A 94,602-nucleotide genomic window follows, 5' to 3' on the forward strand; every position below is an offset into this window, starting at 1 on the left:
GCTCGCACTCATTCGCCGAGATCCGCCTTGCTCAGCATCTTGTCGCGGACGTTGATCGGGCCCTGCACGACGCCTTCTGCGATGAAGACGTCGACCAGCGCCTGATACGACTTGATGTCGGTGTCGTTCAGATCCTTGAAGCCGCGCAGATAAGGCTGCGCAACAAGATCGAGCTGATCGGCCTTCATCGGCGTGTAGGCCGGCAGCACGGCCTTGTATTTGGCGAAGTCGGCATTCACCAGGTCGGTCGCCTGATCGATCACCGCGACGACGCGGCGGGCGACATCGGGGCGCTCGGTCAGGAACTTGGTGGTCATCACCGAAGCGCCGGAATAGAACGGGTCGGCGATCACGCTGGCGACCGGGTTGGTCATCGCCCGCTTGGCCTTGCCCGACGCAACCGCAATCGAGCCGACCGGCTCCAGCGACAGCGTCGCGTCGACCGTGCCGCCGACCACCGCCGGCACCTGCATCGCCACCGCGAGATCGACCAGCTTGACGTCCTTGTCCGGATCGAGGCCGGCGGCCTTCACCATGTGGCGCGAGATCGTCCGCCACTGGATGCCCGGCACGTGGCCGAGCGTCTTGCCCTTCAGATCGGCGAAGCTCTTGATCTCGCTATCCGGCTTGACGATCAGCCCGTCATTGATGCGGTCGACCTTGATGCCGCCGCCCTGCAGCCCGAAGATCTTCAGCTTGCCGGGAAATTTCGCCTCCGCGATCATCGCGATGCCAGCCGCCGCGCCGGGCGGGCCGAAATCGGCGCGGCCGGCGATCAGCGCGTCGATGATCTGGTTCGGCGACTCCATCTTGGCGGATTCGATCTCGATGCAGGCCTTCTCGAACAGCTTCTGATCGAGCGCGACGTAGTACGCGGTGGTCTGCATGATCGGCAGCCAGGCCGCCGACACCTTGTCCATCTTGGCGCAGGCGGCCGAGGCCTGGCCGGAAGTCGCCGACACGGCGGCGGCGATTGCAGCGGCGCACAGAACGGATGTCTTCATCGCGAGGTCTCCTTCGGATTGCGGCGAGCGGCGCGGCTTATTTGCCGGACCAGTGAATGAGCGAGCGCTCGAGAAACAGCAGCACCAGATTGAGCCCGTAGCCGAGCGCGCCGGCGATCAGGATCGAGCCGTACATGTCGGTGAGCGAGTACGAGATCTGCGCGTCGATGATGCGATGGCCCATGCCGTCCGTGGCGCCGATGAACATCTCGGCGACGATAATCACCACGAGCGCCAGCGACACCGCGGTGCGTAGCCCGACGAAGGTCTGCGGCAGCGTCTCGAAAAAGATCACGTCGCGGAAGATGCGCAGCGACGACGCGCCCATCGAGCGCGCCGCGAGCACGCGGGTCTGCCGCGCGTTCATCACGCCGTAGGCGACGTTGAACACGATCACCAGCCAGGCGGCGAACGCCGCCACCGCGATCTTGGCGAGATCGCCGAGCCCGAACAGCAGCAGGAACAGCGGAAACATCGCCGTCGCCGGCGTCGAGCGGAAGAAGTCGACGATGAACTCGACCGAGCGATACACCGCCGCCTTGGCGCCGAGCACGATGCCGACCGGAACGCCGGCGACGATCGCGATGACGATCGAGTAGCCGACGCGCACCATCGTGTGCGCGATGTCCTTGCTCATGCTGCCGGACCACAGATTGACCGCGGTGTCGCGCAGCGTATCGATCGGCGACGGCAGCAGATCCTTGTTGACCCAGCCGCCGCGCGCGGCGAGCCACCACACCGCCAGCAGCAGGATAGGCCCGATCGCCAGCTCACTGGCGTGGCGCAACCGCTTGGTGGTGAGACGCGAGACAGGAAGATGCATGGCGCTCGGGTGTCCGTACTAATCGGCGGCGATGTCGTACGTTCATCATCGCGCATTGTTGCCGGGTGAAAACGCCCAATTGTGCAACACAATGTGCAAATCTGCATATTGAAATGCAGCCGGGCTCCGATCAATTGGTAATCATACAAGGGCTAATTCGTGAGCAATGCGCGCAGATATGCTGCAGACAGCGAGCGTTTGCGCGCAGAGGCAGCTGCGCGGAGGATCCGTACGGGAAAAGATGTAAATCAAAGGACGGGGTGATATAGCGCCGAAGCCGGAGAAGCGCCGCCGTCGCAGCTAGATCGCGGCGGAGCTGGTCGCCATCGAGGCGAGCATGGCGCGATTGCTGAGGCCAAGTTTGCCGAGGATGGTTTGAGTGTGATTGCGCACCGTGTTGGGCGACATCGCCAGCCGGCGTGCGATCTCCTTGTGGGTGTGACCCTTGGCGATCTCGTCGGCGACCTGCCGCTCGCGCGGCGTCAACGTGTCGAATGCCCCCGCGGGCCGCAAATGCACGAGGTGAAATGGCCGGCTGAAGTAACCGCCGAGCCGCCGGCTCTGCACGACGACGCCGTCGGTGACGCTACGCGTCGGCTCCGCCGCCGGTGACGTGAATGCGAAGGGCAGATAGTTGGCGCGCGCGCCGGGCCAGCGCTCGCGCAGGAAGCGCAGCGAGTCCGGCGGCGCGAATACGATACGCCCCTCGTCGTTGACCAGCAGCGCCGCGCGGCCGCTCTCCGCTTCGCAGCGCCGTGCCGACAATCGCGCCAGATGATCGATCGCGCAGCGCACGAATTGCGTCTCCGCCTCATCGAGCGGACGCGCCCCGCGATCACCGCGATAAAACGACATGAACAGCGACGGCTCGCCGTCGCTGCGCAGTTCGCAGACCACCGTCATCTTGCGGATGTTGTAGCGATCCGACAGCGCGATCATGCCGTCGGTGTGCCGCTCGCCCTGCCGGTCGTAGCAGGCCTGCGCATTGCCGGTGGCGATCACGTCGCGCGCGAGCAGGTCCTCACGGCGAATGCTGTCCCAGAACGACTGAAAATCATCGGGCAGCCCGTAGGCGACGGCGCCGCAGACTTCGACATCGTTGCCGTTCCACAGATCGGCCCAGCCGGCCCAGCCGCAATCGGCGTGCAGGATGTCAGCCAGCTCCGCGATGCTCCAATGTAGCAAGGCGGCCGGATCTTCGATCCGGCTGCGCTCGTGAAGCCGCAGTACGAAATCGCTGAAGGCGCTTACGTCGGTGCCTGCACCCATCGCCGCTCCCAAGGAAGTGGGCGGTTGCCCTGCCCGCACCACCTGGTTCACGATAATGCAACTTTAGTGCCATGACGATTTGACGACTTGACATTTCGCGCCAGCTTGAGCCTTCAGCGGCCGCCTGTCGAGACCGTTTCGCAGTGAGTTGATCGCTTGGGTGCAGCGCCGAAGGGTGCCATCGACAGATCGATGCCTCGGCTTTCAGCTCACGCTGCCCAGTCCGTGATCGGGCGACTGCTGATATCGGCTCGATGATAAGCCGCGCACCGCGATTCACGCCGCTTAGTTGGGCTCCGCCAGCACGCGCGCGAGCACTTTGAAACAGTGCGGATCGGTCATTTGCGTGACGTTCACCCGCATGAAGTCGGGCGACGATTGCGAAACGCTGAAGACGTTTCCCGGCGCGAGCACCACGTTGTCGCGGAGCGCCGCCATCGCGATCGCGCCGCCGTCGCGATGCCCCGGAAGCTTGCACCACAGATTGAATCCGCCGCGCGGCATCAACCACGGTACGATACCCAGCCCGGCCAATTGGCCGGCGACGTCCGTGCGGCGGCGCGCCAGCCGCCGCCGCACGTCGCCGAGATGTTTGCGATAGCTGCCGTCCTGCAGCACCGTGGCGACCAGCGCCGCAGCGACCGGATTCGGGCCGCCGAAGCTGGTTGCGACCAGAAGATCGAGCAAGCCCTCGATCCAGTCTCTGCGCGCGACGATGTAGCCACATCGCAATCCCGCGGACAGCGTCTTGGAAAAGCTTCCGATCCGGATCACGCGCGACAGCCCGTCGAGCAACGCCAGGCGCGCCGACGGGTCGGGCTCGAAATCGGCGTAGATATCGTCTTCGACGATGGTCACGCCGTGCTCCGCCGCGGCGACCAGAATCTGGTGAGCGACTTGCGGCGACAGCGTCGCGCCGGTCGGATTGTGGATCGCGGAGTTGGTGATGTACATCCGCGGCTTGCGGGTCTTCACCGCCTCGACGAACCGGTCCAGGTCCGGGCCGGTCGCTGACATCGGCACCCCGACCACCTTCACCCGATGCGCGCGCAGCAGCGCCTGGAAGTTGAAGTAACAGGGATCGTCGAGCAGCACGGTGTCGCCGGGCTGCAGCAGGAAACGGCACAGCAGATCGATCGCCTGCGTTCCGGACGACGTCAGCAGAATCTGATCGGCGCCGACAGCGAGCCCTTCGGCCGCGAATTGGCGCGCGAGCAACTGCCGCAGCGGCGGATAGCCGTGCGTCGGGCCGTAGTCGGCAAGCACCGCGCTGTCGCATCGCGACAGGCTGCGCATCGCGCGCCGGATCGCGTCGAGCGGCATCCACTCGGCGGACAGCCAGCCGCAGCCCGGCTTGAAGGCGCCCGCGCCGATGTCCAGCGATTGCCGGGAGACCCAGAGCGGATCGATCGCGCGGTCGAGATTCGGCTCAGCAGCGATCAGCGCGAACGGCGTCGAACTGCCGGTGACATAGAAGCCCGAGCCGGGACGCGGCCGGATCACCCCCTCGGCTGCCAGCCGGTCGTAGGCTTCGACCACCGTCGAGGGCGAGACCTCCAACGTAGCGGACAGCTTTCGAATCGACGGCAGCCGTTCGCCGGGCGCCAGCGCGCGCTGCGCGATCTTGGCCCGGATCGTCGTCATCACATGCTGGGTTTTGGTGGAGCCTGCCACGCTCAAATCCTCGACTGTATGGATCCCGTCACGCACACAGTTCGATTGAATTGTACTGGACTGTGGCTGGCTTTGCCAGCCGGAGCCGCGTCTGGTGGCGCCTCACACGGAGGCGATCATGCATCGGACGACGGCCGGCTGGGGCAGCGGCATCCTCGGCGTCATCATTTTCAGCGGTTCATTGCCGGCGACGCGAGTCGCAGTCGGCGGCTTCTCGCCGCTGTTCCTGACCTCGGCGCGCGCGCTGATCGCGGCGGTGTTGGGCGCTTGCCTTCTGGTCGCGCTGCGCCAGCGCCGACCGGCCGCTGCGGACGTCGGGCCTCTCGTCATCGTCGCCGCCGGAGTGGTCGCCGGCTTCCCGCTGCTCACGGCGCTCGCCCTGCAGCACGTCACGTCGGCGCACTCGACCGTGTTCGTCGGCCTGCTGCCGCTGACCACCGCGGTGTTCGGCGTCATCCGCGGTGCCGAACACCCAAAACCGGCATTCTGGGCGTTTTCGATTCTCGGCGGCCTCACGGTCGCCGGCTTCGCCCTGGGCCAGGGCGGCGGCGGCTCGCTGGCGGGCGACCTGATGATGATCGCGGCGATCATCGCCTGCGGCCTCGGCTACGCCGAAGGCGCGACGCTGTCGCGCCGCCTTGGCGGGTGGCAGGTGATCTCGTGGGCGCTGCTGATCTCGCTTCCGATCATGACGGTGATCGCCCTGCTGACGGCGCCGGAGACCTGGGCCGGCATCACCCTGCCGGAGTGGACAGGCCTGGCTTACGTCTCCGTCTTCAGCATGCTGGTCGGATTTTTGTTCTGGTATCGCGGACTGGCGCTCGGCGGCATCGCCAGCGTCGGCCAGCTGCAGCTGCTGCAGCCGTTCCTCAGCCTCGTGCTGGCGGCCGTCCTGCTCGGCGAAACCGTGGCCTGGACGATGGTCGGGGCCACCGTGGTGGTCATCGGCTGCGTCGCAGGCGCCAGACGATTCGCCTGAGTGCGCGCGGGCTCGAAACGCCCGTCTGCGCCTGCTCACCGGCGAGTCGGCTGATGCCGCGGAATTCCGCAGCATTGTCAGGATGATCGATTTTGGAGAAGGATGGCTGGTGCGCTCGGAGGGACTCGAACCCCCACGATTTTACTCACTGCCACCTCAAGGCAGCGCGTCTACCAATTCCGCCACGAGCGCTTGGGATCAGCCTGGGCTGGGCGCCCGACCGGATCGACGGCGCCCATTTAACAAACCCATGATGGGGTTACAAGGCCGTCATCGGCGATCTGGCGATCGCGTCAACATCTGTTTCACTTCGACCGCAATACGGTTGCGATCCACCAGCACCACGCCGCTGGCAATCGGCATGTTATTGGCGAGGATCTTGACCTCGTCGGCCTCGGTGGCGTCCAGTTCGATGATGGCGCCGCGGCTCAACCGCAGAACCTGGTGAATCGGCATTGATGTGGTGCCGAGCACCACGGTGAGGTCGACCGAGACTTTATCGAGTGTTGGCACTGGAACCCGGACTGGCAGGCTGTGAAACGAACGTGTGCGAACCTGACCATGTTATGGTTATTCAATGATTAACACGCCTGTTAACGCCCGCCAGACGCTGACTTCAGGCGGTTTCTTCCCCCTCGCCGGCGGTCCACCGGTCGAATGGCTGATTTCTGATGCACCGATTCCCTACCCGGAGGCGGTGGCGGCGATGGAATCGCGCGCAGCGGCGATCGCGGCCGGCGAATCGCCGGAGCTGGTGTGGCTGCTCGAGCACCCGCCGCTCTACACCTCCGGCACCAGCGGCCAGGCCACCGACCTGCTCGATCCGCGGTTTCCGCTGCACGCCACTGGCCGCGGCGGCCAGCTCACCTATCACGGGCCCGGCCAGCGGGTGGCCTACGTGATGCTGGACCTGAAGCGCCGCCGGCCCGACGTGCGCGCCTATGTCGCCGCGCTCGAGCAATGGATCATCGCCACGCTGGACGCCTTCAACGTCCGCGGCGAGCGGCGCGAGGACCGCGTCGGCGTCTGGGTCGCGCGACCCGACAAGGGCGTCGGCTTCGAGGACAAGATCGCGGCGATCGGCGTCCGGCTGAAACGCTGGGTGTCGCTGCACGGCATCGCCATCAATGTCGAACCCGACCTCAGCCATTTCGCCGCGATCGTGCCCTGCGGGATCAGCGACCCGCGCTACGGCGTCACCAGCCTGGTCGATCTCGGCCTCCCGGTGACCATGCCCGATGTGGACCTCGCACTCCGCGCGGCGTTCACCGACATCTTCGGCGCAACGACCGACGCGCCGCCCGCCTCCGCCTAACGTCGACGCGGCGTAGTCGTCGGCGGCTCCTTTCCGACCAACACTGGGCACGTCCGCCGCGACACTCGAAAGAGTTTTGATCGGCGCGACCGGCGTATCATTTCGCTCGGAAATTTCCCGACACTTACAATCTCACCGGCGTCCGGCAACTGATTCCTAAGAATGATGAGCAGCGCCGGTGGCGCCCGGCGAACAACAACGCTTTGCTCACTTTCGATGAGTACTCCATACGGGGAGTTCCTATCGAGGAACCTCGTAGATTCCGCAGGGATCAGGACTGACGATGAGCAGCAGCGATGACTTCAACGAGGATCCGGCGATCCGCCTCGCCGCGCTCGAACAATCGAGCGAGGCCGTGGTCATCGTCGATAGTCATCGTCACGTTCGTTACTTCAACGAAGCAGCGGAGTCGGTCTGGGGCGTAAACCGCTCCGAAGTACTTGGCTGCGACGTCGGCTCGCTCGGTCTTGGCACCATGCCTGCGCAGCCCGGCGCACCGGCAGCTGCGTGCGGCGCCACCTGTGATCGCGAACGCGAAATCGAGATCGGGCGCAAGGACGGCAGCCACATTCGCGCGGCGATGTCGGTGTCGCACATCAAATTCGGCTGCGAAGGCTGTACGATCGCCTTTGTCCGCGACATCACCCGCGAAGTCGAGCGGCGTGAGGAAATGTCCCTCCTCACCGCGATATCCGACCGGACCAGCCGTGCCGTCGTCGTCACCGATCACGAACAAACCATCGTGTACTCCAACGCGGCGTTCACCTCGCTGTTCGGGTATTCCGCCGATGAAGCGAAGGGCCGCCACGCCAATGAGCTGCTGACCGGGCGCTACACGGATCCGGTCGCACTGGACAATCTGAAAACCTGGACCCTCGACGACAACGGCGGCGAGCAGGAGCTTCTGCTCTACGACAAGAACGGCGATGAGATCTGGGTGCAGGCCGAGGCCAAGGCGCTGCGCAACCCGCGGGGCCAGATGCGGCACGCTTTCGCGATGCTGACCGACATTTCGGAATCAAAACAGCTCCGCTCGCTGCAGCAATTGACGCTTGCGGCGCTGGCCGACGAGATTCCGATCGCGGAGATCGCCGACCGGCTGTGCCGGCAGGTGGAGATGATCGCGCCGGACGTCGTCTCATCCCTCCTGCACATCGATTCCGCCGGACTGATCCACCCGCTCGGGGGGCCAAGTCTGCCGACGGACTACTCACAAGCCCTCGACGGAGTGCCGATCGGGCCGGACGTCGGCTCGTGCGGCGCAGCAGCCTACTTTGGCGAGCCGGTGCTCTCGATCGATCTGGAAAATGACCCGCGCTGGCAACCTTACAACGCACGTCCGCTCGCCGTCGGTCTGCGCGCCTGCTGGTCGTCACCGATCAAGTCCAAGGACGGGCGAGTGATCGGCACCTTCGCCTTTTATTTCCGTGAATGCCGGGCGCCGAGCCGCTGGCATCAGCGCATCATCGAGGCCGTCGTCGATCTCGGCGCGCTCGCGATCGAACGCAAGGAATCGAGCGCGCAGATCGCCCGTCTCGCCTATCACGACATGCTCACGGGCCTGCCCAACCGGGCGCGCCTGCGCGACCTGATCGCCGAGGCGACCGAGGCCTGTCCGGCCGGCGAGCATGTCGCGCTGGCGTTTCTCGACGTCGACAATTTCAAGGACGTCAACGACACGCTCGGCCATTCGGCAGGCGACGAATTCCTCGTGGAGTTCACGCGGCGCCTCCGCGAACAGGTGCAGCCTGGAGATATGCTCGGCCGGCTCGGCGGCGATGAGTTCGTCGTCGTGATGCCCAATCGCGACGCGGCCGCGGCCGGGCGGATCGCAGAACGTCTTTCAGAAGCGCTGACGTTGCCGCTGCGGATCGGAACCAGGCATGTGCCGATGTCCGCCAGCATCGGCATCAGCCTGTACCCGGACAACGCCACCGATCTCGACACGCTGATCCGGCAGGCCGACACGGCGATGTATCAGGCCAAGCGCGCCGGGCGCTCCACCTATCGCTTCTTCAGTGCCGAGATGAACGGACTGGCCGAAGAACGGATGGCTTATACGGCGGCGCTGCGCCGGGCGGTGGCGCAGGACGGATTGGAACTGCGCTATCAGCCGCAGATCAGCACGACCGACGGCGCCATCCACGGTGTGGAGGCACTTGCGCGCTGGTGCGATCCGCTCCTCGGTGAAATTTCGCCAGCGAAGTTCATCCCGCTCGCCGAAGAGTGTGGACTGATCGACCAGATCGCGCTGTGGTCGATCCGCGCGGCCTGCCGACAGATGCAGATGTGGCGTCAGCAGGGATTGGATATCCCCTCCGTCTCGGTCAACCTGTCGCCGATCAATTTCCAGAACGCCAACCTGCCCTCCGTGGTGGCGGACAGCCTGGCCGAGCACGACCTGCCGCCCGAGGTGCTGATGCTCGAAGTTACCGAGGGCGTCCTGGAGAAAGAGCGCTCGCGCGCGCTGGCGACGATGACGGCGCTGCGTGCTCTCGGCGTTGGCCTGTCGCTCGACGATTTCGGCACCGGCTATTCGAGCCTCAGCCGGCTGGCGCAACTGCCGATCCGGGAATTGAAGATCGACCGTGGTTTCATGAGCGACGTCGAGAGCGACGACAATACGCGGGCGATTGTCACCACCGTGGTTCGTGTCGGCCAGAGCCTTCGGCTGACCGTGATCGCCGAGGGCGTCGAAACCGAAGGCCAGCTCGCGCTCCTGACCGAACTCGGCTGCGACGTCGTGCAGGGCTTTCTCTACGCGCCGGCGCTGCTGCCCGGCGAACTTGAGCGCTGGCTGCTCGACTACACGGCGCGGCGCGCGAGCGCGATGGCACGGCGGCTCAATCGCGCTGTGTTGCCGCAGGCGCAGGAGGCGTCTCACCTCGCCGCAGCGCGGCGACAGGACGACAGCAGCCACGCTTTGCAGCACTGATGACGGGCAGAGTTTATTTCGCGATCAGCTCGCGGATGCGCGCCGCCAGGGTGTCCACGGCGAACGGCTTCGTCAGCACCGCCATGCCAGGCTCGAGCTGACCGTTGTTGAGCAACGCATTCTCGGCGAAACCGGTGATGAACAGCACGTTGAGGTCCGGCCGGGTCTCCCGCGCGGCGTCGGCCAATTGGCGGCCGTTCATGCCGCCCGGCAGTCCGACATCAGTGACCAGCAGGTCGATCCGCGCATCGGATTGCAGCACCTTCAGCCCGGCGACGCTGTCGGCGGCTTCGAGCGCGCTGTAGCCGAGATCGCCCAGCACGTCGGCGACCAGCATCCGTACCGTCGGCTCGTCGTCGACGATCAGGACCGTCTCGCCCGCCTCGGCAAACGAGATCAGACTGGAGTCCGGACTGCGCTCGTCGTCCTCCGCCTCGCCGCGGTGGCGCGGCAGATAGATGCAGACCATCGTGCCTTCGCCGACTTCCGAATAGATCCGCACCTGGCCGCCGGATTGCTGCGCGAAGCCGTAGATCATCGACAGGCCGAGCCCGGTGCCCTGCCCGATCGGCTTGGTGGTGAAGAACGGATCGAACGCCTTGGCGATGACGTCGCGCGTCATTCCGGTCCCGGTGTCTGAGACGCACAGCGACACGTATTGCCCCGTCGGGATGTCGTAGATCTTTGAATGCGCCCGATCGATCCAGCGATTGCCGGTCTCGATCGTGATCTTGCCGCCATCCGGCATCGCGTCGCGGGCGTTGATGCACAGGTTCAGCAGCGCGCTCTCGAGCTGCGGCACGTCGACCAGCACCGCCCAGAGCCCTGTGGCGCCGACGTGCTGAACCTCGATGCCCGGCCCCACCGTACGCTGGACGAGGTCCAGTATGCCGCTGACCAGCTTGTTGACGTTCGCCGCCGTCGGCGTCAGCGTCTGCCGCCGCGCGAAGGCCAGCAGCCGATGAGTCAGTGACGCCGCGCGCTTCACCGCGCCCTGCGCCGCAACCAGATATTTGTCGACGTCCTTGATCCGGCCCTGGCTGATGCGCGTCGCCATCAGTTCGAGGCTGCCGGAGATGCCGGCGAGCAGATTGTTGAAGTCGTGCGCCAGACCGCCGGTGAGCTGGCCAACCGCTTCCATCTTCTGCGACTGCCGTAGCTGCTCCTCGGAACGCATCAGCTCAGCGCGGCTTTCGGCGACGCGCTGCTCCAACGTCTCATTCAGAGCCCGCAGCTCAGCGATCGCGCGGTCCCGCTCCTCGACCAATGCACGGCGGTCGTCGACGTCGATCAGCACGCCCGGGAAGCTGAGCGCTGTGCCGTCGGGACCGAGATCAACGCGTCCATTGGCCTCGAGCCAGTAGTACTTTCCGTCGGCACGGCGCACCCGATACTGATGGGCATACGGGCCGCCACGCCGGACCGCTTCGTCGATCGCCGCTGCGAGCCCGGCCTGATCGTCGGGATGAACGGTTTCGACGACCTGCGCGAGGCTGAGGCCGTCGCGGCCCTTGGCCGGGTCGAGACCGAACGAGCGCGCGAACGCCTCGTCGACGGTGAACCGGTCGCTCGGCAGATCCCACAACCAAGTGCCGATGATCGCGCCGGCAGCGAGCGCAAGTTGCACGCGCTGAACGTTCTCGCGCGCGATCTTCTCGCTCTCGCGCAGCGCCGCCTCGGCCTGCTTGCGCGAAGAGATGTCGCGAAACAGCACCGAGACCTGCCGTAGCTCCGGCGGCTCGATCCGCGTCGCGGAAACTTCGATGGTGCGTTTGACTGCGACGAATTCGCGCTCGAAATGGATGGGCTGCCCGGTGAGGAGAACGTTGCGATACAGCTCGGCCCAGCCATCGGCCTCGTCCGGCACCAGATCGCGCAGCGTGCGGCCGACGATGTTGGGAATGCCGGTCTGCTTCTCGTAGCCGGCATTGGCTTCGAGATGAACGTAGTCGCTCAGCGGCCCGTGCGGACCATCGAAGAATTCGATGATGCAGAAGCCGTCGTCGAGCGCTTCGAACAGTGCGCGATAGCGGGCTTCGCTGCGATCGACCGCGTCATTTGCCGCACTCTGCTCGCGGATCGCCTTCTGCAGTTTGGCGTTCGCCTCTTCGAGCGCCTTGCTGGCGAGCATCGACTCGGTGTTCTCGAGACAGCCGCCTAAAAAGCCCGCGACGGCGCCATCGTCGACGCGGACCGGGGTGTAGAAATAGGTGAACCAGGTGTCTTCGTCGTAGCCCCTACGCTGCATCCGCAGCTGTAGATTCTGCTGCGACAATGCCTCACCCGCATAGGCGCGGGTGACGAGAGGCTCGAGGTCCGGCCAGATCTCCGGCCACACCTCGCGGAAGCTGCACCCCAGCGCCCGGGGATGCCGGTCGGCCAGTAGTTCCACGTAAGCATCGTTGTAAAGCAGCGTCTGCTGCGGACCCCAGACCACAAAGCACGGGATCTTCGACGACAGCATCGTTGCCGTTGTGACCTGCAACGAAGGTGGCCAACGATCCGGAGCCCCAAGCGGAGTCGCGGCCCAGTCGTAGGCGTGCACAGCGGCGTGCATCCCGACCGAATTTGGCAAGCCAAAATGAGTTTCAGCCACGGTCGGCGTCTGACGTCATGAGTTCAGGGAGAGGCGCTGATCATTGATACTCAGGCGCGACCGAAAGCCATGCCGACCTGGGACTTACCCGACCGCGCCAGCCCCATAACGTTCGGCGTGCCGTTTCGTTGCATCTGCCATCAAAAAGAGTTGGTTGTCAAAACGCGAGCGCGTCTGCCGTGCAGCAGCCGTCCGCTGGTGATCCAGCCGGCCCAGCACGCCAGCGGCCACACCCGTCAATGGATCGCCGCGTACATGATCTTTTCTTCGGTCGCGTCCAGGCAGGAGAATTCCTCGACCACCTTGCCCTGCCGGCTCACCAGGATCCGATCGGACAGGGCCAGGATCTCCGGCAGGTAGGACGAGATCACCACCACCGCCCGGCCCTCGTCGGCGAGGCGATTGATCAGCTCGTGAATCTCGACGATCGCGCCGACGTCGACGCCGCGGGTCGGCTCGTCGAAGATCACCACGCTCGGGTCCTGCACGAGCGATTTGGCGATCACCACCTTCTGTTGATTGCCGCCCGACAGCTCCACAACCTTGGCCTTGGGGCTGATGGCGCGGACGTTGAGCTGCTTGATCCAGCTCTCGCCGCTGGTCTGCGCCTCGCGCCGCGACAGCAGGAAGCGGCCGCGCGGAAACTTGGCGAGCAGGCCGAGATAGACGTTGCGGGCGATCGACATCGTCTCGAAGAAACCTTCGACCTTGCGGTCCTCGGTGATGTAGGCGATGCCGTCCTTCACGGCCGGGGCTGGGACGCGATAACGCACCGGCTCGCCGCGCAGCAGAATCTCGCCGCCGTGGAACAGGTCCCGCTTCAGCACGCCGGCAGCGATCTTGAAGGTCTCGGTACGCCCTGCCCCGACCAGCCCGAACACGCCGGTGATCTGGCCGGCGAAGATCGACAGCGAATTGTTCTTCACCATCGGCGCCAACTTCAGATTCTGGATCGTCAGCATCCGCTCACCGGCGGGACGCACCGTGGTCTTGCGCTTGCCATACAGCGTGTTCGAGAGGTCGCGGCCGACCATCGCCTGGACGATGCGGTCGCGGTCGAAATTGCGCGCATCGTCGGTGACCACGTGCTTGCTATCGCGCAGCACGGTGATGCGGTCCGCCAGCAGCAGCGCCTCTTCGAGCGCGTGCGAGATGAACACGATCGAGACGCCGCGTTTCTTCAAGTCGCGCACCAGATCGAAGAAGTACTTCTTCTCCTCCGGCGTCAGCGTCGCGGTCGGCTCGTCGAAGATGATTACCTTGGCCTGATGCAGCACCGCGCGGGCGATCTCGACCATCTGCTTCTGCGCCGCGCCGAGCATCCCGACTGTCGCGGTCGGCGTCACGTCGAAATTTAGCGATTGCAGGAATTGCTGGGCGGCGATGTAGATGCCGCGCAGCCGGTTGTAGAATTTCTCCTGGCCGAGAAACAGATTCTGCGCCACCGTCATGGTCGGCACCAGGCTGTTCTCCTGAAACACCATGCCGATGCCGAGATGCCGCGCTTCGAGCGGCGTCTTGGGCGCCACCTCCTTGCCGTCGACCAGCATGGTGCCCGAGGTCAGCGTCACCACGCCGGCCATCGCCTTGGTCAGCGTCGACTTGCCAGCGCCGTTCTCGCCGACCAGCGCGTGGATCTCGCCGCGACGGAGTTGAAAATCGACGCCATCGATCGCCGGCACGCCGGAATACAGCTTGGTCGCCTTGCGAAATTCCAGAACGTTGTCCGTCATGCGCCGGCCTCGGCTTGAATGTCGGAGAGTTTCAGCCGCAGCAGCCGTCCCGGCCCCTTGGCCAGCACGTAAAGGCTGTCGGCCATCTGCACCGCCGCGACAACGCCGTGGTTGCTGCCGTCGACGCGGCTGTGCAGCGAATACAGCGGCGCGTAGTCGGCGCCGAGCCGGACCACGAGCCCATAGGAACGCGGCGGCGCCCACGGCTTGATGATGCCCATGGTCTTGAGATGCGCGCCCTGCATCGGTTCGCGGAACGAGTGCCCGGCGGTCAGCCGCGGCACGATCCAGAACTCCGGATCGATCTCCGCCATCATGCGTCGGCAATACGCCGCCTCGCGCAACACGAACTCGATCAGTTGGGTCCGCGCCGTAAAGGCAGTCATCCAGAACCCGCCGCCGGCTACAGGCGACAGTCGCGACGGATAAACCGGAAGATGGTCGAACACCGGCTTGATGTCGCCTTTGGCGCTGACGGCGATCAAGCGATGGCGCCAGCTCTCGCTCACCAGCGTCGTGTCGCCCGACGCCGCCGCGCCGAAGGCGTAGCGCAGGCCTGTCGCGCGGACTTCGATCTTGCGCGATGCCGGATCGATCGACAGCAGCCGGCCGCTGCGGCCGCGGCTGAGCAGATCGCGGCCCCACTCGGCATAGGGCAACTCGGTCGAGCCGTCGGTCGCGAGTAGCGCGCCGTTCCGGCCGGGTGCCAAAGCGTTGACGGCGGTCATGCCGGCGCCGCTGATGACGACATCGCCGGCATCGCCCGGTGCGAACACCCGCACCTCGCGCCCCGCCAACGCCACCGCAAGCCGGCCATCCGGCAGCACGCACAGCGCCGTCAGCTGCTGATCGAACTGCCGCACCGGAACCACCGACGCGCCATCCAGCCGCAGCACGGCGTTGCCATCGGCGACGAAAAGCGTGCTGCCATCGGTCGCGAGATCTTCGGCGCCACGGAGCGTCGCGACGACCTCTGCGTGCTCGAGAGTCTGGTTCGGCTTCAGCGCGCCATCGAACGGCGGCACCGTGATGGCGCCCTCGCCGCGGCCGAGGAAGCGATGCGCGAATTCGCGAAGCGCCGGGATCATGGCTGTTTCCCCCATCGCTTGTCGTACTGCACGAAGTTCGGATCGGCGCCGTCGAGCTTGTAGCGGCCAATGCGGTTGTTGGCGATGCCGCCGAGATACAGATGGCCGCGATGCTCGCGCATCGAGGTGATCATCGGATGATTGGCGCCGGACAGATCCCAGAAGGATTCGAGGATCTGGCCCTGCTCGTTGAATTTGACGACGCAGCCGGTGTTGATGTTGGGAAACAGCCACTCGTCGACGGGCAGCCGCTTGCCCATGCGGCGGCGGAAGTCCGGCATCCGCCAGGCCAGATCGAGCGCCGGCGAGCGCATTCCGACAAGCGCCAGCCAGTAGTTGCCGTCCGAGGCGAGATTGATGTTGTCCGGATAGCCCGGCAGATTGTCCATCACCACTTCGACCTTGCCGGACTTCGGCCCGTCGAACCAATAGCGTTTGATCGAGCAGCCGAAGGTTTCGGCGAACAGGATCGACTGCCGATCGCTGGCGATGGCAATGCCGTTGGGGAATTTCAGCCCGCGCAACACGGTGCGGGTGGTGTTGGTGTTGGGATCGTAACAGATGATGCGACCGTTGCCGCGGGCCTCGAGGCCGTCGACCGGCCATTCGTCCATCTCGTAGCGCACCGTGGCTTCCGAAAAGAAGATGCGGCCGTCGTCGGCGATGTCGAGGTCGTCGGCGAGCCGCAGCCGGCTGTCGTCATTGACCGACCAGATGCTGCGGTTGGTCTCGTCTGTCGCCTTCTCGACCTTGCCGTCCGGCGCGATGCGGTACAACCCCATGCCGCCGATGCAGCAGTAGAGATTATCATTGCGGTCGAACGCCATGCCGAGCGGCTGGCCGCCGATATGGGCGAACACCTCCATGCGCGTGTAGTCCGGCGCATGAAACTTCATGATGTCGCCGTGCCGCGAGCCGGCATAGAGGTTGTCGTGACGGTCGAGGATGACGTCTTCGGGCGCCTCGATCTTGCCGAGACCGATCAGCGACACGTCGCGCAGCTTGTCGTTCTGCTCGAACGGACCGCCCTTGCCGATCTCGGTCGGCGGTGGTGGCGGCAGATAGTGATAGGCCGGCGCCACATAGACCTTGCTGATGATACGGTTGCGGTTCTTCAGCCAGCGGATGTCGATCATCGCCGCGACCAGCAGGATCGACGCCAGCACCATGCGGTTGTAGCCGCCGCGCACCGACAGCGTGGTCAGGCCGTTGGTAATCAACAGCACGATCAGCGTGCCGGCCAGCGCCTTGGCGACCGAGCCCTTGCCGCCGCCGAGCGTGATGCCGCCGAGCACGGTGGCGGTCAGCACCGTGACTTCGAGGCCGATGCCGACGTCGCCGCCGACGGTGCCGAGCCTTGCGGCGAAGAACAGCGCGCCGATCGCGGTCAGCGCGCCGCTGGCGACGTAGCACAGCGCGATGGTGCGGCGAACCGGGATGCCGGAATTGTAGGCCGAGCGCCGCGAGCCGCCGATCGCGGTGATGTGCCAGCCCGGCCGCAGCCGCGTCAGGAAGATGTGGCCGAAGATCGCCACCAGAATGTACAACAGCGCGACGCTCGGAATCCCGAAAACGTCGCCGCCGCCGATGAAGTCCCACAGCGGAAAGTCCGGCATCGACGAGGCGATCTTCACCGAATTGCCGACCAGCAGCAAATCATAGGCAGAGCGGAAGATGATCAGCGTGATCAGCGTGGTGATGAAGGCGCGCAGCCGCAGATAGCCAATCAGGATGCCGTTGATGCTGCCGAGCAGTGCGCCGCAGGCGATGGTGGCGACGATCACCGCCGGCACCGGCCAGTTCAGCACGTTGAGGCAGTACAGCGCGCAGAAGTCGCACAGAGCGAACATCGAGCCGACCGACAGGTCGATGCCGCCGACGATCACGACGAGCGCAATGCCGAGCACGACGAAACCGATCTCGCCGGCCTGCCGCGCGGTGTCGCTGAGCGAGCCGGGCGACAGGAAGCCCGGGATCGCGCGGCTGAGCGCGATCGCCACCACGATCAGCACGATCATCGGGATCGCGGTTTCGGTCCAGCGCTTGGACAGGATCTCGCCGAGCAGATGATCCGGCCAATAGCGCGACTTAAACTTGACGAGAGCTTCTTGCATGGTGCCCGCTGGACTGGAGGGTCGCCGATGTGCAGGCGCGCGCGCCCGCAGCGGTCGCCCGCTCAACGCGGGCGGCGCCGGGATCGGAGCGCGCGTGCGTTACTTCTTCAGGTCGCTGAGATTCCAGCAGGCGGTGTCGGAGCCGGCATTGTCCTTGGTGATCGGGATCAGCGTGGTGTAGATCGAGCCCTTGACGTCGCCAGGCTTGGCGCCCGACGAGAGCAGCCACTTGATCATCGCCGCCATGTCGGCGGCCTGGATCGGCACGTCGTAGCTGAGATTGAGATCGAACGCGCCCGACTTCACCAGCTCGCAGGCGCCCTTGCGCTCGCCGCCGCCCGAGGTGGCGACGAACACCTTGCCGGTGAGCCCCGCCTCCTTCACCGCCGCCGCGGTGCCGATGTCCATGCCGTCCCAGAAGCCGACGATGCCGCACAGATCCGGGTTCTGCTTCAGCACCGTCTGGGTGATCGCCTTTGCCTTGGCAGCGTCCCAATCGGCCGCCTGCGAGGACACCACCTTAATGTTCGGGTTCTTGGCGAGCACGTTCTCGACACCCTTCAGCGTGTAGGCCGAAGTCGCCGCCGACAGCGCACCCTGCACGACCGCGATCTTGCCGGACTTGCCCTCGCAGGCCTTCACCACGGCCTCGGTGGCGCGCTCGCCGACCTCGATCCAGTTGGCGCCGACGAAGGCCGAACTGCGATACACCGAGCCCATGTTGATCTGGATGATGAAGATGCCTTCCTTCTCGGCGCGCTGCAGCAGCTTGGCGTAGGTCTGCACGTCGGGATTGTGCACGATGATCGCCGCCGGCTTCTCCGAGATCAGCGTGGTCAGCGCCTGCGCGCCGGCGCTGGTGCTCCAGTTCGGATCGCGCACGATCACCTTCATGCCGAACGGCTCGAGCTCGCGCTTGACCCCGGCGAACCAGCCCTCGGTGAGGTCGAAATTCATCGCCACCGGAATGTAGGCGACGGTCTTGCCGGCCAGCGCCGCCTTGAACGGCCCCTGGAACGGCTCGTCGAGCCCCTGCTGCGCGCGGGCCGGCAGTGCCAGCGCCGCCACCGCGCTCGCGGCGAGGATCAGCCGCAATGCGGTGCGCTTGAGTTGAATCGACATGGTCACCCTCCCTTGATCGTTGGTCTCGTCGCCCGACGTTGTTCGCCGTGGCTGTTCGGAGTCGTCAGATGTCGCCCTGCTGGGCGGTCTCCTCGTTGCGCGGGTTGAGGAAGGAGTCGGCAATCACCGCGATCAGCAGCACGACGCCCTTCACCAGATTCTGCCCCGAATAGGAGACGTCCATGATCGTCATGCCATTGAGCATGGTGCCGATCAGCAGCGTGCCGATCACGACGTTGAGCACACCGCCGCGGCCGCCTGACAGGCCGATGCCGCCGAGCACCACGACCAGGATGACGTCGTAGATCATCGTCGAATTGAAAATGCGGGTCGGCATGCTGTTGACCGACGACGCCATGACGAGGCCGGCGAAGCAGCCGATCAGCGCCGCCAGCACATATTGCAGTACGATGATCGGGCGCGTCGGAATGCCGGTGACGCGCGCGGTGTTGGGGTTGTCGCCGACCGCGTAGATATAGGCCCCGGGCCGCGTGCTGCGCAGCAGGAAGGCGACCGCGAGACAAGCCAGCCCGAACACGATGATCGGCAGCGGCACACCGAGCAGTTGTCCCTGCCCGAGCCATTCGAAGCCCTGCATGCCAGGGCTCCATTGCACCACGTCGAGCTTGAACAGCGCCGCCTGGCCGAAGCCGGCGAGAAACAATCCGCTGGCCAGCGTAGTGAACAGCGCCGGCACTTCGGCGTAAGCGATCAGCCAGCCGTTGAACACGCCGAACGCCACCGCCAGCAGCAGCGCCACCGAAAGCGCGATCGGCAGCGAGCTGCCGTCCTGCACCATCTGCAGCACGAGACCCGGCGGCACCGCGAGCACAGCGATCAGCGAGATATCGATGCCACGGCCGATCACCACGATCGCCATCGCAAGGCCGAGAATGCCGAGAACGGACACGTTCTGCAGCAGCGTCAGCATATTTGCGGTGGTGAAGAAGCCCGGAAGAAACACGACGAAAGCGACAAACATGACGGCAAAGATGCCGAGCACGATGCCCTGCTGATTAACCCGACTGAGCGCCATCCCAAGCCTTGCTTTTTTTGTTACGCGATCCTCCCCCGTCTTTTTACTAATTGCAAGACGAAATCCGATGCATACACGGCAAGCGCACTTGTGCACTGCACCGACGGGTGTTCGCTGACGCGAACTAATCATCACGCGATGATGCAAGCGTCGACAATCGCAGGTTGGCCGCGTGCGCCACGCAAGACCGCAACGACGCGAACGATGGTCGCTTGCCGAGAGCCGAACGCGGAGCGAGCGTTGAAGGGCGACAAACCGTTGTTGAGTGAGGAGAGACCGTTATTGCGAGGAGCGTAGCGACGAAACCAATCCAGCTGCTGTGCTCGGAGCCTGGATTGCTTCGCGGAGCCTGTCATCGGGCGGCGCTCCGCGCCGACCCGTTGGCTCGCAATGACGGGGACGCGGATTTGATAGTCGTGCGCTTCGTCGATTGATTGAAGCGATCCGGCCTTTCCGGAAGCACTGAGTCCTCATCCTGAGGAGCCCGGCGAAGCCGGGCGTCTCGAAGGATGGGGCCACGCAGTCCCGGTAGCGCATGGTTCGAGACGGCGCTGCGCGCCTCCTCACCATGAGGTTGTACTTGTGGCCGCGCATCATCAAGCGCGACTCCACCTAGAGCAGAACGGCTCTCATCAAATAACTGCACACAACGCCGTCATGGCCGGGCTCGTCCCGGCCATCCACGTCTACCCTGCCTCAACGCACAAGAACGTGGATGCCCGGCACAAGGCCGGGCATGACGATGATAGACGAATGTAATTGAGCGGACCTCCGCGTCTGGGAGGCTATGTCGCCCGCCAACTACACGGTCGGCAAAATCGAAAACCGCTCGTCCGCTCCGCGTTGCGCCAACAGATCAGCCTCCGCCTCGTCGACCACCACCGCGTCGACGCGCGAGGCAGACGGGCCGTGGTGGCATTTGGCGATCATCTCCGCCACCGTTGCCTCAGCACCGGCGAACAGTGCTTCGACGCTGCCGTCGCGGCGGTTGCGGACCCAGCCGTCGAGGCCATAGGACTCCGCGGTCTGCGCCACCCAGACGCGATAGCCGACGCCCTGGACGCGGCCGCGGATCATGACGTGGCGGACGACCGTGCTCATTCGCGCGCGAGCCCGAGAAACTGCGCCTCGCGCTCCTCGACCAGGTCCGAACGTGTGACCCGGTCCATCAGCTCGGCGGTCGCGAGTCCGGTGAGTTGCTTCGGCGCGGCGCCGGCTCGAATGGCGGAGAGCGTCTTATGCACCGCCTCGGTCGCAGCGGCGATCGGCGCGTGGCCTTGCACCGCGATGCGCACGCGCTGCGCGGCGAGATAGTCCCAATCCGCCAGTTCGGCCGGCGGACTGCCGAGCACGATCGGCAACTTCGTCGCCGCGCTGATGGCGGCGAGCTGATCGCGGGTCTTCACGCCGGTGAAGAACAGCGCATCGACGCCGGCAGCCTCGTAGGCCGCCGCGCGCGCGATCGCATCGTCGAGCGAGGTAATCGCGCAGGCGCCGGTGCGGCCGACGATCACGAGCGACGGATCGAGCCGCGCATCGAGCGCCGCCTTGATCTTGCCGAGGCCCTCTTCGCGCGAAATGAGTTGCGGCCCCGCGGCGCCATAGGCCTGCGGCAGCAGGGTGTCTTCGATGGTGAGACCGGCGGCGCCGGCAGCTTCCAGTTCCTGCACGGTGCGGCGGACGTTCAGTGCGTTGCCATAGCCGTGATCGGCATCGACCAGCACCGGCAGCGCGGCGGCGCGCGCCATCCGGCGCATCTGTTCGGAAAGTTCGGTGAGCGTGATCAGCGCGATGTCGGGATCGCCCAGGATCGCCAGCGAAGCGACCGAACCGCCGAACATCCCCAGCTCGAAGCCGAGATCGTCGGCGATCCGGATCGAGATCGCGTCATAGACCGACGCGGGGCGCACGCAGGCCGATCCTTGAAGGATCGCCCGCAACGCGCCGCGGCGGTCGCGCCAGGCCATGGCGCTTACGCGAATTCCATGATCACCGCGTCGACCGCCAGCGTGGCGCCGGCGGCGGCGTGGATCTTCTTGATCTGGCCGTCGCGCTCGGCGCGCAGCACGTTCTGCATCTTCATCGCCTCGACCACGGCCAGAGTCTCGCCGGCCTTGACCTCCTGGCCTTCGGTGACGGCGATCGAAACAACAAGGCCCGGCATCGGGCACAGCACCTTCTTGCCGGTGTCGGCCTTGTCGCCTTCCTTCATCCAGCGCGCGGCAGTGGCCTCGCGCTCGGTGAAGACGTTGACGGCGACCTCGTAGCCCTGATGCGCCAGCCGGAATCCGTTCGGGATGGCGCGCACCTGCATCGCCACGGGGTGGCCGTCGAGCGTGCCCTCCCACACCGGTTCGCCCGGAATCCACGACGACAGCAACTGATGCGGCGCGCCGAGCGAGCCGTCCGCCTCGAGGAAGCGCACCACGAAGCCGTCGCCCTCGCGGATGACGTCGAGCGGGATCTCCGTGCGGTCGAGCCAGACGCAGCGGCGGCGCTCGCGGATCACGGCGCGGCCGATCATCTGACCCGAGATCTTGCGCTTGCGTTCGCCGATCACGCGATCGATGGCGGCGCCGACCGCGGCGATGCGGCGGGCGACCTCGCCCTCCGGCGTGCGGGCCGCGAAGCCCTGCGGGAATTCCTCGGCGATGAAGCCGGTCGAGAGGTTACCCTCGCGCCAGCGCGGATGCGTCATCAGCGCCGACAGGAACGGGATGTTGTGGCGGATGCCGTCGACGTAGAACGCGTCGAGCGCGTGCGCCTGCGCCTGGATCGCCGCGGCGCGCGACGGGGCGTGCGTCACCAGCTTGGCGATCATCGGGTCGTAGAACATCGAGATCTCGCCGCCCTCCTGCACGCCGGTGTCGTTGCGCACGGTGACGCCGTCATTGGTGCTCTCGGCCGGCGGACGATACTTCACCAGGCGGCCGATCGACGGCAGGAAGTTCCGGAACGGATCTTCCGCATAAACACGGCTCTCCACCGCCCAGCCCTTCAGCGTGACGTCCTTCTGCGCGATCTGCAGCTTCTCGCCGGCCGCGACGCGGATCATCTGCTCGACGAGGTCGATGCCGGTGATCATCTCGGTGACCGGATGCTCGACCTGCAGGCGGGTGTTCATCTCGAGGAAGTAGAAGCTCTTGTCCTGGCCGGCGACGAACTCCACGGTGCCGGCACTGTCGTAGTTCACGGCCTTGGCCAGAGCGACCGCCTGCTCGCCCATCTTGCGGCGGGTGACCTCGTCGAGCAGCGGCGACGGCGCTTCCTCGATCACCTTCTGGTTGCGGCGCTGGATCGAGCATTCGCGCTCGCCGAGATAGATGACGTTGCCGTGCTTGTCGCCGAGCACCTGGATTTCGATGTGGCGCGGATCGACGATGAACTTCTCGATGAAGACGCGGTCGTCGCCGAACGACGCCTTAGCCTCGGCCTTGGCGAGATTGAAGCCTTCGGCGACCTCACTAGTCGAATGCGCGATGCGCATGCCCTTGCCGCCGCCGCCGGCGGACGCCTTGATCATCACCGGATAGCCGATCTCGTCGGCGATCTTCACGGCGTGCTTGTCGTCCTCGATCACGCCGAGATAGCCCGGGACGGTCGAGACCTTGGCCTTGGCGGCCGCCTTCTTGGATTCGATCTTGTCGCCCATCGCGGCGATCGCGCCGGGGTTCGGACCGATGAACACGATGCCGGCGTCGGCCAGCGCGCGCGGGAACGACTCGCGCTCGGACAGGAAGCCGTAGCCGGGATGCACCGCCTCGGCGCCGGTCTTCTTGCAGGCCTCGACGATCTTCTCGATCACCAGATAGCTCTCGGCCGCAGCGGCCGGTCCGATCAGGACCGCCTCATCAGCCATTTCGACGTGCAGCGCGTCACGGTCGGCCTCGGAATAGACGGCGACCGTCTCGATACCCATGAGGCGCGCGGTCTTGATGACCCGGCAGGCGATCTCGCCACGGTTGGCGATCAGGATGCGTTTGAACATGTTCTTGTTGCTTGCGACCTTGGGGTGGTTCTGCCCTCCCGGCCGGGACGGCAATCGGCATTGCGCGTGTGCTTGTAACAATTCTGTCGCCGAGGAAAACTAGTTAATGCGAAGGGGTGCGTCGCCGGCCCCCCGTTTTTCCAGCCCGAGGGATATCCATGCGTCGCATTTTCACCCCACTCGTTGCGGGCCTCGTCCTCCTGTCGACAGCCTCCGCTTTCGCCCAGAACGGCCAGCCCCGCAACCTGATTCTGTTCATCCCTGACGGGCTGCGCGCGTTGACCGTGACGCGGCAAATCGCTCCAACCATGGCGGCGCTGCGCGACCAGGGGGTGAATTTCCGGAATCCGCATTCGCTGTTTCCGACCTTCACCATGGCCAACAGCTCGGCGATGGCCACCGGCCACTATCTCGGCGACACCGGCACTTTCAGCAACACGATCTATACCGGCTACCCGTCGGTCCCGGCCGGCAATACCGTGGTTCCGTTCATCGAGAACGACGACGTGCTGGGTGACATCGACAATCATTTCGACGGCAATTACCTGAATGAGGAGACGCTGCTGAAGCTGGCTCGCGACAAGGGCCTCAGCACCGCGGCGATCGGCAAGCTCGGCCCGACCCTGCTGTTCGACCACACCGACCGCGTCGACCGCCCCGGCCTGCATTCGATCGTGTTCGACGACGCCACCGGGACGCCCCGCGGCGTGCCGGTGGCCGACGAGATCAAGGCGGCGTTGGAAAAGGCCGGCCTGCCGACCGCGACGCCGTCCCGCGGCGCCAACGCCAAGGCCGGCGACGCCAAGACGCCCGGCACGGTCGACGCCAATATTCCGCAGCAGGCCTATTTCGCCGACGTCGCCACCAAGGTGGTGCTGCCGCTGTTCAAGGAACGCGGCAAGCCGTTCGTGCTGGTGTTCTGGTCGCGCGATCCGGACGGCAGCCAGCACAATCACGGCGACAGCCTCAACCAGATCGTTCCGGGCATCAACGGCCCGACCTCGATGGCCGGAATCCGCAATGCCGACAACAACCTCGCCCAGCTTCGCAAGGCGCTGGATGAACTGGGGCTGAGCGCCTCGACCAACATCATCGTGTCCGCCGACCACGGCTTCTCGACGATCTCCAAGGAGAGCAAGACCAGTCCGTCCGCCAAGGTCACCTACGCGGACACCCCGGCCGGCTTCCTGCCGATGGGCTTCCTCGCGATCGATCTGGCTAAGGCGCTGCAGCTGCCGCTGTCCGATCCGAACGACGGCAACAAGCCGGTCGCGGCCGACGCCCATCCCAAATTCGGCAACGGCGTGCTCGGCAAGGATCCCGCCAAGCCCGATCTGGTGGTCGCCACCAATGGCGGCTCGGACCTGATCTATCTGCCAGGCAAGGACAAGAAGCTCGCTGGGCGCACCGTCAAGGCGCTGCTCGAGCAGGACTATGTCAGCGGCCTTTTCGTCGACGACGCGCTCGGCAGCTTCCCCGGCACGCTGCCGATGTCCGCGCTCAATCTGAAGGGCCAGGCGCGGACGCCGACACCGGCGATCGTCGTCAATTTCCGCTCCTACGCGTCGGGCTGTGCCGAGCCGACCACCTGCTCGGTGCAGATCGCCGACACCGTGCTGCGGCAGGGCCAGGGCATGCACGGCTCGTTCAGCCGCGGCGACACCATGAACTTCATGGCGGCGATCGGCCCGAGCTTCAAAGCCGGGTTCGCCGATCCCCTACCCGTCAGCAACGCCGACGTCGGCTTCACCGCCGCGCATCTGCTCGGCCTGACGCCGACCAACAAGGGCAAGCTGGTCGGCCGGGTGATGACCGAGGCGATGCCGGACGGCGCGACGCCGAAGGCAACGTCCAGCGTGCTCCGCTCCAAGCCGGCGAACGGCCTGCGCACAGTGCTGGCGTTCCAGCGCGTTGGCGACCAGCGCTATTTCGACGCCGCCGGCTTCCCCGGCCGCACGCTCGGCCTCGACGACACCGACAAAAAGAAAACGGCGGGGAAGTAATCCCCCGCCGTCTCCAAAATCCACTGATCAGCTCGTCATGCCCGGGCTCGTCCCGGCCATGACGACGAACTTACATCCCCAGATCGAACACGTTCGGCAGCTGGATCAGCGGCAACGTGGCGACGCCGATCAGAGTTGCCACCATGCGCATCAGCGTGCGGTTGTTCGGACGCGCGCTGCCGCGCATCTGCCGGCCGATCCATTCCAGCACTTCGGTGTTTACCCCGACCGCCTGGGTCGGTGCCCAGGACTCGATCTCGGTGTCGGGCGCCAGCGCGACGCTGCGCGATGGCACCGGCAGGCCGGACGCGGCAGCGGCGTGATGCACCACCGCCTTGGCGAACAGGTCGTCGAACCGGCCGCTATCCTTGCGCTCGGCAGCGGCGGCATTGATCTCGAACAGCGCCTCGCATTCGGCGCGGCTGATCGGCTGGTTCTCGACGGCCGGCGCAGTGAGGATGCGCACACACCAGGCGGCGTCGGCCGCATCGAGGGTGCGTGAGAAATGGACTCTACCACGCGTGGTCGGGCCCTCGCCGGTGATCACACCGTCGCGCACGACACCGAGCGCCTGCGCGGCGCTGTAGCGGTCCGAAATCCGGTGGGGTTCGATGCCGATCTCGTCGGCCAGGGCAGCGGCAGTCATGGTTCCTTACTCATCATGTTGGTTGTCGACCAGCATTTCCACGCCGGCGTAAACGCTTGGTTAAGCTTTCGTCGTCGCTTGCGAGTTCCTTGTCCGGCACCGCGGAGTTATCGACAGCGTTGCGGACAAGTCGCAGTGACCGCGGTCACCGACGATGAGATCGCAAGCCGCTCCGGCGGCGTTGCGGCGCAGCGAAGGCTTTATCGGGGCAGCTTGCTTACCAGAATGTCGCAGTGAGACGGCGTCAGGTTCAGCCGCGCGAATGCCATCCGGTGCCTCAACACCGACATGAAAAAGACGGCAGCATGCTACGGCCGCACGCGAAGCTGCGGCCGTAGCGCCTTGGCTTGGCAGTCTGTTTGGAAGCTCGCGGCTTGGAAGCTCGGCCGTTCAGCGCGGCGACAGCCAGTCGGCCAACAGCAGGCCGAGCGCGCCGGACACCGCGGTGACGAACACGCCCCACGAGATGTCCACGGCCACCACCGGCCAGGTCCAGTGCTTCAGCAGCGCCAGCGAGGTCAGCTCGAAGGTCGAGTAGCAGAACAGGCCGAACAGAGCCCCGAACATCAACGAGGATTGCCAGGTGGCCGTGGCCGAGCCATTGACGAATACCAGAATGCCGACGACGTAGAGCAGATAGAACATCACCGCCGGCAACATCCGGACCGGGCCGAGCATTTCGCCGACCTGTGCGTTGAAAAAACTCTTCGCAATCGTTCCGAGGAAAAGGAAATCCAGCGGGATCAGAACCAGAAACGTCGCCAGATAAAGAACACCATACCGCTTCACATCAGTCTCCCGCAAACAGCCGCATCATCTTCAATACGCTTCACTTCTCTTTCCGTTTCAACCCTGCAACCGAACCCACCGCGCGATTTCCCCTTTCGATGGAGTCCTGATGGCCAAAGCCGCGTCCCGCCCCGTCATCGTCTGGTTTCGCGACGACCTGCGGCTCTCTGATCATCCGGCCCTGCATGAAGCGGCTACCACCAGGGCGCCGCTGATCTGCGTCCATGTGTTCGACGAGGAGAGCGCGCAGCTCCGCCCACCGCTGGCGCGGCCGCTCGGCGCGGCGTCGCGGTGGTGGCTGGCGCAATCGCTGCGCGCGCTCGCGGCCGGGCTGCAGGCGCGCGGCGGCGCGCTGATCCTGCGCCGGGGCCCTGCCGCCGACATCATTGCCGAACTGGCCCGGCAGGTCGATGCAGCGGCGGTGCACTGGAACGAGATCGAGATCGGACCGTATCGCGCCATCGCCGACGATCTGGCGGAAGCGCTCAGCGTCGCCGGCATCGCGCATCACCGCCACCGTGGCGATCTGCTCGCCGCGCCTGATGCGATCCGCACCAAGGAAGGCCGCGGCCTGCGGGTGTTCACGCCGTTCTGGCGACGCGTGCTCAGCCTCGGCGATCCGCCGCCATCGTTGCCGGCGCCGACCCAGCTGCGCGCCCTGCCCGGCGTGCAGAGCGACGATCTGGCGTCGTGGCAGCTCGAGCCGACCACACCGGATTGGGCTGGTGGCTTGCGCGCAACTTGGACGGCTGGCGAAAATGCCGCGCGGGACAAGCTGAAGGCCTTCCTCGAAGGCCTGCCCGGTTATGCCACCGGGCGCGACCGCCCGGATCGCGACGCGACCTCGCGGCTGTCGCCGCATCTGCGGTTCGGCGAAATCAGTCCGCGGCAGGTGTGGTTCGCGGCGCGCTTCGCCGCGGCCGAGCGGCCGGCGATTGCGGCCGATGTCGACAAGTTTCTCAGCGAGCTCGGCTGGCGCGAGTTCTGCCTGCATCTGCTGGCCGATCATCCGGATCTCGCCGCGCGCAATCTGCAGCCGGCCTTCGACGACTTTCCGTGGACCAGCAACGAGGCGGCGTTGCACGCCTGGCAGCACGGCCGCACCGGCTATCCGATCGTCGACGCCGGGATGCGGGAGCTGTGGCACTGCGGCGTGATGCATAACCGCGTCCGCATGGTGGTCGCGTCGTTCCTGGTCAAGCACCTCCTGATCGACTGGCGGCTCGGCGAAGCCTGGTTCTGGGACACGCTGGTCGATGCCGACCCCGGCAGCAATCCGGCCAACTGGCAGTGGGTCGCCGGCTGCGGCGCGGATGCCGCGCCGTATTTCCGCGTGTTCAATCCTGTGCTGCAGGGCGAGAAATTCGACCCCGCCGGCGACTATGTGCGGCGCTGGGTGCCTGAACTCGCCGACCTGCCGAACAAATTCATCCACCAGCCGTGGAGCGCAACGCCGGTCGAGCTTGCCGCGGCGGGGGTCACGCTGGGCGGCAACTACCCGGAGCCGATCGTCGATCACAAGGCCGGCCGCGCGCGGGCCCTTGCGGCCTACGCCGAACTGCGTCAACGTTGAACAACTTCGGTTAGTATCGCTACTAACAGAAGCGAATCGGCTATCGTCGATTCCGTCTGGACTTTCTGTAAACTCTGCTCCGCAAACCCTGCTCTAGAACCCCTGGGGGACGACATGGACGACGACAAGCCGCTGATCGAACAGGTGACGGATGCCATCGGCGAGGCCGCCGACGAAGCCAAGAAGGTGGTCAAGAAGGCACGCAAGGCCGTCAGCAAGGCGGCCAAGAAGGTCGCCAAGAAAGTGACCGCCAAGAAGGCGAAGAAGGCCCCGGCCAAGAAGGCTGGCAAGAAGGCCGCGAAGAAATCCGCCAAGAAGGCGCCCAAGAAGGCTTCCAAGAAGACCGCTGCGAAGTCCGCCAAGAAGGCGGGCAAGAAAGCCAAGGCCGCCAAGAGCTCGGCCAAGAAGGCTTCCAAAAAGACCGCGAAAAAGGCCGGCAAGAAGGCCAAGAAGTAACGGCACCAAGCCGCCTTCCCCATGCGGCCCATCCTCTCGCAAAAGCCTCCGGACGCAAATCCGGAGGCTTTTTGCTGCGCGGATCAGTAGCAGGCGGCGCCCCGGATTCCGCGCCGCCCATCGGGCAATCCGTTTCATCCCGGAGCGGCCGGGCACGCCACGCCATCGCGAAGCTCAAACCTCGGCGCCGGCAGGCGTGACCCCTCGTTGCCATCCGAAGCGCGCTTGCCGCAAGCGGCTCGCCACGTGGGACCTCCGCTTTCGTGGAGCATTCCAAATGATTGGGTTTCCGCCACAAGACCGTTTAGCAAACGAGCGCTCGCGTCGGGCGCGCTCCGCGCTACACCCGCGTCCGGTTCACCAGGAAGACCGCGGCGGCGCAGATCGCCATGCCGGCGATGGCGATGGCGTCGAGGCGTTCGTCGAACAGCACGAACGCCATCAACGCGGTCACGGCCGGCACCAGATAGAACAGGCTCGCCACTGACGTCGCCGCCGAGCGGCGGATCAGCCAGTACAGCAGGCCGATCGAGCCGATCGACAGCACCAGCGCCAGCCACGTCAGCGCCAGCACGAACTCGGCGGTCCAGCGCACCTCGCGGGTTTCGAACAGCAGCGCGCCGACGCCGAACAGCGCCATCGCGGCGAGGAACTGAACGATGTTGCCGGCGCGCCAGTCGATGCCGCTGCAGAACCGCTTCTGATACAGCGTACCGAGCGTGATGCTGATCAGCGAGCAGCCCGAGGCCAACCAGCCCCACCCCGCGTCACCGGTGATGCTGCGGTTGTGCATGATCATCAGCGCGCCGCCCAGCCCGAGCGCCAGCCCCAGCCATTGCTGCGCGGTGACGCGCTCGCCGAGCCAGCGATTGGCCAGCGTCGAGGTCAGGATCGGCTGCAGGCCGGGGATCAGCGCCGACAGCCCGGCCGGCACCGAATGCGCGATCGCAATCGCGGTGCCTGCCAGATACACGCCGTGCACCAGCAGCCCGGCCACCACGCTATGGCCGATGCCGGCGAGGTTCGGCCAGCGCGGCCGGGCGACCAGGGCGATGATCGCCATCAGCCCCACCACCAGGATCATCCGAAGGGTGAGATAGGTCAGCGGCTCGGCGCCGCTCAGCGCATATTTGGTGCCGACGAAGCCGGTGCTCCACAGCACCACGAAAATGGCCGGCGCCGCGCGCGCGGCCCAATGGTCGGTGGAGGTTGTCATTGCGGATCTTGAGTGCCCGATCGGCGGACGCGCCGCAATGGCAAATGCGTCAACGCGACGCAGGCGAGCCGGCCGGCTTTGAGAAAGCGCTGGACGGCGCGTGGATCGGGCTATGCGCGATCAAAAATCCTCGGGACACGGATCGACGATCTTCCACAGCTCGGCGCCGTTCTTGATCTTCTTCATCTCGTTGGTGAGGCCGCCGTTGCGGCGGATCCAGTCCTTCACCGGCTGCGGATAATAGCTCATCAGCTCGTCGGTGCCCTCGGAGCTGTTGACCTTGATGCCGAAGGTGAAGGCCTTGTCGTAATAGGCGAGATGGAAGCCGAGGCTGGCGCGCGGGGTGACGCAGATCTTGTTCAGCGGCACGATGCCGAACACCATGGTGCAGGCCGAATTGCAGATGCCGTCGATGATCACGCGCTCGCGGCGGTCACGGATGCGCTCGTATTTGGCCTTGTACTCGGTGACGTAGCCGCCGTGGTCGCGGGTGATACGCAGATCGGCATGCGCCGGCGACACCATCAGCACCAGGGGGAGCAGCAGCGACGGAAGCAATCTTCGCATGGACAATCGGCAATCGGGATGTCGAAGGACAGGACGACGGCGGCCCGGCACCGTCTGGCCCACACTCTGGCTTCACAATGTTTGGAAATCGTTAAGCATCGCATTCCGGCGAAAACATGGGCGCCGAAACCTGGGCAATTCCGGCCGCCCCCCTGTAAATCCCCGCGGAAATGCTGTAATCGGCCCGTTGTCCCACCGCAGCGCGGCCGCGGACAGCCCAGGCGCTCGTAGCTCAGCTGGATAGAGCATCGGATTTCGATTCCGAGGGTCGGAGGTTCGAATCCTTCCGAGCGCGCCATCTGCCCGCCCCTAAGTCGGCCGGCTCGCAGCTTTCAGCTCAGAAACGCCTCCGAAGTCGTCAGCACGAGTCCGCGCGCGGCCATGTCGGCGAGGAACTGCTCGGCGATCGCCGGGAAATCCGGCGAGCCCGGCGACGGCGGCACCGGCGACATGCAGTCGGTCAGCAGGTGGATCTTGGACACATGCGGCTCGCCGATGTGGTCGACCAGCTGGCGCACGGTGGCGGCGACGCAGTGCGACGACGCCTCGCCCGCAACGGCGATGATGTCGGCCTGCTGCAGCGCCGCGACCAGGCCGCGGTTGAGCTGCGTGGCCGGATCGGCCGGGTCTGGCACTTCGGCGAGCAGCGCCCCGTAGTGTTCGGTGAAGGTGTTGAGGCCCTTGGCGACGAAGTCGGTCGGAACGCCGTGCGCGCGCTCCCAGGCCGCCAGCGCTCCCCGCAGGGTGTCGGCGACGTTGTGGCCCCAGCTCCCGACCAGGCAGTGCTCCGGCCACACCATCAGCACGAACTTGCCGGCGCGCTCCAGCTCGGCGGTGTAGTCGAGCATCCGCGGCCGCCACTCCGGCCGGCGCGGCGACCACGCGCCGGAGTCGACGTCGCCATGGGTGATCAGCGTGAACGGCGGCGGCGCCGCCCCGGCGGCATCGCGCCAGAACGCCGGATGGGCGACGTCGATGACGCGGTGGGAATCCAGCGTGACGTGGATGCGGCCGAGCCGACCGCCGAGCCGCTCGATCATCGCGGCGACCCGCGCCATGTCGGCCAGCGCCCCGGGCACCGGCAGCGTCGAGCGGAAGCGCGTGCCGTCCGGCAGCGCAAGGCCGACCGGATCCCCCTCGCCCGCCCGGATGTCCATGAAGTCGTTCTGCGGATCGATCACGACCAGATGCGTTGCCAGGCTCAACGTGGATGCCCTCCCTGCGCACGCCTTGCACGATCACCGAACTTCGACGATCGCACCCGGCTGGTCAATTGCCGACGCTCCCTCCGCGCTTCGGATTGTCCAGGGGGACGGTAATTCAAACCGCTTGCGCTGTATCGCCGCGACGTGACGATCTTGGTATCGTCCTGTCGTCGACGCGCGTGCGGGTCCGCCCCTCGCAACACAGGCCGCACTCAGCTATTTCAGCAACATCGCGAACTGATAATCGCACGCGAAATTTTTCGCCTTCCGCTGATCAGCGACGCGGCTAATCCAAGCACATCCGCGAAGCGGAACGCGGGCGTTCGTGCTGACTCCAATGCGCCCGAATCGAACCGTTGCGCCCCGTCATCGCGACTGATCACCGCGATCGCGCGGCGTGCTCGCCCCGGCCGCGGCGCAGCAAAGGCTTCGCGCGCTCCTGCCGCGTTGACGGCTGCGAACGAGCTTTGGCATAATTTCACAACTGCTGGATGCTGCCGATCCGGGCGGTGGCGTGGGAGACGCGATGAGGAACGGCCTGTATTCGATCCACGCCGATCTGCTGGACGGCCGTTCCGGCAAAGGCAGTGGCGTGGCGGTGTTCCTGAACGGCAGGATTTTGGGCGGCGACGCCTATCTGTACTACACCGGCAGCTATGTAACGTCCGGAAGCACCTTCAAGGGCGAAGTCACCGTCAGCCAGCACACGCCGAGCCCGGACGAAAGTCCGCTGTTCGGCGGCCAGAAGGAACCAGTCGGCATCGGCGTGTCCGGCACCTGGACCGACACGTCCGCGACGATGCAAGGCACCGCGCTGGTCGGCAAGTCGAGCCAGCTGTTCAAGGCGACCCTGCGCTGGCTCGCGCCGGCCGATTGACGGCGTCCGGCGACGGCAGCCGATGCGGCCGCTGTTCGTGCGATTCCGATCGCACGAACTGGCCCTTCCCTGCGCGCGGTCAGCCGAGCGCGGCCTTGATCATGTCGGAGGCCTTCTCGGCGATCATGATGGTCGGCGCATTGGTGTTGCCGGTCGTGACTTCCGGAATGATCGAGGCATCGACCACGCGCAGCCCGGCGACGCCGTGAACCCGCAGATGCGGATCGACCACCGCCATCTTGTCGGTGCCCATTTTGCAGGTGCCGCACTGGTGGTGATACGACATCACCGCCGAGCGGGCGTAATCGGCGAGCTGCTTGTCGCTCTTGGCGGCGGGTCCCGGATAGATCTCGCGCTTGATCCAGGCCTTCAACGCCGGCTGCTCCGCGACCTTGCGCAGCATCTTCACGCAGGTCACCAGCGTGGCGACGTCGTAGTCGGTGGCCAGCACGTTGATGTCGAGTTCGATATCCGCCGCCGGATCAGCGGAGGTCAGCCGGACTTCGCCGCGCGAGGTCGGCTTGACGCCGCCAGCGTTGAAGGTGAAGGCGTTCTTCACCGAGGCGTCCTGCTCCGGCGCGTAGTACGGCGCGAACAGGCCGAGCGGCTGCATATCCGGCTCGGGCCGATCCGGCGACGTCTTGGCGAACAGCTGGACGTGGAGCGGCGTCACGCCCATGTTGTTGGGCGGCGGAACCGGCTTGGAGGCTTCCCACGTCACCGGCAGCAGCGTGTGGTCGTGCAGGTTCTGGCCGACGCCCGGCAGGTCCTTCTTCACGGTGATCCCGAGCTTCTCGAGCTGCGCGCGCGGACCGATGCCGGACAGCATCAGAATGCGCGGGCTCTCGATCGCGCCGCCTGAGACGATCACTTCGCGGGTCGCGGTGACCGTGTGCATACCGCCCTGCTGCATATAGGTGACGCCCGTCGCGCGGCCGTTTTCGATCTCGACCTTGTGGACCCGCGCATTGGTGATGAGCGTCAGATTGGGTCGTTCCAGCGCCGGCCGCAGGAATGCCACGGCGGTGGACTGGCGCAGGCCGTCGCGGGTGTTGAGATCGCAGAAGCCGACGCCGATCTGGCTCGGCCCATTGCAATCGGGGTTGTACGGATGGCCGGCCTGCACGGCGGCTTCCATCATCGCGACGTTGACCGGATGCGGCCGTACTTCCGACGTCACATGCAGCAGCCCGCCCTTGGCGTGATACTCCGACGGTTCGCCGTCATAATCCTCGGACTTGAGGAAATACGGCAGAACGCTCTTCCAGTCCCAGCCGTCGTTGCCCCACTTCGCCCAGCGATCGTAATCGGTCGGCGCGCCGCGCACATAGATCATGCCGTTGAGCGACGACGACCCGCCGAGCGTCTTGCCGCGCGGCCAGTACAGGCGGCGGTTGTTGGCGTGCTTCTGCGGCGTCGTCCAATACGCCCAGTCGTAGGGCGAATTCCACAATTCGATGACGCGGATCGGCGTCGAGATCTTCTCGCTGTCGTCCGGCCCGCCCGCCTCGATCAGCAGCACGCGCGCGCCGTTTTCGGTCAGGCGATTGGCAAGCACGCAGCCGGCGCTGCCGGCGCCGCAAATGATGTAGTCGTAGCTCGCGTCGAGCGCCTCGGCGGTGTTGATCGACGCGCCGGGAAGTCCACCGGTGACGGTGAGAACGCCGGCCGCGACGGCGGTGCGGCCGATGAATTGGCGACGGTTCATCTTGTCGGTCATGACGCTGCCCTCAGGAGATGACGATCTGGAGATCGGTGTATTCGTGCAGCCCGTCCTGGGCGAACTCGACGCCGAGGCCGGACATCTTGGTGCCGCCGAACGGCGCGTCGGGACGGATCATGCCGTGCTGATTGATCCAGGCCGTGCCGCATTCGAGCCGCGCCGCCACAGCGCGCGCCTTCTGCGGATCGGCCGACCAGACCGATCCGCCGAGACCTGCAGGATTGGCGTTGGCGGCGGCGATCGCCTCCTCGACATCGGTGAATTTGATGATCGGCAGCACCGGGCCGAACTGTTCCTGATCGACCAGCGGATCGCCGTTCTCGAGATCCGCGATCAGCGTCGGCGGGAAGAACAGGCCTTCGCCGGGCGTGCCGCCGATCAGCACGCGCCCCTTGGTCTTGGCGCTCTCGACCAGTGCGACCACCTTGTCGAACTGCATCTTGTTGGAGATCGGCCCGAGCATCGTTGCTTCGTCGAGGCCGTTGCCGACCCGAACATTGGCCACATAGGCGGTCAGCGCCTCGCAGACGGCGTCGTAGACGTCGGCGTGGACATACAGCCGCTTCAGTGCCGCGCAGGTCTGGCCGGCGTTGATGAAGGCGCCCCAGAACAAGCCTTCGGCGATCGCCTGCGGATCGACATCGTTCAGCACGAGGCCGGCGTCGTTGCCGCCGAGTTCGAGCGTCAACCGCTTCAGCGTGTCGGCGGCGGAGCGCATGATGTGCTGGCCGGTCGCCGTCGATCCGGTGAAGACGATCTTGCGGATGCCGGCGTGCGCCGACATCGCCGCGCCGAGATTGCCGGCGCCGTCGCTGCCGGTGACGATATTGACGACACCCGGCGGCAGCACCTCGTTCATCAGCGCGACCAGCCGCAGCGTCGACAGCGGCGTGAACGGCGACGGTTTCGACACCACGGTGCAGCCGGAGCGGATCGCCGGCAGGATGTGCCAGACCGCAATCAGCATCGGCCAATTCCACGGGGTGATCGAGCCGACGACGCCGAGCGGCTTGCGCACCTTCTCGACATGCCCGCCCTCGCCCGACGCCAGCACTTCGGGCGCCAGCGACAGCGTCGAGGTGTAGCGGCTCCAGCCCACGGCGCCCTGCACTTCGAACATCGAGCCGATGCCGGCGAGCGGTTTGCCCTGCTCCAGCGTGATGAGCCGCGCCAACTCCTCGGCATGTGCCTCGATGCGGTCGGCGATCGCCAGACACGCTGCGGCGCGGACGGAGTCGTCGGCGGACGACCAGCTCTTGAACGCGTCCGCGGCCGCGGCGACGGCGGCATCGAGGTCGGACGGCTCGGCCTCCGGCGCGTAGCCGACGATTTCGCCGCTGGCCGGATTCAACACGGCGAAACTGCTGCCGGTCACCACGGCTTGGCCGCCAATCATCATCGGAAACAGCGGCCCGTCGAGCGCGCTTTGCTGGATCTGCTGGTTCATGGCTCCCCTTCTCCGGTTCGGTGCGCCGGAGAAGTTAGGACCACCGCGCCGCCCGAGACATCGACCGAAGCGACCGACCTTTGGGACCGAAGCGACGCGCGCGCGTCAGAGCTGCCGAGTGGCGACAGCGATCAACGCCGTTCGCCCGGCGCCGCGCCGAAATGCCGACGATAGGCGCGGTAGAAGAACGACAGATCGTTGAAGCCGGAGCTGTAGGCGATCTCGCTGACGGTCAGCGCCTGATCATTCAGGATCCGCCGGCGCGCCCGTTCCAGCCGCGTCGTCAGAATCTGCTCGCGCGCGCTGTCGCCGTGACGGGCGAAGCTGCGCTGCAACTGCCGTGGGCTGATCCCGAGCTCGCGGCAGATCTCGCCGGCTCCGAACGCCGGATCGCTCGCGTGCCGATGAATAATGCACAGCGCCTCTTCGTACAGCCGATCATGGGTGTCGCGCGAGGCGTAGCCGCTGGTCCTGGCTTCAAGCAGTGCGCTTGCGAGCACAGCGAACAGCGCCTCGTGCAGATGCGTGGACGCGTCGTCCTCGATCCGGCCGTTGCTGCCGCCCGCGTCCGAAGCGTGCGTAGTCCCGGCATCGGCGATCTGCCGCGCCAGGCGCAGCATCAGGACCTTCAACGCCACCGCAAAGCCGCTGTCGCTCCGGATCAGGGTCGGTCCGTCGAGCAGCTTGCCCAATCGGCCCATCCCCTCGCTGCGCGCGATATGCAGCGAGATCTGCTCGGCGTCGTCTCCGGCAAAGCTGAAGCGGCTCGGCCGCGTCGCGTCGCTGACGAAGATGTCGCGCGGCCGCAGCAGCGCGGTCGCGCCGCCCTGAGTCATCTCGGCCGAGCCGGAGCATTGCATCGTCAGCACGAAGTGATCGACAAAGTCGGCGCGGATCTGAGCCGCCGTACGCTCCACCTCGACACCGGCGAGGCGCACATAGGCGAGCTCCGCGCCCGCTTCGCCGCGCAGCAGGCCCGTCCGGGCCGCGAACGGAAACTCGCCGCCTTGTCCAGCCCGCGCGGTCCGTACCGTATAGGTGCCGCAGACCTGCCTGACGCCGCTCTGAAAGGATTCGACCGTGCGATGGGGCTGGGGTGCGAACGCGGACTGCATCGTCGGCTCCGGCTCTTGGACTGAGGCATGGAGAACCACGAAGCAAGAACCCTGCCATTGCCGGAGATTTGTGCAGGCGGCAGGCCGCCGAGGCGCGTTCAGGCGCGCGCACTCGCGACGGGTGCGTCGTCGACCTCGCGCGGCGCCGCCCGCGGCAGGATCATCTGGATCCGCGTCCCATTGCCGGGCTCGGACACCAGCTCGAGCCGGCCGCCGAGGCGATTGGTGACGATGCTGTAGACGATGTGCAGGCCAAGGCCGGTGCCGCCCTGATCGCGCCGCGTCGTGAAGAACGGATCGAACGCCCGCCGCCGCACGTCGAGGCTCATGCCGCAGCCGTCGTCCGAATACAGAATTTCGACGGCGTTCGGACCCGCGGCGCGCACCACGATCTCGACGGTGCCGGGACGACCATCGGGAAACGCGTGCGCGACCGAATTCAGAAACAGGTTGGTGAGCACCTGCCCGTACGGTCCGGGATAGGAGTTCATCGCCAGGCCCGGCTCGCATTGCACGTTCAGCGTCAGGTTCTGCTTGCGCAGCCCCGGCCGCAAACTCATCACGACCTGCTCGGTCAGATCGCCGAGATCGAAGATCCGCTGATCCGAGTAGTTGCGGTCGGCGGCGACCTGCTTGAACGACTGGATCAGCTCGGCCGCGCGATTGAGATTGGCGACGAGTTGCGCCGATGCATCCCGGGTGCCGGCGAGAAACTCATTGAGCCGCGACCGCTTCAGCTCGCCGCGCTCGACTTCGGTCGTGAACACGGCGGCCTTGCGGTCGAGCGCCGACGCCACCGTCAGGCTGATGCCGACCGGATTGTTCACCTCGTGCGCGACGCCCGCGACCAGGCGCCCGAGGGCGGCCAGCTTTTCGGCCTCGATCAGCGATTGCTGGGTCTCGCGCAGATTGCGCAACGCGGCTTCGGCGGCGTCCTTGGCCTGCCGCATCTCGAGTTCGCCGCGCTTGCGCTCGCCGATGTCGAGCGCCACCGTCACGATCCGTTCGATGCGCCCCTCGGCATCCTTCAGCGGCATCTTATTGACCAGCCACTGCCGCATCGCGCCGCTCACGTCGCGATACTCTTCCTCATAGAACCCCAGCCCCTCGCCCGTCGCGAGCACCTTCTTGTCGTTGGCGTCGGTCTTGTGCGAACCATAGCGCGACATCAGGTCGGCAGTGGTACGGCCGATCGCGTCTTTCGGATCGACGCCGAAGATCGTCGCCATGTAGCGGTTCATCAGCAGATAGCGCAGCTCGGTGTCCTTGACGTTGATCACCGCCGGCACCGTGTCGATCACCTGCTGCAGCAGGCGCCGCCCCTCGGCGACCGCAGTTTCGGCGCGCTTCTGGTCGGTGATGTCGCGCACCGCCCCCTCGTAGCGCACCACCGTGCCGGTCTCGTCGCGGATCGCGCTGGCGCTGTCCGACAGCCACAGCACCTCGCCGTTGCGCTTGCGGGCCTGGTACTCAAATTCGCGCACCATGCCGTCGCGTTCCATCTGCTCGCGATATTCGACACGCTTGTTCGGATCGACATAGATGTCCCCGGCGATATCAGCGGCGCCCCGCATCAGCTCTTCCGGAGTTTCGTAGCCCATCATCCGCGCCAGTGCCGGATTGGCATTGAGCAGAGCGCCCTCCGGCGTGGTCACGTAGATGCCGTCGATCGACCCTTCGAAAAGCTTGCGATAGCTCTCCTCGGCAAGGCGCTGCTCGGCCAGCGCCCGAACCGCCGCCTCGCGGGCGGTGTCGGCTTCGACAAGAGTCCGGCGAAACACTTCGGCGGCGCGAGCGATGTCGCCGATTTCATTCTTGAGATCGGTCGCGGGGATCGCCGTGTACTGACGACCGGCGGCGAGCGAACGGATCGCGGCGGTGATCGCCGTCAGCGGCCCCACGGTTCGGCGCACCACAAAGGCCGCCGCCATCAGGCCGACCAGTACCCCGGCCGAGCCGAGCACGATGCTCTGCCATTTGTCCTCGGCGAGCGTCCTGGCGAGATCCTTCGACAACACCCGCCCCCGCCGAGCGCTCACATCGCGCAGCAGCTCGGTAACTCGTGCGATCAGCCGTCCCTCGCTGCCGAGCACGGTGCGATCGAGCATCGCGATCTCCTGCTCCACGGCGGTGGTGGAGATGATCACGTCGGCATAGTCACGCACGGCCGTCGCCGCGGCGGCATCGGCGATCGGGATCGCGCGCATCCGCTGCGCCGCTTCGCTGGCTCCGGGCAGATCCCGCGCCAACAACGCCGCGGCGATCTTGCTGTGCTCGCTGTGCAGCGCCGCCGCGAGGCCGCGATCCTGCAGGCCCGTGACGACCGCCTCGAACGCATCGCGGAGCGGCGGCACGCTGGCCACCATTTCGGCGCGGCGCGGCATCAGGGCCGTGATTCGCTCCAGACCGTCGCGATAATTGGCGAGCCGTGCGGTGACGCCGTCGATCATTTCCTGCTGGTCGGCATCGATCTCGAGCCGGGTCTTCTTCAACAGCGCGGTCAGCGCCGAGGCCGCTTCGAACACCTTGCCGGCTGGCTGTGCGCTCGGCTCGCTCACCACCTGCCGTGCCGCGAAGCGAAGCTCGCTCATCCGGCGCTCGATTTCCTCGGCGAGATCGCCGACGCTCTGCAGCCGCTGCAACTCGCCGAAGGTGTTGTCGATGTGGCGGATAGCAATGACGCTGCCGACGCTGGTCATCGCGATGATCGTCAGCAACAGCAGGAAGCTGCCAAACGTCATCTGCCGGATCGAGAGCGTGCGCGACCTCACGCTCTGGATGAACGCTGACATGGCGTTTGGCATGATGTCGAAACCGCTGCTCCCGTCGGGCGACTATCTCATAAAGTCGCCGCAAAGGGTACAGCGCCGGACGGCCGGCTACAACGTCGGCGCGCGCCGCCGTCCGAACAGATGTCGAGGGCCGTCCCTGCTGGAAGCGTGCAAGTCCTCCCGCCGATGGCGCGGCGGGAGGAACAGGTGCCGCGGGTGCGGCTATTTTTTCGGCCGAATGGCGTCGGCCGTGCCTTGGATGAAGGCCTGGATCTTGACCACGTCGGCGTCGGTGAGCTTGCCGGTGAAGTCCGGCATGCCCTTCTCACGGAACGGCCCCTTGAACACGATCTGTTTGAGGTTGGCGATCTTGTCCGTCGTGCTGTAGCCGAGGTTCTTGACGTTGCCGCCCCGGTCGACACCCGGAACGCCGTGGCAGGTGGCACAGGCCGCGACGTAAATCGCGGTGCCCTCCGGCACGTCCTTGGGATCGTATTCGACGCCGGTCAGCAGGTTGCCCATCTGATACTTGGTGAAGGCCGGCATCGGCGCGTTGCCGCCGACCGCGAAGGTGTAGACCGTGCCGGGCGCCTCGGTCTCCGTCGCACGGGCGCTGATGCCGAACACACCGCCCCAGCCCACCGCGATCGAGACGTATTGCACGCCATCGACCGTGTAGGTCGCCGGCGCCGCGACCGCGCCGGTGCCGAGCGGGCTTTCCCAGAGCTTCTCGCCGGTCTTGGCATTATAGGCGACGAAGCGCCCATCAGCCGTTCCCTGAAACACCAGGTTGCCCGCGGTAGTCAACGTGCCGCCGTTCCACGGCGAGACGTACTCGGCGCGCCAGGCCTCCTTCTGCTGCACCGGATCCCACGCGACCAGACGACCGAACGGCAGGTTCTTCGGCGGCGTCGCGTTCAGCGAGAAGCCGACATTCCAGCCCGTGGTGCTCCCGAACTTGAACGGCTCCATCTTGTTCTGGTTGAGCGCCTTCTCGCCGGTCAGGTTCACCGGCACGCCCTGCGCCGGCAGATACACCAGTCCGGTCTGCGGATTGAACGACATCGGGTGCCAGTTGTGCGCGCCATACGGTCCCGGGATGGCGTCGAACGGTTTATCCGCCGAACGCGCCTCCGGATTCTCGATCGGTCGCCCATCGGCGTCGTAGCCGGTCGCCCAGGTCACATCGACGAAGTTCTTCGCCGAGATGAACTTGCCGTTGGTGCGATCGACCACGAAGAAGAAGCCGTTCTTCGGCGCATGCAGGATCACCTTGCGCGGCTGGCCTTCGATGGTGAGGTCGGCCAGGATCATCGGCTGGGTGGACGTGTAGTCCCAATTGTCGCCGGGCGTTTCCTGATAGTGCCAGATGTATTTGCCGGTGTCGGCATTCAGCGCGACCAGCGACGCGAGATAGAGATTGTCGCCGCCGGCCGGGCTGCGCAGATGGCGATTCCAGGGCGAGCCGTTGCCGGTGCCGATATACACCATGTTGAGTTCGGGATCGAAGGTGATGGTGTCCCAGGTGGTGCCGCCACCGCCGTTGACCCACCATTTGCCGGCCGGATCCCACGTCTTGGCGGCCTTCTCCATCGCCTCGTCTTCGAACGGCTTGGACGGATCGCCGGGCACCGTGAACCAGCGCCAGGCCTGATTGCCGGTCTCGGCGTCGTAGGCGGTGACGTAGCCGCGCGCGCCGTATTCGGCGCCGCCATTGCCGATCACCACCTTGCCGTTGAACACGCGGGGCGCGCCGGTGATGGTGTAGGAATGTTCGTGGTCGACCAGCGTGTCCTTCTCCCAGACCTTCGCACCGGTCGCGGCATCGAGCGCGATCAGCCGACCGTCATAAGCGCCGACGAACACCTTGCCCTTGTACAGCGCCACGCCGCGATTGACGACGTCGCAGCAGCCACGATAGCCGTTCTCGCGTTTAACGCCGGGGTCGAACGTCCAGAGCTTCTTGCCGGTGCGGGTGTCGATCGCATGCACGACGCTCCACGAGGCGGTGACGTACATGATGCCGTCGACCACCACCGGCGTCGCTTCGACGCCGCGCTCCGACTGCAGGCTGTAGCTCCACTTCAGGCCGAGCTGTTTTACGTTATCGGTGTTGATCTGATTGAGCTTGCTGAAACGGGTTTCAGCGTAGTCGAGGCCATAGCTCGGCCAATCGTTGGTCGTCTTGGCGTTGGCAACGATCGCCGCGCTGTCGATCGCGCCGGTGACGCTGCGGATGTGATCGGCCGAGCCTTTCGCGCCCTGAGCGAAGGCTGCGCCATGAGCCAGCAGCGCAGCCGCAAGCACGGCGGCGCCGACCTTCAAGTCCTTCCGAAACATTTGTGCGGACGAATGCGTGATGAAGAATCGGTGCGCTGCCCGCGCCCGATCGGCAGGTCGTTTCATGCGTTCACTCCCTATGGCCTCTGACGGGCCTGACGAGAGTGTTGCGCGCGTTCTAAAACCCGTCAACTGACGAGACGGGCACGATCATCTATTTTGATATCACTGCCGCAGCGCAACACATTCTCGCTGCAACGCCACGCGCGTAGTTGAGCCGTCACGACTCCACAATCAGAACTGGACGGGGCAAGCGCGGAGCGGCTGCCGAAACCGCGCTAATTGCCGTTGAACTCGAAGACTTCGCCGTCGTAGCCCGCTTCGGCGGGGATGCGCAGCGTGCGCTTGTCGCCGTCACGGCCCATGATCGGCATCACCGTCATGACTGTCTGCCCACGCGAGAACGCCAGTGCATCGCCGACGCTCGGCTGCTTGCCGAGTCGGATCAGGTTGCGCGTGGTCGGGAACGGCAGCGTGAAACGGCCACTCTCCCCGCCTTCGAGCGCCTCGCGCGGCGACAGCCAGATCGAATCAGTCGATTCCTTGCCGTCGTGCATGCCGAGTTGCTCGGGCGGTGCCTCGGCGAGGAAGAACCACGTATCGAACCGCTTTGGCAACTTCTCCGGCGTGATCCAGTGCGCATAGGGCACCAGCAGGTCGAGCGCGAGTACGAGCTGGTTGGTCGCGAGAATCTCGGCGAACGAGATCTTGCCCTCGCACAGCGCGGTGCGATGCGCGGCTTCGATCTCGCTCGCACGCGATGCCGCGACGAGCTGGTCGCTACCGCGCGGCCGCGCCAGCAGGATGCCGCTCTCCTCGAACGTCTCGCGGATCGCCGCAATCTGGAAATCGAGCGACGGCCCCTCGCCTTGGGCGCCGCATGCGTAGAGCTCGGGCTTGTCGATGATGTCGCGATCGCCGGCATCGACGCTGCCGCCGGGGAACACCAGCGCGCCCGAGGCGAACTCGATCTGATAGTGCCGGACCATCATGAAGACGTCGAAGCCGTCGGCGCGATCCCGCAGCAACAGGATGGTGGAGGCAGGACGTGCGACCGAGGCTTCGTTCGACATTCGACTACTCCGCAGCTTTGGCGCGTTGTTCGAGGTCCGCACGCTCGTCGATCCGCGCGAGCCGTGACAGCAGATAGTCCACTTCCTCGCGCGCCGTGTCGGTCAGAACCGAGCCCGGCTTGCGCTGCGCCGACGAGGCGATGATGCCGCGCTTCTTCAGCACGTATTTGCGGACCGCGAGGCCGACGCCCTGCTGCTGCTCGTAGCGGATCAGCGGCAGATGCGCGTCGAACAGATTATGCGCGAGATCGCGCTGGCCGGCTTTCGACAGCTTGACGACGTCGACCAGCATGTCCGGGAAGCAGTAGCCGGTCATCGCGCCATCGGCGCCGCGTTCCATCTCGAAGTCGAGGAACAGCCCGCCATTGCCCGTCAGGATCGACAACGGCCGCAGCGAGCCGTCTTTCTGGAAGGCGCGCAGCTTGGTGATCTTCTCCAGCCCCGGCCAGTCTTCGTGCTTCAGCATCACGCAGGACGGATTGTCCATCACGATCTGACGGATCACGTTCGGCGTCATCACCACCGACAACGTCAGCGGATAGTCCTGCAGACACCACGGGATGTCGTCGCCGATCGCCTCGACGGCCTGCCGGAAATAGCCGGTGATCTGCTCGTCGGTACGCAGGCTCGGCGGCGGCGCGATCATCACGCCAGCGGCGCCGGCCTCCATCGACGCCCGTGCCAGCGCCCGCATCGTGGCGAATCCCGGCGCCGAGACACCGACGATCACCTGCATGGACTTGGCGCGCTTGACGAAGCGAGTCGCCACCGCCTGCGCTTCGACGGCGTCGAGCTTCGGCGCCTCGCCGAGAATCCCGAGCACCGTCATGCCGTCGCAGCCGACCTCGGCATAGAAGTCGGTCAGCCGGTCGATCGAGGCATCGTCGATCCGGCCGTCGTCGTGGAACGGGGTCGGTGCGATGGCGAACGTGCCGGCGGCGTCGGGGGTCAGCTTCATGGACTCGGCCTTTCTTCAGAGAGCGCGACCACCGATATCACCCCGAACCGCCCGAGTCTGCCGTCCTCCAGCGTGGATCTACCTCAGCCGAGCACAGTCCGGCCGCTCTTGATCACGGTGACGTCACGTGTCTTCACCTTGGCCTCGAATGAGATCACGTCGCCGTCCTTCCACAGATCCATGGTGACGGTTTCACCCGGGTACACCGGCGACGAGAACCGCACCGCGTGCTGCCTGAACGCGGACGCGTCGTAGTCCGCATAGGTCTGCAGCACGCCGCGACAAGTGATGCCGTAGGTGCACATGCCGTGCAGAATCGGCCGCGGGAAGCCGGCCTTCTTGGCGAATTCCGGATCGGAATGTAGCGGATTGCGGTCGCCGCACAGCCGATAGATCAGCGCCTGGTCGGGCCTCGTCGAAATGTCGATGCTGCGATCCGGCGCGCGGCTCGGCATCTTGTGCGGCTCGGGCTGCTCCAGCGCCGGGCCGCCGAAGCCGCCATCGCCGCGGGCGAAACGCGAGGCCAGCAGCGTCGCAAGGTCCGCACCCGTTTCGTCGCGCAGCACGGTCTGGTGACGGATCACCACGCCCTTGTCCTTGCCCTTGTCGTAAACCTGCACCACGCTGGAATCGGCGGTGATGTTCGCCGCCACCGGCATCGGCCGATGGAAGGTGATGTCGCGCTCGCCGTCGACCACCAGCAAACGGTTGAGGTTCATCTCGCCCGGTCCGGCGCCCCACGCCGCCACCGACGCGAAGGTCGGCACCACCTTCAGCGGCCGCTCGGTGTAGGTCGCCTCGTTGACGAAGGCGAGTTCCTTCTCGTCCATCGGATCGGCCCCCATGCCGATGCCGTAGGCGTAAAGCATCACGTCGCGATCGGCGTAGGTGTACTTCTGGCCGACGCTCTTCAGCGCCATCAGTTCGTCATAGCGGGCCGACATCGGCTTCTCCCTTGTTCTTTTCTTCGACGATACGACGGCTCACATCGTCATTGCGAGCGCAGCGAAGCAATCCAGAATGCCAAGCACCGTGGCTGGATTGCTTCGTCGCTTCGCTCCTCGCAATGACGTGGTGAGCGCGGTCGTTATCAGACCGGCGTATAGAACGGCAGCGGCGCGCCGCCGTCGCTGGGCTTGAACACCACCTTGACCTTGGTGCCGATCTTCAGCGCCGAGAAATCACAATCGACGAAGTTGGTCAGCACCGACGGGCCTTCCTTCAGCGTGACGTAGCCGATCGCATAAGGACCGGTCGCCGACTTGCGCATCAGGCTGAAGCTGTAGATCTCGCCCTCCCCCTTGCTCTCTTCCCAGACCGTCTGGTCCGAGAAGCAGAACGGACACAGCGCGCGCGGGAAGTAGTGCGCCTCGCCGCAGGAGGTGCAGCGCTTGATCAGCAGCTTGCCTTCGCTCGCCGCATCCCAGAACGGCTTGGTTTCCGGATTGCCCTGAGGCGCGGGATATTTCACGGGGCTGTTCATTACACGCGCTCCAGAATGCAGGTCGATGCCCCGTGGCGGATGCCGAGCATGCCGCCGGTGCCGTGAGCCAGGGCCAGATCGCAGTTCGGTACCTGAACCTTGGGGTGCGCCTCGCCGCGGAGCTGGCGCACTGCTTCGAGCAGCTTGGTCATGCCGCCGCGATTGACCGGATGGTTGCTGCACAGCCCGCCGCCGTCGGTGTTGAACGGCAGCTTGCCGACGCCGGAGATCAGGTTGCCGTCGGCGACGAACTTGCCGCCCTCGCCCTTCTTGCAGAAGCCGAGGTCTTCCAGCTGCATCAGCACCGTGATGGTGAAGCTGTCGTAGATCGACGCGTACTTGATGTCCTTCGGCGTGACGCCGGCCATCTCGAACGCCGCCGGGCCGGACCACACGCCCGCCGAATAGGTCAGGTCGAGATCCTTGCCGCCGCGCGGACCCTTGATCGACTCGCCCGCCCCGATCATCCGCACCAACGGCCGCTTCAGGCTGCGGGCGATTTCCTCGGTGGTGACGATCAGTGCGCCGCCGCCATCGGTGACGACGCAGCAGTCGAGCCGATGCAACGGATCGGCGATCAAAGGCGAACTCAGCACGTCCTCGACGGTGACCACGTCGCGCAGCATCGCATGCTCGTTGTACTGCGCGTGATGCGACGCCGCGACCTTGATCCAGGCGAGCTGTTCCGACGTGGTGCCGTATTCGTGCATATGGCGCGCGGCGCACATCGCATAGACATTGTGCGTGGTGGCGCCGTAGGCCAGCTCGAAATCACCCTCGGCCCCGACCGGACGCGGCGGCAGCGCGCCGGTGCGCGGCTTGCCGGCGAGCGTAATCAGCGCCACCGAGCAACGGCCCGCGGCGATCGCCTCGGCCGCATGGCCGAGATGCACCAGATAGGAACAGCCGCCGGTGTCGGTGGAATCGAAATGGCGGACCTTGAGGCCAAGGTAGTCGACCATCGCCATCACGCCGCCCGGCGCATCGCCGGCACAGAAATAGCCGTCGATATCGTCCTTGGTCAGGCCGGCGTCTTCGATCGCGCCCTTGGCGACTTCGGCATGGAGCTGGGCGATGGATTTGTCGGGCGCGTGGCGCGTGGGATGTTCGTAGATTCCGGCAATGTAGGCCTTGCCTCTTATGGTCAACGCAGTTCTCCGCTGGCGTTTAATTCAGATGGTTTTTCTGACCGCTCCGGACGACCTTGGCAAGCGTGTTCGCCGAAAAGGCAAATTCCCGTGAAATGGAATGCTGGACCATCACTCGTGATTGCGAGCGCAGCGAAGCAGTCCAGAAGCGCCGAGCACGGCGTTCTGGATCGCTTCGTCGCTACGCTCCTCGCAATGACGTGGAGAGGTGCGAGCGGGACTACTCCGCCGCCATCTGCCGCGGCGGCGCTGGTTGCGGGTCGCGGAGGTTGGCGCGCAGTTCGGCAGTGCGCGGCGCGGTGTCGTCCACCGACTTCTGCTTCACCGGGCCGTAACCGCGGATCAGGTCCGGCATCGACAGCAGGTCGATCGCGGTCTGTACCGTGGCCGGCGACAGATGCTGCAGCACGTTGGCAACGTCGGCCTCATAGTCGGCGATCAGCTGTCGCTCGAGCTTGCGCTCGGGGTGATAGCCGAACACATCGATCGGCGTGCCGCGGACGAAACGCAGCGCCGCGAGCGTCCGGAACACAGGACGCATGCCCTCCCCGAACTGCCGTTTCTTCGGCCGTCCGGTGACGTCGACGCCGGGCAGGATCGGCGGCGCCAGGTTGAAGCTGACCTTGTAGTCGCCTTCGAACTGGTCGCGGATCTGCTGCTCGAACGCCGGCTGCGTCAGTAGGCGCGCCACTTCGTACTCGTCCTTGTAGGCGAGTAGCTTGGCGTAGTTGATCGCCACCGCGCGCGGCAGCGCCTCGTCGTAGCCACCGGCATCGGCAGCAGCGCGGACCTTGGCGACGAGATCGCCGTAGCGCCGCGCCAGCCGCTTGCCCTGATAGTCCGTGAGCATCGCGGCGCGGTGAGCGATGATCTCGTCCAGCGACATCTCGCCCTGGGTCTTCGGCGCCGCCGCGCCGTCGGCGCCCTGCAGCAACGAAGCGAGCCGCTCGGGATCGGCGGCGGCGAGACGGCCGAGCCGGAACGCCTGCGTGTTCATCTTGATCGACACGCCGTTCAGTTCGATCGCCTGCTCGATCGCTGTCGCGGAGAGCGGCAGCAGACCGCGCTGATAGGCGAAGCCCATCATCATCATGTTGGTGGCGATCGCGTCGCCCAGCAACGTCTCGGCCGCCTTGGTGAAGTCCAGGAACGACGAGTCCTTGGTGAGCGCGGCCGTCAGCACGCTGTTGACCTTGCGGGTCTGAAAATCGAAATCGCGATTGCGGATGAAGTCCGAAATCGGGATCAGATGCGTGTTGACGACGCCGTGGGTGCGCGCCGACTCGCACAGCGAGATCGTCTCCTTCGAAATCGCCATCACTTCGTCGGCCACGATCAGCACGTCGGCCGAGCCGGTGACGATCCGCGAACAGGTCACCTCCTCAGGCTTGTTCGACAGCCGGACGTGGCTCAGCACCGCGCCGCCCTTCTGCGCGAGGCCTGACATGTCGAGAATCATCGAAGCCTTACCCTCGATATGCGCCGCCATGCCGAGCAGCGCGCCGATGGTCAGCACACCGGTGCCGCCGACGCCGCCGACCGCGATGTTGTAAGGCTTGTCGAGCCCCGGCCGCGCAGCCGGCTCAGGCAGATCGCCGAGCGCGCCGAGATCGACCGGCGCGCGCTTGCGCAGCTTGCCGCCGTCGATGGTGACGAAGGACGGACAGAAGCCCTTGAGGCACGAATAGTCCTTGTTACAGCTCGACTGGTTGATGGTGCGCTTGCGGCCGAGCTCGGTCTCCAGCGGCTCCACCGAGATGCAGTTCGACTGCACCGAGCAATCGCCGCAGCCCTCGCACACCGCCGCATTGATCATCACGCGGCGCGCCGGATCCTCCAGCGTGCCACGCTTGCGGCGCCGCCGCTTCTCGGCCGCGCAGGTCTGCACGAAAACGATCGCCGAAGCGCCCGCGATGTCGCGGCATTCCTTCATCACCGCGTCGAGTTCGTCGCGATGCCGCGTCCGTGTGCCCGGCGCGATGCTGTCCGCCGGATACGCGTCGGGGGTCTCCGACACCAGATAGATGTCGCGTATGCCTTCGGCGTGAAGCTGATAGGTGATCTGCTGCGGCGACAGGTCGCCGTCGTGACGCTGACCGCCGGTCATCGCCACCGCGTCGTTGTAGAGGATCTTGTAGGTGATATTCGCCTTGGAGGCGATCGACTGCCGGATCGCCAACGAGCCGGAATGGAAGTACGTGCCGTCACCGAGATTCGCGAAGATGTGCTTCTCGTTGGTGAACGGCGCGATGCCGACCCACGGCACGCCCTCGCCGCCCATGTGGGTGAAGGTCTCGGTGTTGCGGTCCATCCACAACGACATGAAGTGACAGCCGATGCCGGCCAGCGCGCGGCTGCCTTCGGGCACCTTGGTCGAGGTGTTGTGCGGGCAGCCCGAGCAGAAATACGGTGTGCGGACCAGCGGCACGACGTTCTGGACTTGCGAGGCGTCGCGGCCGTGAAACCAGTCCGCCTTGGCGCGCAGCATCTCGGCGATGGTCGGATCGATCTCCATCGCCAGCAGCCGGTCCACCACCGAGGTCGCGACCTTGGCGACGCTCAGCTCCTGGGCGAACGGCAGCAGCCGATGATCGTGCTCGTCCATCTTGCCGATCACGCGCGGACGTTCGCGCATCCCGAACAGATGCTGCTTGACCTGGTTCTCGACGATCTCGCGGCGCTCTTCGATCACGAAGATCTCTTCGAGCCCGCGCGCGAATTCGCGCACGCCTTCCGGCTCGAGCGGCCACGGCATGCCGATCTTGTACAGCCGCAGCCCTATCCGCGCCGCAACCTGCTCGTCAATGCCGAGTTCGCGCAGCGCCTGGCGTACGTCCTCGTAGCTCTTGCCCGACGCCATGATGCCGAACCGCGCGTTCGGCGAATCCATGGTGACGCGGTTGACCTTATTGGCGCGGGCAAAGGCGATCGCCGCAAAGCCCTTGTAGTCCTGCAGCCGGCGGTCCTGATCGTAGCGATCGTCCGGCCAGCGCAGATTGAGGCCGCCGGGCGGTATCTCGAAATCGCTCGGGATGACGAACGGCGTCATCTCGTCGGCGAGGTTGATCTCGGCGGTGGTCTCCACCGTCTCGGTGATCACCTTCATGCCGACCCAACAGCCGGAGTAGCGCGACATCGCGATGCCGAGCAGCCCCATCTCGATGATCTCGTGGATCGACGAGGGATAGAGATACGGCATAAGCGCCGCGATGAAGGCGTGGTCCGATTGGTGCGGCACCGTCGACGACTTGGCGCCGTGATCGTCGCCGGCGAGGCACAGCACGCCGCCATTCTTCGCCGAGCCGGCGGCATTGCCGTGGCGGAAGACGTCGCCGCAGCGATCGACGCCGGGGCCCTTGCCATACCAAATGCCGGTGATGCCGTCGTACTGGGCGCCGGGCGACAGATTGAGCTGCTGCGTGCCCCAGATCGCGGTGGCCGCGAGGTCCTCGTTCACGCCGGGCTGGAATTTGACGTTGTACTCTTCGAGATGCCGCCGCGCCGAAATCAGCTGCTGATCGTAACCGCCGAGCGGCGAGCCGCGATAACCGGTGACGAAGCCTGCGGTGTTGAGGCCCGCGGCGCGATCGCGTCGGACCTGCGCCATCGGCAATCGCACCAGCGCCTGAATGCCGGTGAGAAAGATGTGGCCCGAATGCAGCGTGTATTTCTGATCGAGACTGATCGGTCCCTGGTCGATTCCCATACGGCCCTCATAGAGCGTTTCGACCGCGCAACCGTTGCCGCTGCTGCGGTCTTTGGAATCAGTCTATGCCGGTTTATGTCGCTGACGCACCACAAAAATCCGCGACGCCGCCCAGCCCTGCAGGTTTGCAGCTTTCGTTCCTCAGCGGCCTCTGCGCTTGTTGTTTCGTGCGCCAAGATCGCGGTCGGAGCACGATCATGTCGCGTCTATCGCAGCGCGTTCCTCGGAACCGATCGGGGAACGGATAAAGCGGCGAAGGATTAAATTGGGAGCAAGGAGGTGCTGCATGGCGCAAGGAAATTCGCAGGGCAGTTCGACGGACTATCCCTATCGCTCCGACAGTCCGCAGGATCATCGTGATTCGGCGCGGTTCGAGCCGGAGATCGCCGGTGAGCCGCATCAGCGCAGAGCCCCGATGATCACCGGGGCCATCATCGCGGTTGCGGCCCTCATCGCGCTTGGATTCGGTGCGGTGTTTTACAGCATGAACGCGTCGTCCGTGGATCCTAAGACCGCTCCGGTCGCGACCACCGTTCCCGATACGCCGTTGAGCCCGGCTGCGCAGGAAGCGCAGTCCAAACAATCCCCCGGGACGACCAAAACGCAGCCCGGCGTGACAACCGGCGCCGCGCCTTCGCGGGCGCAGTAAAGCGTCGCAGTTCGTCACTGAAAACGACATGCCCGAGAGCAGTGGATGCGAAAGCGTCCGCTGCTCTCTCCGTTTTGCACCTGCGAAGGAAACGATCGCAGCTTGTATTTATGCCGTGTTTACAATGAATCGGATATGCGACGCTCGGGGCGAACGTACGCACTCAACCTTGCGTGCGAACTTTCAGCAGCCGCTGTTGCGGCCGAATCGAGGGAAGATCCGATGAAGATGATTTTCGCAGCCGCCGCTTTTGCTGCCGCGCTTGCCAGCGCGAGCGCCGCAAATGCCATGCCGGTCGCGCCGTTGAATTCCAGCGGCAGCGCGGATGTGATCCAGGTTGCGCAAGGCTGCGGTCCGGGCTGGGCGCGCGGTCCGATGGGCCGCTGCCGTCCGATGTACCGCCGCCCGCCGGTCGTCGTCGTTCCGCCCCGCGTGGTCGCGCCGCGCGTCTGCCCGCCCGGCTATTCCTGGCGCGCCGGCCGCTGCCTCCGCCGCTACTGATCGGCAAACGATCCAGGCGATTTAGCCCCGCTCCGGCGGGGCTTTTGCTTTCAGGGCAGCTGACTTGTCTGAATACCGGATTTCGGTATCCACGATCAGGCTCTATCGACCGAACATCTCACGCAGCTTGCGGAGCGTGTAGATGGTCGTGATGGGAAACAGGATCGGCACGGTCCGCACATAGTCCTGATAGTCCGGCAGCGCGCCGTAACGATCGTCCTGCTTGCGCTCGAGCCCTGCGGCCGCTGCCGTCATCAGCCCGAGGATGTATAGCAGGCCCAACGTGGTCAGCAGCCACGCCGCCGTGCTGGTGTAGGCCGAGAGGCCCGCCACCCAGACGCCGAACCAGAACAGCATCTCGCCGAAGTAATTCGGACAGCGCACCATCCGATACAGCCCCACGTCGCAATAGCGCTCAGGGTTGTCCTGCTTGTAGCGAGACTTCTGCCAGTCGGCGACGCTTTCGATCACAAGGCCCGCAACCATCAGCATGACGCCGAGCGGCGCCGATGCCGGCCAGACGCCTTCGGCCTGCAGCGAGGCAGCCAGCAAAGCGGGCAGGAACAAGAGCGTGTAAAGCAGGCTGACGCCAATCCAGATCGCGGCCTTTTGCCAGAGCACCACCTCGGCGGTGCGCCGCTCAGCGCCTGCGAGCTCCTTGGCGTAGCCGGGATTGCGTTCGCGAACCGCCAGGAACGCGCCGAGCCGGATGCCGTAGGCCAGCAGCACCAGCATCTGCAGCAGCACCCAGCCCTCGATGCTGGCGTAGAACACCAGCATGAAGATCAGGCTTTGCGCCGCGATGGCGCCGCCATAGCACAGGCTGACGAAGTAATAGACCCGGCGGAAGCCGCCCGCCGATACGGCGAGACTGATGAGGAAGGCCAGTCCGACAAGATGCCACGGAACAGTCATATCGCCTCGCTCCGATGATCGCGCTCAGCACGGTTCCGCCCGTCTCTACCGAGCACGGAGGGCGCGGATATTGATAGGCCGCTTCTACCACTCAGGCTGTAGCGACGACGTGATCTGGATCAGGATTGCCAGATCGCGCACACTGCGGTCTATTTTTGCTGGCAGCGCTGGCCGGGCACGCGCGTGTCGCAGACCCTTGCCGCATCGAACAGGCTGGTCAGCGCCTTCAGCTGCTTGGCGTCGGGCACGAACCGATGCGCCTTCTGCAGCACGTAGAAATTCTCGCGCCCCTGCACCGCCTTGGTCCAGGTCTGCAACAGCCCGCCGCCGTCTTTGGGCTTGCGGCACGTCTCGACCCAGGCCGCCATCGGATAAAGATTTTCGGTGCCGCCTTTCAGCTTCTCGAAGGTCGCGCCCGGACACTCCGCCAATGCGGCCTTTTCCGACCGCGCTCGAAACGCCTCGGGAGCTTCGTCAGCCTGTTTGAGCAGCACCTGCGTCGACAGCTTCTCGGTCCAGTTGGCGACGCTCTGGCCTTGAGGAACCATCACGGTCGTCTTGGCCTTCTCGGTGCCGGACTCGGCCACCACCTTGAAGCCCTTCGGCGGCTTCAGCAGCATCTGCTCTTCGGCATGGGCCGGCGGCACCAGCGCCAAAGTTGCGGCCAGAACAACGAGATAGCGTCGGCACATGTGATGAACCCGCGGCAGGACGCCGAACTGTGCCCGAGAAGCCGATGAGATTCAATATCAGCCGCAACAAGCAAAAACGCGCCACCGCAGTCTGCAGGGCGCGTTTTCATAACGTTCGACCGGTCATCCGGTCTTCGCCGCGCTCGCGCGGCGAACGCGGAACTACAACGGCATGTTGTCGTGCTTCTTGGCCGGGATTTCCATCTTCTTGTCGCGCAGCATGGCCAGCGCGCGCGCGATCCGGCGGCGCGTGGCGTGCGGCATGATCACGTCGTCGATATAGCCGCGCTCGGCGGCGACGAACGGCGACAGGAAGCGGTCCTCGTATTCCTTGGTGCGGGCCGCGATCTTGTCCGGATCGTTCATGTCCTGACGGAAGATGATCTCGACCGCGCCCTTGGCACCCATCACCGCGATCTGCGCGGTCGGCCAGGCGTAGTTGATGTCGGCGCCGATCTCCTTGGAGGCCATCACGTCGAACGCGCCGCCATAGGCCTTGCGGGTGATCAGCGTGACCAGTGGCACGGTGCACTGCGAGAATGCGAACAGCAGCTTGGCGCCGTGCTTGATCAGGCCGCCATATTCCTGCGCGGTGCCCGGCAGGAAGCCCGGCACGTCGACGAAGGTGACGATCGGAATGTTGAAGCTGTCGCAGAACCGCACGAACCGCGCCGCCTTGCGCGACGCGTCAGAGTCGAGCACGCCCGCCAGCACCATCGGCTGGTTGGCGACGAAGCCCACCGTGCGGCCGGCGATGCGGCCGAAGCCGGTGACGATGTTCTTGGCGAAGGTGTCCTGCAGCTCGAAGAAATCGCCCTCGTCCACGACCTTCAGGATCAGCTCCTTCATGTCGTAGGGCTTGTTCGGATTGTCCGGGATCAGCGTGTCGAGCGAGAAATCCTCGCGCTCGATGTCGTCGAAGCTGGGCCATTCCGGCACGCCTTCGCTGCTGTTCGCCGGCAGGAAGTCGAGCAGCCGGCGCATCTGCAGCAGGGTCTCGACGTCGTTCTCGAACGCGCCGTCGGCGATCGACGATTTGGTGGCGTGCACCGAAGCGCCGCCGAGTTCCTCCGGCGTCACCACTTCGTTGGTCACGGTCTTCACCACGTCGGGGCCGGTGACGAACATGTAGCTGGTGTTCTTCACCATGAAGATGAAGTCGGTCATCGCCGGCGCATACACGTCGCCGCCGGCGCAGGGGCCCATGATGACACTGATCTGCGGGATCACGCCGGAGGCTTGTACCACGCGGCGGAATACGTAGGAGTAACCGGCGAGCGCCGCGACGCCCTCCTGGATGCGCGCGCCGCCGGCATCGTACAGGCCGATGATGGGCGCCCGCGCCTTCAGCGCCATGTCCTGGATCTTGGTGATCTTCGCCGCGTGGGTCTCGGACAGCGAGCCGCCGAACACGGTGAAGTCCTTGGCGAACACGAACACCTTGCGGCCGTTGACCGTGCCCCAGCCGGTGACGACACCGTCTCCGGGAATTTTGGTCTTCTCCATCCCGAATTCGGTCGAGCGGTGCTGGACGAACATGTCCATTTCCTCGAACGAATGCTTGTCGAGCAGCAGGTCGATGCGCTCCCGCGCGGTGAGACGGCCGCGCGCATGCTGCGCGTCGATGCGCTTCTCGCCGCCGCCGAGTTTGGCCGCTGCCCGGCGGTCGTCGAGTGCTTCAAGGATATGTTTCATGAGATTCAGCCGCGCTTCTTGATGTCGTTGTCCTGCCGCAAGGCGTTACCGGACTTTTGCCCCCGGATCGCCTCGATAATCAAGGCCTTCTAGCACGGTTTCGGAGCAGGGAAACCGCCTTGGCGCACCCGGCGAATAGCCCTTTCGGCGCGTTCGGGAACAAGCCGGGACCAGTTTGCAGATCCGCCAGCCCCGCCGCCTCCAAAACTGCATCGGATGAATGCGAAAGCGCGATGGCACAGCGCTTCGAACCGAACTATACCGCGAGCCCCTTCAGGAGACCTCCGATGACCGAGCGCACCAGCGAACCCAGCAATCCCGGCGCGGTGACCGGCGGCATGACGTCGCTGCTGCGGGCAGAAGGTGCGGCCCTGTTCGTCGGCACCACGCTGTTCTACCTGATCTCCGACTCGCCCTGGGAGTTGTACGCGATCCTGTTCTTCGCGCCGGATCTCGGCTTCCTCGGCTATCTCGCCGGACCGCGCGTCGGCGCCCTCGTCTATAATGCGCTGCACACCACGATCGCGCCGCTGCTGCTGGCGATGGCTGGGATCGTGATCCTGTGGCCGATGGCCGGTACGATCGCGCTGATCTGGCTCGCCCATATCGGCTTCGACCGCATGCTTGGCTACGGACTGAAATACGGCACCAGCTTCCACGACACCCATCTCGGCCGGATCGGCAAGCGCAAGCCGGTCGCCGCGGCGACCACGACCTGAGCGGTTAGACCGCGCCGATGTCGGCGAGCAGTTGCTGCGCCAGCGTGATCCGGCTGGTGACATGGCGCGGCTCGCGCACGTCGAGGTTGAGCGCGAACACCGTCTGTTGATCGCCCTTCTCGGCCCAGCCGACCAGCCAGCCCAGCGACGGCTGCCCGCGCTCGGCGCCGAGCAGCCCGGTCTTCGCCCGGATCGTCACGTCGCCCACCTTGGTGACCGGAAGAATGTCGGCGACGAGATCCTGGCTGCGTTTGGAGATCGGCAACGTCCGCCGCCGCAGCCGGTCGAGGAAGTCGATCTGCTGGATGCAGTCGATCCGCAGATCACCGGTCAGCCAGAACTGATCGATGCCACCGCCGATGTTGCGATTGCCGTAGTCGAACAGGTCGACATATTTCTGCATCCGCTCCGGCCCGATCCGCCGCGCGATTTCCTGATACACCGGCACCGCCGACGCCGCGATCGCGCTACGCAGCGTGTGGTCGCGATTCCACGCCTCGATACTGCGCTTGACGCCGTCCCACTTGAAAACGTCCTTGTCCGGATCGGCGACGACGCCAGTCTCCAGCGCGATCAGCGAGTTCGGCACCTTGTAGGTCGAGGCCGGCAGAAAGGCCTCGCCAGAGCGTTGCGCGTCGCTGGCGATAATCAAGTAATCGTCGGTCTTGTAGCCGACGAACGTGCCCTCGGTCCCTTCGTCCGCAAAGCGCTTCGCCAGGCTGGTGCGGATCTCGCTGCGCGGCGGCGCGACTTCAGCGAACGCGCGAACGGGAAGCAAGGCGGGCAGAGAGGCGGCGGCGCAGAGGCCGAGGGCGGTACGGCGGGTGAGCAATGGACGTCCTCACAATGAGTCAGCGCGGAAGATGCGCGCGGCTCGTGGTGAAACGATGGCCGCGAGCTATCAGCTTCATCGTCATTGCGAGCGCAGCGAGGCGATCCAGAAGCGCGGTGCACGAGGCGGGATTGCTTCGCTGCGCTCGCAATGACGGCGAGAACTACCTTGGTCCCCTGCCCGACAGCTTCAGCACGAACACCAGCACTTCGGCGACGGCCTTGTACAGCTCCTCGGGGATTTCGTCGCCGAGTTCGACATGCGACAGCGCGCCGGCGAGGACTTCGTTTTCCTCGATCGGCACGTTGTTCTCCTTGGCGACCTCGATGATCTTGGCGCCGATCGAGCCTTTGCCCTTGGCAACGACGCGCGGCGCTCCGCCGTGGTCGTAGTGTAGCGCGACGGCGATCGGGTTTTTGACGTCGATGGTCACAGCGCGCGATCCAGAAAATGGCCGGCCGAGGCCGGCGGCGGAGCGCTCGGTGCGCCTTCGCGGATGATGATGTCGCCGGGGTTCAGATCGGCGCGGCTGAGCGCGGCGGTGAGCTGGTTGGCGCCGGCGCGCAATTGCGCCGCCGTGGACGGCCGCTCCGCCCACATCCGCACCGAGGTTTTCTCGCCCTGCAACGAAATCAGCGCGTGAACCGGACCGGCCGGCTCGACATCGAGCGAGAACCGCGCGCGCCAGACCCGGTTCGCCGCCGTGCCGGTTTGCGCGTCATCGCCGTCGCGGGAAATTTCGAACTGCGCCACCGCGGTGCCCTGCGGCGTGGTGAACGGGATCTCGAAGCTCCAGCGCGGCTGCAGCGCGTCGAGCCGCGCCGAAGCGCCGTCGAGGCGGTCCGGCAGCGAGGCGACCTGTAGCAGCGTCTGCCGCGCCAGTGAACCTTCGGTCTCGGTGAGCACCCGGCGCAGCGCCGAGTCGAGTGGCGTGTGCGGCTCGAGGCTCGCCGGCATCACCGCCTGCGCGGCCGGCAGCGCGCCACCGATCGGTGGCGGCGGCGTATTGGTGCGCGCGACCGCGTTATCGTCCATCTTTCCGATCCGCGCACCGCTCGCCGCGGGCAGCAACGACAGCAGCAGCGCGTTGCCGGCGAAGCCGGTCTTGGCCAGCATCGCGGCGGTCTGCGGATTGGCCTGCACGGCCTCCTGCAACGCGCTGAGCGTCTCGGCGGTGCCTGCGGCCGTGGTTGCGGCGCGCGTGGCTGTCGTCGCTGACGCATCAACGCTGGTGAGCTGATTGATGACGCTGCGCAGCAGCGCCTGCTCCGCCGTATCGGTCGCGGACGCGCCCGTTGCGGCCGTCATCGACGCCAGCGTTGGCGACGTGGTGGCGCGATCGGCCGCAACGAACGGCGCGGTGGTTTGCGTCGCGGTCTCGGTCGTCGTGCCGAGCAGATCACTCTGGGCGGCGAGCAGCGTCGTCTGCGCCAGCAGCTGGCCGTTCTGCAGCAGCGGCGTCGGCATCGCGGTGGCGCCGGCATTCGCAGCCGCGCTGCCGCCGAGCGCGGTGCTGAGCACCTGGCGTAGCACGATCAGCGCCGCCTTCAGATCAGTGCCGGCTGTGGCCGGCTGCGCGCTCGCCAGCGAGGCTTCGAGGAAAATGCCCGAGCTCTGCACCGCGCGCTGGATGTCTGCGCCGGTCAGCGCTGGAGTCAGCGCGGTGCGCAGCGACTGCACCTGCGCCACCGCCTGACGCGCCGCCTGCGGCAGGCTGGCGAGATCGGTTACCGCATCGAGATTGGCGAACAGCGACGACAGCCCGGTCTGCTGCGTCGCCGCAGTCTGCGCCGCGGTGGTGAGCGCCGCGACCTGCTGCGGCGTCAGCGCATTGGCGGCCGGCACGAGGCTCGGCGCAGCCTGCGCGGTCAGCGTGATCGCCTGCGGCGCCAGCGTAACGGTGTCGAGCGCGAGGCTGGCCGCGGCGAGATTGGCCGGCGCGTTGGTGGTGACCGGCTGATTGACGATGGCGAGGCGGACGCCCTGATCGCTCTGGGAGACGGCGACCTGCAGCGTCTGGCCGGCCTGCAGCGGAACCTGCGTGGTCGCCTCGACGGTCTGGCCGCCGATCGCGATGCGGACCTGGCTGTTGTCGAGGATCGCCAGCACCTTGGCCTGCACCACCGTGCCGGGCTGCAACGTGACGTCGGCCGTCACGCCCTGCAGAGCGACGAGGGGAAGGTTCGGATTGACCGAAATCGCCATGGGGACCCGTTCGCCGCGCGATACTTCGAGCGAGGCTAGCCGATCGCCGTAAACCCCTCGTTAACTTCCCGGCCTCAGCGCGGCGAGCACCTGCGCGGCGGCCTTGAACTCGATCAGCCGCGCCGCACGGCGCGCGGCGGCCTCCTCATCGAGGCCCCATTGTTCGATGTTCCAGTCCTCGTCGACATGCGCGGCGGCCCAGACCTGATCGGCGTCGCGCTCGCCTTTTGCGAGCGACAGCGCCAGCAGCGCCGAGCCGGTGATCGTCGTCACCACGTGAAAGGCGCCGACCGACCAGGCATCCTGCGGCATCGCCGCGCGCGCCGCGGCGATCGCCGGTTCCGGCTGCGCGACATGCATGATGCCCTCGGCCAGAATGAAATGCGCGCCGAACTCGTTGGCGGCCCAATACAGCACCGGATCCCAATGCTGCGCTTCCATCGCCACCAGCCCTTCGGGATGGCCGGCGCGATAGAACAGCAGATCCGAGCCGAAGTACTTGGCGACATCGTCGGCGACTTCGTCGATGCGGCCGACCACGCCGTCGAGCACGCTGTGCGCCAGCCGCGTCATCGGCATCGTCATCGGATCGATGTGCTCGGCCTGCGCCTGCCATTCGGCGGCGATCACTTCGGCGAGTTCGCGCGTCGGCGCAGCCAACGTCTTGCGCGACGGCGTTTTCACCGGACGGCCGTCGAGCGTGACGGCGAATCCGTCCGGCGTCTCTGAGACTTCGGCCGACTTGTAGAACCGCTTCGGCAGCGCCGTCCGCGAGGTGCGCCGCACTGCTTCTTCCGGCTCGAGCTGTGATTTGCCGGCGACGTCGTCGATGAGGTCACGCATCGGCTGATCCATGATGTCCTTGCTGAGTGCCTACTGATTGGCGCAGGCGCGCGAATAGGCGGCGCGGTCGTTGGGGGACAGCCGCGCGGCGTTGCCGTCGGTGAGGCAATCGGTGATGCGGTCGCCGAACGAGCGGCGCTGGTTGGGGAGCTGGGCCCGGGGGGTGGGCTGCGGCGCGTCGAGCTGCGGCACCGTCGGAACCACGACCGGAGGTGGTGGCGGCGGCGGGGGTGGCGGCGGCAGCGTGGTCGGCAATTGCCCCGGCACCAGCTGCGCCAGGGCGGCGCCCGGCGCGGCGATCAGCGTCGTAGCAAGGAGGATGAGAGCGATCCGTTTCATCGTCTGCATGTCGTGATGGCGCCGCCGCCGCGCAAGCCGCGCCGGCGCGCGTCGCCTCATTCCTCCGGCGCATGCTCGATCGGATCGAACCGATCGTGCTCGAGCCCGAGCAGGTTCCAGCTCTGCAGCATGTGCGGCGGAAGCGGCGCCGACACGTCGATCACGCCGCCGCGCGGATGCGGGATGACGATGCGCCGCGCCAGCAGATGCAGCCGGTTCTGCAGCCCGCCGGGCAGTTGCCAGTTCTCGATGTTGAAGTACTTCGGATCGCCGACGATGGCGTGGCCGATATGCGCCATGTGGGCGCGCAGCTGATGGGTGCGTCCGGTGACCGGCTTCAGCGACACCCAGGCCAGCTTCTGCCCCGAGGTCTCGACCACCGCGTAGTACGTCACCGCGTGGCTGGCGCCGTCGTCGCCGTGCTTGGCGACGCGCATGATCGAATCCTCTTCGCTCTCGTCCTTGGCCAGATAGGTCGAGATCCGCCCCTGCTTCGGCTTCGGCACGCCGGCGACCAGCGCCCAGTAGATCTTGCGCGCCGAGCGGTGGCGGAACGAGCCGGTCAGCGCGGTGGCAGCGAAGCGGGTCTTGGCCACCAGCAGACAGCCGGCGGTCTCCTTGTCGATGCGATGCACCAGGCGAGGTTTTTGCCCCTTGGCATCGCGCATCACTTCGAGCATCTGATCGATATGCCGCGTGGTGCCGCTGCCGCCCTGCACCGCGAGGCCGGCCGGCTTGTTCAGCACCAGCACGTCGGCGTCCTCGAACAGCGTCATCTCCTTCAGCGTCTGCAGCGTCTTCTGCTCGGCTTCGGAGAGATGCCCGGGGGCTTTCGGCGTGTCGAGCTTGAGCGGCGGAATCCGCACGCTCTGGCCCTCCTCCAGCCGGTCCTTGCTGTCGGCGCGCTTGCCGTTCACCCGCAGCTCGCCTTTGCGGACGATGCGCTGGATGTGGGAGAACGACAGGCCGGGAAACCGCGCCTCGAGGAAGCGATCGACCCGCATGCCGTTCTCGTCGGCGGTGACCACCACGGTCTCGACCTTGGTCGGCAGCGGCGCGTCGGGCTTGGCCTTTTCAGGCTCCGGCGCGATCGCTTCGGGCCGCGGCCGCGACGCCGCGCCGGACCGCCCGGCAAACCGCTCGGTACCCAGCCGATCAGCCGCGGGTCGCCCGGCGGCGGGCCGCTCGGCGCGCTTGCGCACCGGCCGCGCCGACAGCGGACGGCCGTCCTCGCCGCGATTGCCGCGCACCGGACCCGCCTTGAAGGCACCTGGCTTCGCCGACCCAGCCTTCGCCGGCCGGCCGCCACCGTTCGGGCCGCCCTTGGGGCGATCGCCGCCGGGGCCGCGTTTGGCGAGGGGTTTCTTGGTACGACGGCTCATCGATCAGGCGCTCCGGAGGTTGAGGCCGTGCCTAGCGCAAAAGCGCCGTCCGGTCACGGCAGAATGTGGAGGATTGGACCCGTCGCCCGGGTGCTGGGCCGCGAAATCCGCGAGGGCTGCTCTCCGCCTGCCAACCGGAGGCGCGCCGAGATTGCGAGGCCACACGACACCGCGTGGCTCGGAGCGCGCAGCCCGGCGCGGCAAGCCGCTTCCGGACCGCGGACCCGGGCGCCCCCGCCTCGGCGGCTTCGCCCCGGCCAAACGCCCGCATCCTCGCGGCGCCGTTGCGCCCGAGCTTTGCGGACGTCCCACCCCTCGCACGATGAGGAGCGGCGGAGCGCCGAAAGGCGCACCTTGGTAGTGGCCGCAGCACGAACTTCGGATCGCCGAAGCCCGGAGGCCGCGGAAACGCCTTCCGGCGCTCCACCGTGGCGACTTGTCGCTTCAGGACCGTGCTTCCGGGCGCAGGCACGGGTAATGAAACCCGACGGTCCGGCGGGATTTCCCCGCCTTCGCCTGTGCCCGTCCAGCCAACTAACAAGTGGCAGACCCCCGTAGTGGGGCCGGACGGTGACCCGAAGCGTCCCGAGCGCGAGGGCCACGTCCTCCCCCGCCCGCAGGCGCCACACCCCGCCCCACTCCAAGACGCCTCTAGAAGCGCCCCTCGTGGACGGGACGGAAATAGGTATATGATCCTATGGGAATTTTGTCAAGAGATTGATGTAGCCCGGGTGAGCGCAGCGACACCCGGGGAGCAGCATGGCGAGACGCCGCCCCGCATGTCGCTGCGCTCATGCGGGCTACGAGTCTCGCATTGTGGCTATCGGTTGATCGGCTCGCCGAAGTCGCCGCTTGTATCGCGCACGTCTCCAGCCCAGTCGGCAGGCAGGATGCCGTCTCGCACGAAACGATGAAACGACGAATAGGGCCAATCCACAACGCGCGACGTCAGGCCGTGTTTGACCGGATTGAAGTGAATGTAGTCGACGTGGCGCGCCAAGTCGTCCTCGTCGCGAATGCTGTGCTCCCAGAACCGCCGCTGCCACAGCGCCAGATCTCCGTTCGAATGCCGTCGCAATGGCACGCCCTTGGCGATCAAGGCGCTACTGAAATGTCCCTTGATACGCCGCCACCGCCCGGGGAAATCGGCATCATCGGGCGGGAGGGTCAACACCGCATGCAGATGATCGGGAAGCACGACGACCGCGTCGAGCGAAAACGGGCGCTCTCGTCGCGCGGTCAGGATCGCCGCGCGGAGATCCGCGACATGATCGACCAAAGCGGTCGACCGGCGATCTGCTAACGTGACGGTGAAGAAATACGTAGGCCCTGCCAAGCGATCTCGTCGGTACCGCACCATGATTGGGACTCGCGTCGTCGCCCCCCGCCCGCTCCCCGCATGTCGCTGCGCTCATGCGGGCTACGGATCGTGCCGAGCATAGCGATTGTTAGCAAGTCTGACAAAGCGAACACTGCGGATTGCTCATCGATCTCTGCTCGACATAGCCTGCAAGGCGGATCAGCGAAGCGTATCCCGCCCTCCCTTGCGACGAGGCGAAGCGCCGAGGTGGGCCCCGCCTTCACCTGCCCCACCTCAGGGCTAGAAAAACCCAAACCTGATAAAATCGCAGCCGGCCAGGACGTCATGCGATCCCCACTCGTAGCGCTGCTCGCTCGGCTTGAAGTCGGAGCATTTCAGATCCGGCGTGGCGAGGTGCGGATGGGTGATCGAGCGTTGCTCGACGTAGTTCCAGATCTCCGGCGCGGCCGGGTCGCGCTCGAACCTGGCGACATGCACTCCGCCGCAGATGCCGTCCGGCCCTGTCGTCGACGCCCAGGTGGACTCGTCGACCTTCTTGAACCTCTTGTAGTCCTGATACGCTTCAAAGCTGCACGTCCTCGACTCCTGCTCGAAACGCTGCGCGACGAGCTTCGTCATCGTCTGCCGGCTCGGGTGCCGACAGAATTTGGCAGCAAGCGCCCAGGACTGAATCAGGTGCCGGCGCTCCCGCGGATCGAGCGCCTTCACCTCCGCGGCAATCCCTGCGGGCGCGCGAGACAGGTGTCTGATGTCGTCCAGTCGCCGTTCGAGGTTCTCACACTCCTCGGGCTTCATCGGCGTCGCGGTCTTCAACGACTGAACACCCTGGGCGATCTCGTCCTTTAACGTCTTGTCCGGCGAAAACCTCCGGACTTCCGACCACGTCATCGTGCAGAGCAACTGACCGTCGCTTTCGACCGAGCATTTGTACCAGAGGCTGGACCATTTCAATGTGTGGTAAAGCCGACCGAAAGTTGGCCCGTCCGCGGCCTTCGCTTGCGAGGCCAGCATCGCCGCGATCGCGGCAATAATAACTAATCGCATCGTTGAACATCCAAATATTGTTCGTCATTCGAAATGCCATCGACAATGATCGAATCTATCCTCAAGTTTGGCGGCAAGACAACACGCTGAACGCGGTCATGCTCGCGTCATCGTTCGTCCGTCATTCGGATGAACGAAAACGCAATCCGCCGCCAGTTTGGCGGCTGGGTAACGCGGGATAGCAAATGCAGTAAGCTCAAAGGCGCGACCGCGTCCGGCGACGACCGCAGCGCCATCCTTTGCCGTCGGTCCGCCCGGGCTTCTCTTCCGCCGTCGCTCTTCGAGTTCAGACGGCCGAGGCGCTCGGCCCCCAAGAGATGGGGGCTACCCCGCCACCCCAACCACCGCCCGCCCTGCCCGCGCCCGATGCCGCGCATGCAGCGCGATCGCGGCGTGGAGGCCGATGGCGATCACCAGCGCGAATACGTGCTGCAGGCCGGTGCCAGGGATGTGCAGCACGGCGTAGAGCCCGAACGGGATGAACACCAGCGCGGCGCTGGCGAGGCCGGGGTTGTAGGCGCGCAGATGCGCGGCCATCGCCACGTGGGTGATGCCGTTGACCAGGATCAGATACGCCGCGGCGAGGCCCCAGCCGGGATCGATGAAATACGCGGCGTACAGCGCCGCGAGGTTGATGCCCCAGACGCCGGGCAGATTGATCAGCAGCACGTCGCCGGGCGTCAACGCTTCGACGCCGCCGAACACGACGCCGTTGACGTAGCGGCGGAAGCGGTCGCCGAGATGCTCCTCGACCTGGTGCAGCATGTAGATCGGCGACGCCAGATAGATCAGCAGCAGCGCGCGGTCGCCGCCGGGCACGCCGAGCGGCAGCAGCAGCAACAGCGCGATGCCCATGCACAGCGCAGCCGCGACCCAATGGGCTTCGAGATACGATCTGACCATGCGCGCACCCGTTCGGCGGTTCGGATCGGGAGCGTACGCAAGAGTGCTTAACGATTGCCGACGCGCGGCCCGGGACGCCCGGTCGGCGAAACGGCAACCCGGATAAGGCCGTGGTCGGTCGCTGTCCGCATGCCGCCGCGATGGGCCAGCTGCTTACTCCCGCATCGCGGCATGTGCTCCTATCGAGCTTGCGCGCCGGTCACGACGACGTCCCTTCCAGCGACCGAGCGTAGTCCGACCACAGCGACGCGTATTCCGGCACGCTCCGCAGCAGTTCGTCATGGGTGCCGTCTCCGACCAGCCGGCCACCGTCGAGCACCAGGATGCGATCGGCGCTGCGGGTCGCGGCGAGATGGTGCGAGACCAGGAGCAGCAGCCGGTCCCTGCCCCACGCCGCGAGGCGTTTCTCCAGCGCCACCGCAGCCTCTGCGTCGAGAAATGCGGCCGGCTCGTCGAACAGCGCCAGCCGCGGGTCGCGCGCCACGGCGCGGGCGATCGACAGCCGCTGGCGTTGGCCGCCGGACAACGTCCGCCCGCCCTCGCCGAGCTCGGCGTCCAGCCCGCCGGGCATCGCCTCGACGAACGCCGTGGCGCCGGCAAAGCCCAGCGCGTCGCACACCGCCGCCTCGACTGCGTCACGGCCGGGCGCGAGGTTGTCCCGCACCGTGCCGGAGAACAGCGCGGTGTCCTGATCGACGACGCCGATCCGGCCGCGCAGCCAGCGCGGATCGTAGTGGCGCAGGTCGTGACCGAACATCTCGACCCGCCCGGCGTAGTCGTCGCGCAGGCCGAGCAGGATGCGGATCAGCGTCGATTTGCCTGAGCCGTTGCGGCCGACCAGCGCAACGACGCCGCGCGGCGGCAGCGCGACGCTGACGTCGTCCAGCGCCGGCCGCTCGGCGCCCGGATAGGTCAGCGACACGTTCGACAGCACGATGCCGTCCGCGGCCAGGGCGCGGACCGGCGGATGCACGCGCGCCTGCTCGCGTGGTTCGGCGAGGAAGCCGGCGATGCGGCGCACCGCGACATCGGCCTCCTGATAGAAGCGATAGACATCGCCGGCGGCGAGGATCGGGCCGGTGATACGCCCGGCGAGCAGCTGCAGCGCCAGCAATTCGCCGACCGTGAGATGGCCCTGCAGCATCCGCCAGCAGCCGAGCCCGATCACCAGCAGCGTGAGCCCGCGCGACACCAGCTGCGAGCGCAGCACGAAGGCGCGGTTGAGGTCCATCAGATCACACAGCTTGTCGAGCATTGCGCCCGTGACGCGATCCCAGCGCCGCATCCGGCCGCCTTCGAGCGCCAGCGCCTTGATGGTGGCCAGGCCGTTGACGCTTTCCGTGAGCACGTTCTGGCGGACGCCGATGGTCGCGTAGTAATCGTCCGCGACGGTGCGGACAGCGCTCAAACTGCCGCTGGTCAGCAGCGCCAGCACCGGCGTGATCACCAGCAGGCTGAGCCCGACCACGACGTCGTAGTACAGGATCAGACCCAGCGCGACGATCGCACCGCCGGTGTCGAAGATGATATGCGGCAGGTGATACAGCACGAAATCGCGGATCTTCGTGGCCTGCTGGAAGTGATTGAGCACGTCGCCGGAGCGGAAATCGGCGCCGTCGATACGCACGCGCATCACATGGGCGAACACCTTCCGCGACACCCGCCGATCGATGAAGGCGACGAGCCGGATCACCAGCTCCTGCCGCCACGACGACACGGCGGCGTCAATGCCGAGCGCGACGACGGCGGCAAGCGCGAGGCCCGCGAGCGCCCAACCGGCCTGCCCCGCCACGATCGCATCGACGGCCTTTTGGGTGCTGATGGGAAACGCCAGACCGGCGGCGTAAACGATGCCGGTCATCACCAGGATCGCCGCGACCTGGCTCCGCCGCAGTGACAGCATGTGGCCGATCCAGCGCCAGCCAAATGGCCGCAGCTGGCCCGCCGGTTGAAGCCGGTCGTGCATGGTCGAGTTCTCCGCAAGGGCGCGCCAGAGACCGGCGAAGTCAGGCCATATTAGGGCCGGCCGCTGCGCCACGTATTGGAATGACTGCAAACGGCGGGTGCTGATGCGGCTGCGTCGGGAGACGACGATCGCCTGCGGCCGATCCGCCTTCGCGCCGGCGTCTCGGAACTTCCCTCGCCGCCGCCGTTTATCCCCGCTGGTTCAACGAGAGACACAACATGATGAAATTGATGACGGCCGCGGCGTGCGCGGTTCTGCTGTCGGGCGCGGCGATGGCCCAGTCGACGTCGACCAACCGGGGCGAGCAGGTCAACCCGGGCACCAACCCGTCGGTCGGCAAGGACTCCACCTTCGGCATGAACAATGGCGGTGATCCGAACACCGGCAAGGGCCTGCGCGGCGGCAAGACCAGCGACACCCATGAATGGCTGCGGCAGAAGGAAGAACAGAACCTGCGCGACGCGAAGGAGCGCAAGAGCGAGACGCGCTGACGATCCATCGGGTGGGCAACGGCGCTGCGCTGAGCCCACCCGCCTCCAGGAGCGCGCATCGCTGACCGCCTCAAGCAGGCCCCACTTGGGATCGCGTCGCCCGCTCCAGCAGTCCGCGCTGCACCTTGCACCGCACCGCCGAAACCGCGATGATCCCCCCAACCATAAGCTTTGGGGGAAACCAGACGATGCAATACGACGACGTTGTTCTCGGCCGGCGCAGCATTCGCGGCTACAAGCCCGATCCGGTGCCGCGGGAACTGATCGAGGAAATCCTCACACTGGCGATGCGTTCGCCGTCGTCCATGAACAGCCAGCCGTGGAATTTCCACGTCATCACCGGCGAGCCGCTCGACCGGATTCGCGCCGGCAACACCGAGCGCAACCTCGCCGGCATCCCGCACAGCCGCGAATTCCGCACCGGCCAGCCTTTCGCCGGCGTGCATCGCGATCGCCAGGTGTTCGTCGCCAAGCAGCTGTTCGGCGCGATGGGCATCGCCCGCGACGACAAGGAGATGCGGCAGGACTGGGTGATGCGCGGCTTCCGCCAGTTCGACGCCCCGGTCTGCATCATCGTCACCTATGACCGCGCGGTCGACGGCAGCGACGATACGCCGTTCGATTGCGGCGCCGTCACCAACGCGCTGGTCAACGCCGCGTGGTCGCGTGGGCTCGGCTGCGTCATCAACAGCCAGGGTATCATGCAGTCGCCGGTGGTGCGCGAACACGCCGGCATTCCCGACGATCAGGTGATCATGAAGGCGATCGCGCTCGGCTGGCCGGACGAGACGTTCCCCGCCAACGCCGTGGTGTCGGAGCGCAAGTCGGTGCACGAAGCCACGCGGTTCGTCGGCTTCGACGACGTGCCGGCGGCGCGGGCTAAGCAATCGGCGTAGGCCGTCTGTAGCCCGGATGGAGCGCAGCGAAATCCAGGACCGACCTCGCCGCGTCCCCGCATTCCGCTGCGCTGCATGCGGGCTACAAGTTTATCTCCCCGTCATGGCCGGGCTTGTCCCGGCCATCCACGTCTTTGACGCTGCGACCGCCCGAAGACGTGGATGCCCGGGACGAGCCCGGGCATGACGAGGATCGTTTGTTCGCGGAAGGAAGAGCCCCGGCGGTGGCGAGGCGCCTCACCGCCTACTTCTTCGTCGTGCTGATGTTCTCGCCGAAGAACTTCCAGGCCTTGCCGTCGAACTTCGCCATCTTGAAGATGTGATAGGCCGAGTAGTCGGTCGAGGTCGTCGTCACGGTGACGCCGGGCAGGAACAGCGGCAGCGACACGTTGCTGAGGCTGGTCGCCTGCTTCACCAGATTCTCGCGGGTGAGATCGTCGCCGCAGTTGCGCAGCAGTACCTCGGTCATCTGCGCCACCGCGTAGCCGACCTGCACGCTGCCGTCGATCGGATTGCCGTCCGGGTACCACTCCTTCATGAAGGCGAGAAATTCCTTCACACCCGGGTCGTTGTCCCAGGCCGGATCGCCGACGATCTTGGAGGTGAAGGCGCTGATCAGCCCGGTCGAGGCCTCGAGCCCGGCCGGCTCCAGAACGCCGCCGATCGAGGCGCCGACCGACACCACGAAATGCGCCGGCGTCCAGCCGAGCGCGTGGACCTTGCGGATCGACTGCGCGGCGAATTTCGGCGACGCCACCGTCAGCAGCGTATCGGCGCCGGAGGCCTTCAGGTTGACGATCTGCGAGTCGATGGTCGGATCGCTGACCTCGTAGCTCGCCTCCTTGATGATCGCCGAGGCCTTGTCGCCGAGCCCTTCCTTGAAGCCCTTGAGATAGTCCTTGCCGAAATCGTCGTTCTGATAGATCACCGCGATCTTCGCCGCCGGCATCTCCTTGGCGATGTACTTGCCGTAGATCTTCGCCTCTTCCTCGTAAGGCGGATAGAACGGCGATGTCCACGGGAAGTCCTTCGGGTCGTTCCACTTCGAGGCGCCCGAGGTGATGAAGATATGCGGCACCTTCTTGCCGCGCAGATATTTCTGGATCGCCGAATTGGTCGGCGTACCGAGCGAGCCGACGATCGCCAGCACCTCGTCCTGCTCGACCAGCTTGCGGGTCTGCTCCAGCGTCTTCGGCGGGCTGTAGCCGTCGTCCATCGACAGCAGCGTCACCTTGCGGCCGTTGATGCCGCCCTTGGCATTGATCATCCGCCAATACGCCGCCTCGACCTTGCCGTTGACGCCGTAGCCCGAGGCCGGGCCGCTGTACGGCATGGTCTGGCCGAGCTTGATTTCGGTGTCGGTGGCGCCGACGTCATAGCGCTTGTCGGCGGCCAGCGCCGCCGTGGACGTCGCCGCGACAAGTAGCAGCGAGGCGAGCAGTTTCAGTCGCATTGTTTCACTCCCGGGATAGCGCGATTAGCCGCGTTTGTTGTTAGTCGTCGCTATCACGCGGACGTGAGTGTGTCGAGCAATGCTGCGACCGGGCGACGCATGAGGGCGTTGCGGCCCGCCACCAAACCGCACCACGGAATTTCCGTCGACCCGCCCCGACTTGGTCCCGCATGTCGCTTCGCTCATGCGGGCGACGGATCTGGGCATCCTTCCCTGGTCATTTCGGGGTCGCCCGCCTCCGGCAGGCGCCCCGGAGTGACGGCCTTGCGGCTGTTACTTGCCCGCCTGCTGGAACGGGATCCTGTCTTCCGGCGGCGGCAGCACGCGGGCGACGTTGAGAGTCATCGAGACGAGATCGTAGTAACCGTTGACGGCGATCAGATCCATCACGCCCTGCTCGCCGAACGCCGTCACGGCCTTGGCGTAGATCGCGTCGTCGACCGCATGGGCGCGGCGCAGCTGGGTGGTGAATTCCCAGACGATCGCCTCGTCGTCCTTCATGCCGTCCGGCTTGCGCCCGGCACCGATCGCCTCGACGATCTTGGGGTCGAGCCCGGCCTTGAGCGCCAGCGGCGCGTGCGCGTACCACTCGAACGTCGAGCCCCAATGCTGCGCCGTCATGATGATCGCCATCTCGTTGAGGCGCTTGTCCAGCGAGGTGTTGAAGCGCAGATACTCGCCGACCTTCTGCAGCCGGTCGGCGAGCTTCGGGCTGCGCAGCCAGGCGTTGAACGGGCCGACCAGGGCCTTGCGGGGCCCGGCCATGATCGCATCGGCGACCGCGCGCTGATCGGCGGTCATCTTGTCGAGCGACAGTTCGGGGAAGCGATCATTGGTCGCCGCGGGCGCCACGCCGATCAGCAGCAGCGACAACGCGCCGACGCGCAGAATGGTCTTCATACAATCCTCCCTATGTCCCGGTCGTGCGCCGGGCTGGAGGCGAGTGTCGTGCGCCGACGTACAAACGCAAGCGGCTGCGAAGAATGGCGGCCCTGCACGAACGGCACGCCCGCAGTGCAGCAAGAGCGTACTGAGCGTCGCGCCGAGAGCCGAGGCGTGCTACTCGCCGATGATCTTCACCAGCACCCGCTTCCTGCGGCCGCCGTCGAATTCGCCGTAGAAGATCTGCTCCCACGGGCCGAAGTCGAGCATGCCGGCAGTGATGGCGACGACGACTTCGCGGCCCATCACCTGGCGCTTCATGTGGGCGTCGGCGTTGTCTTCGCCGGTTCGGTTGTGGTGATAGCCGGAGACCGGCTCATGCGGCGCCAGCTTTTCCAGCCATCGTTCGTAATCGTGATGCAGGCCGCTTTCGTCGTCGTTGATGAACACCGAGGCGGTGATGTGCATGGCGTTGACCAGCACCAGCCCCTCGCGCACGCCGCTTTCGCGCAGCGCAGCCTCGACGTCGCGGGTGATGTTGATGAAGGCGCGCCGGCCCGGGATGTCGAACCACAGCTCCTTGCGGAAGGATTTCATCGGGGGTTCCTTGCTGGTGGTGAGACCGCGGGGGGGCTGCGCCGCCCCCTCCCTGCCGGTCTGGTTATCTCGTCGGGGAAGTGAAGGCGCTCAGCGTTGTGCCCACGCAGACGCTTAGTTACATCCCGCCCGGCTGCGCAGCAGCGCGATGTCGCCGAGCAGGCTGGTCGAGGGCTTGTGCTTGGCCGCCTCCTCCGCCGCCGCGCAGGCGCCCGGCTTGTCACCGGTCTCCGCGCGGGCAAAGCCGAGGTTCGACCAGGCGTCGGCCAGATCGGGCGTCGCCGTCACCGCCTCTTCCAGAATGGTCCGGGCCTGCTCCGGCCGCTTGCCGAGCAGCAACGCGCGGCCGTAGTCGGCCAGCAGCGGCTTCAGCGGATCAGGCTGCTTGCGGGCGATCTTGAACAGCTCCTCGGCGTAGTCGATGTCGCCGAACCGCATCATCGTGACGATGGCGAGGCCGTGATAGACGGCGCTCTGCTCCGGTGCCAGCAGCCAGGCCTGGTTGAAGCGCAGCGCGGCTTCGGTGGCGCTGTTCTTGCCGATCGCGCGCCAGCCGCGCAGGCTCGCCTCCTCGAACGCCTTCTGCCGCGAGCCGGTCGCCGCCACCAGCGCATTGACGAACTTGTCGTCGGCGGCGCGCTGCTCCGGCGTCTTGGCGACGAAGCCGTAGAACGGCTGCTGATTGGCCGGCCCGGAGAAGGTCTTCTTGGTCACGCGCACGCCCGGCGCGACCTCGACGGTCTCGGCGCGCGCCGGCGCGGCGAACAGCAGCGCGGCGGCCATGGTCGCGGCAAGGATCGACGCGGAACTGCGCACGGCCGGCCTGGAGAAACGAAACAGCCGGCCGTGCATCATCGTCGATCCCCTTCACGCTGGCGGGCAGTCCCGCCGGGCGCGCGGGATCAGGTCCCGCGCAACATTTCGCTGACGACGACCCAGTCGGCGCCGTTGAACTCCAGCATATAGCCGTCCTTGATCGGACGGAAATCCGTCGGCGAGGTGTTCAGCGTGATGCCCGGCAGCAGCAGCGACAGCGACACGTTCTTCATGTTGGCCGCCTGCCGCATGATGTTCTCGCGGCTGAGATCGTCGCCGCACTGCTTGAGCAGCGCCACCAGCGCCTCGCCGACGGTGTAGCCATAGAGCGTGCCGACATTGTTCGGGTCGAGCGCGGGCAGCCGCGCCTTCATGAAGGCGATGTAGGTCTGCATCGCCTTGTCGTCCTTGGGGTCGGCCGCATAGGGCTTCAGCGAGCCGAGTGACAGCACGCCCTTGCCGGCGTCGATGCCGGCGGGATCCATCACGGTCGCCTTGTTGGCGCAGCCGCTGGCGATGAAGCGCATCGGCTGCCAGCCCACTTCATGCGCCTTGCGCAGCGCCTGGGCGCAGGCGCGCGGCGTCACGCTGTAGATCATGAACACGTCGGCCTTGGTGTTGGCGAGCGTCAGCACCTGGGAGTCGACGGTGGGGTCGGACACCTCGAAGCTCGACGCCAGCGCGATCGCCTTGTCGGCATCCGGCCCGAGCGCTTCCTTGACGCCGCGCATAAAATCCTTGCCGGCGTCGTCGTTCTGATAGAGCACCGCGAACCGCGCGTTGGGATTCTTGGCGCGGGCGTAGGCGACTTCGATCTTGGCTTCGCTGAGATAGTTCGGCGCCCAGGGCAGCGCCATCGACCACGGCATGTTGGCGGGATCGTTCCACTTCGACGCCGAGCTGATCAGGAAGATCTGCGGCACCTTGTTGGAGTTGAGATATTTGGCGATCGCCGAGCTCGGCGCGGTGCCCATGGTGGCGGCGATGAAAGCGACGCCCTCGCCTTCGACGAGGCGCCGCGCGGCTTCCATGGTCTTCGGCGGCGAGAAGCCGTCGTCGAGCGAGATCATATTGATCTTGCGGCCATTGACGCCGCCCTGCTCGTTCACCTGATCGAGATAGGCCGCGATGGTCTTGCCGGTGGTGCTGAGCGCCGAGGCCGGACCGCTATACGGCATGGTGTTGCCGATCTTGATCTCGGTGGCGGTGACGCCGGGCGCATTCTGCGCCTGCGCCGTCGTGGCGAGCGCCGCCGCGAACGCGGCGCCGAGCCAGAGCCGAAGATGGGTCATGGTCGTCTCTTCCCTTGGGGTTTTTGTTGCGATGCGAAGTCGCTTTTGTTTTTTTGGGAAGGATGCGAGCCCCAACTAACCGGGTCTTGTGCCCAGCCGCTGATCGGGCGTGGTGTGGTGTCGCTGGGCGCTGCGCTGTAGCCCGGGTGAGCGAAGCGACACCCGGGGAGTTATCTTGCGCGGCGCCCCGGATTTCGCTGCGCTGCATCCGGGCTACGGAGTGAGCTACCTTTCTTTCGCGGCGCGGAGCTTGGCCCAGTAATCGAGCCGCTTGCGGATTTCGCGTTCGAAGCCACGGTCGGGCGGATCGTAGAAGGTCTGGCGGCCGAGCGCATCGGGGAAGTAGTTCTGGCCGGAGAAGCCCTCCGGCGTGTCGTGATCGTACTGATAGCCCTCGCCGTAGCCCTCGGACTTCATCAGGCCGGTCGGCGCGTTGAGGATGTGCTTGGGCGGCAGCAGCGAGCCGGCGCGCTTGGCCGTGCTCATCGCGGCCTTGTAGGCGGTGTAGCCGGCGTTGGATTTCGGCGCGGTGGCGAGATAGATCACCGCCTGCGCGATCGCCAGTTCGCCTTCGGGCGAGCCGAGGAAGTCGTAGGCATCCTTGGCGGCGTTGCAGATCACCAGCGCCTGCGGATCGGCGAGCCCGATGTCCTCGACCGCCATCCGCACCACGCGGCGCGCCAGGAACAGCGGATCCTCGCCGGCGTCGAACATCCGGCACAGATAGTACAGCGCCGCATCCGGATCGGAGCCGCGCACCGATTTGTGCAGCGCGGAGATCAGATTGTAGTGGCCGTCGGCGCCCTTGTCGTAAATTGGCGCGCGGCGCTGCAGGATGTCCTGCAGCTGCGCGGCGTTGAAGATCTCGCCGGCCCGCGCCGAGCGCCAGACTTCCTCGGCCAGCGTCAGCGAGGCGCGGCCGTCACCGTCGGCCATCCGCACCAGCACCGCCCGCGCCTCGGCGTCGAGCGGCAGCTTCTTGCCCTCGACCTCCTCGGCATGCACGAACAGTCTCTCGATCGCCTCGGCATCGAGCGAGCGAAACACCAGAACGCGCGCGCGCGACAAGAGCGCCGCGTTGAGTTCGAACGACGGGTTTTCGGTGGTGGCGCCGACCATCACCACGGTGCCGTCTTCCATCACCGGCAGAAACGAGTCCTGCTGCGCCTTGTTGAAGCGGTGCACCTCGTCGACGAACAGCAGGGTGCCGGTGCCCATCTCGCGGCGCGCGCGCGCGGCGTCGAACACCTTCTTCAGATCGGCGACGCCGGAGAACACCGCGGAGATCTGCTCGAAATGCAGCTCGGTGGCATCGGCCAGCAGCCGCGCCACGGTTGTCTTGCCGGTGCCGGGCGGGCCCCAGAACACCAGCGAGCCGAGCGTCCGCGTTTCCAGCATCCGCGTCAGTGCGCCGTCGGGACCGACGATGTGATCCTGGCCGACCACGTCGCTCAGCGCGCGGGGCCGCAGCCGATCCGGCAACGGCCGCGGCGCCTCGCGCTCGAGGCCTGCGGCGGCGAACAGATTCGGTCCCGGCGCGGATTGTTTGGCGTTCATGCCGCTGTGCCCTGCGTCAGCCAGACCGACTCCAACGGGCGCTCGTCGCCGGTGCAAGATCCGCGCTCGACGCTCCGCCCAATTACTTCCGTCATGGCCGGGCTCGTCCCGGCCATCCACGTCTTCTCCGCGGCTGCCTCTGCAAGACGTGGATGGCGGGCACAAGGCCGGCCATGACGTGGTGCAAGTCGGTGCCCAGTATCATTCGTCACCGAGCTCTCAGGATGAGTTCGTGCTCCTGCTCATCCGCCCAGCGTGACGTTGATCTGCTGACCGCCGCGCACCAGCGTGATGCGCCACAGGCGAGCGGACTCGTTGGTGATGCGTTCGAGGTCGCTGGTCTTGGCGATGCGCTTGTTGTTCACCGAGACGATGATGTCGCCCTTCTGGAAGCCGACACCGGCCGCCGGCGCGTCGTCGGCGAGATCGGTGACGACGACGCCCTCGACGCTCGGGTCGAGCCGCAGATCGTCGGCCAGCGCCGGCGAGATGTTGGCGATCTTGGCGCCCTGGAACGGCGAACGCGCCGTCAGCACGATTTCGTCGCGGCCGGTGTCGGGCGCGACTTCGAGCGGGATGCTGAGCTTGACCGGCTTGGCGCCACGCTGGACCTCGATCGACGCGGAGCCGCCGAGCGGACGGGTCGCGAAGCGATAGTCGAACGCGTTGGGATCATCGACCGGGAAGCCGTCGATCGAGATGATCAGATCGGACACCTTGAGCCCGGCCTTCTCGGACGGGCTGCCCTTGCTGACGCTCGCGACCAGCGCCCCGCTCGGCCGCTTCAGGCCCAGCGTTTCGGCGATCTCCGGCGTCACCGCCTGCAGCCGCGCACCGAGCCACGGCCGCTTCACTGCCTTGCCGCCGTTCTTGGCCGAGGCGATCACCACCCGCACCATGTTGGCCGGGATCGCGAAGCCGATGCCCTGCGAGCCGCCCGAACGCGAAAAGATCGCGGTGTTGATCCCCACCAGCTTGCCGGTCATGTCCACCAGCGCGCCGCCGGAATTGCCCGGGTTGATGGCCGCGTCGGTCTGGATGAAGAACTGATAGTCGGTGATGCCGACCTGGGTGCGCGCCAGCGCCGAGACGATGCCGTGCGTCACGGTCTGGCCGACGCCGAACGGGTTGCCGACCGCCAGCACCAGATCGCCGACCAGCAGCTCGTCTGAATTGGCGAGCTCCAGCGTCGGGAAGCGCTCCTTGGCGTCCTTGATACGCAGCACAGCCAGATCGGTGCGGCTGTCCTTCAGGACGATCTCCGCCTCGAACTCGCGCTTGTCCGACAGCGAGACCTTGACCTGGTCGGCGCCCTCGATGACGTGGTTGTTGGTGACCACGAGGCCAGAGGCATCGACCATCACGCCGGAGCCGAGCGAGCGCTGGATCTGCTCCGGCTGCGGCCCGCCGCCGCCGAAGAAGCGGCGGAAGATCGGGTCTTCCAGCAGCGGATTGCGGTTCTGCACCACCTTGGCGGCGTAGACGTTGACGACCGCGGGCTGCACCGTCTGCACGATCGGCGCATAGCTGAGCTTGATCTCGGCCTGCGACGAGGGCAGCCGCCGCTCCTGCGCCGCGACCGGAGTCGCGAGGACGATCGACACACAAAGGGCAGCGAAGCTTCGCATCGAAATCATGTTTGAGAATCCAGTGAGGGCGTCAACGACGCAGCAGGTATAGTCTCCCGCTCCCGATAGGAGAAGGAAAAGCCGGCAAATGCGCGGCTCCGGCGGCCGCTAGCGGCGTCAGGCGCCGGCATGGGCCTCCGCCGGGGGCGCCGCAACGCCGATGGCGCCGGCCCGCGCGCGGTGCTCCTCGGCCCAGCGCTTCAGCGCGTCGATCACCGGCCGCAGGCTCTCGCCCATCTCCGACAGCTCGTATTCGACCCGCGGCGGGACTTCGGCGAACACCTCGCGCAGCACCAAGCCGTCTTCCTCCAGGGCCCGCAGCTGCTTGGTCAGCATCCGCTGGGTGATGCCCGGCATCCGTCGGCGCAGTTCGCCGAAGCGCAGCCGCCCGCTCTGCAGATGGAACAGGATCACGCCCTTCCACTTGCCGTCGATCAGGTCGAGGGTCGCCTCGACCGGGCAGCCCGGCCCGCAATCCACATCGCGGCGTTTCATGCGGTTTTTTCCATTAGTATCCGATTGGTGACTATATCCCCGAAACGACAGTACTTGCAAGATTGGTCGAGTATGGGGAAGTTGCGCCCCGCGACCTTGCCTCATCATGGAGTCCCCTATGAAAGCCGTCGGCTACACCAAGAGCCTTCCGATCGACGACCCCAACGCCCTCACCGATGTTGAGCTGCCGAAGCCAACCCCGAAGCCGCGCGACCTGCTGGTCGCGGTGAAGGCCGTGTCGGTCAATCCGGTCGATACCAAGGTCCGCAAGCGCGCCGCGCCGCCGGCCGGCGAAACCAAGATCCTCGGCTACGACGCAGCCGGTGTGGTCGAAGCGGTCGGCAGCGAGGTGACGCTGTTCAAGCCGGGCGACGAGGTGTTCTACGCCGGCTCGATCCAGCGCCAGGGCACGAATGCCGAATTCCATGTCGTCGATGAACGCATCGTCGGCCACAAGCCGAAGACGCTGGACTTCGCCAACGCCGCGGCGCTGCCGCTGACGGCGATCACCGCCTGGGAGCTGTTGTTCGACCGGCTCGGCGCGCAGCCCAGCAAGGCGTTCGATCCGCGCACGCTGCTGATCATCGGCGGCGCCGGCGGCGTCGGCTCGATCCTGATCCAGCTCGCCCGCCGCCTCACCGGCCTCAGCATCATCGCCACGGCGGCGCGGCCGGAAACCAAGACGTGGTGCCTTGGGCTCGGTGCCCACGCGGTGATCGATCACAGCCAGCCGATGAAACCGCAGGTCGACGGGCTGAAGCTGCCGCCGGTGGCGCTGATCGCCAGCCTCACCAACACCGATACGCACTTTACGCAGCTGATCGACATCCTGGCGCCGCAGGGCAAGATCGGGCTGATCGACGATCCGGTCCAGCCGCTCAACCCGATGCTGCTGAAAGGCAAGTCCGCCTCGCTGCACTGGGAAGCGATGTTTGCCCGCTCGACCTTCGAGACCGGCGACATGATCGCGCAGCACGACCTGCTCGACGAAGTCGCCGGCCTGATCGACGCCGGCGTGCTGCGGACGACGCTCGACAAGACCCTCGGCACCATCAACGCCGCCAACCTGAAGCGCGCCCACGCGCTGATCGAGAGCGGCAAGTCGGTCGGCAAGGTCGTGCTGGAGGGGTGGGGCTAGTCGGCGACGCTGTTGAGCGCCGTGCCTGGGTCGCCCTCACCCCCGCCCTCTCCCGCAGGCGGGAGAGGGAGCCGGCTGCCGGTGTGGCGGCGCTGCAAATAGCTATGACCCTGCGGATCAACTCGTCAATTGATTGAGCCACTACCAGGATCGCGACAAGACCACTTCACCCGCCCCGACCGCAGCGCGCTCCCTCTCCCGCTTGCGGGAGAGGGTTGGGGTGAGGGCTGCCGCGGGCAGTGACTCAGCGATCAGAATCTTCGTCCCAGCATCTGGATTCCGGGTTCGCTCGCTGACGCGAGCGCCCCGGAATGACGGAGGTAGGTCCTACGCGATCGTCTGCACCAGGCCGCCTTCGGCGCGCAGTGCGGCGCCGTTGGTGACGGCCGCTTCCTTCGAGGACACATAGACCACCATGTTGGCGATCTCCTCGACGGTGGCGAAGCGCTGGATCAGCGAGCCGGGTCGGTGCTGCTTGACGAAGTTGGCGGCGGCTTCCTCTTCGGACTGACCGTTCTGCCTGGCGAGATCGGCCACGAAGGTCTGCACGCCCTCGCTCATCGTCGGGCCGGGCATCACCGCATTGACCGTCACGGCGGTGCCGCGGGTGAGTTCGGCGAGGCCGCGCGAGACCGAGAGCTGCGCGGTCTTGGTCATGCCGTAGTGGATCATTTCCTTCGGAATCATCAGCGCGGATTCCGAGGCGATGAAGACGATCCGGCCCCAGTTGCGCTTCAGCATCGCCGGCATGTAGGCGCGCGACAGCCGCACGCCGCTCATCACGTTGACGTCGAAGAAGCGTTGCCAGTCCTCATCCGGAATGTCGAAGAAACCCTTCGGCTCGAAGATGCCGGTGTTGTTGATCAGGATGTCGACATCGGGCTGGACCTGCACCAGGCTGGCGCAGCCTTCGGCGGTCGAGACATCCGCGGCGACACCAGTGATCGTGCCGCCCTTGGCGGCCTTCTTCACCGCGGCAATGGCTTGGTCCACCTTGCCCTGGCTGCGGCCGTTGACCACCACATTGGCGCCGGTCGCGGCGAGCCCCTTGGCGATGGCGTGGCCGATGCCGGCGGTCGAACCGGTGACGAGCGCGGTTTTGCCGGACAGATCGATGTGCATGTGTTGCTCCTGAAGGTGTTGCTCAGCGCGTTGGCTGACGTAACGTCGGAAGCGATCGGCGCCAGCGCAAGACGCGATTTCGTGCGCAGCGCTCGCTGCATATTGGAAGGTCATCGCCCGGCTTGACCGGGCGACCCAGTATTCCGCAGCGTTGATGATGAAAGCTGGCGCTCTGGATACTGGGTCCCCCGCTTTCGCGGGGATGACGGGTAGTGGTGGGGCGGACTCGGCGGCCTACGCATCAAAAAAGGCGGCGCCTTGCGGCACCGCCTTTCCAAAATAACTGACCGGATGCCGGTCGGCTTACGCCGCGTCCGCCGTTTCCTGCGCCGGGCCGGAGTCCTTGCCCTTGGCGTCTTCGTCGCGATCGACGAACTCGATCACCGCCATCGCGGCGTTGTCGCCGTAGCGGAAGCCGGCCTTGATGATGCGGGTGTAGCCGCCGTTGCGGTCGGCATAGCGCGGAGCCAGCACGTCGAACAGCTTCTTGACCTGGTCCTTGTCGCGCATTTCGGCGATCGCCTGGCGACGCTTGTCGAGGCCGCCCTTCTTGCCGAGGGTGACGAGCTTTTCGACGATCGGCCGCAGCTCCTTGGCCTTCGGCAGCGTGGTGACGATCTGCTCGTGCTTGATCAGCGCAGCGCACATGTTGGCGAACATCGCCTTGCGATGCTCGGCCGTGCGGTTGAGCTTCCGGTGAACCTTGCCGTGATTCATGACTATCAGTCCTCTACTCGATGATCCCGACGGTTCGTCGGAGGTTGCAGGTGGGCTGCCTGCGTTCGCCCGGCAGTGCCCTCATCTGTCGAGACGCGGCACCGCCGCTTCTCTGGATGAGGAGAACGAGGAGCGCGAGCCGCGCTCCCCGGAAAGACTTAGTAGTGATCCTCGAAGCGCTTGGCGAGCTCGTCGATGTTCTCCGGCGGCCAGCCCGGCACTTCCATGCCGAGATGCAGGCCCATCTGCGCCAGCACTTCCTTGATCTCGTTCAGCGACTTGCGGCCGAAGTTCGGGGTGCGGAGCATTTCGGCTTCCGACTTCTGCACCAGGTCGCCGATGTAGACGATGTTGTCGTTCTTCAGGCAGTTCGCCGAACGCACCGACAGCTCGAGCTCGTCCACCTTCTTGAGGAAGGCCGGGTTGAAGGCCAGATCCGGGATGATCTCCTGGGTGACTTCCTTGCGGGGCTCTTCGAAGTTGACGAAGACGTTGAGCTGATCCTGCAGGATGCGGGCCGCATAGGCGACCGCGTCTTCCGGCGTGATCGCGCCGTTGGTCTCGACCGTCATGGTCAGCTTGTCGTAGTCGAGGATCTGGCCCTCACGGGTGTTCTCGACCTTGTACGACACCTTGCGGACCGGCGAGTACAGGCTGTCGACCGGGATCAGGCCGATCGGCGCGTCTTCCGGACGGTTACGCTCGGCGGCGACGTAGCCCTTGCCGGTGTTGACCGTGAATTCCATGCGGATCTCTGCGCCCTCGTCGAGGGTGCAGAGCTGCAGGTCGGGGTTCAGCACGACGATGTCGCCGACGGTCTGGATGTCGGCGGCCGTGACGGCGCCCGGCCCCTGCTTCTTGATGACCATCCGCTTCGGGCCTTCGCCCTGCATCTTCAGCGAGATGTCCTTGATGTTGAGCACGATGTCGGTGACGTCCTCGCGGACGCCGGCGATCGAGGAGAACTCGTGCAGCACACCGTCGATGTGGACCGACTGCACCGCCGCGCCCTGCAGCGACGACAGCAGAACGCGCCGCAGCGCGTTGCCGAGCGTCTGACCGAAGCCGCGCTCGAGCGGCTCGGCGACCAGCGTCGCGAACTTGGTCGCATCGCTGCCCGGGGTCACCTGAAGCTTGTTCGGTCGAATGAGTTCTTGCCAATTCTTCTGGATCGTCACTGTGTCACCTTCCTGGCCAGTCAATCGCCGCCGAAAATCAAAGGCGCGGTCGTCACTAGCATTGGAAACTGCGGATCAATCCGCGCCAAAGTATCGAAAACGTTCGCGGGCGGCACATGGCCACCCGCGAGAGAAAATCACACCCGGCGGCGCTTGCGCGGCCGGCAGCCGTTGTGCGGAATGGTCGTCACGTCGCGGATCGAGGTCACCGTGAAGCCGGCGGCCTGCAGCGCGCGCAGCGCCGACTCACGACCCGAACCCGGGCCCGCCACCTCGACCTCGAGGGTGCGCATGCCGTGCTCCTGCGCCTTCTTGGCGACGTCCTCGGCCGCGACCTGCGCGGCGTAAGGGGTCGACTTGCGCGAGCCCTTGAAGCCCATCGTGCCGGCGGACGACCAGGCAATCGCATTGCCCTGCGCGTCGGTGATGGTGATGGTCGTGTTGTTGAACGACGAGTTCACATGCGCAATGCCCGAGGCGATGTTCTTGCGCTCGCGGCGGCGAATGCGGCCGGCTTCCTTAGCCATGGTCTACCTTTCCTGAGATCTCAACGCCGCCGTAACACCAGCGGCTCCACCGAAACCACGAATGACGAAAAGCGGATGGCGATAGGATTCCCCCACCGGCCGCCCGCTTTCCGCAATTCGCAAAACTTACTTCTTCTTGCCAGCGATCGCCTTCGCCGGACCCTTACGGGTACGCGCGTTGGTGTGAGTGCGCTGACCACGCACCGGCAGACCGCGGCGATGGCGCAGGCCGCGATAACAGCCGAGGTCCATCAGGCGCTTGATGTTCATGCCGGTCTCGCGACGCAGGTCGCCTTCCACGAGGTAATCGCGGTCGATCACTTCGCGGATCTGAAGAACCTCGGCGTCGCTGAGCTGATTGACGCGACGCTCGACAGGGATCTTCACCTTCTCCAGGATGTCGGCCGCGTTCTTCTGGCCGATGCCATGGATGTACTGAAGCGCGATCAGCACGCGCTTGTTGGTCGGGATATTCACGCCGGCAATACGGGCCACAGACTTCTCTCCTGTCACCGACCGTCCGGCCGGCTGATATTTTGCTATCTCGGGCTGGCGTTCACAAACGCGAACACGACGCCATCCCCTGCTCTTCTTTCGGGGCCCGGCATCGTCTGAAACCTATCCGACGGGATATCGGGCCTTATTAAAGGATTCTGTTGCGTTTCGTCAACCGAATCCAGGTTCAAGATCTCTTTTTCGTGACCGCCTTGGACGCCTTGGCGGCCTTCTTCGGGGCCTTCTTGGCGACCGCCTTGGACTTGGCGGCCTTGGACTTCGCGGCCTTGGGCGCCTTCTTGGCGGCCTTCGCCTTCGCCGCCTTGGGCGCCGCCGACTTGGTCGCCTTCACGGCCTTTTTGCCAGACTTCTGAAGGGCTTTCGCCGCCTTCTTCACGCCGGCTTTCGCTGCCGATTTGGCCTTCTTGGCGGACGCCGGCTTAGCCGAAGCCTTCGCGGCAGCTGCCTTTTTGGTCGAAGCCGGCTTGCTAACCGCCTTCTTGGTCGAGGCTTTTTTCCCCAAGCCCGTCTTCGCGGCCGACTTGCCGGCGCCGGTCTTGGCAGCCTTGGCCTTGCCAGGCTTGGCCTTGACAGCCTTGGCCTCAGCAACCTTGGCCTTGGCGGCCTTGCCGCCCGACTTCTTGGCCGAACGCTTGTTGGCGGTCGCGGTCTTGGCGGCCTTTTTCTGGTCCGCCTCGGCGACGGCAGCCAGGACCCGGCCGATCTCGCGGGTGACTTCGTCGATGGTCATCATGCCGTCGACCGTCAGCAGCTTGCGCTTCTCCGAGTAGTACTCGACAAGCGGCTCGGTCTGGGCCCGATAGGCGGCCAGACGCTTGGCCAGCGCCTCGGCGTTGTCGTCGGCGCGCGGCTCCTCGCCCCTCGCCCGCATCTCGGCAACACGCGTCTCGACGCGCGCCAGCAGCGCGCTCTCGTTGACGCGCAGTTCGACGACGGCGTCGAGCGACAGCTTCTTGTCCTTGAGCAGCGCATCGAGCGCCTCGGCCTGCGGCACGGTGCGCGGGAAGCCGTCGAGGATGAAGCCGTTGGCGGCGTCATCCTGCTCGATGCGGTCCGAGATGATACCGATCACCACCTCGTCCGGCACCAGCCCGCCGCTGGCCATGATGTCCTTGGCCTTGAGGCCGACCGGCGTGCCGGCCGCCACGGCAGCGCGCAGCATGTCTCCGGTGGAGAGCTGGACGATGCCGAACTGCTGGACCAGTCGCGCGGCCTGCGTTCCCTTGCCCGCCCCCGGCGGCCCGAGAAGGATCAGTCTCATTTCTTGCGCCCCCGCAACTTCGACTTCCGGATCAAGCCTTCATACTGGTGCGCCAGCAGATAGCCCTGAACCTGGGCCACGGTATCCATCGTCACGCTGACCACGATCAGGAGCGACGTTCCGCCGAAATAGAACGGCACCGAGGCGTAGGAAATCAGGACTTCCGGGATCAGACAGACGATCGCCAGGTAGATCGCGCCGACGACGGTGATGCGGGTCAGCACGTAGTCGATGTATTCGGCGGTCCGCTCGCCCGGCCGGATGCCCGGAATGAAGCCGCCGTGCTTCTTCAAGTTGTCGGCGGTCTCGGTCGGGTTGAACACGATCGCCGTGTAGAAGAACGCGAAGAACAGGATCATCGCGATGTAGAACAGCAGGAACAGCGGACGGCCGTGGCCGAACTGCGTCACGATCCACTGGAACCACTCCGGGCCGGTGCCCGAATTGAAGCTCGCGATCGTGGTCGGCAGCAGCAGCAGCGACGATGCGAAGATCGGCGGGATCACGCCCGAGGTGTTGAGTTTCAGCGGCAGATGCGAGGACTGGCCCTCGAACATCTTGTTGCCGACCTGACGCTTCGGATACTGGATCAGCAGCCGGCGCTGGGCGCGTTCCATGAACACGATGAAGGCGATCACGACGACGGCCATCACCAGCACGACCAGGATCAGGCCCGTCGACAGCGCGCCCTGACGGCCGAGCTCGAGCATGTTGGCCAGAGCGGACGGCAGCTCGGCGACGATGCCGGCCAGAATGATCAGCGAAATGCCGTTGCCGATGCCGCGCGAGGTGATCTGCTCACCAAGCCACATCAGGAACATCGTGCCGCCGGTCAGCGTGATCGCGGTCGACAGCAGGAAGAACGGGCCCGGCTCCGCCACCACATTGCCGGCGCCCTGCAGGCCGACGGCGATGCCGTAGGACTGGAACGCAGCCAGGATGACGGTGAGATAACGGGTGTACTGATTGAGCGTCTTGCGGCCGCTCTCGCCTTCCTTCTTCAGCGCCTCGAGCTGCGGCGACACCGTGGTCAGCAGCTGCACGATGATCGATGCCGAGATGTACGGCATGATGTTGAGCGCGAAGATCGCCATGCGGTGGATGCCACCGCCGGCGAACATGTTGAACATGCCGAGGATGCCGCCGGCCTGGGAGCGGAACACCTGCTCCCACACGGTCGGATCGATGCCAGGCAGCGGAATGTAGGTGCCGAGGCGATAGACCAGAAGCGCACCGAGCGTGAACCAGATCCGCTTCTTCAGTTCTTCGGCTTTACCCAGCGCCGAAAAATTGAGATTCGCCGCAAGTTGTTCCGCTGCTGAGACCATGTCCGGCTTTCTCCCGCGCTACTCGTCCCAAGGCCGCCGGATGCAGACGGCCGAGTCAGCGCCGGGCATCAATTTGGTGCGCAACTAACGAAAAATCCACCATCCCGGCAAGGCCGGCGCCCGCTTTCGCGGGCGATGACGGCAATTTTACGCAGCCTCGCCTTCGTCCTTCTTCGGCGCGAGAATCTTGACCGAGCCGCCGGCCTTCTCGACCGCCTCGATCGCCGACTTGGTGGCGCCGTGGACTTCGATGTTCAGCTTGCTGGTGATCTCACCACGGCCGAGCAGACGCACGCCGTCGCGCGAACGACGCAGCACGCCGGCCTCGACCAGCGCGGCGGCATCGATCACCTTGCCGGCGTCGATCGCCTTGGCATCAACGGCTTCCTGAAGACGGTCGAGATTGATCTCGGCGAATTCCAGCCGGAAGATGTTGTTGAAGCCGCGCTTCGGCAGGCGACGATGCAGCGGCATCTGGCCGCCTTCGAAGCCCTTGATGCGCACGCCCGAACGCGCGGTCTGGCCCTTGCCGCCACGGCCGCCGGTCTTGCCCTTGCCGGAGCCGATGCCACGGCCGATGCGCATGCGCTTCTTGCGCGCGCCCGGATTGTCGGAGATCTCGTCGAGCTTCATCGCCCTACCCTCTTACTTCTCGTCGACGACGCGAACGAGGTGTTGCACCTTGGCGATCATGCCGCGAACCTCAGGCGTATCCTGAAGCTCGGTGACCCGGCCGATCTTGTTGAGCTTGAGGCCGACCAGCGTCGCACGCTGCGAGGAATGGCGCCGAATGGGGCTGCCGATCTGCTCGACCTTGATCATGTTTGCGGCCTTGGCCATCGTCTTCACTCCAGATCGCGTCTTGTGTCAGCGTGATCGCGCGATCACGTGTTATTCGGCAACCACTTCCGCGTCGCCACCGACACGGCGGGACTGCAGGGTGGAAACCTTGATGTTGCGGCGAGCCGCGACCGAACGCGGCGAGTCCAGATGCTTCAGCGCGTCGAAGGTGGCGCGAACCATGTTGTACGGGTTCGACGAACCGATCGACTTCGCCACCACGTCCTGGATGCCGAGCGTCTCGAACACCGCGCGCATCGGGCCGCCGGCGATGATGCCGGTACCCGCCGGAGCGGCGCGCAGATAGACACGACCGGCGCCGTGACGGCCGGCGATGTCGTGATGCAGCGTGCGGCCTTCGCGCAGCGCGACGCGGGTCAGGTTGCGCTTCGCCGACTCGGTAGCCTTGCGGATCGCTTCCGGAACTTCGCGCGCCTTGCCGTGGCCGAACCCGACCCGGCCCTTCTGATCGCCGATCACGACCAGCGCCGCAAAACCGAAGCGCTTACCGCCCTTGACGACCTTCGCCACACGATTGATGTGCACGAGCTTGTCGACGAACTCGCTGTCGCGCTCCTCGCGATTGCTCCGTTCGCGTCCACCGCGTTCGCGTTCACCTGCCATGGTGTTTTCCAATCCTTGCGAGGCCGGGGCCCCGATCCTGGTATCCGTTCAATTCGAAAATTAGAAGCTCAGTCCGCCTTCGCGAGCCGCATCCGCCAGCGCCTTGACGCGCCCGTGATACAGATAGCCGCCGCGATCGAACACGACTTCCTTGACTCCTTGCTTCACCGCGCGCTCGGCGACCAGCTTGCCGACCGCCTTCGCCGCGTCGATGTTCGCGCCGGTGTTGCCGGCCTCGCGCAGCGTCTTCTCCAGCGACGAGGCCGAAGCCAGCGTCTCGCCCTTCAGGTCGTCGATGACCTGGGCGTAGATGTGCTTCGACGAGCGGAAAATCGACAACCGCGGGCGACCATTGGCGGTGCGCCGCAGTGCGATCCTAACCCGAGTCTTGCGCCGGGCGTTCGTGACATTCAACTTCGACATGACCCGGCTCCGTTACTTCTTCTTGCCTTCCTTGCGGAAGATGAACTCGTCGGAATAGCGCACGCCCTTGCCCTTGTAGGGCTCCGGCGGACGATAGTCGCGGATCTCGGCTGCGACCTGACCGACCTTCTGCGGGTCGATGCCGGCGACGTTGATCTCGGTCGGCTTCGGCACCGTGATGGTGATCCCTTCCGGGATGTCGTAGAGCACGTCGTGGCTGTAGCCGAGCGCGAGCTGCAGCTTCTTGCCCTGTAGCGCGGCGCGATAACCGACGCCGGTGATCTCGAGCTTCTTCTCGAAGCCCTTGGTCACACCCTCGACCAGATTCGCGATCTGGGCGCGAGCCGTACCGTACAGCGCCTGGGCACGATTGGTCTCGTGCCGCGGCGCCACCTTCACCGAACCGTCCTCGAACTTGACGTCGACGTCGTCGTGCACGACGAACTGAAGCTGACCCTTCGGCCCCTTCATCTTGACGGTCTGACCCTCGACGGTCGCCGTCACGCCGGACGGGACCGTGACGGGCTTCTTGCCAACGCGTGACATGGTCGATCCTTTTTCAACCCTGCATCATCCGGCGTAACCACGCCCTGGACGATGCGTTAATTTCCATCTCTGTCGCGCGCCGGCCGGACCCTCCGGCCGCCGCGCCTGCGATTAGAACACCGTGAACAGGACCTCGCCGCCGACATTGGCGTCGCGGGCGTCGTGATCGGCCATGATCCCCTTCGGGGTCGACAGCACCGAAATGCCGAGGCCATTGTTGACGCGCGGCAGGTTCTTCACCGACGCATAAACCCGGCGGCCCGGACGCGACACGCGCTCGATCTCGCGGATCACCGGTTCGCCATCGAAATACTTCAGCTCGATCTCGAGCTCGCTGCGTCCCGACGGATGCTCGACGCTGGCGTAGCCACGGATGTAGCCCTCGCTCTTCAGCACTTCGAGAACGTTGGCGCGCATCTTCGAGCCCGGGGTCGAGACCTTGGACTTGGAGCGCATCTGCGCGTTGCGGATGCGGGTGATGAGATCGCTGATCGGATCGTGCGTAGACATCTGACGACCCTCCCCTTACCAGCTCGACTTGACGAGGCCCGGAACCAGGCCCTTCGAACCCAGCTCGCGGATCGCGATACGGCTCAGCTTGTTGAGACGATAGACCGAGCGCGGACGACCGGTGACTTCGCAACGGTTGCGAATCCGGGTCGCCGACGAATTGCGCGGCATCTCGGCGAGCTTCAGGGTCGCCGCGAAACGCTCCTCCATCGGGAGGTTCTTGTCGGCGATGATGGCCTTCAGACGGGCGCGCTTCGGCGCCGCGTTCTCGCTCATCTTCCGCCGACGATTGTTCTTCTCGATCGAACTCTTCTTTGCCATGCCAGGCTCCTGGGTTTCCGCGTTTGAGAGGCTTGTCAGCGTCTCACTGCCGGAACGGGAAATTGAATGCGGTCAACAGCGCGCGCGCTTCGTCGTTGGTGCGCGCCGTCGTGCAAACGGTGATGTCCATGCCCCACGACTCGCCAGTCTTGTCGAAGTCGATTTCGGGGAAAATGATGTGCTCCTTGATGCCGAGCGAATAGTTGCCGCGGCCGTCGAAGCTCTTCGGGTTCAGGCCGCGGAAGTCGCGAACGCGCGGCAGCGCGACCGTGATCAGGCGATCGATGAACTCGTACATCTTGGCGCCGCGCAGCGTGACCTTGCAGCCGATCGGCTGGTTTTCACGCAGCTTGAAGGTCGAAATCGCGACGCGCGAATACGTCACGACCGCCTTCTGGCCGGCGATCAGCGACATGTCGGCCGCCGCCTGCTCCGCCTTCTTGCGATCGTTGACCGCTTCGCCGACGCCCATGTTCAGCACGACCTTGTCGAGCTTCGGAACCTGCATGGCGTTGGCGTAACCGAACTTCTCGGTCAGCGCGGTGCGGATGCTCTTGTCGTATTCCGTGCGCAGGCGCGGAACGTATGCCGTCTCAGCCATCGATCTCTGCTCCCGAGCTCTTGGCGATGCGAACCTTCTTACCGTCAGCCAGGACCTTGAAACCGACGCGGGTCGGTTTGCCGTCCTTGCCGACGATCGCGATGTTGGACAGGTGGATCGGCGCCTCTTTCGAGATGATGCCGCCTTCCTGGGTCTGGGTCTGCTTCTGGTGACGCTTGATCATGTTGATGCCGCGCACCAGCGCCACGTCGGCGTCCGGACGGACTTCGAACACCTCGCCGGTGCGACCCTTGTCGCGCCCGCTCAGTACGATAACCTTGTCACCCTTGCGGATCTTGGCGGCCATCACAGCACCTCCGGCGCCAGCGAAATGATTTTCATGTGGTTCTTCGCGCGCAGCTCGCGCGGCACCGGCCCGAAAATACGGGTGCCGACCGGCTCGGACTGATTGTTGATCAGCACGGCGGCGTTGCGGTCGAAGCGGATGACGGAGCCGTCGGGGCGGCGGATGTCCTTGCGGACCCGGACCACCACGGCCTTCATGACGTCGCCCTTCTTCACCTTGCCGCGCGGAATCGCTTCCTTGATCGACACTACGATAACGTCGCCCACGGTGGCATAGCGGCGCTTGGAGCCCCCCAGCACCTTGATGCACATGACACGGCGTGCGCCTGAATTATCGGCCACGTCGAGGTTGGTCTGCATCTGGATCATTGATGCACCTCGTCCTCTCTCTAATGCGCGATTGCGCTCTCAACTGATGCGCGAATGCGCTTAGGCGGTCTTCTTCGGTTCGCCCCGGACCACGGTCCAGCGCTTGAGCTTGGAGATCGGCTTGCTCTCTTCGATCCAAACCATGTCGCCCGGATGGAACTGATTGTTCTCGTCGTGGGCGTGGTAGTTCTTCGAGCGGCGGATCGTCTTCTTGTAGATCGGGTGGGTGAAGCGACGGTCGACGCGCACCACGATCGTCTTTTCTTGCTTGTCGCTGACGACCACGCCCTGCAGGGTCCTCTTCGGCATGTCTAAAGGTCCTTACTTCGTCTTGCCGGCGCGCTTCTGCGCGGCGATGGTCTTGATACGGGCGATGTCGCGCCGGGCCTCGCGCAGCCGCGAGGTGTTCTCGAGCTGACCGGTGGCACGCTGGAAGCGCAGGTTGAAGCGCTCCTTCTTCAGATTCAGGATGGCGTCATCCATCTGGTCTTCGCTCATCGCGCGGATGTCGGCGGTCTTCATCTCGGCCATGTCGATTACTCCGCAATGCGCGCGACGAAGCGCGTCTTGATCGGCAGCTTGGCGGCGGCGAGCGTCAGCGCTTCCTTGGCGATCTGCTGATTGACGCCGTCGATCTCGAACATCACGCGGCCTGGCTTGACCCGCGCCACCCACAATTCCGGCGAACCCTTGCCGGAGCCCATGCGGACTTCGGCCGGCTTCTTCGACACCGGAACGTCCGGGAAGATGCGGATCCAGACGCGGCCGGCACGCTTCATGTGGCGGGTCAGCGCACGACGGGCGGCTTCGATCTGGCGCGCGGTGACGCGCTCAGGCTCCATCGCCTTCAGGCCGAACTGGCCGAAAGCCAGGGTCGCGCCCGACGACGCAACGCCGTGAATGCGGCCCTTGTGCGCCTTGCGGAACTTGGTCTTCTTTGGTTGCATCATGGCTTACGCCCTCAAACCTTTTTCAGCAGCCGTTCAGGCAGCGTCGCGGCGGGGCCGCGAGTTGTCGCCTTCGGCCATCCGCTTGTCCTGCGCCATCGGATCGTGCTCGAGGATCTCGCCCTTGAAGATCCAGACCTTGACGCCGCAGGTACCGAACGTGGTGAACGCCGTCGCGACGCCGTAATCGATGTCGGCGCGCAGCGTGTGCAGCGGCACGCGGCCTTCGCGATACCACTCCATGCGGGCGATTTCAGCACCGCCGAGACGGCCCGAGCAGTTGATCCGGATGCCTTCGGCACCGAGACGCATCGCCGACTGCACCGCCCGCTTCATCGCGCGGCGGAACGCGACGCGGCGCTCCAGCTGCTGCGCGATCGACTCGGCGACCAGCGTGGCGTCGAGCTCCGGCTTGCGGATTTCGACGATGTTGATGACGACGTCCGACGACGTGATGTCAGCGACCTTCTTGCGAAGCTTGTCGATGTCGGCGCCCTTCTTGCCGATCACCACACCCGGACGAGCCGAGTGGATCGTCACGCGGCACTTCTTGTGCGGACGCTCGATCACGATACGCGCAACCGCGGCCTGCTTCAGTTCCTTGTGCAGGATCTCACGGATCTTGACGTCCTCGTGCAGCAGCTTGCCGTACTCGGCCTTGCCCGCGAACCAACGGGAATCCCACGTCCGGTTGATGCCCAGCCGCAGCCCGATCGGATTGATCTTTTGACCCATCGAAAGTCTCCCGCGCCTTCGCTTAAGCGCTTGCTTCTGCTTCGACCTGACGAACGACGATCGTCAGCTGCGCGAAGGGTTTGAAAATACGGCCCGAGCGACCACGGCCGCGCGGCGAGAAACGCTTCATCACGATGCCCTTGCCGACATGGGCTTCCGACACGACCAGCGCGTCGACGTCCAGGTCGTGATTGTTCTCGGCGTTAGCGATCGCCGATTCCAGGCACTTCTTCACGTCGACCGCGATCCGCTTGCGCGAGAACGCCAGGTCGGCGAGCGCCGCCGAGGCGCTGCGGCCGCGGATCAGCTGAGCCACCAGGTTGAGCTTCTGCGGAGAAACGCGAAGCATCCGGGCGACGGCCTTCGCCTCGTTATCCGGGAGGCTCCGTTCGCGCTTGGGTTTGCTCATGGCTTCGTCCTCAACCCTTCTTCGACTTCTTGTCGCCGGAGTGGCCGTGGAACGTGCGGGTCGGCGAGAACTCGCCGAACTTGTGACCCACCATTTCCTCGTTGACCGAGACCGGGACGTGCTTCTGGCCGTTGTAGACGCCGAAAGTCAGCCCGACGAACTGCGGCAGGATGGTGGAGCGGCGGCTCCAGATCTTGATGACGTCGTGACGGCCCGACGCGCGCGCCGCATCCGCCTTCTTCAGCAGCGAGCCCTCGACGAACGGGCCCTTCCAGACTGAGCGAACCATGTCCGGCTTCCTTACTTCTTCTTCCGCTTGTGGCGGCTGATGAGAATGAACTTGTCGGTCGACTTGTTCGAGCGGGTCTTCTTGCCCTTGGTCGGCTTGCCCCACGGAGTCACCGGGTGACGGCCGCCCGAAGTGCGTCCTTCACCACCGCCGTGCGGATGGTCGATCGGGTTCATCACGACGCCGCGGTTGTGCGGACGGCGGCCGAGCCAGCGCTTGCGGCCCGCCTTGCCGATCGAGATGTTCATGTGGTCCGGGTTCGACACGGCGCCGATGGTGCCGGTGCAGCGGCCGTGGACCAGACGTTGCTCGCCCGAGTTGAGGCGGACGATGACGTAGTCGTGGTCACGACCGACGACCTGGGCATACGTGCCGGCCGAACGGGCGATCTGGCCGCCCTTCCCGATCTTCAGCTCGATGTTGTGCACGATCGTGCCCACCGGCATGTTGCCGAGCGGCATGACGTTGCCCGGCTTCACGTCGACATAGGCGCCGGCGATCACCGTGTCGCCGACCGCGAGGCGCTGCGGAGCCAGGATGTAGGCCTGCTCGCCGTCCTCGTACTTGATCAGCGCGATGAACGCGGTGCGATTCGGATCATACTCCAGGCGCTCGACCTTGGCCGGAACGTCGACCTTGGTGCGCTTGAAATCGACCATACGATAGGTCTGCTTGTGACCGCCGCCGCGGAACCGGACGGTGATCCGGCCGGTGTTGTTGCGGCCGCCGTTCGAGTGCTTGCCCTCGGTCAGCGACTTGACCGGCTTGCCCTTGTAGAGGGCCGAACGATCAACCATGACCAGCTGGCGCTGGCCCGGCGTCGTGGGATTGTACTTCTTCAATGCCATGATCGGTCCCGCCTTACAGTCCGGTGGTCACGTCGATGCGATGACCCTCTTCCAGGGTCACGACCGCACGCTTGGTGTCCGACTGCGTGCCGAAGGTGCCGCGGAAGGACTTCGACTTGCCCTTGCGCACCAGCGTGTTCACGCTCTTCACCTTGACGTCGAACAGCTTCTCGACGGCTTCCTTGATCTGCGGCTTGGTCGCGCCGCCCTGCACCTTGAACACGACCTTGTTGAACTCAGAGGCCGTGGTCGCCTTTTCGGTCACCACCGGAGCGACGATCACGTCGTAGTGGCGCGGATCGATGGTCTTCATTTAAAGCGCGCCTCCAACGCATCCAGCGCAGCCTTGGTCAGCACCAGCTTCTGGCGGCGCACAATGTCATAGACGTTGATGCCCTGGATCGGCAGCACGTCGATGTTCGGAATGTTGCGGGCCGCCGTGGCGAAACCGGAGTTCACCTCGGCGCCGTCGATGATCAGCGCGCTGGTCAGGCCGAGACCCGAGAACGCACCGACCAGGGCCTTGGTCTTGGCAGCTTCCAGCTCGGCCTTGTCGAGCACGATCAGGCCGCCGCCCTTGGCCTTGGCCGAGAGAGCATGCTTGAGCGCGAGGGCGCGAACCTTCTTCGGCAGATCGATGGCGTGCGAGCGCACCACCGGGCCGAACGCACGACCGCCGCCGCGGAACTGCGGAACGCGCTGCGAGCCGTGACGAGCACCGCCGGTGCCCTTCTGCTTGTACATCTTCTTGCCGGTGCGCCAGACTTCGGCGCGGCCCTTGGCCTTGTGAGTGCCGGCCTGACGCTTGGCGAGCTGCCAGATCACGCAGCGCTGCACGATGTCCTGGCGCGGCTCGAGACCGAAGATGGCGTCGGACAGCTGGACCGAGCCGGCGTCCTTACCCTCGAGAGTGGTGACCTTCAATTCCATCTCACACACCCTCCTGCTCGGCAGCCGGAGCCGCCGCTTCGTCGCCGCCACCCGCGAGCCGGAACTTGCCCGGCCTCGGCGCGTCGGCCGGCAGCGCCTTCTTGACGGCGTCGCGAACCGAGATCCAGCCGCCCTTGGTGCCGGGAACGGCACCCTCGACCAGGATCAGGCCGCGCTCGACGTCCGTCTGCACCACACGCAGGTTCAGCGTGGTGATGCGGTCGACGCCCATGTGGCCCGGCATCTTCTTGTTCTTGAAGGTCTTACCCGGATCCTGACGGCCGCCGGTCGAACCGATCGAACGGTGCGATACCGACACACCGTGGGTGGCGCGCAGACCGCCGAAATTCCAACGCTTCATACCGCCGGCGAAGCCCTTACCGGTCGAAGTGCCGGTCACGTCGACGAACTGGCCGACGACGAAATGGTCGGCCTGGATCTCGGCGCCGACCGGGATCAGCGCGTCCTCGGACACGCGGAACTCGGCGACCTTGCGCTTCGGCTCGACCTTGGCGACGGCAAACTGGCCGCGCTCAGCCTTCGGCATGTACACGGTCTTGCGCGAGCCGGAGCCGAGCTGCAGCGCCACGTAACCGTTCTTCTCAGTGGTGCGGTGGGCCAGCACCTGGCAGTTGCCCAGCTTCAGCACGGTCACGGGGATATGTTCGCCGGCCTCTGTAAAGACCCGCGTCATCCCGACCTTCTGTGCGATCACTCCGGAGCGCATCGGCGTGCTTCCTGTTCTTTCTGTCCGTTACTTAACCGGACTGTCCAATCTCAGAGCTTGATTTCGACGTCGACGCCAGCGGCGAGGTCGAGCTTCATCAGCGCGTCCACGGTCTGCGGGGTCGGGTCGACGATGTCGAGCAGGCGCTTGTGAGTGCGCATCTCGAACTGCTCGCGGCTCTTCTTATCGACGTGCGGCGAACGGTTGACGGTGAACTTCTCGATCCGGGTCGGCAGCGGGATCGGCCCGCGCACCTGCGCACCGGTTCGCTTCGCGGTGTTGACGATCTCACGCGTCGACGTATCGAGAATCCGATGGTCGAACGCCTTGAGGCGAATGCGAATATTTTGGCCGTTCATTGCCGTATCTTTCTTCAGTGAGCCAATGGTGAGTAGCGAGTGGCGAACGACGTTTCGTCCGCCACTCTCTATTCGCTATTCGCCTTACTCGATGATCGCAGCGACGACGCCGGCGCCGACGGTGCGGCCGCCTTCGCGGATGGCGA

General features: G+C 65.7%; 92 protein-coding genes and 2 tRNA genes. 14 read left to right on the plus strand and 80 right to left on the minus strand.

Annotation, left to right across the window (positions count from 1 at the left end; genetic code table 11):
* Positions 1–8: 8 nt before the first annotated feature.
* The 4 genes from ACFFJ6_RS23390 to ACFFJ6_RS23405 all read right to left on the minus strand — a co-directional run bounded on the left by ACFFJ6_RS23390 (position 9) and on the right by ACFFJ6_RS23405 (position 4,740).
* Positions 9–1,004, minus strand: coding sequence for an ABC transporter substrate-binding protein (locus ACFFJ6_RS23390; protein WP_378392465.1), 996 nt, complete (start codon positions 1,002–1,004; stop codon positions 9–11).
* A 37-nt stretch (positions 1,005–1,041) separates the two neighbouring features.
* Positions 1,042–1,827, minus strand: coding sequence for an ABC transporter permease (locus ACFFJ6_RS23395; RefSeq protein WP_378392467.1), 786 nt, complete (start codon positions 1,825–1,827; stop codon positions 1,042–1,044).
* 300 nt (positions 1,828–2,127) lie between these two features.
* Positions 2,128–3,096 (minus strand): helix-turn-helix transcriptional regulator, encoded by a 969-nt coding sequence (locus ACFFJ6_RS23400; protein ID WP_378392469.1) that lies wholly within the window; start codon positions 3,094–3,096, stop codon positions 2,128–2,130.
* 285 nt (positions 3,097–3,381) lie between these two features.
* Complete coding sequence (locus ACFFJ6_RS23405; RefSeq protein WP_378392626.1) at positions 3,382–4,740, minus strand: aminotransferase-like domain-containing protein; 1,359 nt, start codon at positions 4,738–4,740, stop codon at positions 3,382–3,384.
* A gap of 148 nt (positions 4,741–4,888) precedes the next feature.
* Here ACFFJ6_RS23405 and ACFFJ6_RS23410 point away from each other — a divergent pair, with 148 nt between their 5' ends.
* A complete protein-coding gene (locus ACFFJ6_RS23410) occupies positions 4,889–5,749 on the plus strand; it encodes a DMT family transporter (RefSeq protein WP_378392471.1) in 861 nt (286 codons plus the stop codon).
* Between the two features lie 107 nt (positions 5,750–5,856).
* Here the strand turns inward: ACFFJ6_RS23410 and ACFFJ6_RS23415 are convergent.
* Both ACFFJ6_RS23415 and ACFFJ6_RS23420 read right to left on the minus strand, forming a co-directional pair.
* Positions 5,857–5,941, minus strand: a tRNA-Leu gene (locus ACFFJ6_RS23415).
* A 78-nt stretch (positions 5,942–6,019) separates the two neighbouring features.
* On the minus strand, positions 6,020–6,262 hold the full coding sequence (locus tag ACFFJ6_RS23420) for a FliM/FliN family flagellar motor switch protein (RefSeq protein WP_378392473.1): 243 nt from the start codon (positions 6,260–6,262) through the stop codon (positions 6,020–6,022).
* 64 nt (positions 6,263–6,326) lie between these two features.
* On the opposite strand from ACFFJ6_RS23420, the gene lipB reads away from it, so the two are divergent.
* Together lipB and ACFFJ6_RS23430 are read left to right on the plus strand one after the other, a co-directional pair.
* Positions 6,327–7,064: a lipoyl(octanoyl) transferase LipB gene (lipB, locus tag ACFFJ6_RS23425; protein WP_378392475.1), complete on the plus strand. Its 738-nt coding sequence runs from the start codon at positions 6,327–6,329 to the stop codon at positions 7,062–7,064.
* A 283-nt stretch (positions 7,065–7,347) separates the two neighbouring features.
* Positions 7,348–9,999, plus strand: a complete 2,652-nt coding sequence (locus ACFFJ6_RS23430; protein ID WP_378392477.1) for an EAL domain-containing protein — start codon at positions 7,348–7,350, stop codon at positions 9,997–9,999.
* 13 nt (positions 10,000–10,012) lie between these two features.
* Here ACFFJ6_RS23430 and ACFFJ6_RS23435 read toward each other — a convergent pair whose 3' ends face one another.
* From ACFFJ6_RS23435 to ACFFJ6_RS23475, 9 genes are all read right to left on the minus strand, one after another.
* Positions 10,013–12,556 carry an ATP-binding protein gene (locus tag ACFFJ6_RS23435; protein ID WP_378392479.1) on the minus strand — a complete coding sequence of 848 codons (2,544 nt, stop codon included), beginning with the start codon at positions 12,554–12,556 and terminating at the stop codon, positions 10,013–10,015.
* A gap of 275 nt (positions 12,557–12,831) precedes the next feature.
* Entirely contained in the window at positions 12,832–14,328 is a 1,497-nt protein-coding gene (locus tag ACFFJ6_RS23440; RefSeq protein WP_378392481.1) for a sugar ABC transporter ATP-binding protein, read from the minus strand.
* Complete coding sequence (locus tag ACFFJ6_RS23445; RefSeq protein ID WP_378392483.1) at positions 14,325–15,416, minus strand: hypothetical protein; 1,092 nt, start codon at positions 15,414–15,416, stop codon at positions 14,325–14,327. Before ACFFJ6_RS23445 ends, ACFFJ6_RS23440 begins: the two co-directional genes overlap by 4 nt.
* A complete protein-coding gene (locus ACFFJ6_RS23450; protein WP_378392485.1) occupies positions 15,413–17,530 on the minus strand; it encodes an ABC transporter permease in 2,118 nt (705 codons plus the stop codon). Before ACFFJ6_RS23450 ends, ACFFJ6_RS23445 begins: the two co-directional genes overlap by 4 nt.
* 99 nt (positions 17,531–17,629) lie before the next feature.
* Positions 17,630–18,652, minus strand: a complete 1,023-nt coding sequence (locus ACFFJ6_RS23455; protein ID WP_378392487.1) for a sugar ABC transporter substrate-binding protein — start codon at positions 18,650–18,652, stop codon at positions 17,630–17,632.
* Between the two features lie 64 nt (positions 18,653–18,716).
* Positions 18,717–19,688, minus strand: a complete 972-nt coding sequence (locus ACFFJ6_RS23460; RefSeq protein WP_378392489.1) for an ABC transporter permease — start codon at positions 19,686–19,688, stop codon at positions 18,717–18,719.
* An 801-nt stretch (positions 19,689–20,489) separates the two neighbouring features.
* Entirely contained in the window at positions 20,490–20,789 is a 300-nt protein-coding gene (locus ACFFJ6_RS23465) for an acylphosphatase (protein ID WP_378392491.1), read from the minus strand.
* Positions 20,786–21,655 carry an isocitrate lyase/PEP mutase family protein gene (locus tag ACFFJ6_RS23470; RefSeq protein ID WP_378392493.1) on the minus strand — a complete coding sequence of 290 codons (870 nt, stop codon included), beginning with the start codon at positions 21,653–21,655 and terminating at the stop codon, positions 20,786–20,788. Before ACFFJ6_RS23470 ends, ACFFJ6_RS23465 begins: the two co-directional genes overlap by 4 nt.
* A 5-nt stretch (positions 21,656–21,660) precedes the next feature.
* Complete coding sequence (locus ACFFJ6_RS23475; protein ID WP_378392495.1) at positions 21,661–23,676, minus strand: acetyl-CoA carboxylase biotin carboxylase subunit; 2,016 nt, start codon at positions 23,674–23,676, stop codon at positions 21,661–21,663.
* Positions 23,677–23,834: 158 nt separating this feature from the next.
* Here ACFFJ6_RS23475 and ACFFJ6_RS23480 point away from each other — a divergent pair, with 158 nt between their 5' ends.
* On the plus strand, positions 23,835–25,679 hold the full coding sequence (locus tag ACFFJ6_RS23480; RefSeq protein WP_378392497.1) for an alkaline phosphatase family protein: 1,845 nt from the start codon (positions 23,835–23,837) through the stop codon (positions 25,677–25,679).
* Positions 25,680–25,749: 70 nt separating this feature from the next.
* On the opposite strand, the gene ACFFJ6_RS23485 is transcribed toward ACFFJ6_RS23480, so the two are convergent.
* Positions 25,750–26,325 (minus strand): hypothetical protein, encoded by a 576-nt coding sequence (locus ACFFJ6_RS23485; RefSeq protein ID WP_378392499.1) that lies wholly within the window; start codon positions 26,323–26,325, stop codon positions 25,750–25,752.
* A gap of 390 nt (positions 26,326–26,715) precedes the next feature.
* Positions 26,716–27,114, minus strand: coding sequence for a DUF2177 family protein (locus tag ACFFJ6_RS23490; RefSeq protein WP_378392501.1), 399 nt, complete (start codon positions 27,112–27,114; stop codon positions 26,716–26,718).
* 109 nt (positions 27,115–27,223) lie between these two features.
* Here ACFFJ6_RS23490 and ACFFJ6_RS23495 point away from each other — a divergent pair, with 109 nt between their 5' ends.
* Positions 27,224–28,687, plus strand: coding sequence for a cryptochrome/photolyase family protein (locus ACFFJ6_RS23495; protein WP_378392503.1), 1,464 nt, complete (start codon positions 27,224–27,226; stop codon positions 28,685–28,687).
* Positions 28,688–28,801: 114 nt separating this feature from the next.
* Positions 28,802–29,143, plus strand: coding sequence for a hypothetical protein (locus ACFFJ6_RS23500; protein WP_378392505.1), 342 nt, complete (start codon positions 28,802–28,804; stop codon positions 29,141–29,143).
* Positions 29,144–29,483: 340 nt separating this feature from the next.
* Here the strand turns inward: ACFFJ6_RS23500 and ACFFJ6_RS23505 are convergent, their stop codons facing one another.
* The gene (locus ACFFJ6_RS23505; RefSeq protein ID WP_378392507.1) at positions 29,484–30,359 is read right to left on the minus strand and encodes a DMT family transporter; all 876 of its coding nucleotides are present in this window, start codon (positions 30,357–30,359) and stop codon (positions 29,484–29,486) included.
* Between the two features lie 120 nt (positions 30,360–30,479).
* A complete protein-coding gene (locus ACFFJ6_RS23510) occupies positions 30,480–30,926 on the minus strand; it encodes a hypothetical protein (RefSeq protein WP_378392509.1) in 447 nt (148 codons plus the stop codon).
* Positions 30,927–31,147: 221 nt separating this feature from the next.
* Between ACFFJ6_RS23510 and ACFFJ6_RS23515 the strand changes: the two genes are divergently transcribed.
* Positions 31,148–31,224 (plus strand) — tRNA-Arg (locus ACFFJ6_RS23515).
* Between the two features lie 34 nt (positions 31,225–31,258).
* Here ACFFJ6_RS23515 and ACFFJ6_RS23520 read toward each other — a convergent pair.
* Complete coding sequence (locus tag ACFFJ6_RS23520) at positions 31,259–32,131, minus strand: cysteine hydrolase family protein (protein WP_378392511.1); 873 nt, start codon at positions 32,129–32,131, stop codon at positions 31,259–31,261.
* A 526-nt stretch (positions 32,132–32,657) separates the two neighbouring features.
* Between ACFFJ6_RS23520 and ACFFJ6_RS23525 the strand changes: the two genes are divergently transcribed.
* Positions 32,658–33,008 carry a GrlR family regulatory protein gene (locus tag ACFFJ6_RS23525; RefSeq protein WP_054164854.1) on the plus strand — a complete coding sequence of 117 codons (351 nt, stop codon included), beginning with the start codon at positions 32,658–32,660 and terminating at the stop codon, positions 33,006–33,008.
* Between the two features lie 79 nt (positions 33,009–33,087).
* Here the strand turns inward: ACFFJ6_RS23525 and ACFFJ6_RS23530 are convergent, their stop codons facing one another.
* The 11 genes from ACFFJ6_RS23530 to ACFFJ6_RS23580 all read right to left on the minus strand — a co-directional run bounded on the left by ACFFJ6_RS23530 (position 33,088) and on the right by ACFFJ6_RS23580 (position 50,772).
* Entirely contained in the window at positions 33,088–34,728 is a 1,641-nt protein-coding gene (locus tag ACFFJ6_RS23530; protein ID WP_378392513.1) for a GMC family oxidoreductase, read from the minus strand.
* Positions 34,729–34,738: 10 nt separating this feature from the next.
* Positions 34,739–36,178 (minus strand): aldehyde dehydrogenase family protein, encoded by a 1,440-nt coding sequence (locus tag ACFFJ6_RS23535; RefSeq protein WP_378392515.1) that lies wholly within the window; start codon positions 36,176–36,178, stop codon positions 34,739–34,741.
* A gap of 131 nt (positions 36,179–36,309) precedes the next feature.
* Entirely contained in the window at positions 36,310–37,293 is a 984-nt protein-coding gene (locus ACFFJ6_RS23540) for a helix-turn-helix domain-containing protein (protein ID WP_378392517.1), read from the minus strand.
* A gap of 98 nt (positions 37,294–37,391) precedes the next feature.
* Positions 37,392–40,097 carry a PAS domain S-box protein gene (locus ACFFJ6_RS23545; protein ID WP_378392519.1) on the minus strand — a complete coding sequence of 902 codons (2,706 nt, stop codon included), beginning with the start codon at positions 40,095–40,097 and terminating at the stop codon, positions 37,392–37,394.
* Positions 40,098–40,286: 189 nt separating this feature from the next.
* Positions 40,287–42,470, minus strand: a complete 2,184-nt coding sequence (locus ACFFJ6_RS23550) for a PQQ-dependent dehydrogenase, methanol/ethanol family (protein WP_378392521.1) — start codon at positions 42,468–42,470, stop codon at positions 40,287–40,289.
* A 212-nt stretch (positions 42,471–42,682) separates the two neighbouring features.
* Complete coding sequence (locus tag ACFFJ6_RS23555) at positions 42,683–43,477, minus strand: NUDIX hydrolase (protein ID WP_378392523.1); 795 nt, start codon at positions 43,475–43,477, stop codon at positions 42,683–42,685.
* 4 nt (positions 43,478–43,481) lie between these two features.
* A complete protein-coding gene (locus tag ACFFJ6_RS23560) occupies positions 43,482–44,435 on the minus strand; it encodes a dihydrodipicolinate synthase family protein (protein WP_378392525.1) in 954 nt (317 codons plus the stop codon).
* Between the two features lie 83 nt (positions 44,436–44,518).
* Positions 44,519–45,379: a MaoC family dehydratase gene (locus ACFFJ6_RS23565; RefSeq protein ID WP_378392527.1), complete on the minus strand. Its 861-nt coding sequence runs from the start codon at positions 45,377–45,379 to the stop codon at positions 44,519–44,521.
* A gap of 146 nt (positions 45,380–45,525) precedes the next feature.
* Entirely contained in the window at positions 45,526–45,918 is a 393-nt protein-coding gene (locus ACFFJ6_RS23570) for a Zn-ribbon domain-containing OB-fold protein (RefSeq protein ID WP_378392529.1), read from the minus strand.
* On the minus strand, positions 45,918–47,066 hold the full coding sequence (locus ACFFJ6_RS23575) for a thiolase family protein (protein WP_378392531.1): 1,149 nt from the start codon (positions 47,064–47,066) through the stop codon (positions 45,918–45,920). Before ACFFJ6_RS23575 ends, ACFFJ6_RS23570 begins: the two co-directional genes overlap by 1 nt.
* A 220-nt stretch (positions 47,067–47,286) precedes the next feature.
* Positions 47,287–50,772, minus strand: coding sequence for an indolepyruvate ferredoxin oxidoreductase family protein (locus tag ACFFJ6_RS23580; RefSeq protein WP_378392533.1), 3,486 nt, complete (start codon positions 50,770–50,772; stop codon positions 47,287–47,289).
* A 415-nt stretch (positions 50,773–51,187) separates the two neighbouring features.
* Here ACFFJ6_RS23580 and ACFFJ6_RS23585 point away from each other — a divergent pair, with 415 nt between their 5' ends.
* Both ACFFJ6_RS23585 and ACFFJ6_RS23590 read left to right on the plus strand, forming a co-directional pair.
* A complete protein-coding gene (locus ACFFJ6_RS23585; RefSeq protein WP_378392534.1) occupies positions 51,188–51,421 on the plus strand; it encodes a hypothetical protein in 234 nt (77 codons plus the stop codon).
* Positions 51,422–51,643: 222 nt separating this feature from the next.
* Positions 51,644–51,922, plus strand: a complete 279-nt coding sequence (locus ACFFJ6_RS23590) for a GCG_CRPN prefix-to-repeats domain-containing protein (protein WP_378392535.1) — start codon at positions 51,644–51,646, stop codon at positions 51,920–51,922.
* Positions 51,923–52,024: 102 nt separating this feature from the next.
* Here ACFFJ6_RS23590 and ACFFJ6_RS23595 read toward each other — a convergent pair whose 3' ends face one another.
* The 3 genes from ACFFJ6_RS23595 to ACFFJ6_RS23605 all read right to left on the minus strand — a co-directional run bounded on the left by ACFFJ6_RS23595 (position 52,025) and on the right by ACFFJ6_RS23605 (position 55,224).
* On the minus strand, positions 52,025–52,837 hold the full coding sequence (locus ACFFJ6_RS23595; RefSeq protein ID WP_378392536.1) for a DUF1295 domain-containing protein: 813 nt from the start codon (positions 52,835–52,837) through the stop codon (positions 52,025–52,027).
* A 149-nt stretch (positions 52,838–52,986) separates the two neighbouring features.
* The gene (locus ACFFJ6_RS23600) at positions 52,987–53,529 is read right to left on the minus strand and encodes a hypothetical protein (protein WP_378392541.1); all 543 of its coding nucleotides are present in this window, start codon (positions 53,527–53,529) and stop codon (positions 52,987–52,989) included.
* A gap of 162 nt (positions 53,530–53,691) precedes the next feature.
* Positions 53,692–55,224: an acyl-CoA carboxylase subunit beta gene (locus ACFFJ6_RS23605; protein WP_378392543.1), complete on the minus strand. Its 1,533-nt coding sequence runs from the start codon at positions 55,222–55,224 to the stop codon at positions 53,692–53,694.
* 287 nt (positions 55,225–55,511) lie between these two features.
* Here ACFFJ6_RS23605 and ACFFJ6_RS23610 point away from each other — a divergent pair, with 287 nt between their 5' ends.
* Positions 55,512–55,943 (plus strand): DUF4260 domain-containing protein, encoded by a 432-nt coding sequence (locus ACFFJ6_RS23610; RefSeq protein WP_378392545.1) that lies wholly within the window; start codon positions 55,512–55,514, stop codon positions 55,941–55,943.
* 4 nt (positions 55,944–55,947) lie between these two features.
* On the opposite strand, the gene blaOXA is transcribed toward ACFFJ6_RS23610, so the two are convergent.
* The 10 genes from blaOXA to ACFFJ6_RS23660 form a co-directional block, all read right to left on the minus strand.
* Positions 55,948–56,775, minus strand: a complete 828-nt coding sequence (gene blaOXA, locus ACFFJ6_RS23615) for a class D beta-lactamase (RefSeq protein WP_378392547.1) — start codon at positions 56,773–56,775, stop codon at positions 55,948–55,950.
* Positions 56,776–56,938: 163 nt separating this feature from the next.
* Complete coding sequence (locus ACFFJ6_RS23620) at positions 56,939–57,208, minus strand: EscU/YscU/HrcU family type III secretion system export apparatus switch protein (protein WP_378392549.1); 270 nt, start codon at positions 57,206–57,208, stop codon at positions 56,939–56,941.
* The gene (gene fliK, locus ACFFJ6_RS23625; protein WP_378392551.1) at positions 57,205–58,980 is read right to left on the minus strand and encodes a flagellar hook-length control protein FliK; all 1,776 of its coding nucleotides are present in this window, start codon (positions 58,978–58,980) and stop codon (positions 57,205–57,207) included. Before fliK ends, ACFFJ6_RS23620 begins: the two co-directional genes overlap by 4 nt.
* Positions 58,981–59,040: 60 nt before the next feature.
* Positions 59,041–59,823 (minus strand): ATP12 family chaperone protein, encoded by a 783-nt coding sequence (locus ACFFJ6_RS23630; RefSeq protein ID WP_378392553.1) that lies wholly within the window; start codon positions 59,821–59,823, stop codon positions 59,041–59,043.
* 30 nt (positions 59,824–59,853) lie between these two features.
* A complete protein-coding gene (locus ACFFJ6_RS23635; protein ID WP_378392555.1) occupies positions 59,854–60,162 on the minus strand; it encodes a hypothetical protein in 309 nt (102 codons plus the stop codon).
* A 56-nt stretch (positions 60,163–60,218) separates the two neighbouring features.
* Entirely contained in the window at positions 60,219–61,544 is a 1,326-nt protein-coding gene (locus ACFFJ6_RS23640) for an RluA family pseudouridine synthase (RefSeq protein ID WP_378392557.1), read from the minus strand.
* An 820-nt stretch (positions 61,545–62,364) separates the two neighbouring features.
* A complete protein-coding gene (locus tag ACFFJ6_RS23645) occupies positions 62,365–62,904 on the minus strand; it encodes an REP-associated tyrosine transposase (RefSeq protein ID WP_378392559.1) in 540 nt (179 codons plus the stop codon).
* A 240-nt stretch (positions 62,905–63,144) separates the two neighbouring features.
* Entirely contained in the window at positions 63,145–63,909 is a 765-nt protein-coding gene (locus tag ACFFJ6_RS23650) for a hypothetical protein (RefSeq protein WP_378392561.1), read from the minus strand.
* A 324-nt stretch (positions 63,910–64,233) separates the two neighbouring features.
* Positions 64,234–64,812, minus strand: a complete 579-nt coding sequence (locus ACFFJ6_RS23655; protein WP_378392563.1) for an HXXEE domain-containing protein — start codon at positions 64,810–64,812, stop codon at positions 64,234–64,236.
* Positions 64,813–65,011: 199 nt separating this feature from the next.
* Positions 65,012–66,778 carry a peptidase domain-containing ABC transporter gene (locus ACFFJ6_RS23660; protein WP_378392565.1) on the minus strand — a complete coding sequence of 589 codons (1,767 nt, stop codon included), beginning with the start codon at positions 66,776–66,778 and terminating at the stop codon, positions 65,012–65,014.
* 218 nt (positions 66,779–66,996) lie between these two features.
* Between ACFFJ6_RS23660 and ACFFJ6_RS23665 the strand changes: the two genes are divergently transcribed.
* Entirely contained in the window at positions 66,997–67,269 is a 273-nt protein-coding gene (locus ACFFJ6_RS23665) for a hypothetical protein (RefSeq protein WP_378392567.1), read from the plus strand.
* 188 nt (positions 67,270–67,457) lie between these two features.
* A complete protein-coding gene (locus ACFFJ6_RS23670; RefSeq protein ID WP_378392569.1) occupies positions 67,458–68,165 on the plus strand; it encodes a nitroreductase in 708 nt (235 codons plus the stop codon).
* Between the two features lie 244 nt (positions 68,166–68,409).
* On the opposite strand, the gene ACFFJ6_RS23675 is transcribed toward ACFFJ6_RS23670, so the two are convergent.
* From ACFFJ6_RS23675 to ACFFJ6_RS23710, 8 genes are all read right to left on the minus strand, one after another.
* Positions 68,410–69,618 (minus strand): ABC transporter substrate-binding protein, encoded by a 1,209-nt coding sequence (locus ACFFJ6_RS23675; RefSeq protein ID WP_378392571.1) that lies wholly within the window; start codon positions 69,616–69,618, stop codon positions 68,410–68,412.
* Positions 69,619–69,891: 273 nt separating this feature from the next.
* Positions 69,892–70,518, minus strand: a complete 627-nt coding sequence (locus ACFFJ6_RS23680) for a carboxymuconolactone decarboxylase family protein (RefSeq protein ID WP_378392573.1) — start codon at positions 70,516–70,518, stop codon at positions 69,892–69,894.
* Between the two features lie 159 nt (positions 70,519–70,677).
* Positions 70,678–71,097 carry a secondary thiamine-phosphate synthase enzyme YjbQ gene (locus ACFFJ6_RS23685; RefSeq protein WP_378392575.1) on the minus strand — a complete coding sequence of 140 codons (420 nt, stop codon included), beginning with the start codon at positions 71,095–71,097 and terminating at the stop codon, positions 70,678–70,680.
* Between the two features lie 114 nt (positions 71,098–71,211).
* Positions 71,212–71,952, minus strand: coding sequence for a tetratricopeptide repeat protein (locus ACFFJ6_RS23690; protein WP_378392577.1), 741 nt, complete (start codon positions 71,950–71,952; stop codon positions 71,212–71,214).
* 47 nt (positions 71,953–71,999) lie between these two features.
* Entirely contained in the window at positions 72,000–73,205 is a 1,206-nt protein-coding gene (locus ACFFJ6_RS23695) for an ABC transporter substrate-binding protein (protein ID WP_378392579.1), read from the minus strand.
* Between the two features lie 225 nt (positions 73,206–73,430).
* Positions 73,431–74,762, minus strand: coding sequence for a replication-associated recombination protein A (locus ACFFJ6_RS23700; protein ID WP_378392581.1), 1,332 nt, complete (start codon positions 74,760–74,762; stop codon positions 73,431–73,433).
* A gap of 242 nt (positions 74,763–75,004) precedes the next feature.
* A complete protein-coding gene (locus tag ACFFJ6_RS23705) occupies positions 75,005–76,399 on the minus strand; it encodes a DegQ family serine endoprotease (protein WP_378392583.1) in 1,395 nt (464 codons plus the stop codon).
* 108 nt (positions 76,400–76,507) lie between these two features.
* A complete protein-coding gene (locus tag ACFFJ6_RS23710; protein ID WP_378392585.1) occupies positions 76,508–76,885 on the minus strand; it encodes a winged helix-turn-helix transcriptional regulator in 378 nt (125 codons plus the stop codon).
* 118 nt (positions 76,886–77,003) lie between these two features.
* Here ACFFJ6_RS23710 and ACFFJ6_RS23715 point away from each other — a divergent pair, with 118 nt between their 5' ends.
* On the plus strand, positions 77,004–78,023 hold the full coding sequence (locus ACFFJ6_RS23715) for a zinc-binding alcohol dehydrogenase family protein (protein WP_378392587.1): 1,020 nt from the start codon (positions 77,004–77,006) through the stop codon (positions 78,021–78,023).
* 327 nt (positions 78,024–78,350) lie between these two features.
* Here the strand turns inward: ACFFJ6_RS23715 and ACFFJ6_RS23720 are convergent, their stop codons facing one another.
* The 28 genes from ACFFJ6_RS23720 to rpsJ all read right to left on the minus strand — a co-directional run bounded on the left by ACFFJ6_RS23720 (position 78,351) and on the right by rpsJ (position 94,456).
* Positions 78,351–79,145, minus strand: a complete 795-nt coding sequence (locus tag ACFFJ6_RS23720) for an SDR family NAD(P)-dependent oxidoreductase (RefSeq protein WP_378392589.1) — start codon at positions 79,143–79,145, stop codon at positions 78,351–78,353.
* A 303-nt stretch (positions 79,146–79,448) separates the two neighbouring features.
* Positions 79,449–79,862, minus strand: coding sequence for a 50S ribosomal protein L17 (gene rplQ, locus ACFFJ6_RS23725; protein ID WP_378392591.1), 414 nt, complete (start codon positions 79,860–79,862; stop codon positions 79,449–79,451).
* 158 nt (positions 79,863–80,020) lie between these two features.
* Positions 80,021–81,064, minus strand: coding sequence for a DNA-directed RNA polymerase subunit alpha (locus tag ACFFJ6_RS23730; RefSeq protein ID WP_378392593.1), 1,044 nt, complete (start codon positions 81,062–81,064; stop codon positions 80,021–80,023).
* 113 nt (positions 81,065–81,177) lie between these two features.
* Positions 81,178–81,567 carry a 30S ribosomal protein S11 gene (gene rpsK, locus ACFFJ6_RS23735; protein ID WP_054162699.1) on the minus strand — a complete coding sequence of 130 codons (390 nt, stop codon included), beginning with the start codon at positions 81,565–81,567 and terminating at the stop codon, positions 81,178–81,180.
* A gap of 126 nt (positions 81,568–81,693) precedes the next feature.
* Positions 81,694–82,062 carry a 30S ribosomal protein S13 gene (gene rpsM, locus ACFFJ6_RS23740; protein ID WP_054162700.1) on the minus strand — a complete coding sequence of 123 codons (369 nt, stop codon included), beginning with the start codon at positions 82,060–82,062 and terminating at the stop codon, positions 81,694–81,696.
* A 187-nt stretch (positions 82,063–82,249) separates the two neighbouring features.
* A complete protein-coding gene (locus ACFFJ6_RS23745; protein ID WP_378392596.1) occupies positions 82,250–83,344 on the minus strand; it encodes an adenylate kinase in 1,095 nt (364 codons plus the stop codon).
* Positions 83,341–84,672: a preprotein translocase subunit SecY gene (gene secY, locus ACFFJ6_RS23750; RefSeq protein WP_378392598.1), complete on the minus strand. Its 1,332-nt coding sequence runs from the start codon at positions 84,670–84,672 to the stop codon at positions 83,341–83,343. Before secY ends, ACFFJ6_RS23745 begins: the two co-directional genes overlap by 4 nt.
* Before the next feature lie 147 nt (positions 84,673–84,819).
* Positions 84,820–85,305 (minus strand): 50S ribosomal protein L15, encoded by a 486-nt coding sequence (gene rplO / locus ACFFJ6_RS23755; RefSeq protein ID WP_378392600.1) that lies wholly within the window; start codon positions 85,303–85,305, stop codon positions 84,820–84,822.
* A gap of 12 nt (positions 85,306–85,317) precedes the next feature.
* The gene (gene rpmD / locus ACFFJ6_RS23760) at positions 85,318–85,512 is read right to left on the minus strand and encodes a 50S ribosomal protein L30 (RefSeq protein ID WP_054162704.1); all 195 of its coding nucleotides are present in this window, start codon (positions 85,510–85,512) and stop codon (positions 85,318–85,320) included.
* A 51-nt stretch (positions 85,513–85,563) separates the two neighbouring features.
* The gene (gene rpsE, locus ACFFJ6_RS23765; protein WP_054162705.1) at positions 85,564–86,136 is read right to left on the minus strand and encodes a 30S ribosomal protein S5; all 573 of its coding nucleotides are present in this window, start codon (positions 86,134–86,136) and stop codon (positions 85,564–85,566) included.
* A 60-nt stretch (positions 86,137–86,196) separates the two neighbouring features.
* The gene (gene rplR / locus ACFFJ6_RS23770) at positions 86,197–86,559 is read right to left on the minus strand and encodes a 50S ribosomal protein L18 (RefSeq protein ID WP_054162706.1); all 363 of its coding nucleotides are present in this window, start codon (positions 86,557–86,559) and stop codon (positions 86,197–86,199) included.
* 12 nt (positions 86,560–86,571) lie between these two features.
* Positions 86,572–87,105: a 50S ribosomal protein L6 gene (rplF, locus tag ACFFJ6_RS23775; protein WP_378392603.1), complete on the minus strand. Its 534-nt coding sequence runs from the start codon at positions 87,103–87,105 to the stop codon at positions 86,572–86,574.
* Positions 87,106–87,216: 111 nt separating this feature from the next.
* A complete protein-coding gene (gene rpsH / locus ACFFJ6_RS23780) occupies positions 87,217–87,615 on the minus strand; it encodes a 30S ribosomal protein S8 (protein ID WP_054162708.1) in 399 nt (132 codons plus the stop codon).
* A gap of 15 nt (positions 87,616–87,630) precedes the next feature.
* Positions 87,631–87,936: a 30S ribosomal protein S14 gene (gene rpsN, locus ACFFJ6_RS23785; protein ID WP_378392605.1), complete on the minus strand. Its 306-nt coding sequence runs from the start codon at positions 87,934–87,936 to the stop codon at positions 87,631–87,633.
* A 43-nt stretch (positions 87,937–87,979) separates the two neighbouring features.
* On the minus strand, positions 87,980–88,537 hold the full coding sequence (gene rplE / locus ACFFJ6_RS23790) for a 50S ribosomal protein L5 (RefSeq protein WP_054162710.1): 558 nt from the start codon (positions 88,535–88,537) through the stop codon (positions 87,980–87,982).
* Entirely contained in the window at positions 88,530–88,844 is a 315-nt protein-coding gene (gene rplX, locus ACFFJ6_RS23795) for a 50S ribosomal protein L24 (protein ID WP_011503572.1), read from the minus strand. Before rplX ends, rplE begins: the two co-directional genes overlap by 8 nt.
* Complete coding sequence (rplN, locus tag ACFFJ6_RS23800; protein WP_011441195.1) at positions 88,844–89,212, minus strand: 50S ribosomal protein L14; 369 nt, start codon at positions 89,210–89,212, stop codon at positions 88,844–88,846. The genes rplX and rplN overlap by 1 nt, the downstream gene beginning before the upstream one ends.
* A 60-nt stretch (positions 89,213–89,272) precedes the next feature.
* The gene (rpsQ, locus tag ACFFJ6_RS23805; RefSeq protein ID WP_054162712.1) at positions 89,273–89,521 is read right to left on the minus strand and encodes a 30S ribosomal protein S17; all 249 of its coding nucleotides are present in this window, start codon (positions 89,519–89,521) and stop codon (positions 89,273–89,275) included.
* A gap of 12 nt (positions 89,522–89,533) precedes the next feature.
* Positions 89,534–89,743 carry a 50S ribosomal protein L29 gene (rpmC, locus tag ACFFJ6_RS23810; protein WP_114356383.1) on the minus strand — a complete coding sequence of 70 codons (210 nt, stop codon included), beginning with the start codon at positions 89,741–89,743 and terminating at the stop codon, positions 89,534–89,536.
* A 5-nt stretch (positions 89,744–89,748) separates the two neighbouring features.
* Complete coding sequence (gene rplP, locus ACFFJ6_RS23815) at positions 89,749–90,162, minus strand: 50S ribosomal protein L16 (RefSeq protein ID WP_378392609.1); 414 nt, start codon at positions 90,160–90,162, stop codon at positions 89,749–89,751.
* A 33-nt stretch (positions 90,163–90,195) separates the two neighbouring features.
* Positions 90,196–90,894 carry a 30S ribosomal protein S3 gene (gene rpsC, locus ACFFJ6_RS23820; RefSeq protein ID WP_378392611.1) on the minus strand — a complete coding sequence of 233 codons (699 nt, stop codon included), beginning with the start codon at positions 90,892–90,894 and terminating at the stop codon, positions 90,196–90,198.
* A 22-nt stretch (positions 90,895–90,916) separates the two neighbouring features.
* Positions 90,917–91,303 carry a 50S ribosomal protein L22 gene (gene rplV, locus ACFFJ6_RS23825; protein ID WP_054162716.1) on the minus strand — a complete coding sequence of 129 codons (387 nt, stop codon included), beginning with the start codon at positions 91,301–91,303 and terminating at the stop codon, positions 90,917–90,919.
* A gap of 10 nt (positions 91,304–91,313) precedes the next feature.
* A complete protein-coding gene (gene rpsS / locus ACFFJ6_RS23830; protein ID WP_119857379.1) occupies positions 91,314–91,592 on the minus strand; it encodes a 30S ribosomal protein S19 in 279 nt (92 codons plus the stop codon).
* A gap of 11 nt (positions 91,593–91,603) precedes the next feature.
* Complete coding sequence (rplB, locus tag ACFFJ6_RS23835) at positions 91,604–92,440, minus strand: 50S ribosomal protein L2 (protein ID WP_378392614.1); 837 nt, start codon at positions 92,438–92,440, stop codon at positions 91,604–91,606.
* A gap of 13 nt (positions 92,441–92,453) precedes the next feature.
* A complete protein-coding gene (locus ACFFJ6_RS23840; RefSeq protein WP_378392616.1) occupies positions 92,454–92,753 on the minus strand; it encodes a 50S ribosomal protein L23 in 300 nt (99 codons plus the stop codon).
* Positions 92,750–93,370: a 50S ribosomal protein L4 gene (gene rplD / locus ACFFJ6_RS23845; RefSeq protein WP_378392618.1), complete on the minus strand. Its 621-nt coding sequence runs from the start codon at positions 93,368–93,370 to the stop codon at positions 92,750–92,752. The genes ACFFJ6_RS23840 and rplD overlap by 4 nt, the downstream gene beginning before the upstream one ends.
* 1 nt (position 93,371) lies before the next feature.
* Positions 93,372–94,097, minus strand: a complete 726-nt coding sequence (gene rplC / locus ACFFJ6_RS23850; RefSeq protein WP_378392620.1) for a 50S ribosomal protein L3 — start codon at positions 94,095–94,097, stop codon at positions 93,372–93,374.
* Positions 94,098–94,147: 50 nt separating this feature from the next.
* A complete protein-coding gene (gene rpsJ / locus ACFFJ6_RS23855; protein WP_002712302.1) occupies positions 94,148–94,456 on the minus strand; it encodes a 30S ribosomal protein S10 in 309 nt (102 codons plus the stop codon).
* Positions 94,457–94,602: the final 146 nt, after the last annotated feature.

It is taken from the genome of Rhodopseudomonas telluris (genome assembly GCF_042432815.1).
GTDB lineage: Bacteria > Pseudomonadota > Alphaproteobacteria > Rhizobiales > Xanthobacteraceae > Rhodopseudomonas > Rhodopseudomonas telluris.

What these genes read in the sequence shown, in the direction of transcription:
- ACFFJ6_RS23390 (WP_378392465.1), bottom strand. Translation starts at nt 1,004, where the DNA reads ATGAAGACATCCGTTCTGTGCGCCGCTGCAATCGCCGCCGCCGTGTCG.
- ACFFJ6_RS23395 (WP_378392467.1), bottom strand. Translation starts at nt 1,827, where the DNA reads ATGCATCTTCCTGTCTCGCGTCTCACCACCAAGCGGTTGCGCCACGCC.
- ACFFJ6_RS23400 (WP_378392469.1), bottom strand. Translation starts at nt 3,096, where the DNA reads ATGGGTGCAGGCACCGACGTAAGCGCCTTCAGCGATTTCGTACTGCGG.
- ACFFJ6_RS23405 (WP_378392626.1), bottom strand. Translation starts at nt 4,740, where the DNA reads ATGACGACGATCCGGGCCAAGATCGCGCAGCGCGCGCTGGCGCCCGGC.
- ACFFJ6_RS23410 (WP_378392471.1), top strand. Translation starts at nt 4,889, where the DNA reads ATGCATCGGACGACGGCCGGCTGGGGCAGCGGCATCCTCGGCGTCATC.
- lipB (WP_378392475.1), top strand. Translation starts at nt 6,327, where the DNA reads ATGATTAACACGCCTGTTAACGCCCGCCAGACGCTGACTTCAGGCGGT.
- ACFFJ6_RS23430 (WP_378392477.1), top strand. Translation starts at nt 7,348, where the DNA reads ATGAGCAGCAGCGATGACTTCAACGAGGATCCGGCGATCCGCCTCGCC.
- ACFFJ6_RS23435 (WP_378392479.1), bottom strand. Translation starts at nt 12,556, where the DNA reads ATGCACGCCGCTGTGCACGCCTACGACTGGGCCGCGACTCCGCTTGGG.
- ACFFJ6_RS23440 (WP_378392481.1), bottom strand. Translation starts at nt 14,328, where the DNA reads ATGACGGACAACGTTCTGGAATTTCGCAAGGCGACCAAGCTGTATTCC.
- ACFFJ6_RS23445 (WP_378392483.1), bottom strand. Translation starts at nt 15,416, where the DNA reads ATGATCCCGGCGCTTCGCGAATTCGCGCATCGCTTCCTCGGCCGCGGC.
- ACFFJ6_RS23450 (WP_378392485.1), bottom strand. Translation starts at nt 17,530, where the DNA reads ATGCAAGAAGCTCTCGTCAAGTTTAAGTCGCGCTATTGGCCGGATCAT.
- ACFFJ6_RS23455 (WP_378392487.1), bottom strand. Translation starts at nt 18,652, where the DNA reads ATGTCGATTCAACTCAAGCGCACCGCATTGCGGCTGATCCTCGCCGCG.
- ACFFJ6_RS23460 (WP_378392489.1), bottom strand. Translation starts at nt 19,688, where the DNA reads ATGGCGCTCAGTCGGGTTAATCAGCAGGGCATCGTGCTCGGCATCTTT.
- ACFFJ6_RS23465 (WP_378392491.1), bottom strand. Translation starts at nt 20,789, where the DNA reads ATGAGCACGGTCGTCCGCCACGTCATGATCCGCGGCCGCGTCCAGGGC.
- ACFFJ6_RS23470 (WP_378392493.1), bottom strand. Translation starts at nt 21,655, where the DNA reads ATGGCCTGGCGCGACCGCCGCGGCGCGTTGCGGGCGATCCTTCAAGGA.
- ACFFJ6_RS23475 (WP_378392495.1), bottom strand. Translation starts at nt 23,676, where the DNA reads ATGTTCAAACGCATCCTGATCGCCAACCGTGGCGAGATCGCCTGCCGG.
- ACFFJ6_RS23480 (WP_378392497.1), top strand. Translation starts at nt 23,835, where the DNA reads ATGCGTCGCATTTTCACCCCACTCGTTGCGGGCCTCGTCCTCCTGTCG.
- ACFFJ6_RS23485 (WP_378392499.1), bottom strand. Translation starts at nt 26,325, where the DNA reads ATGACTGCCGCTGCCCTGGCCGACGAGATCGGCATCGAACCCCACCGG.
- ACFFJ6_RS23495 (WP_378392503.1), top strand. Translation starts at nt 27,224, where the DNA reads ATGGCCAAAGCCGCGTCCCGCCCCGTCATCGTCTGGTTTCGCGACGAC.
- ACFFJ6_RS23500 (WP_378392505.1), top strand. Translation starts at nt 28,802, where the DNA reads ATGGACGACGACAAGCCGCTGATCGAACAGGTGACGGATGCCATCGGC.
- ACFFJ6_RS23505 (WP_378392507.1), bottom strand. Translation starts at nt 30,359, where the DNA reads ATGACAACCTCCACCGACCATTGGGCCGCGCGCGCGGCGCCGGCCATT.
- ACFFJ6_RS23510 (WP_378392509.1), bottom strand. Translation starts at nt 30,926, where the DNA reads ATGCGAAGATTGCTTCCGTCGCTGCTGCTCCCCCTGGTGCTGATGGTG.
- ACFFJ6_RS23525 (WP_054164854.1), top strand. Translation starts at nt 32,658, where the DNA reads ATGAGGAACGGCCTGTATTCGATCCACGCCGATCTGCTGGACGGCCGT.
- ACFFJ6_RS23530 (WP_378392513.1), bottom strand. Translation starts at nt 34,728, where the DNA reads ATGACCGACAAGATGAACCGTCGCCAATTCATCGGCCGCACCGCCGTC.
- ACFFJ6_RS23535 (WP_378392515.1), bottom strand. Translation starts at nt 36,178, where the DNA reads ATGAACCAGCAGATCCAGCAAAGCGCGCTCGACGGGCCGCTGTTTCCG.
- ACFFJ6_RS23540 (WP_378392517.1), bottom strand. Translation starts at nt 37,293, where the DNA reads ATGCAGTCCGCGTTCGCACCCCAGCCCCATCGCACGGTCGAATCCTTT.
- ACFFJ6_RS23545 (WP_378392519.1), bottom strand. Translation starts at nt 40,097, where the DNA reads ATGCCAAACGCCATGTCAGCGTTCATCCAGAGCGTGAGGTCGCGCACG.
- ACFFJ6_RS23550 (WP_378392521.1), bottom strand. Translation starts at nt 42,470, where the DNA reads ATGAAACGACCTGCCGATCGGGCGCGGGCAGCGCACCGATTCTTCATC.
- ACFFJ6_RS23555 (WP_378392523.1), bottom strand. Translation starts at nt 43,477, where the DNA reads ATGTCGAACGAAGCCTCGGTCGCACGTCCTGCCTCCACCATCCTGTTG.
- ACFFJ6_RS23560 (WP_378392525.1), bottom strand. Translation starts at nt 44,435, where the DNA reads ATGAAGCTGACCCCCGACGCCGCCGGCACGTTCGCCATCGCACCGACC.
- ACFFJ6_RS23565 (WP_378392527.1), bottom strand. Translation starts at nt 45,379, where the DNA reads ATGTCGGCCCGCTATGACGAACTGATGGCGCTGAAGAGCGTCGGCCAG.
- ACFFJ6_RS23570 (WP_378392529.1), bottom strand. Translation starts at nt 45,918, where the DNA reads ATGAACAGCCCCGTGAAATATCCCGCGCCTCAGGGCAATCCGGAAACC.
- ACFFJ6_RS23580 (WP_378392533.1), bottom strand. Translation starts at nt 50,772, where the DNA reads ATGGGAATCGACCAGGGACCGATCAGTCTCGATCAGAAATACACGCTG.
- ACFFJ6_RS23585 (WP_378392534.1), top strand. Translation starts at nt 51,188, where the DNA reads ATGATCACCGGGGCCATCATCGCGGTTGCGGCCCTCATCGCGCTTGGA.
- ACFFJ6_RS23590 (WP_378392535.1), top strand. Translation starts at nt 51,644, where the DNA reads ATGAAGATGATTTTCGCAGCCGCCGCTTTTGCTGCCGCGCTTGCCAGC.
- ACFFJ6_RS23595 (WP_378392536.1), bottom strand. Translation starts at nt 52,837, where the DNA reads ATGACTGTTCCGTGGCATCTTGTCGGACTGGCCTTCCTCATCAGTCTC.
- ACFFJ6_RS23600 (WP_378392541.1), bottom strand. Translation starts at nt 53,529, where the DNA reads ATGTGCCGACGCTATCTCGTTGTTCTGGCCGCAACTTTGGCGCTGGTG.
- ACFFJ6_RS23605 (WP_378392543.1), bottom strand. Translation starts at nt 55,224, where the DNA reads ATGAAACATATCCTTGAAGCACTCGACGACCGCCGGGCAGCGGCCAAA.
- ACFFJ6_RS23610 (WP_378392545.1), top strand. Translation starts at nt 55,512, where the DNA reads ATGACCGAGCGCACCAGCGAACCCAGCAATCCCGGCGCGGTGACCGGC.
- fliK (WP_378392551.1), bottom strand. Translation starts at nt 58,980, where the DNA reads ATGGCGATTTCGGTCAATCCGAACCTTCCCCTCGTCGCTCTGCAGGGC.
- ACFFJ6_RS23630 (WP_378392553.1), bottom strand. Translation starts at nt 59,823, where the DNA reads ATGCGTGACCTCATCGACGACGTCGCCGGCAAATCACAGCTCGAGCCG.
- ACFFJ6_RS23635 (WP_378392555.1), bottom strand. Translation starts at nt 60,162, where the DNA reads ATGAAACGGATCGCTCTCATCCTCCTTGCTACGACGCTGATCGCCGCG.
- ACFFJ6_RS23640 (WP_378392557.1), bottom strand. Translation starts at nt 61,544, where the DNA reads ATGAGCCGTCGTACCAAGAAACCCCTCGCCAAACGCGGCCCCGGCGGC.
- ACFFJ6_RS23645 (WP_378392559.1), bottom strand. Translation starts at nt 62,904, where the DNA reads ATGGTGCGGTACCGACGAGATCGCTTGGCAGGGCCTACGTATTTCTTC.
- ACFFJ6_RS23650 (WP_378392561.1), bottom strand. Translation starts at nt 63,909, where the DNA reads ATGCGATTAGTTATTATTGCCGCGATCGCGGCGATGCTGGCCTCGCAA.
- ACFFJ6_RS23655 (WP_378392563.1), bottom strand. Translation starts at nt 64,812, where the DNA reads ATGGTCAGATCGTATCTCGAAGCCCATTGGGTCGCGGCTGCGCTGTGC.
- ACFFJ6_RS23660 (WP_378392565.1), bottom strand. Translation starts at nt 66,778, where the DNA reads ATGCACGACCGGCTTCAACCGGCGGGCCAGCTGCGGCCATTTGGCTGG.
- ACFFJ6_RS23665 (WP_378392567.1), top strand. Translation starts at nt 66,997, where the DNA reads ATGATGAAATTGATGACGGCCGCGGCGTGCGCGGTTCTGCTGTCGGGC.
- ACFFJ6_RS23670 (WP_378392569.1), top strand. Translation starts at nt 67,458, where the DNA reads ATGCAATACGACGACGTTGTTCTCGGCCGGCGCAGCATTCGCGGCTAC.
- ACFFJ6_RS23675 (WP_378392571.1), bottom strand. Translation starts at nt 69,618, where the DNA reads ATGCGACTGAAACTGCTCGCCTCGCTGCTACTTGTCGCGGCGACGTCC.
- ACFFJ6_RS23680 (WP_378392573.1), bottom strand. Translation starts at nt 70,518, where the DNA reads ATGAAGACCATTCTGCGCGTCGGCGCGTTGTCGCTGCTGCTGATCGGC.
- ACFFJ6_RS23685 (WP_378392575.1), bottom strand. Translation starts at nt 71,097, where the DNA reads ATGAAATCCTTCCGCAAGGAGCTGTGGTTCGACATCCCGGGCCGGCGC.
- ACFFJ6_RS23690 (WP_378392577.1), bottom strand. Translation starts at nt 71,952, where the DNA reads ATGATGCACGGCCGGCTGTTTCGTTTCTCCAGGCCGGCCGTGCGCAGT.
- ACFFJ6_RS23695 (WP_378392579.1), bottom strand. Translation starts at nt 73,205, where the DNA reads ATGACCCATCTTCGGCTCTGGCTCGGCGCCGCGTTCGCGGCGGCGCTC.
- ACFFJ6_RS23700 (WP_378392581.1), bottom strand. Translation starts at nt 74,762, where the DNA reads ATGAACGCCAAACAATCCGCGCCGGGACCGAATCTGTTCGCCGCCGCA.
- ACFFJ6_RS23705 (WP_378392583.1), bottom strand. Translation starts at nt 76,399, where the DNA reads ATGATTTCGATGCGAAGCTTCGCTGCCCTTTGTGTGTCGATCGTCCTC.
- ACFFJ6_RS23710 (WP_378392585.1), bottom strand. Translation starts at nt 76,885, where the DNA reads ATGAAACGCCGCGATGTGGATTGCGGGCCGGGCTGCCCGGTCGAGGCG.
- ACFFJ6_RS23715 (WP_378392587.1), top strand. Translation starts at nt 77,004, where the DNA reads ATGAAAGCCGTCGGCTACACCAAGAGCCTTCCGATCGACGACCCCAAC.
- ACFFJ6_RS23720 (WP_378392589.1), bottom strand. Translation starts at nt 79,145, where the DNA reads ATGCACATCGATCTGTCCGGCAAAACCGCGCTCGTCACCGGTTCGACC.
- rplQ (WP_378392591.1), bottom strand. Translation starts at nt 79,862, where the DNA reads ATGAATCACGGCAAGGTTCACCGGAAGCTCAACCGCACGGCCGAGCAT.
- rpsK (WP_054162699.1), bottom strand. Translation starts at nt 81,567, where the DNA reads ATGGCTAAGGAAGCCGGCCGCATTCGCCGCCGCGAGCGCAAGAACATC.
- ACFFJ6_RS23745 (WP_378392596.1), bottom strand. Translation starts at nt 83,344, where the DNA reads ATGAGACTGATCCTTCTCGGGCCGCCGGGGGCGGGCAAGGGAACGCAG.
- secY (WP_378392598.1), bottom strand. Translation starts at nt 84,672, where the DNA reads ATGGTCTCAGCAGCGGAACAACTTGCGGCGAATCTCAATTTTTCGGCG.
- rplO (WP_378392600.1), bottom strand. Translation starts at nt 85,305, where the DNA reads ATGAAGCTCGACGAGATCTCCGACAATCCGGGCGCGCGCAAGAAGCGC.
- rpmD (WP_054162704.1), bottom strand. Translation starts at nt 85,512, where the DNA reads ATGGCCAAGGCCGCAAACATGATCAAGGTCGAGCAGATCGGCAGCCCC.
- rpsE (WP_054162705.1), bottom strand. Translation starts at nt 86,136, where the DNA reads ATGGCAGGTGAACGCGAACGCGGTGGACGCGAACGGAGCAATCGCGAG.
- rplR (WP_054162706.1), bottom strand. Translation starts at nt 86,559, where the DNA reads ATGTCGAAGTTGAATGTCACGAACGCCCGGCGCAAGACTCGGGTTAGG.
- rplF (WP_378392603.1), bottom strand. Translation starts at nt 87,105, where the DNA reads ATGTCACGCGTTGGCAAGAAGCCCGTCACGGTCCCGTCCGGCGTGACG.
- rpsH (WP_054162708.1), bottom strand. Translation starts at nt 87,615, where the DNA reads ATGTCTACGCACGATCCGATCAGCGATCTCATCACCCGCATCCGCAAC.
- rpsN (WP_378392605.1), bottom strand. Translation starts at nt 87,936, where the DNA reads ATGGCAAAGAAGAGTTCGATCGAGAAGAACAATCGTCGGCGGAAGATG.
- rplE (WP_054162710.1), bottom strand. Translation starts at nt 88,537, where the DNA reads ATGGCTGAGACGGCATACGTTCCGCGCCTGCGCACGGAATACGACAAG.
- rplX (WP_011503572.1), bottom strand. Translation starts at nt 88,844, where the DNA reads ATGGCCGCCAAGATCCGCAAGGGTGACAAGGTTATCGTACTGAGCGGG.
- rplN (WP_011441195.1), bottom strand. Translation starts at nt 89,212, where the DNA reads ATGATCCAGATGCAGACCAACCTCGACGTGGCCGATAATTCAGGCGCA.
- rpsQ (WP_054162712.1), bottom strand. Translation starts at nt 89,521, where the DNA reads ATGCCGAAGAGGACCCTGCAGGGCGTGGTCGTCAGCGACAAGCAAGAA.
- rpmC (WP_114356383.1), bottom strand. Translation starts at nt 89,743, where the DNA reads ATGGCCGAGATGAAGACCGCCGACATCCGCGCGATGAGCGAAGACCAG.
- rplP (WP_378392609.1), bottom strand. Translation starts at nt 90,162, where the DNA reads ATGATGCAACCAAAGAAGACCAAGTTCCGCAAGGCGCACAAGGGCCGC.
- rpsC (WP_378392611.1), bottom strand. Translation starts at nt 90,894, where the DNA reads ATGGGTCAAAAGATCAATCCGATCGGGCTGCGGCTGGGCATCAACCGG.
- rplV (WP_054162716.1), bottom strand. Translation starts at nt 91,303, where the DNA reads ATGAGCAAACCCAAGCGCGAACGGAGCCTCCCGGATAACGAGGCGAAG.
- rpsS (WP_119857379.1), bottom strand. Translation starts at nt 91,592, where the DNA reads ATGGTTCGCTCAGTCTGGAAGGGCCCGTTCGTCGAGGGCTCGCTGCTG.
- rplB (WP_378392614.1), bottom strand. Translation starts at nt 92,440, where the DNA reads ATGGCATTGAAGAAGTACAATCCCACGACGCCGGGCCAGCGCCAGCTG.
- ACFFJ6_RS23840 (WP_378392616.1), bottom strand. Translation starts at nt 92,753, where the DNA reads ATGAAGACCATCGATCCGCGCCACTACGACGTGATCGTCGCTCCGGTG.
- rplD (WP_378392618.1), bottom strand. Translation starts at nt 93,370, where the DNA reads ATGGAATTGAAGGTCACCACTCTCGAGGGTAAGGACGCCGGCTCGGTC.
- rplC (WP_378392620.1), bottom strand. Translation starts at nt 94,097, where the DNA reads ATGCGCTCCGGAGTGATCGCACAGAAGGTCGGGATGACGCGGGTCTTT.
- rpsJ (WP_002712302.1), bottom strand. Translation starts at nt 94,456, where the DNA reads ATGAACGGCCAAAATATTCGCATTCGCCTCAAGGCGTTCGACCATCGG.